Annotated in this window: 109 protein-coding genes and 3 pseudogenes; 66 read left to right on the top strand and 46 right to left on the bottom strand. The window is 66.4% G+C overall.

From position 1 onward, the window contains the following. The first annotated feature begins 147 nt into the window (after window positions 1–147). On the top strand, window positions 148–681 hold the full coding sequence (locus J2X65_RS22815; RefSeq protein WP_310206353.1) for a hypothetical protein: 534 nt from the start codon (window positions 148–150) through the stop codon (window positions 679–681). Between the two features lie 621 nt (window positions 682–1,302). Here the strand turns inward: J2X65_RS22815 and J2X65_RS22810 are convergent. Both J2X65_RS22810 and J2X65_RS22805 read right to left on the bottom strand, forming a co-directional pair. Further along, the gene (locus J2X65_RS22810; RefSeq protein ID WP_310206351.1) at window positions 1,303–1,701 is read right to left on the bottom strand and encodes a hypothetical protein; all 399 of its coding nucleotides are present in this window, start codon (window positions 1,699–1,701) and stop codon (window positions 1,303–1,305) included. 144 nt (window positions 1,702–1,845) lie between these two features. Next, the gene (locus tag J2X65_RS22805; protein ID WP_310206349.1) at window positions 1,846–3,576 is read right to left on the bottom strand and encodes an AAA family ATPase; all 1,731 of its coding nucleotides are present in this window, start codon (window positions 3,574–3,576) and stop codon (window positions 1,846–1,848) included. On the opposite strand from J2X65_RS22805, the gene J2X65_RS22800 reads away from it, so the two are divergent. Then, window positions 3,560–3,808, top strand: a complete 249-nt coding sequence (locus tag J2X65_RS22800; protein ID WP_310206347.1) for a hypothetical protein — start codon at window positions 3,560–3,562, stop codon at window positions 3,806–3,808. The genes J2X65_RS22805 and J2X65_RS22800 overlap by 17 nt on opposite strands. A 51-nt stretch (window positions 3,809–3,859) precedes the next feature. Here the strand turns inward: J2X65_RS22800 and J2X65_RS22795 are convergent, their stop codons facing one another. The 4 genes from J2X65_RS22795 to J2X65_RS22780 form a co-directional block, all read right to left on the bottom strand. Further along, on the bottom strand, window positions 3,860–4,936 hold the full coding sequence (locus tag J2X65_RS22795) for a hypothetical protein (protein WP_310206345.1): 1,077 nt from the start codon (window positions 4,934–4,936) through the stop codon (window positions 3,860–3,862). Beyond that, window positions 4,933–5,142, bottom strand: coding sequence for a helix-turn-helix domain-containing protein (locus tag J2X65_RS22790; protein ID WP_310206342.1), 210 nt, complete (start codon window positions 5,140–5,142; stop codon window positions 4,933–4,935). Before J2X65_RS22790 ends, J2X65_RS22795 begins: the two co-directional genes overlap by 4 nt. Window positions 5,143–5,258: 116 nt before the next feature. Further along, window positions 5,259–6,530 carry a tyrosine-type recombinase/integrase gene (locus tag J2X65_RS22785; protein WP_310206340.1) on the bottom strand — a complete coding sequence of 424 codons (1,272 nt, stop codon included), beginning with the start codon at window positions 6,528–6,530 and terminating at the stop codon, window positions 5,259–5,261. A gap of 329 nt (window positions 6,531–6,859) precedes the next feature. Next, on the bottom strand, window positions 6,860–7,864 hold the full coding sequence (locus J2X65_RS22780) for an AraC family transcriptional regulator (protein ID WP_310206336.1): 1,005 nt from the start codon (window positions 7,862–7,864) through the stop codon (window positions 6,860–6,862). A 191-nt stretch (window positions 7,865–8,055) separates the two neighbouring features. Between J2X65_RS22780 and J2X65_RS22775 the strand changes: the two genes are divergently transcribed. From J2X65_RS22775 to J2X65_RS22760, 4 genes are all read left to right on the top strand, one after another. Next, entirely contained in the window at window positions 8,056–8,352 is a 297-nt protein-coding gene (locus tag J2X65_RS22775) for a hypothetical protein (RefSeq protein ID WP_310206334.1), read from the top strand. Between the two features lie 197 nt (window positions 8,353–8,549). Next, window positions 8,550–8,924: a hypothetical protein gene (locus J2X65_RS22770; RefSeq protein WP_310206330.1), complete on the top strand. Its 375-nt coding sequence runs from the start codon at window positions 8,550–8,552 to the stop codon at window positions 8,922–8,924. Between the two features lie 277 nt (window positions 8,925–9,201). Next, entirely contained in the window at window positions 9,202–10,014 is an 813-nt protein-coding gene (locus J2X65_RS22765; protein ID WP_310206327.1) for a polysaccharide pyruvyl transferase family protein, read from the top strand. A gap of 410 nt (window positions 10,015–10,424) precedes the next feature. After that, window positions 10,425–10,856, top strand: a complete 432-nt coding sequence (locus tag J2X65_RS22760) for a helix-turn-helix transcriptional regulator (protein ID WP_310206324.1) — start codon at window positions 10,425–10,427, stop codon at window positions 10,854–10,856. A gap of 72 nt (window positions 10,857–10,928) precedes the next feature. Here J2X65_RS22760 and J2X65_RS22755 read toward each other — a convergent pair whose 3' ends face one another. Continuing rightward, window positions 10,929–11,366: a YqaA family protein gene (locus J2X65_RS22755; RefSeq protein WP_310206321.1), complete on the bottom strand. Its 438-nt coding sequence runs from the start codon at window positions 11,364–11,366 to the stop codon at window positions 10,929–10,931. 233 nt (window positions 11,367–11,599) lie between these two features. Between J2X65_RS22755 and J2X65_RS27030 the strand changes: the two genes are divergently transcribed. Further along, complete coding sequence (locus J2X65_RS27030) at window positions 11,600–11,815, top strand: DUF1127 domain-containing protein (RefSeq protein WP_404977784.1); 216 nt, start codon at window positions 11,600–11,602, stop codon at window positions 11,813–11,815. Window positions 11,816–11,851: 36 nt separating this feature from the next. Here the strand turns inward: J2X65_RS27030 and J2X65_RS22745 are convergent, their stop codons facing one another. Both J2X65_RS22745 and J2X65_RS22740 read right to left on the bottom strand, forming a co-directional pair. Then, entirely contained in the window at window positions 11,852–12,394 is a 543-nt protein-coding gene (locus J2X65_RS22745) for a cupin domain-containing protein (protein WP_310206319.1), read from the bottom strand. Between the two features lie 107 nt (window positions 12,395–12,501). Beyond that, a complete protein-coding gene (locus J2X65_RS22740; protein ID WP_310206316.1) occupies window positions 12,502–13,206 on the bottom strand; it encodes a GntR family transcriptional regulator in 705 nt (234 codons plus the stop codon). A gap of 168 nt (window positions 13,207–13,374) precedes the next feature. On the opposite strand from J2X65_RS22740, the gene J2X65_RS22735 reads away from it, so the two are divergent. The 3 genes from J2X65_RS22735 to J2X65_RS22725 all read left to right on the top strand — a co-directional run bounded on the left by J2X65_RS22735 (window position 13,375) and on the right by J2X65_RS22725 (window position 17,279). Beyond that, window positions 13,375–14,379: a tripartite tricarboxylate transporter substrate binding protein gene (locus J2X65_RS22735; RefSeq protein ID WP_310206315.1), complete on the top strand. Its 1,005-nt coding sequence runs from the start codon at window positions 13,375–13,377 to the stop codon at window positions 14,377–14,379. A 354-nt stretch (window positions 14,380–14,733) separates the two neighbouring features. Further along, window positions 14,734–16,500, top strand: coding sequence for an L-arabinonate dehydratase (araD, locus tag J2X65_RS22730; protein WP_310206311.1), 1,767 nt, complete (start codon window positions 14,734–14,736; stop codon window positions 16,498–16,500). Window positions 16,501–16,514: 14 nt separating this feature from the next. Continuing rightward, the gene (locus J2X65_RS22725) at window positions 16,515–17,279 is read left to right on the top strand and encodes an HpcH/HpaI aldolase/citrate lyase family protein (protein ID WP_310206308.1); all 765 of its coding nucleotides are present in this window, start codon (window positions 16,515–16,517) and stop codon (window positions 17,277–17,279) included. Window positions 17,280–17,310: 31 nt separating this feature from the next. Here J2X65_RS22725 and J2X65_RS22720 read toward each other — a convergent pair whose 3' ends face one another. Then, window positions 17,311–18,213 (bottom strand): hypothetical protein, encoded by a 903-nt coding sequence (locus J2X65_RS22720; RefSeq protein ID WP_310206305.1) that lies wholly within the window; start codon window positions 18,211–18,213, stop codon window positions 17,311–17,313. A gap of 216 nt (window positions 18,214–18,429) precedes the next feature. On the opposite strand from J2X65_RS22720, the gene J2X65_RS22715 reads away from it, so the two are divergent. The 4 genes from J2X65_RS22715 to J2X65_RS22700 all read left to right on the top strand — a co-directional run bounded on the left by J2X65_RS22715 (window position 18,430) and on the right by J2X65_RS22700 (window position 22,861). Next, a complete protein-coding gene (locus tag J2X65_RS22715; RefSeq protein ID WP_310206301.1) occupies window positions 18,430–19,065 on the top strand; it encodes a nucleoside 2-deoxyribosyltransferase in 636 nt (211 codons plus the stop codon). Between the two features lie 145 nt (window positions 19,066–19,210). Further along, window positions 19,211–20,470: an aminopeptidase gene (locus tag J2X65_RS22710; RefSeq protein ID WP_310206298.1), complete on the top strand. Its 1,260-nt coding sequence runs from the start codon at window positions 19,211–19,213 to the stop codon at window positions 20,468–20,470. A gap of 126 nt (window positions 20,471–20,596) precedes the next feature. Next, window positions 20,597–22,702, top strand: a complete 2,106-nt coding sequence (locus J2X65_RS22705; protein ID WP_310206295.1) for a flagellar motor protein MotB — start codon at window positions 20,597–20,599, stop codon at window positions 22,700–22,702. A gap of 6 nt (window positions 22,703–22,708) precedes the next feature. Then, window positions 22,709–22,861, top strand: a complete 153-nt coding sequence (locus J2X65_RS22700; RefSeq protein ID WP_310206293.1) for a hypothetical protein — start codon at window positions 22,709–22,711, stop codon at window positions 22,859–22,861. A 103-nt stretch (window positions 22,862–22,964) separates the two neighbouring features. Here the strand turns inward: J2X65_RS22700 and J2X65_RS22695 are convergent, their stop codons facing one another. After that, window positions 22,965–25,226 carry a lytic transglycosylase domain-containing protein gene (locus J2X65_RS22695; protein WP_310206290.1) on the bottom strand — a complete coding sequence of 754 codons (2,262 nt, stop codon included), beginning with the start codon at window positions 25,224–25,226 and terminating at the stop codon, window positions 22,965–22,967. Between the two features lie 340 nt (window positions 25,227–25,566). Between J2X65_RS22695 and dapA the strand changes: the two genes are divergently transcribed. Together dapA and smpB are read left to right on the top strand one after the other, a co-directional pair. Beyond that, window positions 25,567–26,457, top strand: coding sequence for a 4-hydroxy-tetrahydrodipicolinate synthase (gene dapA / locus J2X65_RS22690; protein ID WP_310206288.1), 891 nt, complete (start codon window positions 25,567–25,569; stop codon window positions 26,455–26,457). 39 nt (window positions 26,458–26,496) lie between these two features. Then, on the top strand, window positions 26,497–26,970 hold the full coding sequence (gene smpB / locus J2X65_RS22685; protein WP_310206285.1) for an SsrA-binding protein SmpB: 474 nt from the start codon (window positions 26,497–26,499) through the stop codon (window positions 26,968–26,970). Window positions 26,971–27,056: 86 nt separating this feature from the next. Here smpB and efp read toward each other — a convergent pair whose 3' ends face one another. Further along, entirely contained in the window at window positions 27,057–27,626 is a 570-nt protein-coding gene (efp, locus tag J2X65_RS22680) for an elongation factor P (RefSeq protein ID WP_310206282.1), read from the bottom strand. Window positions 27,627–27,771: 145 nt separating this feature from the next. Between efp and epmA the strand changes: the two genes are divergently transcribed. Beyond that, entirely contained in the window at window positions 27,772–28,821 is a 1,050-nt protein-coding gene (epmA, locus tag J2X65_RS22675; protein WP_310206280.1) for an EF-P lysine aminoacylase EpmA, read from the top strand. Here the strand turns inward: epmA and J2X65_RS22670 are convergent, their stop codons facing one another. Continuing rightward, window positions 28,822–29,487, bottom strand: coding sequence for a uracil-DNA glycosylase (locus J2X65_RS22670; protein ID WP_310206277.1), 666 nt, complete (start codon window positions 29,485–29,487; stop codon window positions 28,822–28,824). Further along, the gene (locus J2X65_RS22665; RefSeq protein WP_310206274.1) at window positions 29,484–30,110 is read right to left on the bottom strand and encodes an NYN domain-containing protein; all 627 of its coding nucleotides are present in this window, start codon (window positions 30,108–30,110) and stop codon (window positions 29,484–29,486) included. The genes J2X65_RS22670 and J2X65_RS22665 overlap by 4 nt, the downstream gene beginning before the upstream one ends. Before the next feature lie 237 nt (window positions 30,111–30,347). On the opposite strand from J2X65_RS22665, the gene rpoZ reads away from it, so the two are divergent. The 12 genes from rpoZ to parC all read left to right on the top strand — a co-directional run bounded on the left by rpoZ (window position 30,348) and on the right by parC (window position 41,812). Next, window positions 30,348–30,740 (top strand): DNA-directed RNA polymerase subunit omega, encoded by a 393-nt coding sequence (gene rpoZ / locus J2X65_RS22660; protein ID WP_213363111.1) that lies wholly within the window; start codon window positions 30,348–30,350, stop codon window positions 30,738–30,740. 160 nt (window positions 30,741–30,900) lie between these two features. Beyond that, window positions 30,901–33,117 (top strand): bifunctional (p)ppGpp synthetase/guanosine-3',5'-bis(diphosphate) 3'-pyrophosphohydrolase, encoded by a 2,217-nt coding sequence (locus tag J2X65_RS22655; RefSeq protein ID WP_310206271.1) that lies wholly within the window; start codon window positions 30,901–30,903, stop codon window positions 33,115–33,117. A 90-nt stretch (window positions 33,118–33,207) separates the two neighbouring features. Beyond that, complete coding sequence (locus J2X65_RS22650; RefSeq protein WP_310206268.1) at window positions 33,208–33,384, top strand: hypothetical protein; 177 nt, start codon at window positions 33,208–33,210, stop codon at window positions 33,382–33,384. Between the two features lie 40 nt (window positions 33,385–33,424). Further along, window positions 33,425–34,264: a transglutaminase family protein gene (locus tag J2X65_RS22645; protein WP_310206265.1), complete on the top strand. Its 840-nt coding sequence runs from the start codon at window positions 33,425–33,427 to the stop codon at window positions 34,262–34,264. 91 nt (window positions 34,265–34,355) lie between these two features. Further along, a complete protein-coding gene (pyrE, locus tag J2X65_RS22640; RefSeq protein ID WP_310206262.1) occupies window positions 34,356–34,949 on the top strand; it encodes an orotate phosphoribosyltransferase in 594 nt (197 codons plus the stop codon). Further along, a complete protein-coding gene (locus J2X65_RS22635) occupies window positions 34,946–35,737 on the top strand; it encodes a pyridoxine 5'-phosphate synthase (RefSeq protein WP_310206259.1) in 792 nt (263 codons plus the stop codon). The genes pyrE and J2X65_RS22635 overlap by 4 nt, the downstream gene beginning before the upstream one ends. 21 nt (window positions 35,738–35,758) lie before the next feature. Further along, window positions 35,759–36,178: a holo-ACP synthase gene (gene acpS / locus J2X65_RS22630; RefSeq protein ID WP_213363105.1), complete on the top strand. Its 420-nt coding sequence runs from the start codon at window positions 35,759–35,761 to the stop codon at window positions 36,176–36,178. A 124-nt stretch (window positions 36,179–36,302) separates the two neighbouring features. Then, the gene (gene lepB / locus J2X65_RS22625; protein WP_310206256.1) at window positions 36,303–37,058 is read left to right on the top strand and encodes a signal peptidase I; all 756 of its coding nucleotides are present in this window, start codon (window positions 36,303–36,305) and stop codon (window positions 37,056–37,058) included. Beyond that, window positions 37,055–37,774, top strand: coding sequence for a ribonuclease III (rnc, locus tag J2X65_RS22620; RefSeq protein ID WP_310206253.1), 720 nt, complete (start codon window positions 37,055–37,057; stop codon window positions 37,772–37,774). Before lepB ends, rnc begins: the two co-directional genes overlap by 4 nt. Next, the gene (gene era, locus J2X65_RS22615) at window positions 37,771–38,706 is read left to right on the top strand and encodes a GTPase Era (RefSeq protein ID WP_310206250.1); all 936 of its coding nucleotides are present in this window, start codon (window positions 37,771–37,773) and stop codon (window positions 38,704–38,706) included. Before rnc ends, era begins: the two co-directional genes overlap by 4 nt. Before the next feature lie 29 nt (window positions 38,707–38,735). After that, window positions 38,736–39,482: a DNA repair protein RecO gene (recO, locus tag J2X65_RS22610; protein ID WP_310206247.1), complete on the top strand. Its 747-nt coding sequence runs from the start codon at window positions 38,736–38,738 to the stop codon at window positions 39,480–39,482. Window positions 39,483–39,580: 98 nt separating this feature from the next. Beyond that, window positions 39,581–41,812 (top strand): DNA topoisomerase IV subunit A, encoded by a 2,232-nt coding sequence (gene parC, locus J2X65_RS22605; protein ID WP_310206243.1) that lies wholly within the window; start codon window positions 39,581–39,583, stop codon window positions 41,810–41,812. Window positions 41,813–41,893: 81 nt separating this feature from the next. On the opposite strand, the gene J2X65_RS22600 is transcribed toward parC, so the two are convergent. The 5 genes from J2X65_RS22600 to hemB all read right to left on the bottom strand — a co-directional run bounded on the left by J2X65_RS22600 (window position 41,894) and on the right by hemB (window position 46,987). Further along, window positions 41,894–42,649: an arginyltransferase gene (locus tag J2X65_RS22600; protein WP_310206240.1), complete on the bottom strand. Its 756-nt coding sequence runs from the start codon at window positions 42,647–42,649 to the stop codon at window positions 41,894–41,896. A gap of 83 nt (window positions 42,650–42,732) precedes the next feature. Continuing rightward, on the bottom strand, window positions 42,733–43,254 hold the full coding sequence (locus J2X65_RS22595) for an RDD family protein (RefSeq protein WP_310206237.1): 522 nt from the start codon (window positions 43,252–43,254) through the stop codon (window positions 42,733–42,735). A 75-nt stretch (window positions 43,255–43,329) separates the two neighbouring features. Then, entirely contained in the window at window positions 43,330–44,556 is a 1,227-nt protein-coding gene (locus J2X65_RS22590) for a threonine ammonia-lyase (RefSeq protein WP_310206235.1), read from the bottom strand. A gap of 8 nt (window positions 44,557–44,564) precedes the next feature. Then, window positions 44,565–45,884: a branched-chain amino acid ABC transporter permease gene (locus J2X65_RS22585; RefSeq protein WP_310206232.1), complete on the bottom strand. Its 1,320-nt coding sequence runs from the start codon at window positions 45,882–45,884 to the stop codon at window positions 44,565–44,567. 41 nt (window positions 45,885–45,925) lie between these two features. Continuing rightward, window positions 45,926–46,987, bottom strand: coding sequence for a porphobilinogen synthase (gene hemB, locus J2X65_RS22580; protein ID WP_310206229.1), 1,062 nt, complete (start codon window positions 46,985–46,987; stop codon window positions 45,926–45,928). Window positions 46,988–47,140: 153 nt separating this feature from the next. Between hemB and J2X65_RS22575 the strand changes: the two genes are divergently transcribed. From J2X65_RS22575 to ldtR, 3 genes are all read left to right on the top strand, one after another. Continuing rightward, a complete protein-coding gene (locus J2X65_RS22575; protein ID WP_310206226.1) occupies window positions 47,141–48,205 on the top strand; it encodes an enoyl-CoA hydratase/isomerase family protein in 1,065 nt (354 codons plus the stop codon). A 25-nt stretch (window positions 48,206–48,230) separates the two neighbouring features. Continuing rightward, window positions 48,231–48,662 carry a DUF6163 family protein gene (locus J2X65_RS22570; protein WP_310206223.1) on the top strand — a complete coding sequence of 144 codons (432 nt, stop codon included), beginning with the start codon at window positions 48,231–48,233 and terminating at the stop codon, window positions 48,660–48,662. A gap of 179 nt (window positions 48,663–48,841) precedes the next feature. Then, window positions 48,842–49,354, top strand: a complete 513-nt coding sequence (ldtR, locus tag J2X65_RS22565; protein ID WP_310206220.1) for a transcriptional regulator LdtR — start codon at window positions 48,842–48,844, stop codon at window positions 49,352–49,354. A 33-nt stretch (window positions 49,355–49,387) separates the two neighbouring features. On the opposite strand, the gene J2X65_RS22560 is transcribed toward ldtR, so the two are convergent. From J2X65_RS22560 to J2X65_RS22500, 13 genes are all read right to left on the bottom strand, one after another. Further along, entirely contained in the window at window positions 49,388–49,615 is a 228-nt protein-coding gene (locus tag J2X65_RS22560; protein ID WP_310206217.1) for a hypothetical protein, read from the bottom strand. Window positions 49,616–49,795: 180 nt separating this feature from the next. Beyond that, a complete protein-coding gene (locus J2X65_RS22555) occupies window positions 49,796–50,872 on the bottom strand; it encodes a glycosyltransferase (protein ID WP_310206215.1) in 1,077 nt (358 codons plus the stop codon). 281 nt (window positions 50,873–51,153) lie between these two features. Beyond that, a complete protein-coding gene (locus J2X65_RS22550) occupies window positions 51,154–52,395 on the bottom strand; it encodes a Hint domain-containing protein (RefSeq protein ID WP_310206212.1) in 1,242 nt (413 codons plus the stop codon). Window positions 52,396–53,311: 916 nt separating this feature from the next. Further along, window positions 53,312–54,853 carry an ATP-binding protein gene (locus tag J2X65_RS22545; RefSeq protein ID WP_310206210.1) on the bottom strand — a complete coding sequence of 514 codons (1,542 nt, stop codon included), beginning with the start codon at window positions 54,851–54,853 and terminating at the stop codon, window positions 53,312–53,314. Further along, a complete protein-coding gene (locus J2X65_RS22540) occupies window positions 54,850–55,569 on the bottom strand; it encodes a response regulator (protein ID WP_310206207.1) in 720 nt (239 codons plus the stop codon). The genes J2X65_RS22545 and J2X65_RS22540 overlap by 4 nt, the downstream gene beginning before the upstream one ends. A gap of 178 nt (window positions 55,570–55,747) precedes the next feature. After that, complete coding sequence (locus J2X65_RS22535; protein ID WP_310206204.1) at window positions 55,748–56,017, bottom strand: hypothetical protein; 270 nt, start codon at window positions 56,015–56,017, stop codon at window positions 55,748–55,750. Window positions 56,018–56,325: 308 nt separating this feature from the next. Then, complete coding sequence (locus tag J2X65_RS22530) at window positions 56,326–56,670, bottom strand: hypothetical protein (protein WP_310206200.1); 345 nt, start codon at window positions 56,668–56,670, stop codon at window positions 56,326–56,328. Between the two features lie 52 nt (window positions 56,671–56,722). After that, window positions 56,723–59,878 carry a multidrug efflux RND transporter permease subunit gene (locus J2X65_RS22525; protein ID WP_310206197.1) on the bottom strand — a complete coding sequence of 1,052 codons (3,156 nt, stop codon included), beginning with the start codon at window positions 59,876–59,878 and terminating at the stop codon, window positions 56,723–56,725. A gap of 10 nt (window positions 59,879–59,888) precedes the next feature. Beyond that, window positions 59,889–61,106 (bottom strand): efflux RND transporter periplasmic adaptor subunit, encoded by a 1,218-nt coding sequence (locus tag J2X65_RS22520; protein ID WP_310206194.1) that lies wholly within the window; start codon window positions 61,104–61,106, stop codon window positions 59,889–59,891. A 170-nt stretch (window positions 61,107–61,276) separates the two neighbouring features. Then, on the bottom strand, window positions 61,277–62,563 hold the full coding sequence (locus J2X65_RS22515) for a TRAP transporter large permease (RefSeq protein WP_310206190.1): 1,287 nt from the start codon (window positions 62,561–62,563) through the stop codon (window positions 61,277–61,279). Beyond that, window positions 62,560–63,132: a TRAP transporter small permease gene (locus J2X65_RS22510; protein ID WP_310206188.1), complete on the bottom strand. Its 573-nt coding sequence runs from the start codon at window positions 63,130–63,132 to the stop codon at window positions 62,560–62,562. Before J2X65_RS22510 ends, J2X65_RS22515 begins: the two co-directional genes overlap by 4 nt. Then, window positions 63,129–63,947: an Asp/Glu racemase gene (locus J2X65_RS22505; protein WP_310206185.1), complete on the bottom strand. Its 819-nt coding sequence runs from the start codon at window positions 63,945–63,947 to the stop codon at window positions 63,129–63,131. Before J2X65_RS22505 ends, J2X65_RS22510 begins: the two co-directional genes overlap by 4 nt. Before the next feature lie 11 nt (window positions 63,948–63,958). Next, window positions 63,959–64,957: a TRAP transporter substrate-binding protein gene (locus tag J2X65_RS22500; RefSeq protein WP_310206181.1), complete on the bottom strand. Its 999-nt coding sequence runs from the start codon at window positions 64,955–64,957 to the stop codon at window positions 63,959–63,961. Window positions 64,958–65,396: 439 nt separating this feature from the next. On the opposite strand from J2X65_RS22500, the gene J2X65_RS22495 reads away from it, so the two are divergent. The 8 genes from J2X65_RS22495 to J2X65_RS22460 all read left to right on the top strand — a co-directional run bounded on the left by J2X65_RS22495 (window position 65,397) and on the right by J2X65_RS22460 (window position 74,306). After that, window positions 65,397–66,239 (top strand): SDR family NAD(P)-dependent oxidoreductase, encoded by an 843-nt coding sequence (locus tag J2X65_RS22495; RefSeq protein WP_310206177.1) that lies wholly within the window; start codon window positions 65,397–65,399, stop codon window positions 66,237–66,239. 167 nt (window positions 66,240–66,406) lie between these two features. Continuing rightward, window positions 66,407–67,708, top strand: coding sequence for a cytochrome c (locus J2X65_RS22490; protein WP_310206174.1), 1,302 nt, complete (start codon window positions 66,407–66,409; stop codon window positions 67,706–67,708). Window positions 67,709–67,721: 13 nt separating this feature from the next. Further along, window positions 67,722–68,195 carry a 2Fe-2S iron-sulfur cluster-binding protein gene (locus J2X65_RS22485; protein WP_310206171.1) on the top strand — a complete coding sequence of 158 codons (474 nt, stop codon included), beginning with the start codon at window positions 67,722–67,724 and terminating at the stop codon, window positions 68,193–68,195. Next, complete coding sequence (locus J2X65_RS22480) at window positions 68,188–70,551, top strand: molybdopterin cofactor-binding domain-containing protein (RefSeq protein ID WP_310206168.1); 2,364 nt, start codon at window positions 68,188–68,190, stop codon at window positions 70,549–70,551. The genes J2X65_RS22485 and J2X65_RS22480 overlap by 8 nt, the downstream gene beginning before the upstream one ends. A gap of 138 nt (window positions 70,552–70,689) precedes the next feature. Continuing rightward, the gene (locus J2X65_RS22475; RefSeq protein WP_310206165.1) at window positions 70,690–71,148 is read left to right on the top strand and encodes a MarR family transcriptional regulator; all 459 of its coding nucleotides are present in this window, start codon (window positions 70,690–70,692) and stop codon (window positions 71,146–71,148) included. A gap of 8 nt (window positions 71,149–71,156) precedes the next feature. After that, window positions 71,157–73,229, top strand: coding sequence for an FUSC family protein (locus J2X65_RS22470; protein WP_310206379.1), 2,073 nt, complete (start codon window positions 71,157–71,159; stop codon window positions 73,227–73,229). A gap of 4 nt (window positions 73,230–73,233) precedes the next feature. Continuing rightward, window positions 73,234–73,443, top strand: coding sequence for a DUF1656 domain-containing protein (locus J2X65_RS22465; RefSeq protein ID WP_310206162.1), 210 nt, complete (start codon window positions 73,234–73,236; stop codon window positions 73,441–73,443). Continuing rightward, window positions 73,440–74,306, top strand: a complete 867-nt coding sequence (locus J2X65_RS22460) for an HlyD family secretion protein (RefSeq protein WP_310206159.1) — start codon at window positions 73,440–73,442, stop codon at window positions 74,304–74,306. Before J2X65_RS22465 ends, J2X65_RS22460 begins: the two co-directional genes overlap by 4 nt. A gap of 49 nt (window positions 74,307–74,355) precedes the next feature. Here J2X65_RS22460 and J2X65_RS22455 read toward each other — a convergent pair whose 3' ends face one another. The 4 genes from J2X65_RS22455 to J2X65_RS22440 all read right to left on the bottom strand — a co-directional run bounded on the left by J2X65_RS22455 (window position 74,356) and on the right by J2X65_RS22440 (window position 79,921). After that, window positions 74,356–75,639 (bottom strand): DUF763 domain-containing protein, encoded by a 1,284-nt coding sequence (locus tag J2X65_RS22455; RefSeq protein ID WP_310206156.1) that lies wholly within the window; start codon window positions 75,637–75,639, stop codon window positions 74,356–74,358. A gap of 57 nt (window positions 75,640–75,696) precedes the next feature. Beyond that, complete coding sequence (gene htpG / locus J2X65_RS22450) at window positions 75,697–77,577, bottom strand: molecular chaperone HtpG (RefSeq protein WP_310206152.1); 1,881 nt, start codon at window positions 77,575–77,577, stop codon at window positions 75,697–75,699. 249 nt (window positions 77,578–77,826) lie between these two features. Continuing rightward, window positions 77,827–78,789, bottom strand: a complete 963-nt coding sequence (locus J2X65_RS22445; protein WP_310206149.1) for a LysR family transcriptional regulator — start codon at window positions 78,787–78,789, stop codon at window positions 77,827–77,829. A 265-nt stretch (window positions 78,790–79,054) separates the two neighbouring features. Then, the gene (locus tag J2X65_RS22440) at window positions 79,055–79,921 is read right to left on the bottom strand and encodes a LysR family transcriptional regulator (RefSeq protein WP_310206145.1); all 867 of its coding nucleotides are present in this window, start codon (window positions 79,919–79,921) and stop codon (window positions 79,055–79,057) included. Window positions 79,922–80,018: 97 nt separating this feature from the next. Between J2X65_RS22440 and J2X65_RS22435 the strand changes: the two genes are divergently transcribed. The 17 genes from J2X65_RS22435 (at window position 80,019) to J2X65_RS22360 (ending at window position 94,401) form a co-directional block, all read left to right on the top strand. Further along, window positions 80,019–80,735: an HAD-IA family hydrolase gene (locus J2X65_RS22435; RefSeq protein WP_310206142.1), complete on the top strand. Its 717-nt coding sequence runs from the start codon at window positions 80,019–80,021 to the stop codon at window positions 80,733–80,735. A gap of 101 nt (window positions 80,736–80,836) precedes the next feature. Beyond that, on the top strand, window positions 80,837–81,928 hold the full coding sequence (locus J2X65_RS22430) for an ABC transporter ATP-binding protein (RefSeq protein ID WP_310206139.1): 1,092 nt from the start codon (window positions 80,837–80,839) through the stop codon (window positions 81,926–81,928). Window positions 81,929–81,965: 37 nt separating this feature from the next. Next, window positions 81,966–82,688, top strand: a complete 723-nt coding sequence (locus J2X65_RS22425) for an HAD-IA family hydrolase (protein ID WP_310206136.1) — start codon at window positions 81,966–81,968, stop codon at window positions 82,686–82,688. Between the two features lie 17 nt (window positions 82,689–82,705). Next, complete coding sequence (locus tag J2X65_RS22420) at window positions 82,706–84,010, top strand: FAD-binding oxidoreductase (RefSeq protein ID WP_310206133.1); 1,305 nt, start codon at window positions 82,706–82,708, stop codon at window positions 84,008–84,010. A gap of 63 nt (window positions 84,011–84,073) precedes the next feature. Further along, window positions 84,074–85,111: an ABC transporter substrate-binding protein gene (locus J2X65_RS22415; protein ID WP_310206130.1), complete on the top strand. Its 1,038-nt coding sequence runs from the start codon at window positions 84,074–84,076 to the stop codon at window positions 85,109–85,111. A 26-nt stretch (window positions 85,112–85,137) separates the two neighbouring features. Then, window positions 85,138–86,010 carry an ABC transporter permease gene (locus J2X65_RS22410; RefSeq protein WP_310206127.1) on the top strand — a complete coding sequence of 291 codons (873 nt, stop codon included), beginning with the start codon at window positions 85,138–85,140 and terminating at the stop codon, window positions 86,008–86,010. Then, window positions 86,010–86,804, top strand: coding sequence for an ABC transporter permease (locus J2X65_RS22405; protein WP_310206123.1), 795 nt, complete (start codon window positions 86,010–86,012; stop codon window positions 86,802–86,804). Before J2X65_RS22410 ends, J2X65_RS22405 begins: the two co-directional genes overlap by 1 nt. Continuing rightward, on the top strand, window positions 86,801–88,498 hold the full coding sequence (locus J2X65_RS22400; protein WP_310206120.1) for a GMC family oxidoreductase N-terminal domain-containing protein: 1,698 nt from the start codon (window positions 86,801–86,803) through the stop codon (window positions 88,496–88,498). Before J2X65_RS22405 ends, J2X65_RS22400 begins: the two co-directional genes overlap by 4 nt. 39 nt (window positions 88,499–88,537) lie before the next feature. Beyond that, window positions 88,538–88,891, top strand: coding sequence for a cupin domain-containing protein (locus tag J2X65_RS22395; RefSeq protein WP_310206116.1), 354 nt, complete (start codon window positions 88,538–88,540; stop codon window positions 88,889–88,891). 23 nt (window positions 88,892–88,914) lie between these two features. Beyond that, window positions 88,915–89,841, top strand: coding sequence for a glyoxylate/hydroxypyruvate reductase A (locus tag J2X65_RS22390; protein WP_310206113.1), 927 nt, complete (start codon window positions 88,915–88,917; stop codon window positions 89,839–89,841). A 13-nt stretch (window positions 89,842–89,854) separates the two neighbouring features. Further along, entirely contained in the window at window positions 89,855–91,348 is a 1,494-nt protein-coding gene (locus tag J2X65_RS22385) for an NAD-dependent succinate-semialdehyde dehydrogenase (RefSeq protein ID WP_310206111.1), read from the top strand. 41 nt (window positions 91,349–91,389) lie between these two features. After that, window positions 91,390–92,463, top strand: a complete 1,074-nt coding sequence (locus tag J2X65_RS22380) for a tartrate dehydrogenase (protein ID WP_310206109.1) — start codon at window positions 91,390–91,392, stop codon at window positions 92,461–92,463. 84 nt (window positions 92,464–92,547) lie between these two features. Beyond that, window positions 92,548–92,679: a peptidoglycan-binding protein gene (locus tag J2X65_RS27025; RefSeq protein WP_404977783.1), complete on the top strand. Its 132-nt coding sequence runs from the start codon at window positions 92,548–92,550 to the stop codon at window positions 92,677–92,679. After that, the gene (locus tag J2X65_RS22375) at window positions 92,622–92,753 is read left to right on the top strand and encodes a hypothetical protein (RefSeq protein WP_310206106.1); all 132 of its coding nucleotides are present in this window, start codon (window positions 92,622–92,624) and stop codon (window positions 92,751–92,753) included. The genes J2X65_RS27025 and J2X65_RS22375 overlap by 58 nt, the downstream gene beginning before the upstream one ends. Before the next feature lie 140 nt (window positions 92,754–92,893). After that, window positions 92,894–93,127, top strand: a complete 234-nt coding sequence (locus J2X65_RS22370; protein WP_310206103.1) for a glycoside hydrolase family protein — start codon at window positions 92,894–92,896, stop codon at window positions 93,125–93,127. 168 nt (window positions 93,128–93,295) lie between these two features. Further along, entirely contained in the window at window positions 93,296–94,177 is an 882-nt protein-coding gene (locus J2X65_RS22365) for a Hint domain-containing protein (RefSeq protein WP_310206100.1), read from the top strand. Window positions 94,178–94,248: 71 nt separating this feature from the next. Then, window positions 94,249–94,401: a hypothetical protein gene (locus J2X65_RS22360; protein WP_310206097.1), complete on the top strand. Its 153-nt coding sequence runs from the start codon at window positions 94,249–94,251 to the stop codon at window positions 94,399–94,401. A 92-nt stretch (window positions 94,402–94,493) separates the two neighbouring features. Here the strand turns inward: J2X65_RS22360 and alr are convergent, their stop codons facing one another. The 5 genes from alr to J2X65_RS22335 are packed head-to-tail and all read right to left on the bottom strand — an operon-like array spanning window position 94,494 to window position 98,599. Continuing rightward, window positions 94,494–95,651, bottom strand: a complete 1,158-nt coding sequence (gene alr / locus J2X65_RS22355; RefSeq protein WP_310206094.1) for an alanine racemase — start codon at window positions 95,649–95,651, stop codon at window positions 94,494–94,496. Then, entirely contained in the window at window positions 95,648–96,454 is an 807-nt protein-coding gene (locus J2X65_RS22350) for an amino acid ABC transporter ATP-binding protein (protein ID WP_310206091.1), read from the bottom strand. Before J2X65_RS22350 ends, alr begins: the two co-directional genes overlap by 4 nt. Then, complete coding sequence (locus J2X65_RS22345) at window positions 96,447–97,094, bottom strand: amino acid ABC transporter permease (RefSeq protein WP_310206088.1); 648 nt, start codon at window positions 97,092–97,094, stop codon at window positions 96,447–96,449. The genes J2X65_RS22350 and J2X65_RS22345 overlap by 8 nt, the downstream gene beginning before the upstream one ends. After that, on the bottom strand, window positions 97,094–97,747 hold the full coding sequence (locus tag J2X65_RS22340; protein ID WP_310206085.1) for an amino acid ABC transporter permease: 654 nt from the start codon (window positions 97,745–97,747) through the stop codon (window positions 97,094–97,096). The genes J2X65_RS22345 and J2X65_RS22340 overlap by 1 nt, the downstream gene beginning before the upstream one ends. Window positions 97,748–97,765: 18 nt before the next feature. Then, window positions 97,766–98,599 carry a transporter substrate-binding domain-containing protein gene (locus J2X65_RS22335; RefSeq protein WP_310206081.1) on the bottom strand — a complete coding sequence of 278 codons (834 nt, stop codon included), beginning with the start codon at window positions 98,597–98,599 and terminating at the stop codon, window positions 97,766–97,768. 126 nt (window positions 98,600–98,725) lie between these two features. Here J2X65_RS22335 and J2X65_RS22330 point away from each other — a divergent pair, with 126 nt between their 5' ends. Next, window positions 98,726–99,604: a LysR family transcriptional regulator gene (locus J2X65_RS22330; protein WP_404977782.1), complete on the top strand. Its 879-nt coding sequence runs from the start codon at window positions 98,726–98,728 to the stop codon at window positions 99,602–99,604. A gap of 36 nt (window positions 99,605–99,640) precedes the next feature. Here J2X65_RS22330 and J2X65_RS22325 read toward each other — a convergent pair. Beyond that, window positions 99,641–100,525 (bottom strand): annotated as a pseudogene (locus tag J2X65_RS22325) (LysR family transcriptional regulator); the annotation flags it as partial. 291 nt (window positions 100,526–100,816) lie between these two features. On the opposite strand from J2X65_RS22325, the gene J2X65_RS22320 reads away from it, so the two are divergent. The 5 genes from J2X65_RS22320 (at window position 100,817) to J2X65_RS22300 (ending at window position 105,322) form a co-directional block, all read left to right on the top strand. Then, entirely contained in the window at window positions 100,817–101,638 is an 822-nt protein-coding gene (locus tag J2X65_RS22320; protein ID WP_310206075.1) for an amino acid ABC transporter ATP-binding protein, read from the top strand. Between the two features lie 13 nt (window positions 101,639–101,651). Then, window positions 101,652–102,311, top strand: a complete 660-nt coding sequence (locus tag J2X65_RS22315; protein ID WP_310206072.1) for an ABC transporter permease subunit — start codon at window positions 101,652–101,654, stop codon at window positions 102,309–102,311. A 10-nt stretch (window positions 102,312–102,321) separates the two neighbouring features. Continuing rightward, the gene (locus tag J2X65_RS22310) at window positions 102,322–103,047 is read left to right on the top strand and encodes an ABC transporter permease (protein ID WP_310206069.1); all 726 of its coding nucleotides are present in this window, start codon (window positions 102,322–102,324) and stop codon (window positions 103,045–103,047) included. Between the two features lie 102 nt (window positions 103,048–103,149). Beyond that, window positions 103,150–103,989, top strand: a complete 840-nt coding sequence (locus tag J2X65_RS22305; protein WP_310206066.1) for a transporter substrate-binding domain-containing protein — start codon at window positions 103,150–103,152, stop codon at window positions 103,987–103,989. An 85-nt stretch (window positions 103,990–104,074) separates the two neighbouring features. Beyond that, window positions 104,075–105,322, top strand: coding sequence for a CapA family protein (locus J2X65_RS22300; RefSeq protein WP_310206064.1), 1,248 nt, complete (start codon window positions 104,075–104,077; stop codon window positions 105,320–105,322). A 161-nt stretch (window positions 105,323–105,483) separates the two neighbouring features. Here J2X65_RS22300 and J2X65_RS22295 read toward each other — a convergent pair whose 3' ends face one another. Continuing rightward, window positions 105,484–106,434, bottom strand: coding sequence for an aldo/keto reductase (locus tag J2X65_RS22295; protein ID WP_310206060.1), 951 nt, complete (start codon window positions 106,432–106,434; stop codon window positions 105,484–105,486). Between the two features lie 123 nt (window positions 106,435–106,557). Between J2X65_RS22295 and J2X65_RS22290 the strand changes: the two genes are divergently transcribed. Continuing rightward, a complete protein-coding gene (locus J2X65_RS22290; protein WP_310206056.1) occupies window positions 106,558–107,409 on the top strand; it encodes a LysR family transcriptional regulator in 852 nt (283 codons plus the stop codon). Window positions 107,410–107,580: 171 nt separating this feature from the next. Here the strand turns inward: J2X65_RS22290 and J2X65_RS22285 are convergent. The 3 genes and pseudogenes from J2X65_RS22285 to J2X65_RS22275 all read right to left on the bottom strand — a co-directional run bounded on the left by J2X65_RS22285 (window position 107,581) and on the right by J2X65_RS22275 (window position 109,561). Further along, window positions 107,581–107,990, bottom strand: a pseudogene (locus J2X65_RS22285) (antibiotic biosynthesis monooxygenase family protein). Between the two features lie 57 nt (window positions 107,991–108,047). After that, window positions 108,048–108,940 (bottom strand): annotated as a pseudogene (locus J2X65_RS22280) (NAD(P)/FAD-dependent oxidoreductase). Window positions 108,941–108,955: 15 nt separating this feature from the next. Further along, window positions 108,956–109,561 (bottom strand): TetR family transcriptional regulator, encoded by a 606-nt coding sequence (locus J2X65_RS22275; RefSeq protein ID WP_310206053.1) that lies wholly within the window; start codon window positions 109,559–109,561, stop codon window positions 108,956–108,958. Between the two features lie 82 nt (window positions 109,562–109,643). Here J2X65_RS22275 and J2X65_RS22270 point away from each other — a divergent pair, with 82 nt between their 5' ends. Together J2X65_RS22270 and J2X65_RS22265 are read left to right on the top strand one after the other, a co-directional pair. Beyond that, window positions 109,644–110,762, top strand: a complete 1,119-nt coding sequence (locus J2X65_RS22270) for an efflux RND transporter periplasmic adaptor subunit (protein ID WP_310206050.1) — start codon at window positions 109,644–109,646, stop codon at window positions 110,760–110,762. Beyond that, window positions 110,759–111,777, top strand: a 1,019-nt coding sequence (locus tag J2X65_RS22265) for an efflux RND transporter permease subunit (protein WP_310206046.1), incomplete at its 3' end; no start/stop codon positions are given. The genes J2X65_RS22270 and J2X65_RS22265, both read left to right, overlap by 4 nt.

Below are 111,777 nucleotides of genomic sequence, written 5' to 3'. Positions count from 1 at the left end.
TCCGCGACGCCGAAGTGGCAAGTCCTGGCGTCCTGACGCTTCTGCAGGATGGGGAGTAGGGGCGGTTGAGCTATCGCGAGATTGCGCGGCGGTGTTGCGTCGACGTCCTCTCATGATACCTTCTACCCCAAGGTGAGGATCGCACAGATGCAGCCTTCGGAATGGATCGCAATCATATCCGCAGCCGTCGCTGGCACAGCTGGATTTTGGGCTTGGCGTTCAGCCCATCATGCCAAGAAGCAGGTTGATGCCGCGGTTGGGAATCTGAAGCCAGAATTTACGATCTATGTGACGGATCCCGACGATGGCGACCCCCCAGTTCGCGTTAGACTTGATGTTCGGAATTTTAATCGACGGCGTCTCTTTGTAGATGACATCACGCTGACGCCGGGCCCAGATCATCATTTCAGCAATGAGGATAACTTAAAGCTCCTAATCCGTTCTGCAAGACAGCCTGGCGTTTCCGTACATATTGAAGATGCGAAGGGGCTGACCATCCCTGGCTACAACTTGTCTACTCCCTCTGAAGAACAGTTCGACTATTACGTTTCCCGCGCTGGAGGTGGCGCTGTCGACACGACCGTTCGCGTGACGGTGGACTATCACCTGGGAAACGATGGGAAACCCCAAACGTGGACTGCGGAACTGAAAGTTAAGATTGCTGAGCAGGCTTATTTCTAAGCGTCTGCAGCCGCTCCACCTGCGCCACTTCCCATCATTGCTGCCCGCTCCACTTGCGCCACCCCTATAAGGGGTGGTGGCGCAAGTGGCGCAGTGGCGCAAAGCCAATGATTTGAACGGTGCGCCACCTTGGGATTTCAAGGTGGCGCAAAGTGGCGCAAAGGTGGAGCAGGTGGCGCAGATCACGCCTGATTTGCCCACTCGCCGACGAGTACGATGCGGCCCAGGCGAGGGGGGAAATCCCCAAGCACGGCGGCAAGCGCGACCAAGTTTCCGGTTCCGAAACTTGGTCCGCGAAGGACATGGTCAGCCCGCGGGACATCCACGAAGCCCGCCAAATACGTGATGCCGAGGTGGCACAAATAGCTGAAGCGGTGGATGACAAGGACGGCATCAGTTTTCGTGTTTTGTTCTTCTTGCACATATGGTAGTAGTCATTGAGGTTAATCTTCACCGATTCATGGAGGTGCAGAATTGGCGAATGCCCGCGCGCGACATGCGGCACTGTGGAGTGGCTACACCACCAGTCGGGAAACAATCTCGGGACCCAGTGTTAGCGCTCTGAGTTTGCCTGGGTTTCAGAGACTGGAAGACTTTCTGACGGGCCGCCGTCCGTCCGATCTAGACCAAGACATGGCAGACAGAATTTCTTTTGATACCTTCGGTCTCACGCTTGCCGATACTCTGTACGCCGAGGGACGAGAGCCGTCCGACGATATTACACACCACCAGTATCAGAAATTTCTTCAGGCTCGCCGAGATCATGAGGCGAAGCTTGAGGTGTCTCGGACATACCTCGATGAGGAACGGGTTGAAGTCCTTTTGATGCTCGGCCTTGATTTTCGGGACGGGTTTGGAAACCCCCTCCGCTCCACAAGGCTTGTATGCCGCCAAGCCGAGTTCGCCATCAGATATCGAGGCTGGAAGCCGAGGCACGTTCTTGCCCGTCCCGACGTCTGGGAAAGTCAGCTTGAACAGGCGGCAGAGGAGTGGCAGCGCAAGAAGAAGGTCTGACGGCATCCATACCACTCCTCTTGGCGTACCGACCTTGCATACCGGTGTCGAACCGGTGTGCGTGTGTCGGACGCACACGGGGGTTATAGGGGGTATGTCCCCCCACCTAGTCCGACACACTCCGACACGAGTTCGACACCAGTTCGACACCTAGTCCGACACGCCCCCGCCAAACATCTCTGCCGTCACATACAAGCGTTTGTGTTCGCGCCCTTTGCGTCCCTCCACGACGGTTTTGATGGCGCCCGCGTCAAGGAGGCGAGACATCGCGGCAGCGAACTGTTGCTTGCTGATGCCCCTGCCGTCGGCATGCTCCGAAAAGAGCTTTGGACCATAAGACGAACTCGGATTCGGGCTGACAGTGCGTCCTTGCCGATTGAACTTCGACAGCAACTCGACGAATTTATCGTCGTGCTTCCGGTGCACCGCGCCTATCATGGCCGGCTCGAGCGGCGAGTCCTCGACGAACGCCCCAGCCTCCCAACGCACGCGCACCTTCTCGCCAATGGCGCTGTAGTTGGTTTTCATCACCGAGAGCTCACGTGCGTTCGGATCTTCGCCGTCGCCCGTCGGCCTGGTCAGATAGAGCCTGCTCCGCACGCTGTTCGACCAAGCCGTACTGCCCGACGTCCCGGTGCCCGACTGCATGCCGCTGACCGACGGATGCGCCAGCAGCAGCACAGCCGGGCCAGACAGCGCCAGCTTGCGCAGCGCCGCGATGAAATTCCTCACTTGGTTGCGCTTTATCTCATCCCCGGCAAACAGGTCCGCCGCGGTGTCGAGGATCAGCAATCCGGGCTGGAACTCCGTCACCTTCCGTTCAAGGGCTGCGAACAGCCGGGTGAACATCAGCACCCCGTCCCGGCCGGCGGTGGCCAGGGTGGCGTCCTGATCGGCGAGGGGCGCGATCAGCATCCGGCCTGAGAGGTCGGCGAGGTCGCCGCCCAGCATCCGGGCGATGTCGACCGTACGTCGCTGCAGCTCAGGTTCATCGTCTTCCGCGGCCAGATACAGCACCTTGCCTTCGGTGGGCTTGAGCCTCGCGGTAGAGACGCCAAGCGCCGAGGCAATTCCCAGCTGCAAAGCCAGAAGCGACTTGCCCGTGCCGCCGTCGCCGGAGAGCAAGGTGACCTGTTTGGCCGGGATGAGGCCCGGCAGGAACCATTCCCGCTCTGGCACAGGCTGTCCGGCCCAGGCGGCTGGGTCGATCGTCGGCAGGCGATGCAGGATGTCGTCAGCGGCTTCGCGGGGCATCTGCAGAGCACCGCCGTGCGGCTCGGTCATGCGCTCCCCGATCTCGCGGATGCGTATTTCACGATGCGCCATCCGCTCGATCACCTTCTCCGATAAGTTGGGGAACTGCTGTTCCAGTCGCGCGCAAATCTCATCGAAGGTCTCGGGAGCCCGCCGCGCAAAGGCCGGTGCCGCCGAGGTGAGAGCATCGGCCAGCGAGCCCGAGCCACTCGCTCGATCACGGAGCGGCTGGCCAGTGGCGATCGCCTTGCGCACCAGATCAAGAGCCGGCTGGTACGGAGCGAGGACATCTACCTGCTCCACCTGAACGTCACCGCCTCGATCAAGAATAGCAACTTTAACGCCGACAGGAGCATCGGGGATGAACCGCTTGAACGAATCGACGAACACGCCCAAACGGCGCTCTTCCCCGGCTGGCAGGCGGTCTAGGTCGCCTGTGTACCAGTCGAAGCCATCGACCGCGAACGCCTCGTGATCAAAGTCACCGGCCGCAGTGATAGGGAATAGCGCTACGTCGCCATACAGCTGGGTCCGCATCTGGCGCACCCGGCCGAAGATGGCGGCTCGCGGCGGGAGGTGAATGACCTCGGCTTCTGCGGAATTAGCCTGCATGCGCGGCACCGCCATTCAGCGCCGCCAAGGCAGCGCGACCGATCTTTTCTGCGACGACCGCGGTGAACGCAGCGACGTGCTCGCCGCGGTGGCGGGGCGCCCAAGCTCGCAGCCGGCCGTCCGAGCCGCGGCAGATCTCTATGTTGAATACGCGAAGGCCGCCGGCATCGACATCGACGACGGCGAGCGCGCGCGATCCCGCCGCAGCGCGGCGGGCCGAAATTATTTGCATGGTGGAGTCCCCTAGGGGGTGAGTGGTGCCCGCACAGGCGGGCGGCTGCTGGGTGGTAGGTAGGGCTTAAGTGGCCTGGGCGCCTATGGGCTTGCTGAAGTCGTAGGGCACGTCATCGTCGTCGGCGGGCATGATGGAGGGGGCCGGCGCTACGTCCGCAGCGTCCGGCTGAGAGAAGCCCGCACGGCGATAACGTTCCATCAGGCAATCATATGGATCGTCTGGCCACACCAGCGTGTGACGTGCGGCCGAGTGAAGATCTCGCTCACTTTCAATACGCCACAGCGCTACGACCTCCTTCATCCCCACCAGTTGGAGAAGTTCATCCGGCTCCTTGATCCAGTCGCAGCGGTTCTTTCCGAGGAAGGAGGGCAGACCGCGATCCGGCTTGTCCTTGTCGAAATCGTCCAAGGGCCAGAACGGCTGCATCATCATCGCGTCTCGTTCGCATTGATGGGCATACGAAAGCGGGATGACTTCGGTACATATTGGCTCCCCCTCCTCATCGAGGATGGTATCTTGTTTGCCGCCTTTCCTGATCCACTCCCGCCAGCGCGCGAGTTCGTCGCGGGCTTCGGAGAGCTCGGTGGCGAGGCGGTCCTTGTCAGATTTGGCATAGACAAGCTCGGTCTGCGCGGCATCTCGCTGCTGCTCAGCCTGCTGCGCCCTACCGAGGCGCAGGGATGCCATTTCCTCTTGCTCGGCTGCAGTTGCCTTAGCCTTTTCCAGTTCTTTCTTGAGCCTCTCCACCTCTTTTCGGAGCCGATCGACCTCGTCGTCACCACCTGGAGACGGCTGCTCAGCCTCGCCATTGCGTCCGTTACTAACGGACACTGCTTCCCGACTCTTTTCGGCATGCCGGGCCACACGCTCGGCTGTCTTCGCCCGGATGCCCGAGAAAGTCTTCGTGCCCCCGGCGACGGCCATCACCTCATAGGCCCGCGATTTCCCTATCTGGTGCGTGGCCAGGAATTCGCGGAACGACCCGCCCTCGGCCTCGACACGCTGGCGCGCCTCGATGAGACGGAGGCCGGCAGCGAGATAGTGGTCTTCGGCTTTCCCGATCGCCTTATCGCCGGCCTCAAGCCGGGCGCGGATCTCGGCGCCGAGCGTATCGATGGGAACAAGGGCGTTCATGGTCACGCCGCCGCCTTCTGCTGGTTGTCGTTACCGGCCGACCACGTCGACGTCCGCCGCCGCTCGGCCAGCCAGGCGTCGAGGTCGGCAGGATCGTAGAAGACCGCGGAACCCAACTTCAGGTAAGTCGGCCCGGTGCCATACACCCTCCATTTGTTCAACGTCGAAATTGACAATCCCAGCCGCGCCGCGGCGTCGCGAACCTTCAACATCTCGGCACCTCCTTGCCAGCGGCACCACGCCGCCGGCTTCATGCATAGGAAGGTAGCGATTCCGATTCGACCGAACCCGATTTCAGTTTGGGCACCCCCGAGGAGGCCACAAGAAATTAGCGCACGGTGCCGCCGGGTTCCGTTCGTTTCCCGTTCATGGCCTCGGAGATACGGCCTGCAATGACGTCAGCCGCGGCGCGGACAGGGTCCGTCTGCAGGTGCGCGTAGCGCAGCGTCGTGCCGGCGTCGGCATGACCGAGCAGCCCGCCGATCACCGGCAGGCTCATGCCCGCCGCTGCGCCCACGCTGGCGAACGTGTGCCGCAGGTCGTGAAGGCGCACGTCCTCAAGGCCGGCGTGTTTCGATAAGGCTGCCCAGGGCTTCTTTAGGTCGTGGCGCGGCCGGTCGGGGTCGTTCGACGCAATGACATAGGTGCCGACGCGGGGGAGGGCGGAGAGTACCTCCTGCGCCGCTGCGGACAGCACCACCGTCTTTTTCCCGGTCTTGCTGTCGGGGAGGAACAGCACGCCGCGCTGGGCATCATATTCCGACCAGCGGAGATGCAACACTTCGCGCAGGCGGCACCCGGAGAGCATCAAGAGTCGGATGGCGCCGGTCACATGCGGGGAGAAGATTGTGCGGTTCTTTCCCTTTGGGGCGTGCTTCGACTCTGATGGAGCGTGCGGCAGGCCGACAGTTTCAGCCTCCTGCAGTGCTGCGCCGAGCCGGGCGAGCTCTTCTTGCGTCAAAAACCTTTCCTTCGCCTGCTCGGCGAACTTCTCAATCTTTGAGCATGGATTTGTCCCGTCGGGGATCAACCCTGCAGTGCCGGCCCAGTTGAACATGGCTGACAGCAGCGTCAGCGCCCGATTGGCGGTTGTCTTCCCGCCTTTGCCGTCGGGGCGGGTGGCAAGCTTGGAGTGCCATCGCTCGACATCAGCCCGAGTGACGAGTACAGCCCGCTTCGAGCCCAGTGCGGGGGAGATGTGGGTGTTAAGCAGAATGCGATAGTACCCTGCCGTTGACGCCTTCCGCTTCGTCTCGATGTGGCGCGCCATATAAGCTGCGGCGATCTCGTCGATGGTCTCGGCGGCGCGTTCGGTGCGGCGTTCGGCGGCCGGATCTGCACCCTTGCGGATGCCCGCGAGAATGTCGGCCGCGGCGTCGCGAGCGGCTTCGGGCGTCATTTCCTCGCCGCCGATCTTCACCCGCTTTTTCGCCACGCCACGCCCGCCCGCGCCAGGGCGATATTCCAAGATCCACGATCGCGCGCCCGAGGGCATTATCCGCAGCCCGAAGCCCCTCAGGTCGGTGTCGAAAAAGGTCACAGGTTTCGCTGCCGGAAGCAGTCCGGACACGTTGCGGCGTGTGAGTTTCGTGGTGGGCATAGCGGAACCTCCGACCTACTAGTCTTATATCGGAGTCGCCACCGAGTCGCCACCGTGCAGGGAAAAGACGGGAAGGGGCAGGATGTTTGATACAACATATCATGCTCGATTCTGCCGCTAGAGCATTGATATGTTGACGCTATCGGAAATTCAAGCTATCGCCGGGAAACGAATTGGCTACGTCTGGGGGACTAGGGGTCGGAGGTTCAAATCCTCTCGCTCCGACCATTTTTCCAAGAAAAATCGATGTCTTAGGTGTGGCGCCCAAAGGCGGCCCTCTATTTTTCCGCTCGACGGGGTCGCGGGAAATGCGGAGCCTGTTGATAGGGTCAAACGCTCCGGTGCTGTAGGCGAATTTCATCCTTGCCTTCAGTTTCCCGCGAGGTGGCCCTGACATCCGACGGCGTCACGCCATAGCGCTCCTTGAACCGCCGATAAAATGTCGATGGCTCGACCAGGCCCAGCCCGAAGGCAATGTCGGCGATGGTCTGGGTCGCGAAGCGGGGGTCGCCGAGCCGGTCATGGATGAGCGTCAGGCGCCGCTCGGCGACGTAGTCCGACAGGCTGCTGCCCGCCGCGGCGAATAATCGGCGGATATAGCGGGGACTGACGCCCATATGGCGGCCGACCAGTTCCGCCGAGAGGCGGGCATTGCTCACATTTTCGTCGACATATTGCTTGATCTGCCGAAAGCGCGCGGCGCGCACGCCGCGTCCGGCGACGATCTCCTCCACCTCCCGCGTGGTGCCCAGTGCCGCCGCCAGCAGATCGGCGACATGCTGCGAGATCAGCGGCGCCAAGCGCGGCGTGATCGGCGTGCGGTTCACCGCCTGGAGGTAGTCGAACAGCAATCGCGTCTCCGGTGCCTCGGGGCGAAGCGCGTCGGGCGCGAGGTCGCCGAGATGCCGGACCAGCGGCTCCAGAAGACGCCGGGAGAGTTGGACGCAGATCGTCCAGTCGCCGTCACGCGCCTCGGCTCGCCACCGGGTATCGAGGGGCATGATGCAGGGCGCGCCGCGGGCGGTCTCGGTGGTGCATCGGCCCCGACTGTCGAAGCGCCAGCCCCCGGCGATCCAGGAAACCGCCAGATCGTCGTTACCGTCAGCCATCAGCGCCTGCGTTCGTTCCCATGCCATGGGCGCCACCGCTCCGCCGGTCACGCTCATGCCCGGCAATAGCGTGGTGACGGAACGGAAACGCAGCTCGTTGCCATCACGCGGCAGAAGATCCAGCCGCATGCATATGCGGCCATAGTAATCGCGGATCATTTCCTGTCGGTCGTGCCGGTCCAGAGCCTCCGTCGAGACTTCGATCCGCTCGCCACTGGCTGCCATGCAGGAACCCCGGAAGCCTTTCTATAAAGGCATTTTATGTCATGAAATCAGCCTGCAGATAAGGCGAGGAGTTCCGCCTCCGCGATATATTTGTTCCGTTGGCATGACACGGGATTTTTGCCTCTGAGTCAGGATTGACAGCGCGAGCATTCGCCAAATCAGTTTAATTACTACAAAATTCGGAGGAAAATATGCGTAAAATTAACATCTTGACGTTCTGCGCTGCCAGCCTGTGCCTTTCGATACTTCTCCCGTCGCAATCGTTCGCGGCCTACACCTGCATGAACCCCGCCATCTGCCGCGCGGTTTGCGGCGCACCGACCTGCGGTCAGATCACCGCACGCGATGCCGACATGCGCGCCCTCGACGGCCCCGCGGCGAAGCTCGCGGCATCGCCGGGCAAGCCCGCCGCCGGCAAGACCTATACCTGCATGAATCCGGCAATCTGCAGGGCCGTTTGCGGCAGTCCCACCTGCGGCACCCCCTGAAGCCGCAGCACGGCCCGCTACGATGCGAAATGCACCGGAGCGGGCTTTTCCTGCCGGGTCCGGGAGCCGCATGCAAGACCGGCGGCGGCGACCGGGACAATCACGGCGCCGGCGGCTTGGAGAACCCTCCACCGTGGCCATCGCTCGCCGGGGCTGCTATTTCGGATCCGTCCACCCATGGTCGGAGCCCGGCCCCTATGACCCCCGCCGAAATGCAGGCCGCCCTGGCCACGCTGGACCTATCGCCCGCCGCCCTCGCCAAGCTGCTCGGCGTCGATGTCAGGACCGCCCGCCGGTGGGCGACGGGCGGGAAGCCGATCCCCGACACCGTAGCGGCGCAGGTCTCGGCAATGGTGGCGGCCGGTGGCGTGCCCGTTGAACTGGTGGAGCAGCGCCGGAAGGTCGAACCCGAGGTGGTCGCCCGCTTTCTCTGGGTGCGGCGCAAGGGCGAGCCGGAATGGACGGTGGCGGAGCATGACCTGGTGGCGGACGTGTTCTACCTCCCTGGGCGGGTCGAACGGTACAGGGCCGTGGATCTTGTGCTGGGACCCGCCATCGAGATGCCGACGTGATGGCGTTCAGGCTGGTGTAAGTGCGGACACGCGCTGCCATCGCCCGGCGGTGCCGCGGATCCGTCCGTGTCGAGGACCCTCATTGGCGTCGCGGGGCGAAGCCGGCCGGACACGGTGCGACGCTTCAAGCTCGGCATTGGCAGAATCCCGGCCCGCTTGGTGTCGGCGGGAACACTTCGTCGCTGACGTCGTATTTGGATGATCGGCGCGGGAATCGTCATTATGAAGGGAGGGAGCCGGCGCGCCGACTGCATTCCTCATTTCGTTTCGAGATTTTATGAGCTTTTCCGTCTTTCACTGGCGTTCGAAGGACGCAATCGGCAATTTTGGCGACGCACTGACGCTGCTGTATCTGGCGCGCATGTTCGAAGGGCCGTGCCTGTTTCGGACGGGCACGGTCCATCTGGTCGGTAGCGTTGTTTCCGAGCGCCAGATTGCGGCGACCAGCAGCAGGGGAGGCCAGGCGAGCGGTGGCCTGGGCCGGGCGATCTTCTGGGGCTGCGGCAAGCGCGATGCGAGGCCTCTTTCCCCGCTCGCCGAACGGCGGGCGATCTTTCTGGGGATCCGGGGCGAGCATTCGCGCCTCGCCCTCGGCCTGCCGAGGAATACGCCGCGCGGCGATACCGCGCTGCTGCTGCCGAAGTTCTACACGCCGGGAACGCATGCGCGGACGCTCGGCAAGGTGCTGTGGGTGCCGCATGTCCACCATCCCAAGGTGAAGCTGGACACCCTCGACACCGGCATGGATTCGGTGGTGATGCGGCCGGGGATTCCCAATACCGTCGCGGCCTGCGAAGAGTTTATCGACGCCATCGCCTCCGCCCGCTTCGTCATGGCGAATGCCATGCATGCTGCCGTCGTGGCCTTGGCCTATGGCGTGCCCTTTGCGTTCTGGGACGGAAAATATGTGGATGTCCCGTTCAAATGGCAGGACTTCGCCAGCGGGCTCGGCTTCACCTTGCCCTTCGCCCCGTCGCTGGCCGAGGGCATGCGGCTTTTCGAACAGGTGCGGCCCGACCGCTTCATGTCGGCCTGGGATCCCGTGCCGTTGATGGAAGTCGCGCCCTATAATTTCCGCACGCCGACCTGATGTTTCCGGCGACCGGCTGCGGCCGTTACGGCTGACGCTCGATGTCGCGAGATGCGGCGCGTCCGGGTGTCCGGCGCCAGGGATGGGGGCCGTGGTGCCGGCGCGGGCCCGGTTCCTGCGCCCCTGCACCGCTCCATCACTATGCGGGGCGATGCGGCGATTGGCACTCACGCGCCCGGGATGGCCGTCACCTGCAGCTGCCTACCCCTCTACCTCAGTAACGCTTAGCGGAATACCGCAGACTGCAGTCGTGGCGCCATCGTCGCCGTGTCCTGCCACAGGCGTGGTCAGGATTACCCTTGGTAATATTTACCGGCGTTCGTTCTCTATGCTATCATGCTGCGACAATCTGAGGTGGTGCGTGTTTGTTGGGCGCCGCAATACGTTAAAAGTGTCGAGGAGCACGGTGCTTGACTGGTAATGAGTTGGCTGAACTCCGTGACCGTTGGGAAATGACGGTTCCCCAGCTGGCCGAATTACTCTCCATGACGCGAAGTCAACTCCAGAAAGTCGAACAGGACGCCGGCGAGATCGAGCCGCGCCTGAGGCTGGCGATTGAGCGCATCGCCCTGGATGTCGTCGTGGAGCGGCAAGACCTTTCGCTGGCGCCGCTCTCGATGCGGGTGGCGCTGGTGGAAATGATGAACGCCTTCAATCCGGTCCATGTCATGTCCGCCGCGGGACAATCGATTGGCCGCGTCAGCCGCCAGACGGTCGCCTTTCTGCGGCCGGACGTCGTCGTCGACGACGAATTGGGCGATGTGGTGGGGCAGATGACGGCGCAGGATTATGTCGAGGCGGTCAGCGACCGCGTCATGCCGCAATGGCGCAACGCCTCGTGACCGGCACGGGCGCTCGCTGATCGCCGTTGCGGCGGCGGGGAGGCAATCGGGCGGCGTGAGGGCGGCCGCCGGTCACATGACATTCAGCACGATTGCCGCCAGGACGAGATACCGCCCGAGCTTGGCGAGGGTCACCAGCAGCAGGAAGACCGGGAACGGCTCGCGCATCACGCCGGCGACGAGGGTGAGCGGATCGCCGATCACCGGCGCCCAGCTCAGCAGCAGCGACCATTTTCCGTAGCGCCGGTACCAATCCTGGGCGCGGGCGAGCCTGACCGGGCTGGCGGGAAACCACGACCGGTCGGCATAGCGCTCGACAAAGCGGCCGAGCCACCAATTCACCACCGAGCCCAACACGTTGCCGGCGCTGGCGATGGCGATCAGCAGCACGGCCGGCTGCGCACCGGCGACGAGCAGGCCGGCGAGCACGGCTTCCGACTGCATCGGCAGGATGGTGGCGGCGACGAGGGCGGAGAAGAACAGCCCGGCATAGGCGGCAAGATCGATCATCGTCGCCTTATAACCGAGCCGCTGCGGCTCGCCAGGATCTCGGCCATGCGGGTTTGCCGCCATCGGGCGGACACGCCGGCAGATTGAGGTATCATGATCCGTACATAGGACATGCTGTCCTGCATGAAACGCAGTGCTGAGACGCGGAATTTACGCTTCTGCCATGGTGCGGCGCACACTATCTTGTCCTTAACCGTGCTGCCCTGCAGCATGGATCAAGAGGAGAAATCATCATGCAGATCGATCAGATCAGCATCGCCTTGCGGACGGCCTTTGCGCGTCGCCGCCAGTATCGCCAGACGCAGCGCGAGCTCGAGGCCTATAGCGACCGCGAACTCGGCGAGCTCGGCTTCAGCCGAGCCGACATTCACGACATCGCCCGCCAGGCCGCCGATAGCGTGCCGCAGGCCGCGTTGGAGCGCCGCCTGCGCCTCGTGACCGCCATCTGAACGGGTTTTAGCCCTGCGCATTGCGCATGGCCTGCTTCAGCGCTGCGGTGAGGTTGCCTCCGGCGGCGAAAAACTGGTTTGGCGTTCGCCGGCGGATAGGCCGGCGGGGCGCGCGAACGGCCCTGGCGCCCGCTCTCCCGGCTGGCGCCGGCGGCCGACGTCCTGGAACGCGGCGTCGAGCCCATCCGGCACCGTCACCCAGGTGAAGACGAGGTTCTCGTCGCCTTCATTGACGAAGATGTGGCGGCGGTGGCGGCCGAGATAGAAGGCCGTGCCCGGCCGCATCGGGTGCTCCACCCCTTCGATCACCGCGCGTCCGCGTCCCCGCAGCACGTAGATCACCGTCGCGCCATGAGCGTGGGCCTGCTCGCGGACATGGCCGCCGGGCGGCAATGTCTGGGTGCCGAATCCCAGCGGCTGCTCCATCGCCACCAGATCCGGCGTGAAGATCACCTCGACATGTCCATTGGCCGGCATGGGCTGCCAGTAGCTGGCGGCCGCCCCGGGCTGGCACACCAGCACCTCGCCCGGTGCCGGCCCGGCATTCCCCTCGTATCGATCGTGCCTCGGATCCTGCATGGTCCTGCTCCCGCTCTCGCGGCAAAGATGAACCTCGCGGATAATGTGGGCATGACAGGCGCCGACCGAAAGCGCTCCGGTGCCGGCGCCGCTGGGCGCCCCGGGCGTCAGTCGCGGAAATAGGCCGGCCAGCGCGCGCGCAGGTCCGGGGTAAAGGCGAGCGACTTCGACAGATGGTTGCGCAGCGCCGCCTCGGCCTCCGCCACATCGCCCGACGCGATGCCGGCGACAATGGCGCGGTGATCGGCGATCACCTGTTCCGCCTTGCCGGGAATCGGCAGGTGCAGCCGGCGGATACGGTCGATATGGCCGGCATGGCGCCGCGCCAGCACCCACAGATCCGGCACGCCCACCGCCTCGAAGAACAAGCGATGGAAGTCCCGGTCGGCCACATGGAAGGCCTCAAGGTCGCCCCGGCCCAGCAACGCCCCCTGAATGTCGATGGCGGTCTCCAGCCGCGCCACCACCGGACGGCGCTCGGCCTCCGGCAGCAGGGCGAGCGTGCGCACCGCTTCCTGCTCGATGGAGCGGCGGAGAAACTGCGCCTGCCGGGCCAGCTTCAGGTCGATGGGGCTCACCACGGTGGCGTGCTGCGGGAAAATCTCGACGAGGGATTCCTCCTGCAGGCGCAGCAGCGCGTCGCGCACCGGCGTCGAGGAGAAGCCGAACAGCTGCTGCAATTCGGCGCGGGCGATCACGGTGCCCGGCGGCAGCTGAAGATTGACGATGCGCTCGCGCAGATAGTCGAAAACCTGCGGCGCGGCATGGCGATGGGGATCGCGGGAGGGACGAGGAATCGCGGTCACGTTCATGCCCGCCATCCTACACCACTCCCGGCTTGACTTCACTAATGCATTAGCGCTTTAGTTTGGTCGCGCTCTAACCGAGCCCAGCCCGCGCAGACGGGAGTTCGAGGGGAGGCACGAGGCCGCGCCAACGGTCCGCCTCCACCCGGTCCAATCGGACGAACAGGAGGAAACATGTCCCGCGCGATTCTTTCCCGCTTGGTGAACCGTCGCCGCACGCTTGCCTCGCTCTCGGTGCTGGCGGCGTTGGCCGCCGGCCCGCTGGTGCAGCCGGCGCAGGCCTATCCCGACCGGCCGGTCACCATCGTGGTGCCGTTCCCGCCCGGCGGCGCTTCGGATTCCACCGCCCGCCTCGTCGCCTCCAAGATGCCGGAGGTCCTCGGCCAGTCGGTGGTCATCGACAACCGCCCGGGCGCCAATGGCGCCACCGGCGCGCAGCACGTGAAGAATGCGCCGGCCGACGGCTACACGCTGCTGGTCGGCTCCATCGGCGTCTTCGCCATCAATCCGGCGCTCAACCCGGCGCTCGGCTATGATCCCAAGACTGATCTCGACCTGATCACCGTGGCGGTGCGCACCCCCAATGTTTTGGTGGCGACGCCGAACTTCCCGGCCAATTCGGTGAAGGAGCTGGTCGACTACCTGAAGAAGAACCCGGACAAGGTGACATTCGCCTCCTCCGGCGTCGGCTCTTCCGACCATCTCACCGCGGCGCTGTTCTGGCAGAAGACCGGCACCTCCGGCATCCATGTGCCCTATAAGGGCGGCGGGCCGGCCATTGGCGATCTCATTGCCGGCCATGCCGACGTGTCGTTCCAGAATCTCGGCGCCGTCGCCAACCACATCAAGGCCGGCAAGCTGAAGGTGCTGGGCGTTACCGCCGCGGCGCGCAACCCGGTGCTGCCGGACGTGCCGACCATGAAGGAAGCCGGCGTCGACGGGCTCGACGTCTATTCCTGGCAGGCCGCCGCCGCACCCAAGGGTCTCCCCGCCGATGTGAAGGCGCAGGTGATAAAGGCCTTCGCCGCCGGCCTCGCCGCGCCGGACGTCCGGACGAAGTTCAACGAGATGGGCTTCGAGGTGGTCGCCAACTCGCCGGAGGAATTCGCCGCCTTCCAGAAGGCGGAAGAGGCCCGCTGGCGCGAGGTGGTCAAGGCCGGCAACATCGTCACGCAGTGAGGCGAGAGGCTCGCGGTGACGTCGTCTCCTTCACGGATACTTGGAGGTCGTCATGACCGCTCCCGCAAGAGCTGCGCGGCTCCCTCTCCCCGAGGGGGAGAGGGGTGGGGTGAGGGAGCTCCACGGCTTCTCGATATCGTTCCCCCTCACCGACCCGCTTCGCGGGCCACCTCTCCCCATCGGGGAGAGGGACGTTTGAAGGTGCCCATCCCACGCCGTTCCCCCCGGCATGCGGCGGCTCCCTCTCCCCGAGAGGGAGAGGGGTGGAGTGAGGGGGCGACGCTCCAGGGCTCCGCAATCGCTTCCTCGCCACCCCCACCGACCGATCGCTAAGCTCCGCCCCACAGGTGCCTCATGAACGTCCGTCCCACGCCGCCCCGCAACACCTGGCCCCGCAAGACGCCCGACCAGCTGCGCAGCGCCCGCTATTTCGCCCATGACGATCTGCGCAGCTTCGGCCATCGCTCGCGGCTGCGGCAGATGGGCTATGCGCCGGAGGACTGGGTGGGGAAGCCGGTGATCGGCATTCTCAACACCTGGTCGGACTTCAACCCCTGCCACGGCCATTTCAAGGATCGGGTGGAGGACGTGAAGCGCGGCGTGCTGCAGGCCGGCGGCTTCCCGCTGGAACTGCCGGTGCATTCGGCCTCGGAGACCTTCCTCAAGCCGACCTCGATGCTCTACCGCAACATGGCGGCGATGGAGGTGGAGGAGGGCATCCGCGCTCATCCCATCGACGGCGTGGTGCTGATGGGCGGTTGCGACAAGTCCACCCCGGCGCTGCTCATGGGCGCCACCAGCGCCGGCGTGCCGGCGATCTATCTGCCGGCTGGGCCGATGCTGCGCGGCAACTGGAAGGGCAAGACGCTCGGCTCCGGCTCGGATGCCTGGAAGTTCTGGGACGAGCGCCGCGCCGGCAATATCGACGAGACGGCGTGGAACGAGATCGAAGGCGGCATTGCCCGCTCCTTCGGCCATTGTATGACCATGGGCACGGCCTCGACGATGACCGCCATCGCCGAATCGGTGGGCATGACGCTGTCGGGCGCCTCGTCGGTGCCGGCGGCCGATGTCGGGCACAACCGCATGTCGGCGGCCTGCGGCCGGCGCATCGTCGAGATGGTGTGGGAGGACCTCACCCCCGCCCGCATCCTCACCCGCCCGGCCTTCGAGAACGCCATCACCGTGGCGATGGCGATGGGCTGCTCGACCAACGCGATCATCCATCTGATCGCGCAGGCACGGCGGGCCGGGGTTGATATCAGCCTCGACGATTTCGACAGGGTGAGCCGGGTGGTGCCGGTGATCGCCAATGTCCGCCCCTCGGGCGATGCGTATCTGATGGAGGATTTCTACTTCGCCGGCGGCCTGCGGGCGCTGATGGGGCGGCTGACCGATTTCCTCCATGTCGACGCGCTTACCGTCACCGGCCGGACGCTGGGCGAGAACATCGCCGGCGCGCAGGTCTATAATGATGACGTCATCCGCACCGTCGACAACCCGATCTATGCCGAGGGCGCGCTGGCGGTGCTGCGCGGCAATCTCGCGCCGGACGGCTGCGTCATCAAGCCGAGCGCCTGCGCGCCGCATCTGCGGGTGCATACCGGCCCGGCGCTGGTCTTCGACGATTATCCTTCGATGAAGGCGGCGGTGGAGGACGAGAGCCTTGATGTCACGCCGGAGCATGTGCTGGTGCTGCGCAATGCCGGGCCGCTCGGCGGGCCGGGCATGCCGGAATGGGGGATGCTGCCGATCCCGAAGAAACTGATCAAGCAGGGCGTGCGCGACATGCTGCGCCTCTCGGATTCGCGCATGAGCGGCACTAGCTACGGCGCCTGCATCCTGCATGTGGCGCCGGAGAGCTATGTCGGTGGCCCGCTCGCCTTGCTGCGCACCGGCGATCTCGTCAGCGTCGACGTGCCGAACCGGCGCATCGACATGCTGGTGAGTGAGGAGGAACTCGCCGCCCGCCGCGCGGCCTGGGTGCCGCCGCCGCCGCATTACGAGCGCGGCTATGGCTGGATGTTCTCCCACCATATCCGGCAGGCCCATGAAGGCTGCGACTTCGATTTCCTTGAAACCTCGTTCGGCGCCGCTGTCGGCGAGCCCTCGATCTATTGAGAAGGACTTCCTCCGTGGACCTGCCCGTCAATCACTTCAAGCGCGGCCTTTATGCCGGCGAACAGCAGATCGGCCTGTGGTGCAGCCTCGCCAGCCACATCAGCGTCGAGATCCTCGCCGGCTCCGGCTATGACTGGCTGCTCATCGACACCGAGCACTCGGCGAACGAGGTGCCGATGGTGCTGTGCCAGCTGCAGGCCTGCATGGAGAACCGGGTGCAGCCGATCGTGCGCCCGCCGGTGAACGACCCGGTCTGGATCAAGCGCTTCCTCGATGCCGGCGTGCAGAGCTTCCTGCTGCCGATGGTCGACACGCCCGAGCAGGCCGCAGCCGCTGTGGCCGCCACCCGCTATCCGCCGGACGGCATTCGCGGCTTCGCCTCCGCCGCCCGCTCCTCCCGCTTCGGCCGGGTGAAGGACTATTACGCCCGCGCGCATGAGGAGATCTGCGTGCTGGTGCAGATCGAATCGAAGCTCGGCATGGAGAATCTGGAGGCGATCGCCGCGGTGCCGGGGGTGGACGGGGTGTTCATCGGACCGGGCGATCTGTCCTCGGCCATCGGCTATCTCGGCGACCAGGGAAATCCGTACGTCGTCGATCTCATCATACAGCTCATCGGCCGCATCGGCGCCGCGGGCAACCGGGCCGGAATCCTCACCGGCGACGAGGGATTGGCGAAGCGTTACATCGAGGCCGGGTGCCTCTTCACGGCGGTGGGCTCGGATGCCGGGCTGCTGGCGCGCGGCTCGGAGGCATTGAAGAAGCGCTTCAAGCCGTGAGCGGGCTCCGCTCCTGATCCGTTGCGGCCGATCAGTTTACGGCATCGTCCATGATGTTGAGAATCAATACGTTCTTGGCGATGTCGTTGATCGAGGGCGAGGCCTTGGAATCAAGGTTGATGCCGGGATATCTCGCCTGCAGCGCCCTGGCGAGACGTCCGGCGGCGTCCGCTACCGACGGGTGGTAGGAGAGGGCGTTGCGCAGCGGCTGGAACACCTCGGTCGACGAGACGTCGACATTGAACCCCGCCGCCTTGGCGACATTGGCGAAGCGCTCCAGCTTCGCCTTGTCGGCCGAGGCGGTGGCGAAGATCCGCACCGTATAGGTGACGGCCGGCGGCGGGGCCGGCGCGGCGTCGGTCGTGGGGGTCTCCGCCGGTGCGGGCTCGGGGGCGGCCGGGGCCGGCGCCTCTGCCGCTGGCGAGCCGGAATTCGCAGCATTATCCGTGCTTTGCGACGCGGGGGGCTGAGCGGGTGTCGCCGCGGCATCGGGTTCCGGCGCCTGGGCGACCTGCGGCGCCGGTGCAGGGACCGTCTCGGCGATGGCGGCCGGGGCCGCCAGCTGCGCCGTCCGCAGCCGCGTGACCTCCTCGCGGAGGGGCACGAGGGTCGCCACCACATAGATCAGCAGGCCGGCAATGGCGGCGATCAATGCCAGCGTCACATAGGCGAGCAGGTTCGAGGGCGGCTCGGCCGACGTCTGCAGGTGCTGCGATTCCAGTTCGAGACGCTTCAGCTCGACCTTCAGCTTCTCGATCTCGATCCAGCGGTGAAACGCCGCCGGTTCCTCGGGCGGGGTGCGGCCGGCCTTTGGAGGCGTCGGGCGCGGCGGGGAAGGCGTCGCCGCCGGGGGGGACGCAGGGCGTGCCGTCTCGGCCGGCGGCGTGCCATTGCCATTGCCGTTTTCGAAGGAGGGCTCGCGTTTGTCTGTCATTCTCCAGTCTCCCGTGAGCGGAGTGGCCCGGCTGGGACCCGACCGACCTTGCGTCGGCATCTCCTGCATGTACCCGAATTGGCTGTGTGGAGTAAGCATTACTGCCACAGGGGAGGGCGGTGGTCGCAACCGGATGGGCCGCAGCAAGATTGCCTGGCGGGCGGACGGCGTATAGGACGGTCCGGTTTCGTGGAAGTGTCAATGCGAGGAGCTTTCATGCCCGATCCGTGGCGGCCGAGCCTCTACCTCGCCGGCCCCGACGTCTTCCGCCCCGACGCATTGGCCGAGGGCGAGCGGCTCGAGGCGATCTGTGCTGATCGCGGCGCCATCGGGCTCTACCCGCTTCAGCCGGGGCAGGCGCCGGCGAATGCCGATGAGATTCGCGCCCATTGCATCGCGCTGATCCGCCGCGCCGATGCGGTGGTCGCCAATATCAGCCCGTTTCGCGGCGACCATATGGATCCCGGAACCGCTTTCGAGATCGGCTATGCCGAGGCGCTGGGTCTGCCGATATTCCTGTGGTCCAACGACACCCGCGACCTCGCGCGGCGGATCACCGCCGATCCGCGCCACGGCGCGGGCCGCGACGCCCAAGGCTATCTCATCGAGAATTTTGCCAAACCGGAGAATCTGATGATCGTCCGCGATGGTCAGAAGGTACACGCCGCGCCGCAGGACGCGATCGCCGACGCCGTGGCGGGAGTGTCCGCCGCAGCGGGCTGGCAGCGGGAGGAGGCGCGCCACCGGGCGATTCACCGCAAAACGCGTATCATGGTCCTGGCGGCGGTGGGCGTGAGCCTCGCGGCTGCCTTGGCGGCCGGCCCCGTGGTGGACTGGTTGTCCGGCCGGTGAGAATGAGGCCGGCGCCGGGCGCGCAGCACGTTGAACCAAGTGGGTATTCGTGCGAGGCGGAAGGTGGCCTTGACGCAGGACGCCGCAGGTTCCTTGATGCCGGACTATCAGGCGACGGCACGTTCGTGCCAATCCGGAGACGATGATGACCAGGCATGCAGGCATTCCCCCCGAGGCTCTTTCGCATGAAGAGCGGCTCGACCGGCTGGGGCGGGTGGCGGTCGAGGTCGGCCTTGGTCTGAAGGCCGGCCAGGAACTGGTGATCACCGCTTCGCTCGACGCGCTGCCGCTGGTGCGCCGGATCACCGAGCACGCCTATCAAGCCGGCGCGACGCTGGTGACGACGCTGTTTACCGACGAGGAGGCGACGCTGATGCGCTTCCGCAACGCGCCGGACGCCAGCTTCGACACGGCCTCCGGCTGGCTCTACGAGGGTATGGCGGATGCGTTCAAAAAGGGCGCCGCCCGTCTTGCCATTGCCGGCGAAAATCCCTCGCTGCTGGCCAATGAAGACCCGGAGAAGGTGGCGCGCGCCAACCGCGCCCGCTCCAAGGCCTATATGCCGGCCCTGTCGCTGATCGCCGGTTTCGACATCAACTGGACCATCGTGTCCTATGCCTCTCCCGCCTGGGCAAAGGCGATGTTCCCGGACGACCCGGAGGACATCGCGGTCGCCAAGCTGTGGCACGCCATCTTCGCCGCCTCGCGGGTCGATACGCCGGACCCGGTGGCGGCGTGGGAGGCGCACAATGCCGAGCTCAACAAGCGCACCGAGCTGCTGAACGCCCGCCGCTATGCGGCACTGCGCTTCCGCGGGCCGGGCACCGACCTCACCGTCGGGCTTGCCGACGAACATGAGTGGGCCGGCGGCGCTTCGGTCGCCAAGAACGGCGTCGTCTGCAACGCCAACATCCCGACCGAGGAAGTCTTCACCACGCCGCACAAGCTGCGCGTCGACGGCCATGTGGCGAGCACCAAGCCGCTCGCCTATCAGGGCACGTTGATCAGGGACATCCAGGTGCGCTTCGAGGAAGGCCGGATCGTCGAAGCCCATGCCGCCAGCGGCCTCGACGTGCTCTCCAAGGTGCTCGATACCGACGAGGGCTCGCGCCGGCTCGGAGAGGTGGCGCTGGTGCCGCATTCCTCGCCGATCTCCAAGAGCGGCCTGCTGTTCTTCAACACCCTGTATGACGAGAATGCCGCCAGCCACATCGCCCTCGGCCAATCCTATTCCAAGTGCTTCATCAATGGCGCCGATCTGACGCCGGCGGAACTGGCGGTGCGCGGCGCGAACTCCAGCCTCATCCATATCGACTGGATGATCGGTTCGGGCGAGATCGACGTCGACGGCATCAAAGCCGACGGTTCGGCTGAGCCGGTGATGCGGCGGGGCGAATGGGCATGATCGCCATCCGCCTGCGAGCCGAAATGCGATGCAGCCGGGGTATCGCTTCCTGATGTCGGTGAACTATGGTGAACTCGTGCCGCGCGGGATTTTCCGGGGGCGTCCGCGCGGATCGGGAGATGGAATGTGAAGTGTCGCTGGCTCGCCTGGTGGAAGGGCTTGCCCGCCTTGGCGCTGCTTTTCGTGGCGGCGGTGTATTTCGCACGCGTGCCCACCGAGCAGGATTTGACCGATCGGGCCGAGGCGCTGCTGGTCAATATCGGTGAATCCTGGGCGCATGCGAGCTTCGAGGGACGCGATGCGAAGCTGGAAGGCGAGGCGCTGTCCGAGGAGGCGCGGGTCAAGGTCCGCGCCGAGCTCGCCGCGCTGTCCGGCGTGCGCAGCATCGAGGATCGCACCACTCTGCTGCCGGAGCGCCGGCCCTTCACCTTCTCGGTCGTGCGTGACGGATCCAAGCTGCATCTCTCCGGCTATGTGCCGTCGCGCTGGTCGCGCAAACGCATCGTCGAGGCGGCGGCGCAGATGGCGCCCGGCGTGGTGGTGACCGGCGACAAGGAATTGACGCGCGCGCGCGGCGTGCCGGCCGGAGACTTTGCCGGCGTGGTGATCTTCGGCATCCAGCAGCTGGCGAAAATGCCGTCCGGCCGGGTGACCATTGCCGACAATTCCTTTTCCATCGAAGGACGGGCGCCGGACTTTGCCACCTATGATGCGCTGGAAGTGACGGTGCGCAGCGAATTGCCGGCGGATTTCGACCTCGCCCGCTTCGCCGTGCTGCCGCCGGCGGTGGCGCCGTTTGTCTGGTCGGCCGAGCGCGAGCAGGATGGGGTGAAGCTCTCCGGCTACATCCCGCTCGGCGATGCACGCCGCGCCTTGCTCGATCTGGTGCGCAGCGCGGTGCCCGGGGCGGCGATCTCCGACCAGCTTCGCCTCGCCGATGGCTCGCCGCCAACCCAGGGCTGGCTGAAGGCGGTGGCTTTTGCGCTCGACCAGCTCGGCCGATTGCCGGACGGCAAGGTTTCGCTGTCGGGGACGACGATTGCCATTGAAGGCACCGCGCCGGATTTCGCCGCCTATGATGCGCTTGCCGGCGCGCGGCGCAACCTGCCGGAAGGCTATACGCTGACCCGCTTCGCGGTGGAGCCGCCGACGGTTTCGCCTTTCATCTGGGGGGTATTGAACGGCGCCAGCGGGCTGCGGCTCACCGGCTTCGCTCCTTCCGAAAACGCCAAGAAACTCGCGCTTGATGCGGTGCGTGCGGGTTTCCCCGGCCTGCCGGTGAGCGACGAGATGCGCATCGCTGCCGGCGGCCCGCCGGCCGAGGCCTGGGCGAGCGCGACCGCCTTTGGCATCGCCCAGTTGGCGCGGCTGCGCGCCGGCTCGGTGCGCGGCCTCGCCACCACGCTCACCATTTCCGGCGAGGCGGTGGATTCGGCGGCCTATGCGGCGGTTACCGCCGCGCTGTCGGAATCGGTGCCGAAGGGTTTTGCTCTGCAGAGCGACGTGCGCCCCCCGGTGGTGGCGCCCTATGTGTTCGGCATGCGCAAGGAGGGGGAAGGGGTCACCCTCTCCGGCTTCTACCCGACCGCGCAGGCGCATGAGCAGATCACCGAGGCCGTCAAACGCTACCTTCCCGGATACACGGTCAACGATGTCTCGGCGTTGGCGCAGGGGGCGCCGGACGGCTTCGAGGCCGCCGCGCGCCTGGCGCTGCGCGAACTCTCCCGTCTCGACAGCGGCGAGGTGCGCTTCGATGACCGCAAGCTGAGGCTTACCGGCACCGCCTTCCATGCCGCGGCGGTTACCGCCATCGGGGATGGCCTGAAGCAGGAGCTGCCGGCGGGATTCTCGGTCGAGCTCGGCCTCGAGGTGCTGCCGCGCCGCGAAACCCTTGAGCGCGAGGCGTGCCGCATGGCGGTCGCGGCGATCCTGGAGCGGGGCCGCATCGTCTTCACCGAAGGCGGCGCGCGGCTCGATCCGGTGAGCTACGGGCTTCTCGACCGGGTGGCGTCGGTGGCGGCCGGCTGCCCCGACGTGGCCATCGAGATCAGCGTTGCCCATGCCGATATCGACCCCGATCAGGCGGCGGCGCGGGCACGCACGGTGATCGACTATCTCGCCGCCGCCGGCATCGCGCCGGAACGCCTCTGGGTGGGTCCCTTCGGCACGCTGGCTGCCCAGTCGACGAACCGTTCCGGTTCGGATGGCGGCATCCTGCTCATCGTGAGGTGACGGCCGATGGCCTTTCTGCTGTTTGAACTCTGGCCCTATGTGCTCGGCGCGGCCGCCATCGGCCTGCTGACCGGCTGGTTCTGCGGCTGTGCGCCGCGTCGCAGCCGCGCGCCGGCACAGGTCGAGACGCCGGACGGCGGGCTGGAGGCCAAGCCGTGACCGCGTTCGCTATCGACACCGGCCTATTGCTGCTCGCAACCTATGTTGTCGGCTGCGCCGCCGGCTGCTGGCTGCGCCGCACGCTGCGGCGGCGCTAGCTCCATCAGTCCACCCGCGCGCCGCGCAGATCCGCCTCGATCTGCAGGCTGCCGCGCGAGCCGAAGCGTGCCTTGTAGACCTGGGCGTTCTCCATAACCCGCTGCACGTAATTGCGGGTTTCGGAGAAGGGAATGCGCTCGACCCAGTCGATCGGGTCGACGCTAGGATCGCGCGGGTCGCCATATTGGGCGATCCATTTGGCGACGTTGCCGCGGCCGGCATTGTACCCGGCAAAGGTGAGCACGTAATTGTTCTGGTAGTTGTCGAGCAGTGCCCGCAGTTCGGCGGCACCGAACTGCACGTTCACCGTCGGGTTGGTGCGCAGCTGTACCGGATCGAGCCTGGCGCCTGTGCGGTTGGCGATGGTGCGGCCGGTGGCCGGCATCACCTGCATCAGCCCGGACGCGCCGGCGCTCGACACCGCCGAGGCGTTGAACATGCTTTCCTGGCGGGTGATGGCGAAGACCAGCGCCCGATCGACATCCTGCGTGATCGGCTGGTAGCGCGGCACACCGATGGTGGGGAACGCTTCGGCCTCCAGCGGCATGCCACGGCTCAGCGCGACCTTGCCGATCACCGTCATGGTGCGCGCGTCGCCGTCGGCGCGGGCGACCTCGGCGAGCAGGCCAACCGAGGCGGGATCGGGCAGCCGTTCGGCGAGATCATGGGCGAGCGCCACGGTGAGGGCGGTCTTGTCGAGCTTTTGCAGTAGCTTGAAGATCTGCACGCCCTCATCGCGGGCGAAGGCGGCGCGCTGGGCGGCGCCTGCCGCCGGTGCGGCACGGACCGAGAAATCGGGCCGACCCAGGCGGGCGCGCGCCAGCTGGCCGTAATAGGCCGAACTGTAGGCAGAGGCGACCTCATACTGGGCACGGGCATTGCCGGTGCTGCCGAGCGCCTCCAAGGCGCGGCCCTGCCAGTAATAGCCGCGCGCCAGCGTGGCGGGGTGGGTCTGGCCCTGCGGGATGCGGGCAAAATGCTGCTGGGCGGTGCGAGCGTCGCCGAGGAAGCGCAGGGCGATCCAACCGGCGGTAAACTGGGCGTCGGCGATGTAATGCTCGTTCTCGGGCGTCACGGTCTCGGCGGCGATCTTATAGGCGGTGCGGGCGTCGCCGGCATCGAGCAGGTTGCGGGAGACAAGACGCCGCTCGACCCACCATTCGTCGGTATCGACGAGCCGATCCGGGTCCTTCGGCGCCGCCGAAAGGGTGCGGGCGGCGGCCTGTCCGTCGCCGCCGCGCCGCTGGATCTTGGCAAGCGTGAAAAGATAGGCGGGATCCGACCGCAGCGAGGCCGGAACGCTCGCCAGCAGCTTGGCGGGATCGCCGGCCGACTTGTTGAACAGGGCGACGCGTGCCTTGGCGAGTGCGGTGACATCGGCTCCGGCGCGGGCGGCCGCGCGCAGGCCGCGCTCGGCGTCCTCGTTGTAGAGCATCTTGTCGGCGCGGTACTTGTGGTCGGCGCGGCTCAGCACGCCACCGAACTCGACGATGACGGTGGATTCGGTGTCGGACGACAGCGGGTCGTTGCGCCAGGCATCCCGCAGCCACGCCGAGCCGTTCGCCTGATCGCCGGCGGCAAACAGGGCGCGGGCGAGGGCGATCTTGCCTTCGCCGGAATAAGGCCGCTGCCCGGCGAAGAAGGCGGTGATGGTCGCCGGGTCCTTGTTCTCGGCATAAAGGAGATATTCGAGCCGCCGGCGCAGCACGATCGGCGTCGGCAAGGTCGGGTGGGCGCGCAGGATCGCCACCGCCTGATCGAAGCCGACACCGCGAGCGGTGACCCGCAGGGCGAGCCAGCGCACCAGCGCCTGCGCGCCGGGATCGCGCATCCGGTCGGCCATGGCCAGGGCGTCGGCGGCATTTCCGCTCTCCACCAGCGCGATCGCCTGCTTGAGATCGGCCGAGAAACCCGGCGTGCCGGCGAAGCTCGGCGACAGGAACGAGGAAGCACCGGCGGTAGCGGACGCCGAGGTGAAGGCGCTTGCGCTGGAGGGAATGGCGATCTGGGGCTTCTTGGCCGCGGTCGTTGCAGCCGGCTTGGAGGCGGGCTTGGGAGCCGGCTTTGCCGCAGCGGTCGCACCGCTCTTGGCGGCCGGCTTCGCTGGCGGCTTGGGGGCGGTCGCGGTCTTGGAGCTGGCCTTCGGCTTCTGCGGCGGCGTCGGCGCCGTGGCGTAGGCCGGCACGAAGGGAGAGGTCGCCGCGAGCAGGAGGCTGGCCGCAACGGACAGGATGAAGCCGCAACGGCGACGCGGTTCGAGGCTCATCGGTTCGTGCACTCCCCAGAAACAGATGCCGCCCACGCGACACACGCGAGCCCGGATCCGGTTCGCGTCTGCTTTCAGTTGTCTCGCGATCATGTTGACGAAGTGCTAACCACTAGCCGTTCACGCGCTTTGTGATCTGCGCCAACACCGGATCTTGTTGCCCGCTCACCCGGCGAAACCAAGGCAGCGTGCCGTAAAGCCGGGTTCTTGCCAAGCCGATCAGCGCGGATTGCCGCAACACCCCCTTTCGCCGCGACCGCCGACGCGATATCTGAAAGCCCCTTTGCCGGTGCAAATGCTGCGCCGGGCGCCAATGATCAGAAAATTCCAGGAGCGCGCCATGCCTCACCCGTCGCCCTTTCGTGGTTCCTTTACGGCTCTCGTGACGCCGTTCCGCGATGGCGCGCTCGATGAGAAAGCGCTGCGCGGCCTGGTGGACTGGCAGATCGACGAGGGCACGCACGGCCTCGTCCCGGTCGGGACGACCGGCGAAAGCCCCACCGTTACCCATGACGAGCACAAGCGCGTGGTGGAATGGACGGTCGAGCAGGCGGCGGGCCGGGTGCCGGTGATCGCCGGCGCCGGCTCCAACAACACCGTCGAGGCGATCGATCTCGCCCGCCATGCCGAGAAGGCGGGGGCGGACGCGGCGCTCGTCGTCACGCCCTACTACAACAAGCCCAGCCAGGAGGGCTTGTACCAGCATTACAAGGCGATCAACGACGCCATCGGCATCCCGATCATCATCTACAACATTCCCGGCCGGTCCGTGGTCGACATGTCGGTGGAGACCATGGCCCGGTTGTTCGAACTGCCGAATATCGCCGGCGTGAAGGATGCCACCGCCAATCTCGCCCGGGTCAGCCAGCAGCGGCAGGCCATGGGCCCGTCCTTCAACCAGCTCTCCGGCGAGGACGCCACCGCTCTGGCCTTTATGGCGCATGGCGGCGATGGCTGCATTTCGGTCGCCTCCAACGTGGCGCCGAAGCTATGCTCGCAATTGCAGAACGCCTGCCTTGCCGGCGATTTCCGTACTGCGCTGGAGTTGCAGGACCGGCTGTTCCCGCTGTTCCAGGCGCTGTTCGTTGAAACCAACCCCAGCCCCACCAAATATGCGCTGAGCGTGCTCGGCAAGATCGCCGACGAGGCGCGTCTCCCCATGGTGCCGGTGAGCGAGAAGACGAAGGAGATCGTCCGTGATGCCATGGTGCATGCGGGACTGATCAACTGAGGACGGTCGGAGCTGGGCTCCGGCACGGAGCTGAGTGAAATGGCCGAGAAGAAGACCCTTCCCCGCAAAGTCGTGGCCGAAAATCGCCGCGCCCGCTTCGACTTCGACATTGGCGAGGTGTTTGAGGCCGGCATTGCCTTGTCCGGCACCGAGGTGAAGAGCCTGCGCGAGGGCAAGGCGACCGTGGGCGAGAGCTACGTCTCGGCGAAGTCCGGCGAGGCCATCCTCTACAACAGCTTCATCCCGGAATATCTCCAGGCCAACCGCTTCAATCACGAGCCGCGCCGGCCGCGCAAGCTGCTGCTGCACATGCGCGAGATCGCCAAATTGTGGCAGGCGGTGGAGCGGGAGGGCATGACGGTGGTGCCGCTGCGGATCTATTTCAACGAGCAGGGTCGCGCCAAGGTCGAGCTCGCCATCGCGCGCGGCCGCAAGGCGCATGACAAGCGCGAGGCGTTGAAAGAGAAGGATTGGGCGCGCGACAAACAGCGCCTGATGCGTGACCGTGGCTGACCGTGTTCGACGCGTACATGCCGCCTAAAAGCAAAAGGCCCGGAATGTCCCGGGCCTTTTTCATTCATGCCGGAGCGTGGAGGCACTCAGTCCTTGGCGCGCTCGACATAAGAGCCATCGGCGGTCATGACCACGATGCGGGTGCCAATGCCGATATGCGGCGGCACCGCCGAGCGCACGCCGTTCGACAGCATCGCCGGCTTGTAGGAAGAGGAGGCCGTCTGGCCCTTCACCACCGGCTCGGTCTCGACCACTTCCAGCGTCACGCGCTGCGGCAGTTCAATGGCGATGCCGTTGCCTTCGTGCATCTTCAGCATGACCTGCATGCCTTCCTGCAGATAGGGGGCCTGGTCGCCGACCACGTCCGGAGGTACGGCCACCTGGTCGTAGTTCTCCGGGTTCATGAAGTGGAAGCCTTCGCCGTCCGAATACAGGAAGGTGTGCGGGCGATCCTCGACATGGGCGCGCTCGACCTGCTCGGTGGTGCGGTAGCGCTCGGAGATCTTCACGCCGTCGGAGATGCGGCGCATGTCGAGCTGGGTCACCGGGGTGCCCTTGCCGGGGTGGATGTTGTCGGCGGTGAGCACGACATAGAGCTTGCCGTCGATGTCGACCACGGCGCCCTTGCGCAGCGTGCTGGCGATGACCTTGACCATGCGGTCCTCTGGCTGTTGGGTGCGCCCCACGGGATGAGCGGGCGCGATCCGGGATTCCGTTGGGCGGTTCCTATACTAGCGCGGCCGCTCGCCGCCAACCCCATGGCGGCGATGTAATTCCTTGGCGTGACCTGGAGCCGAACCGATGCCGAACCGCGAACCCTCGCCCTGGTGGTCGCCGGATGTCCACGCCGACCGCCGGCCGTTCCTGATCGGGCGCCAGCGCATTCTCAGCGCCGTGCGGGCGTTCTTCACCGGGCGCGACTTCATCGAGGTCGAGACGCCGATCCTGCAGGTCTCGCCCGGCAACGAAACGCATCTGCACGCTTTCGCGACCCAGCTCGTGGCGGCGGATGGCACGGCCTCCACCCGCTATCTCCACACCTCGCCGGAATTCACCGCGAAAAAGCTGCTGGCGGCTGGCGAAGAGCGGCTGTTCACCTTCGCCCGGGTGTTCCGCAATGGCGAGCGCACGGCGCTGCATCACCCGGAGTTCACCATGCTCGAATGGTATCGTGCGCGGGAGAACTACGAGACGCTGATGGCCGACTGTGCGGCCCTGCTCGAGGCGACGGCGGCGGCGATCGGGGCCGATGTCTTCCGCTATGGATCCCATCTCGCCGATGTCCGCCTTGAGCCCGAACGGCTGACGGTGGCGGAGGCGTTCGCCCGTTTCGCCGGCATCGAGCTTCTCGCCACGCTCGACGGGGGAGGGACGACGGACCGCGACGCGCTGTGGCACGCCGCCCGGCAGGCCGGTATCCGCGTCGCGCCGGACGATGTCTGGGCCGATGTCTTCACCCGCGTGATGGTGGAGAAGATCGAGCCGTTCCTCGGCATCGGCCGTCCGACCATTCTGTGCGAATACCCGATCAGCGAGGCGGCGCTTGCCCGGCCGAAGCCTGGCGATCCCCGGGTGGCGGAGCGTTTCGAGCTGTATGTCTGCGGCGTCGAGCTCGCCAATGCGTTCGGCGAGCTCACCGACGCGGCCGAGCAGCGCCGGCGCTTCGTCCAGTGGATGGACGAGAAGCAGCGGCTCTATGGCGAGCGTTACCCGATCGACGAGGATTTTCTCGTGGCGCTGGCCCGGATGCCGGAAGCCTCCGGCATCGCGCTCGGCCTCGACCGGCTGGTGCTGCTGGCGACCGGGGCGCGGCGCATCGAGGATGTGCTGTGGGCGCCGGTGGCGCCTTGATCAGGCCAGCGTATCGACATGGGTCCGCACGGCGGCGAAGACGGTGCGGAACATTTCCGGGGTCAGCACGCCCGTATTCGTGTTGTAGCGGGAGCAGTGATAGCTGTCGAACAGCACGACATTGCCGAGCCGATGCACCGCGCCATGGGCAAATTTGTAGCGCGACAGCTTTTCGCCATGGGCGGCAAGCACCTGGTCATGGGCGATCTTGCCCAGCGCGACGATGGCGCCGAGGTTCGGCAGCTGGGCAATGGTGGCGGCGAGGAAAGGCCGGCAATTACGCATTTCCTCGGTGGTCGGCTTGTTTTCCGGCGGCACGCAGCGCACGGCATTGGTGAGGCGCGCGTCTTTCAGCCGCAGCGTGTCGTCTGGCCGCGCCTCGAATTTTCCGGTGGCGAAACCGTAGCGGATCAGCGTGTCGTACAGCAGCTCGCCGGCATAGTCGCCGGTGAACGGCCGACCGGTGCGATTGGCGCCGCGCAGGCCTGGTGCGAGCCCGACGATCAAGACACGGCCATCCACCGGCCCGAAAGACGGTACCGGGGCGTTGTGCCAACCAGGTTCGGCAGTCCGCCACTGTTCCCGGAACGCCACGAGGCGCGGGCATAGCGGGCAGTCCCGCGCGGGCTCCGCCACCCGCGCGGGGGATGCGTGCAGCGGGGTCAACGGTCGGCGAGCTCCTCGTCGCCGCCGGCGGGCGGCGAGGGCGGGCTGCGCCGCTCCATGAAGCGCGGCGGCTCGCTCATACGACCCGTGCGCTCATTGGGATCGCGACCGATGCGCGCCTGCAGGTCCACAAGGTCGATGAAGGCATCGGCCTGACGGCGCAGTTCGTCGGCGATCATTGGTGGCTGCGTGTTGACGCTGGAGACGACACTCACCCGCACACCCTTGCGCTGCACCGCCTCGACCAGCGAGCGGAAGTCGCCATCGCCGGAGAACAACACGATGTGATCGACATGAGCCGCGAGTTCCATCGCGTTGACCGCGAGCTCGATGTCCATGTTGCCACGCACCCGCCGCCGCCCCTGACTGTCGGTAAACTCACGGGCTGGCTTTGTTACAACAGAATAACCATTGTAATCCAACCAATCCAGCAGCGGGCGGATTGAGGAATATTCATTGTCTTCGACGAGGGTGGTGTAATAAAAAGCTCTCAATACATAGCCGCGGCTTTGAAACTCCTTGAGCAGTCTCTTGTAATCGATATCAAAACCAAGAGACTTCGTTGCTGAATAAAGGTTAGCACCATCAATAAATAGGGCAATTTTTTCCATGGGCTGGACCATTACGGCGTTTACCTAATCAATACGTTCAAATGAAGCTCCGTCTCCCGCTTGACGAAACTGACTTTCCGCCCCGTAAGCGATTCATAGCGCAATTTGGCGGGTGTGCGCGGTGAAATCCATGTTGGTGAGCGGTGAAAGTTGCGATTGTGATCCATCGGCTCGGGGGGATCGCTTGCTCTCCCGGAGGGCATGCGTTAAGGCAGCGCTTTCCGAATTAACTCACAGGAGTGCCGGAGCATGGCTCGCGTCACCGTCGAGGATTGCGTCGACAAGGTCGACAATCGCTTCGAACTCGTTCTTCTGGCCGGCCATCGCGCACGCATGATCGCGTCGGGTTCGCCGATTACGGTCGATCGCGACAACGACAAGAACCCGGTCGTCGCCCTTCGCGAGATCGCCGACGAGACCATCTCGCCGGAAGATCTCAAGGAAGATCTGATCCATTCGCTGCAGAAGTTCACCGAGGTCGACGAGCCGGAGGCCGAGACGGTTCCGATGATCGCGTCCGGCGGCAGTGAGGGCGGTGCCGATGATCCTGACGTCATGCTCGACCGCATGACCGAGGAGGAACTGCTCGCCGGCCTGCAGGGACTGGTGCCGCCTGAGCCGAGCGACGACGAGGAAGGCTGAGGCCGTTCTCGCATTCGGCGTCTGATCCTTTGCAGCCCGGCCTTGTGCCGGGCTGTTGCTTTTGCGGCGTAATTTCCGATCCGGCGCTTGCGTTGGCCTTGCCGCCGGACATATCTAGCCTTCTGGAACGGACGGGTCGTTCCCCTCGCGAGATCCTGTCATGATGCGGCAGTACGAGCTCGTCGAGCGCGTGCGCCGGTATAATCCCAATACCGACGAGGCGCTGCTCGATCGCGCCTATGTCTATGCCATGCGTGCGCACGGCACGCAGAAGCGCGCCTCCGGCGACCCCTATTTCTCGCATCCGCTCGAAGTTGCGGCGATCCTCACCGACCTCAAGCTTGACGATGCCACCATCGTCGCGGCGCTGCTGCACGACACGATCGAGGACACCGACGCCACCCGCGACGAAATCGACAAGTGGTTCGGCCCTCAGATCGGTGCTCTGGTCGAGGGACTGACCAAGATCAAGAAGCTCGATCTCGTCTCCAAGCAGGCCAAGCAGGCCGAGAACCTGCGCAAGCTGTTGCTGGCCATTGCCGACGACGTGCGCGTGCTGCTGGTCAAGCTGGCCGATCGTCTGCACAACATGCGCACGCTGAAATGGGTGCCGGAGGAGAAGCGCAATCGCGTCGCGCAGGAAACGCTCGATATCTATGCGCCGCTCGCCGGGCGCATGGGCATGCAGGACATGCGCGAGGAACTGGAGGACCTCTCCTTCCGACAGCTCTCGCCCGAGGCCTATGACTCCATCCTCGGCCGCCTGAAGGCGCTGAAGGACCATAATGGCGAACTGGTTGCAGCGATCGAGCGGGAATTGACCGACGCGCTGAGCCAGAAGGGCCTCGATGCGACGGTGAAGGGGCGCGAGAAGCGGCCTTACTCGATCTGGCGCAAGATGGAGCAGAAGTCGGTCGCCTTCGAGCAGCTCTCGGATATTTATGGCTTCCGCCTCATCGTCGGCACGGTGCAGGAGTGCTATGCCGCGCTCGGTGTGGTGCACACCAAGTGGCGCGTGGTGCCGGGCCGCTTCAAGGACTATATTTCCACCCCCAAGCAGAACGATTATCGCTCGATCCACACAACCGTCGTCGGCCCCGGCCGGCAGCGCGTCGAGTTGCAGATCCGTACCCGCCAAATGCATGAGATCGCCGAATACGGCATCGCGGCGCATGCGATCTACAAGGACGGCGAACCGGTGGCCGCAGCGGGCGAGGATCTGCTCACCCGCGATTCCAATGCCTATGCCTGGCTGCGGCGCACCATCGAACTTCTCGCCGAGGGCTCGAGCCCGGAGGAGTTCCTCGAACATACCAAGCTCGAACTGTTCCACGACCAGGTGTTCTGCTTCACGCCGAAGGGGCGGCTGATCGCGCTGCCGCGCGGGGCGACGCCCATCGACTTCGCCTATGCGGTCCATACCGGCGTCGGCAACATGGCAATCGGTGCCAAGATCAACGGCAAGGTCTCGCCCCTGGTCTCGCGTCTCCACAATGGCGATGAGGTGGAAATCATCACCTCTCCCAGCGCGACGCCGCCGGCGGCCTGGGAATCCATCGTCGTCACCGGCAAGGCGCGCGCGGCGATCCGCCGGGCGACCCGTGTCGCCGTGCGTGCGCAATATGCCGGGCTGGGACGCCGCATGGTCGAGCGGGCGATGGCGCGGGCCGGCAAGGCGTTCTCCGACGACAAGCTGGCCGGCTCGGTCGGTCGTCTTGCCCGCACGACGCCGGAAGAGGTCTATGCCGCGGTCGGACTGGGGGAGCTGAAGGCCGACGATGTGGTCAAGGCGCTCTATCCGGAGTGGACCGGACCGCGGCCGGAGGAAAAGCAGGCGCCCAAGGGCGAGGGCTGGTTCGAGCTCGAGCGCGGCCAGAGCCTCAAGTTCAAGATACCCGGCGTCGAGATTGCGCCGGATCCGAAGACCTCCATCCCGATCCGTGGCATCAACCGCGAACTGCCGGTACGTTTCGCGCCGAATGGCGGCGCCGTGCCGGGCGACCGCATCGTCGGCATCATGACGCCGGGCGAGGGGATCACCATCTACCCGATCCAGTCGCCGGCACTGCAGGATTTCGAGGAGGAGCCGGAGCGCTGGCTCGACGTGCGTTGGGATGTCGACGAGGACGATCCGCAACGCTTCCCCGTACAGATCGTGGTGGTGGCGACCAACGAGCCGGGCTCGCTCGGCCAGATCGCCCAGGTCATCGGCGAGCGCGACGGCAATATCGAGAACCTCAACATGTCCTCGCGCTCTCCCGACTTCACGCGCATGGTGATCGATATCGGCGTGTACGACCTACGTCATCTCAACGGCATCATCTCGGATCTGCGCTCGCGGCCGGTGGTCTCCAGCGTCGAGCGCGTGAACGGCTGACGCGTCCGGCGTCCGATCCGGCGGAACCCGGCGGCCATCATCGCGTTGTCGCTCCGAAAGGCCGCCACGGCCGGGATGAAGGAGGCGATGATGGTCGATATCGTTCACAGCGCGATGCGTATCCTCGCCGGCTTCGTCAAGCAGTTGAGCGGTCGCACATTGGGCAATGGCGCATTGGAGGCCTTTGGTCGCGTCGACGAACTTGTCGGCCGGGCCGAGCTGGTCGCGGTGCGGGTCCGTTCCCGCAGCAGTCGCGTTCATCATTGAGGCCGCAGCGCCTCCCTCTCCGAGACAGGATTGAAGAAGCATGCGTATCCGATATGGATTTCGGATGGCGCTGGAGTGTGCCAATCCGACCCCGGCGACCTTCGCCGTCGACGTGCACAGCTCGCGGCATCAGGATGTCATCGTTCAGTCGCCGATGTTCCTGCAGAGCTGCGGGCAACGCTCGCTCGCCAACGTCATGTCGCTCGACATGTTCGGCAATGTCCGGCGCCGGGTGGTGCTGCCGGCCGGGCGCACGGAGATCGAGCATCACGGCGTCATCCGTGATCCCGGCACGCCGGACGTGATAAACGTCGCGGCGCGACAGTCTCCGCTCGACCAGGTGCCCGAGGACGTGATGGTGTTCCTGCTCGGCAGCCGCTATTGCGAAACCGACCTGCTGACCAGCGAGGCGTGGTCGCGCTTCGGCGGCGTGCCGGAAGGCTGGGCGCGGGTGCAGGCGATCTGCGACTTCGTGCACGACCACATCCAGTTCGGCTACGCGCATGCCGACTGCACCCGTTCGGCGGTGGGGGTGCTGAAGGAGAGGCGCGGCGTTTGCCGAGACTTCGCGCATCTCGCCATTGCCTTGTGCCGGGCGATGAACATCCCGGCGCGCTACTGCACCGGCTATCTCGGCGACATCGGCGTGCCGCGCGATCCGGCGCCGATGGATTTCAGCGCCTGGTTCGAAGCCTATCTCGATGGTCGCTGGTACAGCTTCGATGCCCGGCATAACCAGCCGCGCATCGGCCGTGTGGTGATGGCGCGGGGGCGCGACGCCACCGATGTGCCGATCGTCTGCACTTTCGGGCCTCATCAACTCGTCAGTTTCGAAGTGTGGACCGACGAGATGGCGGCAAGCGAGTCGGTGGCGGCCTGACAAGGCTGTCTGGATGGCGTGCGAGGTGACGCGGACCGGCGGATGAGTTATCACCCGCCGGTCCTTTCCTTTGCCCGATCGGTTTGCCGTCATGACTCAAGACGAGGTCCTCGCCGAGTTCCGCGCCGCCGGCGCCCTGTTGGAGGGGCATTTCATCCTCTCCTCCGGCCTGCGCAGCCCCGTGTTCCTGCAGAAGATGTTCATCTTCATGGATCCGGCCCGCACCGAGCGCCTTTGCCGGGCGCTTGCCGAGAAGGCGCGAGCCGCCTTCGGGCCGATCGACTATGTCGTTTCGCCCGCCATGGGTGGCATCATCCCCGGCTACGAGACCGCCCGCCATCTCGGTGCCAAGGCGGTGTTCGTCGAGCGCGAAGACGGCCAGTTCGTGCTGCGCCGCGGCTTCTCCATTCCGGAGGGCGCGCGGGTGCTGATGGTGGAGGACATCGTCACCACCGGCCTGTCGTCGCGCGAATGCCTCGCCTCCATCGCCCACCATCCCGGCAAGATCGTTGGTGCCGCCTGCCTGATCGACCGCTCGGGCGGCAAGGCGGATCTCGGCGTGCCGCTGGTGACGCTGGCGAGCCTCGATATTCCCAGCTACCCGCCCGACCGGTTGCCGCCGGAACTCGCCGCGCTGCCGGCGGTGAAGCCGGGCAGCCGCGGCATCCAGGGAGCGCAGGCATGAGCGCCCCGGCCGCCCTCGTCGTGGTGCCGCCGATCCGCCTCGGTGTGAACATCGATCACGTCGCCACGGTGCGCAACGCGCGTGGCGGAGCGCTGCCCGATCCGATCCGGGCGGCGATGCTGGCCGCGGCCGCGGGGGCCGACGGCATCACCGCCCATCTGCGCGAGGATCGTCGCCACGTGCGCGACGAGGATATGCGCCGCCTGCGCGAGACTCTGACCATCCCGCTCAACTTCGAGATGGCGGCGACGCATGAGATGGTCGCGATCGCCACTGATCTGAAGCCGCATGCCTGCTGCCTGGTGCCGGAACGCCGCGAGGAGCGCACCACCGAGGGCGGGCTTGACGTCATCGGCGGTGGCATCGATCTCGCGCATCGGGTCGAGCAACTGGCGGCATCGGGCATCCGGGTATCGCTTTTCGTCGCCCCCGATGCCGACCAGATCGTACGGGCCGCCGATATCGGCGCGGCCGTTATCGAGCTGCATACCGGCAGTTGGTGCGACCTGCGCGCGGCGGGACGGCAGGAAGAGGCCGTCGCCGAACTGGGGCGGCTCGCCGACGCGGCCGAACAGGCGACGAGGCTCGGGCTTGAGGTCCATGCCGGCCACGGGCTCGATTACGCGACGGCGGAAATCATGGCCGCCAACGCCCATATCCGCGAGTTGAACATCGGTCACTTCCTGGTCGGCGAAGCGATCTTCGAAGGGCTGGAGACGGCGATCCGGCGCATGCGCGCGGCGATGGCACGCGGCCGGGCGCAGTTGCGCGCCGGCAAGGCGGCCTGAGGCCGCAGGATTGGGGTACGCATGATACTCGGCATCGGCTCCGACATCACTGACGCCCGGCGCGTCGCCGAAGTGCTGGAGCGCCATGGCGAGCGCTTCATCGAGCGCGTGTTTACGCCGGTCGAGCGGGCGAAATCGGAGCGGCGCGCGCGTCGTGCCGAGAGCTATGCCAAGCGCTTCGCCGCTAAGGAGGCCTGCGCCAAGGCGCTCGGCACCGGGCTGGCCCAGGGAGTGTTCTGGCGTGACATGGGGGTGGTCAACCTGCCGTCCGGCCGTCCGACCATGCAGCTTACCGGCGGCGCCAGGGCGCGGCTCGACGCGATGACGCCGCCGGGCTACGAGGCCCGCATCGATCTCACCATCACCGATGACGGGCCGCTGGCCCAGGCCTTCGTGATCATCAGCGCGGTGCCGAGCGGATCGCCTGGTCCCGGAGCGTAAGCTCCGGTGATCGTGAAGAGCGCGCGTTGCCGCAGGCGTGGCGAGCGGCTATAGGAGCCCGATGACCTCGACGCAGGGGGTGCCGTGCCGGCGGCAGCCGGAGCGCGGCTGAGCGGAAAGCACGATGAGCGCAACAACCGAACCGAAGAAAAAGGAAGGCGGCCTGGGCGAGACTGCCAAGGTCATTCTGCAGGCCTTCCTGATCGCCCTCATTATCCGCACCTTCCTGTTCCAGCCATTCAACATCCCGTCCGGCTCGATGAAGGAAACGCTGCTGGTCGGCGACTATCTCTTCGTGTCGAAGTTCAGCTACGGCTACAGCCGCTTCTCGCTGCCGTTCTCGCCACCGCTGTTCGACGGGCGCATCTTCGGCTCGACGCCGAACCGCGGCGATGTGGTGGTGTTCAAGCTGCCGCGTGACGAGAGCACGGACTATATCAAGCGGGTCATCGGCCTGCCGGGCGACCAGATCCAGATGATCGGCGGCGTCCTGCACATCAATGGCCAGCCGGTGAAGCGCGAGGATGCCGGCTACTGGATGGACGACGAAGGCGGTGGCCGCGTCCAGCGCGTGAAGCGCTGGACCGAGACGCTGCCCAATGGCGTGAGCTATTACACGCTCGATCTGGTCGACAACGGCTTCTACGACAACACGCCCGTCTATCAGGTGCCGCCCGGGCATTATTTCATGATGGGCGACAATCGCGACAATTCCACCGATTCACGGGTGCTCAGCCAGGTCGGCTATGTACCTTATGAAAATCTGATCGGCCGTGCCCAGATGATCTTCTTCTCGGTCAAGGAAGGTGACGCGGCCTGGCAAGTGTGGAAGTGGCCCTGGACGGTGCGCTGGGACCGCATGTTCTCTTTCGTGCGATGAGCCGGTCTTCCAAAGACCACGAACGGCCCGGCGACCTTGCTGCGCTTGAACAGGCGCTCGGCCATGTGTTCGCCGATCCGTCGCATCTGGTGCTGGCGCTGACCCATATCAGCGCCGTCACCGGCGTCCAGGGAAGCCGGGCGCGGGTGAGGTCTTATCAGCGGCTCGAATTCCTCGGAGACCACGTGCTCGGGCTCGTGGTCTCCGACATGCTCTACCGCGCCTATCCGGACGCCGAGGAGGGCGAGCTGTCGCGCCGGCTCTCCGACCTCGTCTGTGAGAAGGCCTGCGCCGAGGTGGCGCAGGAGATGCGGATCGGCCCCTTCCTCCGTCTCGGCGCCGGCGAGGAACGCACGGGCGGACGCAACCGGCAGGCTATCCTCGCCGATATTGCCGAGGCGGTGCTGGCGGCCGTCTATCTCGATGCCGGCTTTTCGGCCGCCGAAAAGCTGGTGGAGCGCTTCTGGCGTCCCCGGTTGGAGCGTCGTGGCAGCGCCGGCCGCGATCCCAAGACGGCGCTGCAGGAATGGGCGCAGGCGCGGGGGCTGCCGCCGCCGCATTATCGCCTGGTGGAGCGCGAGGGACCGGACCATAATCCACAGTTCCGCATCGCGGTGGAAGTACCCGGATGGGAGGCGGCCGAAGGTATCGGCTCTTCCAAGCAAAGCGCCCAGAAGACCGCCGCGGCTGCCTTTCTCGAACGAGTTTCGTCATGAATGACCCAGACGCCGACATCGGCGCCACTTCCGCCACCACACGCTGCGGTTTCGTCGCGCTCATCGGCGCGCCGAATGCGGGCAAGTCAACGCTGACCAACGCGCTGGTCGGCACCAAGGTATCGATCGTCTCGCACAAGGTACAGACCACGCGCTCGCTGGTGCGCGGCATCGCCATCGAGGGCCAGACGCAGATCGTGCTGGTCGACACGCCCGGCATCTTCGCGCCCAAGCGGCGATTGGAGAAGGCGATGGTGCGCTCCGCCTGGGGCGGGGCGGGCGATGCGGATGCGGTGGCGCTGCTCATCGATGCCCGCGTGGGCATCACCGAGGAGGTGGAGGCCATCATGCGCGGCCTCGCGCAGGTGAAGCGCCCCCGCGCGGTCATCCTGAACAAGATCGACCTGGTGAAGCGCGAGAGCCTGCTCGAACTCGCCGCCAAGGTGGCCGAGCACATAACCCTCGACCGGCTGTTCATGATCTCGGCTCTGGAAGGCGATGGGCTCGTGCAATTGCGCCAGTGGCTGACCGAGGTGCTGCCGCAAGGGCCGTGGCTCTATCCCGAGGACCAGATCTCCGATGCGCCGATGCGCATGCTGGCGGCCGAGATCACCCGCGAGAAGCTGTTCCATCGGCTGCACGAGGAACTGCCCTATCGCTCAACGGTGGAGACCGATAGCTGGCAGGAGCGCAAGGACGGCTCTGTGCGCATCGAGCAGACCATCTTCGTCGAACGCGAAAGCCAGCGGAAAATCGTCCTCGGCAAGGGCGGCGACACCATCAAGGCGATCTCGATGGCGGCGCGCAAGGAACTCACCGAGATCGTCGAGCAGCCCGTGCACCTGTTCCTGTTCGTCAAGGTGCGTGAGAATTGGTCGGATGATCCCGAGCGCTATCGCGAGATGGGGCTGGAATTTCCCGACGCCGACTAGGCCGCTCGGGATCGGGGCAGGACGCCGCGATGGAATGGACCGACGACGGCATCATCCTGGGGCTTCGTCGCCATGGCGAAGCGAACGCCATCGTCGAAGTGCTGACGGCCGCGCATGGGCGCCATCTCGGACTGGTGCGCGGCGGCGGCTCGCGGCGGCAGGCCCCCTCCCTGCAGCCAGGCAACAGCGTGCATGTCGCCTGGCGGGCACGGCTCGACGAGCAGCTTGGCGCCTTCACGCTGGAGGTGACGCAGGCGCGGGCCGAACGGCTGATGCGGCGGGCGCACTCGGCCTTCGCCGTCAGCCATCTCGGCAGCCTCATCCGGCTGTTGCCGGAGCGCGATCCGCACCCCGAGCTCTATGCGACGCTGGCGGCGGTGATCGAGCATCTCGACGAACCGGCGCTGGCGGGCATGTTGCTGGCGCGTTTCGAGCTCGTCATGCTGGCCGAGCTCGGCTTCGGCCTGGATCTCGACAGTTGCGCGGCAACCGGCGGGCGCAACGATCTGCTCTATGTCTCGCCGAAATCCGGCCGGGCGGTAAGCCGCGATGCCGGCGAGCCGTGGCGGGCGCAGCTCTTCGCGCTGCCCTATTTCCTCGTTGGCGAGGTGGCGGAGCCTCCGGCGATGGAGGATCTGCAGGCTGCCTTCGAGCTCACCGGGCATTTCCTCGCCCGCCGGGTGTTCGAGCCGCGCGGGGCGGAGGTGCCGGACAGCCGCGCCGCCTTTCTGCAGGCGCTGCTGCGCGGCGTCCCGCCGAGGCGGCCGGACCTTTAGGCCCTCGCCGTTTCTTTTGTACCACAAGCCTTTGGATAGATTTGCGTGCGACGTGTTCGCGTCTTGTTCTTGTCGCGCATTCGCGGTAGCGAGAGGATATGGGAGAGGGACCGATTCCGACTGACGACGGCACCATCGAGCCGGTCGGCCTGAAGGCCGCGCTCGAAGAGCGTTATCTTGCCTATGCGCTGTCGACCATCATGCACCGGGCGCTGCCGGATGCGCGCGACGGGCTGAAGCCGGTGCATCGCCGTATCCTGTACGGCATGCGGCTGCTCAGGCTCGACCCCGGCGGCGGCTTCCGCAAGAGCGCCAAGATCGTTGGCGACGTGATGGGCTCCTTCCACCCGCACGGCAATATGGCGATCTACGACGCCATGGTGCGCCTGGCGCAGGATTTCGCCCAGCGCTATCCGCTGGTCGATGGGCAAGGCAATTTCGGCAATATCGACGGCGACAATGCTGCGGCCGAACGCTACACCGAAGCCCGCCTGACCGAGGTGGCGCGGCTGATCCTCGACGGCATCGACGAGGACGCCGTCGCCTTTCGCCCGAATTATGACGGCACCGCCGAAGAGCCGGTGGTGCTGCCGGGCGGTTTCCCGAACCTGCTCGCCAACGGCTCCACCGGCATCGCCGTGGGGATGGCGACCTCGATCCCGCCGCACAACGCCGCCGAATTGTTCGATGCCTGCCTGCATCTGATCGCCCATCCGCAGGCGACCACCGACGACCTGCTGCAATTCGTCAAGGGGCCGGATTTTCCGACCGGCGGCGTCGTCATCGAGTCCCAGGCCTCCATGGCGGACGCCTATGCCACCGGGCGCGGCGGTTTCCGCCTGCGCGCACGCTGGCATAAGGAGGAAACCGGCCGCGGCACCTATCTCGTGGTGGTCACGGAAATCCCCTACGGCGTCGCCAAGTCGCGGCTGGTCGAGAAGATCGCCGATCTCCTCAACGAGAAGAAATTGCCGCTGCTGGCCGATGTCCGCGACGAATCCGCCGAGGATGTTCGCCTCGTGCTGGAGCCGCGGGCGCGCAACGTCGATGCCGAACTGCTGATGGAGAGCCTGTTCAAGCTCACCGAGCTCGAAACGCGCTTTCCACTGAACATGAACGTGCTGGTCGGCGGGCTGGTGCCCAAGGTGGTCAGCCTCGCCGAGGTGCTGCGCGAGTGGCTGGACCATCGGCGCGACGTGCTGCTGCGGCGCTCGCGGCATCGCCTGGCGCAGATCGAGCATCGGCTAGAGGTGCTTGGCGGCTATCTGATCGCCTATCTCAACCTCGACGAGGTGATCCGCATCATCCGCGAAGAGGATGAGCCCAAGCCGGCGCTGATGGCGCGCTTCGATCTCACCGACGTGCAGGCGGAAGCCATTCTCAACATGCGGCTGCGCAGCTTGCGGCGGCTGGAAGAGTTCGAGATCCGCAAGGAGCACGACACGCTGTCCAAGGAGAAGGACAAGCTGGTGAAGCTTCTCGATTCCGAGGCCCGGCAGTGGAAGGCCATCGGCGCCGAGATCGCCAAGACCCGCGAAATGTTCGGCCCCGAGACGGAGCTGGGCAAGCGCCGCACCGATTTCGGCGAGGCGGCCGCCCACACCGCCGACGCGGTGATCGAAGCGCTGGTGGAGCGCGAGCCGATCACCGTGGTGGTGTCGCAGAAGGGCTGGATCCGTGCGCTGAAGGGCCATGTCGCCGATCTCGCCTCGCTCGCCTTCAAGGGCGACGATTCGCTGAGGCTCAGCTTCTTCGCCGAGACCACCTCGAAGCTGTTGGTCTTCGCCACCAATGGCCGCTTTTACACGCTGGATGCTTCCAAGCTCCCCGGCGGACGCGGCCATGGCGAGCCGCTGCGCCTGTCGATCGATCTCGAGCAGGAAGCCGATATCGTCGACGTCATCGTCTATCAGGGTGGGCGCAAGCTGTTGGTGGCGGCCAAGGAGGGCCGGGGCTTCCTGGTGGCGGAGGACGATTGCGTCGCCAACACCCGCAAGGGCAAGCAGGTGCTCACCATCGACGCGCAGGATGCCTGCCGGCTTGTGGTTGCCACCGGCGACAGCGTCGCGGTGATCGGCGAGAACCGCAAGCTGCTGGTGTTTCCACTTTCGCAGGTGCCGGAAATGGCGCGTGGGCGCGGCGTGCGGCTACAGCGCTACAAGGACGGTCAGATGTCGGATCTCAAGGTGTTCACACTTGCCGACGGCCTCACCTGGCTCGACACGTCGGGCCGCACCTGGACGGTGACGGACCTGACCGAATGGCGCGGCGAGCGTGCGAGCGCCGGGCGTTTGCCGCCTAAGGGCTTCCCGCGCAACAATCGGTTCTGACGAGCGCAAGCTGTTGGCCCGTCTGGCATTGTGCTTCCTGAAGCGAGGGGGGCCGGCTATCGGAGAGACGGTCCTCCGGGACTATTCGGTGCTCTCCACCCGCTCCCAGCCATGCGCGGTGAGCCGTTCCTGCGGCAGGAACTGGCTTTTGTAGCCCATCTTGGCCGAGCCATCGACCCAGTAGCCGAGATAGACATAGGGCAGGCCCATCGCCTTGGCCTTGGCGACATGGTCGAGGATCACGAAGGTGCCGATGGAGCGCGCGGCCTCGTCCGGCTCATAGAACGAGTAGACCATTGAAAGACCGTCGGCGAGTACGTCGGTGAGGGCCACCGCGTAGAGTGCGCCCTGTCCGCGGCCATGGATGGCGGTATCCGGTCCGCGCCGTCGATATTCCACGATCCGGGTGCGCACATGGCTGTCCTCGACCATCATCGCATAGTCGAGCACCGTCATGTCGGCCATGCCGCCATCGCCGTGGCGGCTGTCGAGATAGGCGCGAAACAATGAATATTGCTCGGCGGTCGGCACCGCCGCGCGCATATCGCCGATCAGATCGGCATTGCTCCTGCTCACCCGGCGGAAGCGGCGCGACGGCGCGAAATCCGCCACCACGATGCGCACGGAAACGCAAGCGCGGCAGTGTTCGCAGGCGGGGCGATAGGCGATGGACTGGCTGCGCCGGAAACCCCCATGCGTCAGCACGTCGTTGAGCTGGGTCGCCCGCTCGCCAACCAGATGGGTAAACACCTTGCGTTCCTCGCGCCCGGGTAAATACGGGCACGGCGAAGGTGCCGTGAGATAGAATTGCGGCGTATCGCGAGAGTGTTCCGTCACGGCAGCTTCAATGTTCGACCGAAGAGAGGATCGCGCGAGCCGACCGTCGCGTCAAAGGCAGAAATGCGTATCGCGCGAATGTGTCACCTGCGGCGCAACGCGGCAGCGCGGGCCTCGCTGTTGGTGACGACGGTGCCGAGCAGCAGATCGTGCAGCAAACGCTTGCGGCCGTTGAACAGGCCGACGATCACCACCAGCGGCGTCAGCACGCTGAACGACACCCAGAACAGCACGACACTGAGCACGGCGAGCAGCGTATACATCGGCGCGCCGTACCACAGCCGCATCTCGATCTCCATCACGCGCATGCCGATGGTTGACGATTCGCGCCCTCCCAGCGTCAGGCCGCTATAGACCAGCGCCCAGACAACGAAGGCGGGGCTCAGAAGGCCGAAGAGCAGCCAGCCGAGCCCGAAGGTGACGAACCCCGACACGAAGATGACGATGGCTGCGACGCCGATCGGCACGCAGATGATGAGCGCATCGATCAGGAAGGCGATGAAGCGGCGCCAGAGCACGCCCCGGAAGTATTCCGGCTCGGTGACGGGATCGTAGGCGTAGGGCTTGGCCTCTGCCGGGCCACCGAACGCGAAGGGATCGGACATGGATGTCTCCAGTGACGGTCCCTTCACAGATGGCCTTGGGCCATTCGTCCGGCAAGGGTCGCAGGGACGGGGCTACTAGTTGCCGGACTGCCAGTCGATGCGCACGACGTCCATGCCCTCGGCGAGCAGCGAACGGTGCACATTGTCGGCATGGGCACGGTCGCGGGTCTCGACCGTCACGTCGAGCCGGGCGCCCTTGGCATGTACGTCGAGGAAATGGCGCTTATGCTCGACTTCGAGGATGTTGGCGCCGAGCTTGCCGAGCAGCGTCGAAATGATGCCGAGCTCGCCCGGACGATCGAGCATGGAGAAGCGGAAGGAGACGATGCGTTCCTCGCGCTCCAGTTCGCGCAGCATGATCGAGGCGACGGTGCGCGGATCGATGTTGCCGCCGGAAACCACGAGGCCGACATTGCGACCCCGATAGCGCTCCGGTTCCGCCAACAGTGCCGCGAGGCCGCCGGCGCCAGCGCCCTCTGCCAGCGTCTTCTGCTGGGTGAGGAACAGGTTCACTGCCCGCTCGAAGGTCGGCTCGTCCACCAGCACGACGTCGGACACCAGGGCAGAGACGATCTCGCGGGTGAGCGCCCCCACGTTCTTCACCGCAATGCCTTCGGCGAGGGTTGTGCCTTCGCAAGGCAGGCTCTGCTGATGCAGGGCATTCCACATCGATGGATAGAGCGTCGTCTCGACACCGATCAGCTCGATATCGGGCCGGATGTGGCGAGACGCCACCGCCATGCCGGAGATGAGGCCGCCGCCGCCGACCGGCACCAGCAAAACGTCCAGATCCGGCGCGTCCTCGAGCATCTCGGCGGCGATGGAGCCCTGGCCGGCGATGACGTGGCGGTCGTCATAGGGATGCACCCAAACGAGGTTCTCGGCGTGGGCGAGGCGGTCGGCCTCCTCGCTGGCATCGGCAACCGTCTCGCCATGCAGCACCACCCGGGCGCCGTGCGCCTCGGTTGCCGCGACCTTCACGATCGGCGTGAATTTCGGCATGACGATGGTGGCGCGGATGCCCAGCCGGGCGGCGTGGTAGGCAACTGCCTGCGCATGATTGCCAGCCGACATAGCGACCACGCCATGCGCGCGCTCCTCGGCGCTGAGGCTGGCGAGCTTCACCAGTGCACCGCGCTCCTTGAAGCTCGCCGTGACCTGCAAATTCTCATATTTGACAAAGACATGCGCGCCCGTAATCGCCGAGAGGCGCGGCGCCGGCAGCGTGGGCGTGCGCAGCACCGCGCCGGTCAGCACATGGCGGGCTGCGGCGATATCGGCGGGAGTTACGGGAAGCGACATGAAACCACTCAGAATTCGCGTACCCTGGGGGCCGCATTGTTGAGAAGTCCGCCCGGCCTCAGAACGAGGAAGGCGGCCAGAAGCGCATAGGTGACGAGATCGCGATACACGATATCGAAGCTCGCCGACCACACGATTTCGACGCCGGCGACAATGACGGCGCCGAGAAACGCGCCCGGCACAGAGCCAATGCCCCCGATAATGGCCGAAATCAAGGCTTTGAGCGTGATCGCCAGTCCTTCTCCCGGCTGGACCGTGCCGTACGCCACCACACTCACCGCGCCCGCCAGCCCAGCGGCAGCGCCGGCGATGAGGAAGGTGCCGCTGCGCAGGGCGGGGACGCGTACCCCCAGCAGCGCCGCCATCAGCGGGTCATCGGCATAGGCACGCCAGGCGCGGCCGAAGCGGGTGCAGCCCATCAGGCCGAGCAGGATGGATGCGCCGGTGAGGCTCATGCCCGCGGCGAGCATTTGCGCCGCCGTCACCGTGGCGACGAAGCCGCCATCGCCGGCCAGCGGGATCGGAATGTTAAGCAGCGGCGGCAGCCAGTTCACCCGCAGCGGAGCGGTGATCCGGGCCGCCTCCGCCAGCACGATGGCGACGGCAATGGTGGCGATCAGCATCCCCTGCGGCGGGGAAGACGGCGAGGCGAGCGGCAGGACCACGAAGCGGCCGACGAGCCAACTTATTGATATTGAGCCGATAATTCCGGCAGCCGCGGCCATGATGAGGTCGGCCGGGCCCAGCCGCCCCGCCATGCCGGCGATGCCGACCGCAACGAGCATATAGACGCCGCCGGTGACGGCGATCTCCCCGAAGGCGAGGTTGACGCGACCGAACAGGCCATGGACCAAGGCGAAGCCGGTGGCGACCAAGCCGTAAATGCCGGCCAGCGTGGTGCCGTTTATCGCCTGTTGCAGCCAGTAGGCCTGCCGCGGCGACAGTGGGAACAGGGCGGGCGGCGACGCGCGGTCTGGCGCAGCGCTCAACCACCAGCGCATGATTATGTAGAGTTTTACTTCACTTAGCGGGCCGGTATCGGTATTTACGCCGGTAAGGGTGGCGCGGGCGGCGCCCGTATGGCCGGCGAAGGTGCAGACGATCCAGTGCGGCACCGCACGGGAACCGAGGCGGGCCCGATAGGCGAGACGGAGCCCGTCGGTGCCCGGCACCGGTGTCAGCGACACCTCGTCGATGCTGACCTTCTCATCATGCAGGGCAGGGGCGACGTCGCGACAGATGCGGGCCTGGTCGGCATCGATCACCGATCCGCAGCCCGCCAGCAGCAGGGCGAGCCAGAGTAGGGTGAGGTGTACGATGAGGCGCATGGACCGGCATTGTGCAGGCAGGGGCGCCGGCCCGGCGCGGATCAGGCCTCGCGGGCGAGCTTCTCGGCGACGCGGGGGGCGAAATAGGTGAGCACGCCATCGGCGCCGGCACGTTTGAAGGCCATCATGCTCTCCATCATCGCCTTCTCGCCGTCGAGCCAGCCATTGCGCGCCGCCGCCTCGATCATCGCGTACTCGCCGGACACCTGGTAGGCGAAGGTCGGCAGGCCGAAGGTATCCTTCAGCCGCCAGACGATGTCGAGATAGGGCATGCCCGGCTTGACCATCAGCATGTCCGCGCCCTCATCAATGTCGAGGGCGGCCTCGCGCAGGGCCTCGGTGCCGTTGGCGGGGTCCATCTGGTAGGTGCGCTTGTCGCCCTTCAGGCAGCCGGTGGAACCCACCGCGTCGCGGAAGGGGCCATAGAAGGCCGAGGCATATTTGGCGCTGTAGGCGAGGATCTGCGCATCGAGATGACCTTCGGCATCGAGGGCGCGGCGGATGGCGCCGACCCGGCCGTCCATCATGTCCGACGGCGCGATGACATCGGCGCCGGCATCGGCCTGCACCAGCGACTGCTCGATCAGCACCGCGATGGTTTCGTCGTTGAGAATGCGCCCATCCGCCGACAGCAGGCCATCATGGCCGTGGCTGGTATAGGGGTCGAGGGCGACGTCGGTGATCAGGCCGATCTCCGGCACGGCATCCTTGATCGCCCGCAGCGCGCGGCAGACCAGATTGTCGCGGTTGAGCGCCTCGCGCCCATCGACGGTGCGCAGCTCGGGGTCGGTATAGGGAAACAGCGCCAGCGCCGGAATGCCAAGCTCCGCCGCCCGCTCGGCCTCGCGCACCGCCTGATCGACCGACAGCCGCTCGACGCCGGGCATGGAGCCGACCGGGCTGCGCGCCTCGCTGCCATCCATCACGAACACCGGCCAGATCAGATCGGCGACGGTGAGCGTGTTCTCGCGCGTCAGCCGGCGGGTCCAATCGGATTTGCGGTTGCGGCGCGGACGGTGAGTCAGATCGAGGCGGGTGGCTGCGTCGGAGCGGCCCATCGGATCGAGATTTACCGGACGCGGGCGGGCGAAGGGAATGGGCATGGCGCACTCTTCGAAGCCAGTTTCGAACACTTATAACGTCATAAAGGCCTCGAGGCGACCTAATCACCCGGACGATTGCGTAATCGCGCGAAATATGTCGCAGGTCATGATGACGCGGCCCGGATATCCGCCGGGCCGGCCTGGAGAGCCTGCATGACAGCTGCGACCATCGGCATTCGCTTCGAGATCTCGGGAAAGGCCGGGATCATCACGCTGGACCGACCCAAGGCGCTGAACGCCCTCGATCACGAAATGGTGTCCGCACTCCGCGCGAGGCTCGACGCCTGGGCCGATGATTCGGCGGTGGAGGTGGTGGTGCTGCGCTCAGCGCATGAGCGGGCCTTCTGCGTCGGCGGCGACGTGCGGGCGATGCACGATCTCGGCCGCGCCGGCCGGATCGAGGCGGCGCGCAGCTTCTGGCGCGACGAATATCCGCTCAACCATCTGATCTCGGTCTATCCCAAGCCCTTCGTCGCCCTGGTGGGCGGACTGTGCTTCGGCGGCGGCTTCGGCATCTCCGGCCATGCGCGCTACCGCGTCGCCGGGGAGGGATTGGGCTTCGCCATGCCGGAAGTGGCGATCGGCCTGTTTCCCGATGTCGGCGGCACCTATGTGCTGCCGCGCCTGCCGGGCTGGAGCGGTGCCTGGCTCGCCATTACCGGCGCGCGAATCGGCATGGCCGATGCCATGGCGCTCGGCCTCTATACCCATCATGTCCCGGCCGAGCGCTGGCCGGACCTGATCGACGCCTTTGCCGCCGGCGACCCGGTCGAACCGACGCTGGCGCGGTTCGCCGCGGTGCCGCCGCCGCCACCGCTCGGCCCGCTGCTGCCGCTGATCGACCGGGTGTTCGCCGGCGGCAGCGTCGCGGCGGTGATGGCGGCGCTCGACCATGCCGCTACGCTGGAGGGCATCGAAGGCGAATTCGCCGCCAAGCAGGCGGAGACCATCCGCCGGGCATCGCCGACCAGCGTCCACATCGCCTTCGCGCAGATGCAGCGCGGCCTCGCCCATGATCTCGCCGGCTGTCTCACGCTGGAGTTCCGGCTGGTGACGCGGCTGCTGGCCCAGCACGACTTCTATGAGGGGGTGCGGGCGGTGCTGGTGGACAAGGACCAGGCGCCGCGCTGGCGGCCGGCGCGGCTGGACGAGGTGGACCCCGCCGCCATCGCCGCGATGTTCGACGAGAAGCTGCCGGACGATTTGGTGCTGACGTGATGCGATTTTCCGCTATTGAGGCGTAATGAGCACACCCTACGATCCCATCGACGCCACCCTCGGCCCCGCCGGCGCCGCAATGCCGCCCTGGCAGCGGCGGGTGCTGATCTATCTGCGCGGCCTTGCCGGGCTGCTGCTGCTGAAGACCATCTACAGCTGGACGTTGATCTGCGGCGTGTGGGACGGCGAGAGCAGCCGCTTCGAGATGCTGTCGCTCGCCGCGCAGGCGGCGGTGATCTGGGCGGCGATCATGAACCCGGTGGCGGCGGTCGGCCTGTGGCTGGGCGCGGCCTGGGGCGTGGTGCTGTGGCTGGTCACCGCCATGGTGCAGATCCTGATCAACGCCTCCTCGCCGGAGGGAGTCGGCCGGCTGCTGATCGTCGCGGCCTTCGAGACGGTGCTGGTCGCGATCTATGCCTGGCTGACCTACAAGGCCGGCCGCGAGGCGGAGCGCTGAAGCCCGGCCGCTCGCCTTAACCTTTTGTAAGGCATAGGCGTTTGGATTCGATTCATCCTTCCGCTTAAACGGACTTTCAGACGCGCCCCGGAATATGGAACGACACGAAGGGAAGCTCTCGCAGGGAGAAATCCGCGCGGGACGAAAATCCCCAATGACGTCGAGCCGGGGTGTCGAACATGAGAAGCGCAGCACGGGCCCTGACGCCCGTACCCGATGAAGCGCCGCAGAGCGCGATCACGCCGCTGTATCACGAGGCGCTGACGCTGGTGGAGCGGCTGCATCGCCGCCTGCTCGACGTGGTGAAGGACGAGTTCGACCGCCGCGGCCGCTCGGACGTCAATCCGGTGCAGGCGCTGCTGCTGTTCAACATCGGCGATTCCGAGCTGACCGCCGGCGAGCTGCGTACCCGCGGCTACTATCTCGGCGCCAATGTCTCCTACAATCTCAAGAAACTGGTCGAGACCGGCTATCTGCATCACCAGCGCTCGCGGGTCGACCGGCGGGCGGTGCGCATCAGCCTCACCCCCAAGGGCGAGGAGGTGCGGGACATCGTCGGCTCGCTCTATGCCAAGCACATCGCCACCATCGAGCAGATCGGCGGCATCGGCTCGCAGGATTTCCAGGTGATCAACAAGGCGCTGCAGCGGCTGGAGCGCTTCTGGACCGACCAGATCCTCTATCGCCTCTGACGGCCCGCGCGGCCGTGCCGTCCGGGCGAGGGCTCAGGCGGCGCGGTGGCCCGGCGAGGCAGGGGCCTCCTCGATGTCGACCACCACCGGGCGGCGCAGCTCGGCTGTCTCGGTGCGCCAGCGCATGGCGGTGCCGAGGCCCGACCTGACATGCTGGCGGGCGAGGCTTTCCGCCTCGCCGAGATCGGTGGCGCTGACCACGAATGTACCGGTTTCGCGCCGGGTCACGGTACGTTCGAGCTTGACGATGAAGTCCGGCATCCGGGTTCTCCCTTGCATGCCGCGACCCTGCCCGGGGCGCCGTCAACCGTCTTCGAGGCTCGAACGGCATTTGCCGCCCTGCACGCCAAAGCCCCGCGAAGTGGAGGGGGCGCGAGGCCGGCTTGGGGGAACTGACGGCACGATCGGCGGGATGCCGTCGCGCCGGCTGGAAGGACCGGGCTACAGGGCGCCGAGCTCTTGCGGCTGATGGCGGTCATCGGACGGCGTCTGCCCGACCAGGGATTCGAGCACCCGGAACAGTGCCAGGCTGATGCGGTCGCTGTTGATATAGGCGGCGCGGCGCATATAGGCCTCGACCACCTGCCTGTGCTCCTCGGTGTTGAGCTTGAAGGCATTCCTGACCGCCTTCTTCAGGCTCATGAAGCTGTTGGGCTGATAGAAGAACCGATGCCCCGACGGCGGCAGGATCTCACGGTAATAGGCGGTGTCCGGCGCGACGATGATGGCGCCGCCCTGCAAGGCCAGATGCGCGACGCCGGAATTTATCGTGTCGTGATCGGTCAGCAGGATGCATTTCGCCTTGTCGAAATGCGCCGCGAGATCGTCGTCCTCGATACGGCCGGCGGCGAAGCTTATCCTCTTGTTCTGCGAAATGGACTTCGCGATGTACTCGACATATCCCTGGTCGTCGGCCTGGCCGGCGATGGTGAGCGGCGTCTTCGGGATGTGGAGCTCGTGAAACCGGATGAACCACTCAAGGTTCTTGTACGGCAGTATCCGGCCGAAGATGAGCACCGATGTGCGATCTGCCTCGAATGACGGGCGGAGATCGTAGGCGGTGAGATAGGACGGGTGCGGGATGTAGTAGTTCTTGTCCGGATCGGCCTCGCTGTCCAGCGTGTCGGCATAGCGCAGCGACTCGACGTTCTGGTGCAGGATCGCGCTGGCGGAGCGCATGATCTTCTTCCGCATCATCGTCAGGTGATGGGTGAAGAGATCGCTGTGCGGGTGGGCGTTGTGCACCATCCAGACGATGTGCCCGCCGGATTCCGCGTATTTCCGCAGGTCGCGGATGTAGCGCGTTGCCAGTGAGCGGGCCTGGAACGCCGAATCCGCGCCGGTGAAGATCTGCTCCTCCCAATTGACCAGGACGACGTCGGGTATGGGCGCGTCGTTGATCTGGGAGATCTTCTTGTTGCTGATGCGGGAGACGGCAACGGAAGGCGGGCAGCGGGAAAGCAGCAGATCCATATAGGGATTGGATCGGCTGGATCCGGTGACCGCGATGTGCCGCATGGCTGTGGTCTCCGTGGTGAGCCTTCAATCCCTGATACGGCGCGCAGAGATCGATCGAGGGGTACGAGGGGCCGGTATCCTACGCTCCTACGTATCACTCTGGCACGGCTCGATTATGCGCAAGCCCCGGTCCGGCGCAAGTCGCCAGGCCGGACAGAAGCCGGCCCCAGAGAGACGAAGCCTCAGAGAGACGAAGCCCCAGAGAGACGAAGCCCCAGAGAGACGAGGCCCGCTCCGGTTGTCCGGAACGGGCCTCGCGCAGTCCTTGTCCGGCGGAAGCGTCAGGCGGCGGAGACGCTCCTGGCGGGAGCGTCCACCTTGGCGATCTGCCTGGCACGGGCGGCGACCTTGTCGCGGATCGCGCGGATGCGCTTCTCGTCACGCAGCGCCTCGAAGCCGGGGCGGTCCGCCTTGCGGCGCTTGCTGTCCTCGGGACGCAGCGTGGTCACGTCGACATTTTGGAAGAAGTCGCGGTTGCCGCCATCGGCCCAGGCTTCCGAGAACATGCCGTGCGCCCGCACCACGTCGAACTGGTCGAGTTCCACATGCCAGTAGGAGACGGAGCGGGTGTCCAGCTCCTGCACGATGGTGATCCCGTTGACGAGGTCGTTGGCGCGAACCAGCTTGCCGCCGACGAACAGGTGGTGCCAGGGGGAAACCACGAGGTCGCTGGACGGCACGTTGTCGGCAAAGGCACCGGCATGGATGCGCACCGGGGCGACGCGCTGCTTCTGATCGGCGGTGCGCAGCCAGGAGACGCCGTAGTCGCGCCAGCCGATCCACTTCACTTCGCGCACCCCGGACCGGCCAATCACCTTGTCGCCGGCCTTCAGCTTCTCGATCGCCACCGGGCCCTCCGGCGTGTCGATCAGCGTGCCGCGCACGAAGCAGACCGGATTGACGAAGGCGCCTTCGGCATTGATGAACTCGGACGGGGGGCCGGCGATGATCGCCGCGGCGTCGTCGGGGCTCATGCCCTGCACGTTGTAGGTCACCCCATCCTGCAGGGTGCCGCCACCGAAGACGAAGGTGCCGACGCCGGTGCCGGAATTGTACGAGAAATTGGAAAAGTCGAGCCCCGTGGCCCCCAGCGAGTCACCAGTGGTGAAGCCGGTGATGTTGAAGCTCACGGCGGTGGGCAGAAGCGTGTTGTCGACGTAATTGAAGCTGCCGGCGCCACTGCCGGAGAACGCCACCGTCTGGGTGGTGCCGACGCCGAGCGCGACCGTGCCGGATTCGACGGTGATGCCCGAGGTGTCGCCTACCGAATAGGTAAGGTTGCTGATGAGGCCGGCGCTGAGGAGGCCGTTGTCGATGACGACATCCGCGTCGTTGATGGCGGCGATCGTCACATTCGAAACGGCGGTCAGGCCCGCGCCGTAGCTGACGGTCGTATCGACGCCGTCGATGGTCAGCGTGTGATCGCCGAGCGCGGTGATCGAAACCGTATCTCCCGCCTCAAAGCCGTTGGCTTCGCTTACGGTCTGATCGGAATTGAGAAGATTAACGCCAATAACAGCCATATTTCGTGCCCCATGTGGTGGAAAACAAACGGTTATTTAATGATAAATGGCAATAAAAATTCACTACGCACATCGAATATGCGTATTAAATACATTGCCATTTAACTCATTGCTTACGATGCTAACGAGATACCGACATTCATCAGTATTGCGTTACGGCATTTCCGCATTCATTCGATCATAGTGATTCCTTCTCGCCCGACGGGAGAGTCGTAGATTCCAGATTGTGTAATATTCGAAATTTATACGAAGATAGACTCTAGGTCCGAAACTCTTGCGGATTCCTAGGGGGGAGTCAATCGCCCTGTCGACCGCCGGGCGGAAATGGTTCGCGGTCGGGGATATAAGATTCTGTGAATGCGGCGTAAAGTATGCCAGAGCTTGGTGTCGAATCTTCGCATTAATTTCATTCGAAACCTATTCTGCCGGATTTTATTTCGAAAAGTGCGCAGCGCACCCTCTATCCGGCCGGCGACATAGGGGAGTTTACGGATGCTAAGTCTCGGATTTCCCTGGAATCTCCGCGGATAAGTCAGCCAGTGTGACCTAGGCTTTCGGTTTCTTTTCTTCTGATTTTTTACCGAAAGCTGTCTCAGAGCGTCTGGCTCTATGTCGCCGACATCGCGTGCGCGAGCCTCCCAGGCTCGTGGCGCCCGGGAATGCGGCACTGTCGATCGGGCGTGCCGCGAAGGCGGGCAGCGGGCAATGCGTGAGGTGCCGCGATGCGCGGCCGGCCGTGTCGGCGGCGTGGCGCTACGTTCGGAATCCGGAAGAGCCGGCGCCCAAGCGGCGACGCCTCGGGAGCTCCGGGGCGGGGGGAGGCTCAGGGCGAAGCGCGCAGAGGCTCAGAAAAGCCTTGAACCCAAGAAAGTCCGGGGAAGCGAGGTTGCCTACAGGCCCGCCGCGGGAAGGTCGCTCAGACCGCCGCGGGCTTCGGGCGGTTGGGGCCATGGCCGCGCCAGGCCGCAAGGCGGGCGCGGGCATTGTCGCCAGGCTTGCCCTCGCCGCTGTCGACGTCACGCCCCTCCGCGAGCGTGGCGTGGGGCAGGCTGATGACAGCCCGCAATCCGTTGCCGGTGTTGGTGAGCGTGACATCGCCGCCATGGTGGCGCACGACATTGCGGGCGATGGACAGCCCGAGCCCGATGCCGCCGGTCTCGCGATTGCGGGAGTTCTCCAGCCGGAAGAAGGGGGCGAACACCCGCTCCATGGTATCGGCCGGAATGCCCGGCCCGTCATCCTCCACCACGATCTCGATGGCGCTTGGCCGGGAATGCACGGCGACGCGCGCCCGCTCGCCGTAGCGCACGGCGTTCTCCACCAGATTGCGGACGGCGCGCCGGAGCGCATCGGCGCGGCAGCGATAGCCGATCCGGGGAGCTTCGGCGAAGCTCACCTCCTGGCCAAGCTCGACGAGGTCGTCGCACATGCTTTCCACCAGTGCGGTGAGATCGACATTGCGCGTCGGCTCCTCGGCCGCCTGCTCGCGGGAGAAGGCCAGCGTCGCCTCGGTCATGGCGCGCAACTCGTCGATAGTCGACAGCATCTTGTCGCGGGTCTCGTCGTCGGCGACGAATTCGGCGCGCAGCCGCAGCGAGGTGATCGGCGTGCGCAGATCATGCCCGATCGCCGCCAGCATGCGCGTGCGGTCCTCGACGAAGCGTTGCAGGCGCGCCTGCATCAGGTTGAACGCCACCGCCGCCTGACGGATGTCGTCCGGCCCCTTTTCCGGCAGGGGCTCGACGCTCTCGCCGCGTCCCAGGGCCTCGGCGGCCACGGCGAGGCGGTGCATGGGGCGGGTCATCCAGCGGGCGATGAAGGCGGCGCTGATCGACAGAACCAGCGCGGTGACGCCCAGGGACAGCAGGGACTGCGAGGACCAGATGCTGTTGACGATCTTCTTGCCGTAGGCGCTGGACAGCCAGGAACCATCCTGCAGCCGCACCGCCAGGCCCATGCCGTTGGCGTCGTCGAGCCGCAGGAATTTTGCCGGCCGCGACAATGGCCAGGCATAGGCGGGCATCTCCACCCAGGACGGCATGTCGGTTGCGTGGGCCTTGCCTGTCGTGGGGCCGGGCATGGAGGCGTCGTCATGCGCCATGGCCGCGTTGCCGGGCGTGGCGAGGCTGGCGACGGTCGGCAATGGTTCGGCGAGCCGCGTTTTGGCGTCCCGACGCCAGGCGTCGGCATCGGAGGGGAAGCCCGGCGTCACCCAGAAGCGCGTGTAGCTGGTGCCGCTGGCGCGCAATATGTCCGCCCGCAGCTCGGGCGGCGTGGATTCGAGAAGCTGGGCGACCGAGGCCGAGCGGCTGAGGAACTCGGTCTTGGCGGCCTTGTTGAGCGCCTGACCGCGCTCGTCCATCGACAGCAGGAAGCTCACCCCCTGCGAAAAGGCGAGCGCAAGCAACATGATGGCGACAAAGCGCGCGGTAAGGCTGCGGCTCCACAACCGGATCATCGCGACACCACCTCCGCGGAGAAACTGTAGCCGCCGCCCCAATGGGTCTTGATCAGCGCCGGCGATTTCGGATCGGTCTCGATCTTCTTGCGCAGCCGGCTGACGCGGTTGTCGATCGCCCGGTCGAACGGCTCGGCATTGCGGCCGACAGTGAGGTCGAGCAGCTGGTCGCGGCTGAGGACGAGCCCGGCATGGTCGATGAACACGCTGAGCAGCCGGAACTCGGCGGTGCTGAGCGGTACGCTCATCCCGTCCTGGTCGACGAGCTCGCGGCGACCGACATTGAGCACCCAGCGATCGAAGCGCACTTCCTTGGCCTGGATCTGCGCCCGCTGCGGTGGCAGGCTCTGCACCCGGCGCAGCACCGCCTTGATGCGGGCCAGCAGCTCGCGCGGGTTGAACGGCTTGGTGAGGTAGTCGTCGGCGCCGAGCTCCAGCCCGACGATGCGGTCGGTCTCCTCCGCCATGGCGGTGAGCATGATCACCGGCAGCTGGGTGGATTCGCGCAGGAAGCGGCAGAGCGAGAGGCCGTCCTCGCCGGGCATCATGATGTCGAGCACGACGAGGTCGATGGCGTTGCGCTCGACAAGGCGCCGCAGCGCCGCCGCGTTCTCGGCGAGGCTGACGCGGTAATCATGCTTCTGCAGATATTTGCCGACCAGATCGCGGATATCGCGATTGTCGTCGACGACGGCAATGTGCGGTGTCGCTTCCATGAGCTGGCCCTTTGCCGTTCCCAATATAGGGAGAATCTGCGGCGCGGCCGAAAAAATTGTCGCAGAATGTCGCCGACACCAGGTGCGCGATGGATTGCGACAATTCCATCCGGCGGGCGCCAATCCCGGCCGCCGGTGCCGCGAACGCCCCTCGGAAGGCGCGTCCGCGGCGCTCCGGTCAGCGGTCGCCGCGGGCGTTCCGCTCGATGGTGCGGGCGATGTAGGGCTCGACGCCGATGGTGGAGGGGGTGTTGGTGTAGCGGAAGGGCTGGCCGGCGCCCGGCTTGGCGGAAGCGGGAAGGTCGCCGCGCCGGGCCTGATGGGCGCTGCGCAGCGCCTCGGCATAGCCTTCGGCGTCGCTGGGGTCGCGCGGCTCGGCATGGGCCGGCGCCAGTGCGGTGGCGCCGAGCAGAAGAGCCGTCAGGGCGAGGGTGATATGAAGTCGCATGTACCATTCCTTTTGGTTGTCTGGATGAAGCCATCGGCTTCAGGGAAACAACTTTCGGCGACGACCCTTCTCTGATCGTCTGATGGTCAAGATGAACGTGCCCTGTCGCAGGGCTTTGGCGAGATGTGCCTGCGATGTGTCGGCAGTCGATGAAATTGTAGGCTTCTGGGCGCCGGATACATTTTCCGTCGCGGGGGCATGTGGGCGGGGAAGTGGGTGTCGTCTTTCCAACGACGAAACGCGCCGGCGGTGGGTGCCGCCGGCGCGTTTCATGTGTCGTCCGTTGCCGGGGCGGCCGGGATGGCGGGCTAGGAGTGCGTGTATTCCTTCAGCCGCACGTCGAACACGTTGGCGGGGAGTTCGCCGCGGCAGTACAGCCGGGCGCGCGAGGAGGCGGCCGGCGTCATCACCTGATAGGTCGGCGGCTGGGCGGGCCGCCCGTCTTCGTAGAGACCCCAGGCGTCGTCTTCCTGCTCGTCGTCGACGAACTGCCGGCTGACGACCGGCGGGTCGGCGGCGTGCAGGGCGAGCGGGTCGATGTCGGTGCCGGCATCGCCGAACACCACCATGCCGAGGAGGATGGCGGCGGAGAGCAGGAAGCCGGCGCCGATGTCTCGCCAGCCGGCGGAAGGCCGTTCGGGATCGTAGGGCATGTGAACCTCCGTTCCGGAAGGAAGTGAATGATCAAGGCCGCGCGCGGCGGCCTCAGGCGTGTTCGCGCACCGGTTTCGGCGCGCGGGACCGCCGCGGCAGCGCGCGGCAGATCACGTAGAAGGCCGGGGTGAAGACGAGGCCGAACAGCGTCACCCCCAGCATGCCGGAGAACACCGTGACCCCCAGGGCCTGGCGCAGCTCGGCCCCCGCGCCCTGCGCGAGCACCAGCGGCACCACGCCGAGGATGAAGGCCAGCGAGGTCATCAGGATCGGGCGCAGCCGCACCCGCGCCGCATCCACCGCGGCCTCGGCCGGGCTCAGGCCTTCCTCCTCGCGCTGGCGGGCGAATTCGACGACCAGGATGGCGTTCTTGGCGGCGAGGCCGATCAGCACCACGAAGCCGATCTGCGCCAATATGTTCACGTCCATCGCCGCGACCAGCAGACCGCTCACCGCCGCGAGCAGGCACATTGGCACGATGAGCATGACGGAAAGCGGCAGCATCCAGCTCTCGTACTGCGCCGCCAGCAGCAGGAAGACGAAGACGATGGAGGCGGCGAACACGATCAGGCCGGAATTGCCGGCGAGCCGCTCCTGCAAAGCGAGCTCGGTCCATTCGAAGCCGTAGCCGTCCGGGAGCACCTGTCGGGCGATCTCCTCCATGCGGTCAAGCGCGCCGCCGGTGGACGTGCCCGGCGCGCTCGCCCCCTGCACCTCGCCGGCCATGGCGAGATTGTAGCGCGGCACGCGGTAGGGGCCGGTGCGCTCCTCGAAATTCGCCACCGCGCTCAAGGGCACCATGGCGCCCGAATCGTTGCGGGTGCGGAAGCCGGCGACGACGGCGGGATCCTGCCGGAAGGCGCCGTCCGCCTGCGCGCGCACCTGGAAGGTGCGGCCGAGGAAGTTGAAGTCGTTCACGTAGGACGAGCCGAGATAGACCTCCAGCGTCTCGAAGACCCGGCTCGCCGGGACGCCGAGCATCTCCGCCTTCACCCGGTCGATGTCGGCATAGAGCTTGGGCGTGGCGGTGTTGAAGGGGGTGAAGACCCGTACCAGCTCGGGATGGCGGGCAGCCTCCGCCACCACCGCGCGCAAGGCCGCCTCCAGCTCGGCCGGGGTACCGCCGCCCCGATCCTGCACCATCATCTTGAAGCCGCCGGCATTGCCCATGCCGCGCACCGAGGGCGGCTTGATCGGGATGAGCCGGGCTTCGGTGAGGTCGGCGGTGCGGCGCGGCATCGCCGCCATCACCGCGTCGACGCCGAGATTGCGCGCCGCCCGCTCGGCGAAGGGATCGAGGATGACGAAGGCGACGCCGTTCGAGGAGGCATTGGTGAAGGTGGCGCCGTCGAGACCGGCGATGGCGACGACGTGAGCGACGCCGTCCATCTCCATCAGCCGGTTCGACAGTTCCGTCATCACAGTCTCGGTGCGGGACAAGGCCGAGCCGGGCGGCAGCTGCACCGAGGTGATGAAGTAGCCTTGGTCCATCTCGGGGATGAAGCCGCGCGGAGCGCGCTCCAGCTGCCAGCCGGTGAGCGCCAGCAGTCCGGCATAGGGGATCAGCGTGAAGGCGCCGAGCCGCAGCACCCGCCGGGTCAGGCCGGCATAGCCGCCCGCCAGCCGGTCGAAGCCGGTGTTGAAGGCGGCAAAGCCGCGCGCCGGCCAGCCGAGCGGCCCGCGCCGGGGCGCGTGCGGCTGATGCGGCCGCAAGAGCAGGGCGCCGAGGGCCGGGCTGAGGGTGAGCGAGACGAAAGCCGAGATGATGGTCGAGGCGGCGATGGTGACGGCGAACTGGCGGAAGAACTGGCCGGAAATGCCGGGTATCAAGGCGGCGGGAATGAACACCGCCGACAGCACCAGCGCGATGGCGACCAGCGCGCCGGAGATCTCGTCCATCGAGCGATGCGCCGCATCGCGCGGCGACAGGCCGGCGCGCAGATGCCGCTCGATGTTCTCCACCACCACGATGGCGTCGTCCACCACGATGCCGATGGCCAGCACCAGCCCGAGCAGCGACAGGTTGTTGAGCGAATAGCCCAGCGTCGCCATCACCGCGAAAGTACCGATCAGCGAGATCGGGATGGCGAGGACGGGGATGATGGCGGCGCGCCAGCTCTGCAGGAACAGGATGACGACGGCCACCACCAGGAGGATCGCCTCGGCGAGGGTCTTGTAGACCTCGTCCACCGATTCCGCGATGAACAGCGTCGGGTTGAACGGGATGTCGTAGGCGAGGCCGGCCGGCAGGCGCTCGCCGAGCCGGGCCATCTCCTGCGCGACCCGCTCGGCCGTCTCCAGCGCGTTGGAGCCCGGCTGCTGGAACACCTGGATCGGCTGCGACGGCCGGCCGTCGAAATTGGCGCCGGCGCGGTAGCTCTGCGCCGTCAGCTCGACGCGGGCGATGTCGCGCACGCGGGTGACGCGGCCATCCGCATCGGTGCGCACGATGATGTCCTCGAACTGCGCCGGATCGGACAGGCGGCCCAGCGTCTCGACATTGAGCTGGAAGGCCCCCGCGGCGGGCACCGGCGGCTGGTTGATCACACCGGCGGCGACCTGCACGTTCTGCGCCCGGAGCGCCGCCACCACCTCGCCGGCAGTGAGGTTGCGGGCGGCGACGCGGTCGGGATCGAGCCAGACCACCATGGCATAGTCGCGCGAGGCCGGCATGCGCACATCGCCGACGCCGGGCACGCGCAGCAGCGCGTCACGCAGCTGCAGGGTGGCGTAATTGGCGAGATAGAGTTGGTCGCGCGTATTATCCGGCGAGAACAGCTGCACCACCAAGAGGATGTGCGGCGACGACTTGCGCACGGTGACGCCGAGGCGGCGCACATCCTCCGGCAGGCGCGGCTCGGCCACGGCGACGCGGTTCTGCACCAGCACCTGCGCCTCGTCGACATCGGTGCCGAGCGCGAAGGTGACGGTGATCGAGAGCTGGCCGTCGCCGGTCGCCTGCGAGGACATGTAGAGCATGTTCTCGACGCCGTTGATCTCCTGCTCGATCGGTGTCGCCACCGTGTTGCTGACCACTTCCGCCGAGGCGCCGGGATATTGCGCGTTCACCACCACGGTGGGCGGGGCGATCTCCGGATATTGCGCCAGCGGCAGGGTGACATAGCCGGCAAGGCCGACCAGCACCACGAGGATGGACAGCACGGAGGCGAAGATCGGCCGGTCGATGCAGAAATGGGCGAGGCGCATCGGACAGCCCTCAATTGACGGGAGTTGGGGCCAGCGCGGCGGCGCGCGGCTCGCTATCGGCGGCCTGTGCCGTCACCTTCTGTCCGGGCCGCACGCGCATGAGGCCGCTGACGACGACGCGATCGTCCGGGTCGAGACCGCCGCGCACGATGCGCAGCCCATCCGCCTGGCGCGGGCCGAGCTCCACCTTGGCGGAGCTGACGGTGCCGTCCGCCGCCACGGTGAACACCGCCCGCTCGGCCTGGTCGGTCATCAGCGCCGTCTCCGGCACCAGCATCGCGGGATAGGCGCCGGAGAAGGGCAGGCGCACCCGCCCGAACTGGCCGGGAATCAGGCGATCCCCGGTATTGGCGATCACCGCGCGCGCCCTCAGCGTGCCGGCGCCGGCTTCCAGCCGGTTGTCGACGAAATCGATGGTGCCCTTGTGCGGCCAGTCGCGATCGGACTGCCCGCGCGCCTCGACCGCGATGCGCCGGCCATAGAGCAGCGGCAGCGTGCCGCTCGCCGCGGCCTGCCGGTAGGCGAGCAGGTCCTGCTCGCTGATGTCGAACACGAAATACAGGGGATCGAGCGCCACCAGCGTGGTCAGGATGGCGCCGTCCGACACCAGCGCGCCGACGTCCAGCCGGCGATTGGAGATGCGGCCGGCGAAGGGGGCGCGGACCTCGGTAAAGCCGAGGTCGATCTCGGCGCGCGAGGCGGCGGCCTCCGCCAGCGCCTTGGCGGCATCGGCGGCCTTCTTCTGCTGGCGGCGCTGGTCAAGCGTTGCCTGAGACACAGCACTGGTGCTGACCAGCTGCTCGGCGCGGCCGAGTTCGAGATCGGCGAGCTCGACCTGGGCGACGGCGCTGGCCAGCTGGGCGCGCGCCTCGTCGAGCGCGGCGCGATAGGGGCGGGGATCGATGGTGAACAGCAACTGCCCGGCTTCGACCAGCGCGCCGTCCTCGATGGCGATGGAAGCGAGATGGCCGGCGACGCGGCCGCGGATCTCCACCGCGGCGCTGGGCTCGAAGCGGCCGGCGAATTCGCGCCATTCGACGATCTCGCGCCGGACCGGACGGGCGACCGTGACCGTGGGGGGCGGGGGCTGGGACGGCTGTGCGGTCTGCGCCTGCGCCTCGGACGGCAGGCCGGCCGGAATCTCGAAGACGAGATGGAACGCGGCCAGGGCGGCGGCTACCGACAGGCAGGTGGCGAGTGTCACGGCAAGAGTGACGGGGGTGCGCATAGCTGTCCCTTGTTTGAACCGGGACGAACGCTAGCGGGCAATTGTCGCGGAGTTTCCGCGATGCAGCATCGATTTTGTCGCCGGCTGTCGCCAGGCATCGATGCGCGACGGATTGTTACATTTGTCGCTTCAAGTTGCCGGCGGCGGCCATGGGACCGCCGCCGCCGTCGTCATTCGGCCATCAGCGAAGGCAGGCCGGTGGAGAGCCACGGCACCGCCGTGAGCAGGATGAGGAAGGCGATCATGCCCCAGAAGAACGGCATGTTGGCCCGGAACACGTCCACCACGTCCTCCCTGGCGATCTTGGCCGAGACCAATATCGCGATGGCGACCGGCGGGGTGATCTGGCCGATCACCACCGTCACCACGATCAGCACGCCGAAATGCACCAGATCCACCTGCATGGCGATCAGCGAGGGCAGCAGCACCGGCATGATCATCGGGATCAGCGGATCGAGCACCATGCCGGCGATCAGCGCCAGCAGCAGCAGCACGAGCAGCTTCAGCGTCTGCCCCTCGAAGGGGAACAGCAGCTGCAGGCCCTCCGCCAGCACCATCGGCACCTTGGCCTGCGACAGCGCCCAGCCGAGCGCGGTGGAGAAGCCGACCACGATCAGCACCTCGCCGGTCATTATCACGCCGTCCACAGTCACCTTGCGCAGCTCCGCCCAGGTGATGGAGCGATAGACGAACTTCGACAGCACGAAGGCGTAGGCGAGGGCGAAGGCACCGGCCTCGCTCGGCGTGCAGACGCCGGAGATCAGGCTGATCAGGATGAAGGCGGGCAGGCCGAGCGGCAGCACCGCCCGCTTGCCGGTGCGCCAGACCTCGGCGGGCATGAAGGGGCCGGCGGCGCCCCAGCCCTTGCGGCCGGCGAGGTAGTAGATGACCCCCATCATCATGCCGCCCATCAGCAAGCCGGGCACCACGCCGGCGAGGAACAGCGCGCCGAGCGAGGTGCCGGTCACCGCCGAATAGAGGATCATCGGCGAGGAGGGCGGGATCAGCACGCCTATCCCCGAGGAGGTGGCGGTGACCGCCGCGGCGAACGGGCCGGGATAGCCGTGCTTCTTCAGATGCGGGATGGTGACCGAGCCGGTGCCGGCAAGATCGGCCACCGAGGTGCCGATCATGCCGCCGAACAGCACCGAGGTGACCACGTCGACATGGGCGAGGCCGCCGCGCATCCAGCCGACCAGCGCCACGGCAAAGTCGAACAGCCGCTTGGCGATGCCGCCATTGTTCATGATGCCGCCGGCGAGAATGAACAGCGGCAGGGTGACGAGGATGTAGTCGGCGACGCCGGTGAGCGTCTGTTGCGGCAAGGCGAGCGACCAGCCGCCGCTCATCGACAGGAAGAGGAACACCGAGGCGACCAGCGCCACGATGATCGGGAAGCCGATCACCACCAGGGCGCAGAGGGCGACCAGCGAGCCGCCGGCGAGAGCGAGCATCATAGTTTCACCTCATGAGCCGGGTGGTCGGCGATCTCCTCCGCGATGTCCTCGATGAGGACCAGCTTGTGCGGCACGACGGTGCGGTAGAGAAACGCGGCGGCCATGCCGAGGGAGGCGGCGAGCAGGCCCCCCGAGATCCAGGATTTCGGGATGTCGAGCATCGGGGTCACGTCACGGCCGAACACCTGCATGTAGCGCCAGGAAAACCAGGCGACGGCCAGCATCAGCAGCGCGCTGGCGAAGCTGATCGCGCGGGTGAGGGTGCGGGCATTGCGCGCGTTCAGCCGGCTGGTGACGATCTCGCAGCCGACGAGAGCACCTCGCCCGGCCGCGAGCACCACGCCGACCGCGGCGATCCATACCAGCAGGATCGAGACGGCTTCCTCTGTCCAGGGCAGCGGGTTGTTGAAGAAATAGCGGCCGGTGGCGTTGGCGAGCACCAGGACGCTCAGCGCCACCATGAGCAGCATGCCGACCGTCTCCAGCAGCCAGGAGGCCGCGCCGATGAGGGAGAAGCGGCCCAGAATGTCCGATGGCGTACGCCGGGCGCCGAGAATGTTCAGGCTCACGGGGCTGCCTCCCGAGGTTTGGAGCTGTCCTGGGCGGGCTCGGCGAGCCGGCGGGCGAAGAGCTGCCCGTAGCCGGGACGCGCGCCGTCGATGCCGGCCACCTCCAGGCAATGCCAGAACGAGGCCTGCACGGCGGAGATCACCGGCTTGCCGAGCGCGGTCTCCAGCGCCTCGATGACACCGGCCGAGCGGAAATTGGTGCAGGAGATGAAGATCGCCGTGGCGTCCGGGTGGTCGCAGGCGACGACATGGTCGAACACCTTTTCCAGCGGCACCTCGGCCAGCGCCCAATCCTCGTCGATGCCGAGATGGCCGCTGTTCAGCACCTGGTGGCCGTTGGATTCAAGGAAGTTGATCGCCCGCTGGTGGATGGCCTCGACATAGGGCGTCGCCAGCGCCACCGGGCCGGCCTTCACCTCCTTGAGCGCGGCGAGCGAGGCGGTGGAGGCGGTGGTCGCCTTCACTCCCGGCGCCCAGCCCTCCATGCGGCTGATCAGCGCCTTGTCATAGGCGGTGCCGTAGACGAAGGAGGCGCTGGTGCCGCCGAAGCACAGCACGTCGATCGGCGCCGAGCCGACGAGGCGGGCGGATTGCTCCAGCTCCGGCGCGTTCATCATCTGGTCGATGCCTTCCAGCGTCACCTTGGGCAGGCGCACGCGGGTGGTGTGGATCGACAGGCCCGGCGCCGCCATGGCCACCCATTCGGCGTCCATGACGATGCTGGAGGCGATGTAGATGAGGCCGAGGCGGCCCAGCGTGGCGTAGCCGTCGTAACGGAAGCCCGGGCGGGCTTCCTCACCAGTAAGTGCGGTCATGTCGATAGGGCTCACTTCAGGCTGGCTTCGAGCTTGGCCATAAGATCGGGTCCGACCACCTTGGCGATCTCGCCCTTCACCGGCTCGGCGGCGGTGCGGAAGGCGGCGAGGTCGGGGGTCGTCACCGTCACGCCCTTGGACTTGAACTCGTCGACGAGGCGGGCGTCGCTGTCGTCGGACACCTTGCGGGTGGCGGCGGAACCCGCCTTGGCGGCCTCCTTCAGCTTCGCCTTCATCTCCGCCGAGAGGGCGTCAAAGGCGGCACCATTCATGGCGAGGGTGATGGGGGTGTAGACGTGGTTGGTCAGGGCGATGAACTTCTGCACCTCGAAGAAGGAGAAGTCCTTGATCACCGAGAGCGGGTTCTCCTGGCCGTCCAGCGCGCCCTGCTTCAGCGCCATGTAGACTTCGCCGAGCGGCATCGGGGTGGGCGCCGCGCCCAGCGTCTTGAAGGCGAGGATGCGGGTCGGGCTGCCCGGCGTGCGGATCTTCAGGCCCTTGAGGTCGGCCGGGACGTTGATCTGCTTGCTGGTGGTGGAGATGGTGCGGAAGCCGAGTTCGCCGAAAGCGAGGACCTCGAGCCCGGCCTTCTCGCGCAGCGAGCCGGCGAGCAATGCGCCGAACTTGCCGTCGAAGGCGGCGCGGGCGCTCGCCTTGTCGGCGAACAGGAAGGGCGTGTCGAGCACAGAGAAGCCCTTGTCGAGGGTGACCACATCCGAGCCGAGCGGCACCACCTGCACTTCGCCGGCGCGGATCAGCTCCATCAGCGCCGTTTCGTCGCCGAGCGCGCCACCCTCGAAGAACTCGATGGCGGCGTCCGGGCCGGCCGACTTGGCGAGGGCGTCGCGGAAATTCGCCAGCATGATGTTGAGCGGGTCGCCGGCATTGGTTTCCACCGCAAGGCGCAGCTTGGTCTGGGAGAGGGCCGGGGAGGCCAGCCCGGCGGCACCGAGCACCGATGCGACGACGCCGACGGCCGCAAGCCGCTTCAGGGAGGAGAGAGTGAGCATGATCCACGTTCCTTGCCGTAGAGAAATACGGAGGATCCGATTGCATCGAGCGTGCCAGGAGGAGAAACGTTGGGGAATCTCAACCCGTAAATCTACCTATGCCCATGCGTGAAGCAGCGGTGGAGGGTAAAGATGATTATTTAATCAGATAAAATTATGTAGTTCTATTAATAGAATAGGTAATTTCTATGTAGGCGTGGTCGTTTTTCGGAAATGTCGCCGTGAGCCGAGGATGATGACTTTAATGCATCGGAATAAAATTTGGCAATTATGATGATCGTATTTTTCGATGCCCGCGCCCGTCGCAGCGTCACCCGCCGGTAAAATGACACGGTTGAGCGGCATTCAATGCGGCGATGAGCGTAAGCGGGTTCGGGAGACGCCCTGACTGGCAGTATAGAATGTGGCCACGGCAACATATGGAACCGAGGGAAGCGCCATGACACATCCGGCCATTGCACCCGACCACGTCGCAGTGGTCACCGGCGGCGCCAGCGGCATCGGGCTTGCCGCCGCCCGCCGCTTCGGCGCGGCGGGGATGGCGGTGCTGATCATGGATCTGCCCGGCCCCTCGCTCACCCAGGCGGTGGAGGCGCTCAAAGCCGTGGGCATCGACGCGGTGGCGGCGCCGACCGACGTTACGGACATCGCGCAGATCGCCGCGGCGAAGGCGCAGGCGGACCGGATGGGGCCGGTCTCGGTGCTGATGTGCAATGCCGGGCGCGAAGGCGGCGGCGGATTCGCCGCCGGCGAGGCGGTGTGGCGGCGGACGCTGGAGACCAATTTCTGGGGTGTGTTCCATGGCCTGCAGGCCTTTCTGCCGGACATGATCGCCGCACCATATCCCGGCGCCGTGGTGATGACCGGCTCCAAGCAGGGCATCACGCTGCCGCCGGGCGATACCGCCTACAACGTCTCCAAGGCCGCGCTGCGGGCGCTGGCGGAATCCGTCTCGCACGACCTCGTCAAGCAGACCGGCGGGAGGGTCAGTGCGCATCTGCTGATCCCCGGTTTCGTCTATACCGGCTTCACCCGCGCCAAGGGCGTGACCGAGAAGCCCGCCGGCGCCTGGACGCCCGAGCAGACGGCGGATTTCTTGATGGAGGGCCTCGACAAGCGGGACTTCTACATCCTCTGCCCCGACAATGAGGTGACGCGCGAGATGGATCTCAAGCGCATGCGCTGGGGCATGGGCGACATCCTGGAGAACCGGCCGGCCCTGTCGCGCTGGCATCCCGATTATGCCGAGGCGTTCGCCGCCTATATGAAGGCGGAAGACTGAAGCTCGGACCGGAGCGAAGCCTAATAACGGCGGGCGGGGAGGGCGCCCGCCCTCGGTGATTTCTCCTAAAGTGCGACGGGCGGTGGCTTGCGGCCCGGCAGAATTCCTTTGACGGCCTATCTGAGAAGAATTCTAATTCTGGCGCTCGACATCAAAGGATGCGTCGCTTGAGTTTCCGGGTCTGGCTGTCGATCGTTGTCGCGGCCGCGGTCGTCGCTCTGGCCGGCTTCGGGGTGTACGCCCATCACCCGAGCCTGCCGGCCATGAGCGCCGCCGAGCGTCCCAGCTTCGGCCCGGAAGTGATCGAGAAGGGCCGCATCCTGGCGGCGGCGGGCTACTGCGCCACCTGCCATACCGCCGCCGGCGGCAAGCCCTATGCCGGCAATTATCCGATGGAGACCGGGTTCGGCACGATCTACGCCTCCAACATCACGCCGGACCCCGAAACCGGGCTCGGCAACTGGTCGCCGGCCGCCTTCCGCCGCGCCATGCATGACGGCGTCGACCGCGAGGGCGCGCATCTGCTGCCGGCCTTCCCCTTCGACCACTTCACCAAGATGAGCGACGAGGACGTCGACGCGATCTATGCTTTCCTGATGGCCAAGGTCGCGCCGGTGCGGGAGAAAACCCGCGACAACGCCTTGCCGTTCCCGCTGAACCAGCGGTTCCTCCAGGCCGGCTGGAAGCTGCTCTTCGTCGATTTCGGCCGCTACCGGCCCGATCCCGGCAAATCCGAGCAATGGAACCGCGGCGCCTATCTCGTCGAGGGGGTGACGCATTGCGGCGCCTGCCACACGCCGCGCAATCTTTTGGGCGCCGAGAAGAAGAGCGAGGCCTTCGCCGGCGCCGCGATCGACCGGTGGATCGCCCCGGCGCTGACCGCCGCCAATCCCTCGGCGGTGCCGTGGAGCGCCGCCGCCTTCACCCGCTATCTCGGCACCGGGGCGGGCATCTATCACGGCATCGCCGCCGGGCCGATGGGGCCGGTGGTGCATGCCGGGCTGCGCGAACTGCCCCAGAGCGATCTGGAAGCCATCGGCGCCTATCTCGGCGCGGGGGTCGGCGCGCCCGCTGCCGATCCCGCCGCCAACCCCGCGGTGCTGGCGAGCCTGAAGGCCGGTCGCCCCGACCCAACCTATCGCAAGGACCTCGGCGAGCGGCTCTATGCCACCGCCTGCGCCGCCTGCCACTACAATGGCTCGCACATTGTCGAGGGGCGGCCGGAGCTGGCGATCAACTCCTCCACCCGGCTCGCCGACCCCACCAACCTGATCCACGTCATCCTCGACGGCGTCGATGCGAAGAACGGCATGGGCGGGGTGGTGATGCCGGCTTTCCGCCACGCGCTGTCGGACGCGGATATTGCTGCGGTGGCGGCCTATCTGCGCGAGAAGCGCGCCAATCTCGCGCCCTGGCCGGATCTCGCCGCGCAGGTGGCGCGCATCCGGGCCGAGGGCGCCGGCCATTGATGAGGGCATCGGCATGATCGACTTCACGGTCAACGGGCGGAATGTCAGCGTCGACGTCGAGGCCGACACGCCGCTGCTCTGGGTCATTCGCGACGCCATCGACCTGACCGGCACCAAATATGGCTGCGGCATCGGCATGTGCGGCGCCTGCACCGTGCATGTCGGCGGCCGGGCGACACGCTCCTGCATCACGCCGGTGGGCGATGTCGCCGGCACCGAAATCACCACCATCGAGGGTCTGGATCCCGCGGGAAACCATCCGGTGCAGCAGGCGTGGCGGCATTTGCGGGTGCCGCAGTGCGGCTACTGCCAATCCGGCCAGATCATGCAGGCCGCCGCTTTCCTGAAGGACATTCCCAGCCCGACCGACGACGACATCGATGCGGTGATGACCGGCAATCTCTGCCGCTGCATGACCTATCTGCGCATCCGCGCCGCAGTGCGCGAGGCGGCCGCAGCGCTGCGGGGGGAGGCCACCAATGGCTGACGCGCCCGGCTTCCGCACCCGCCCGCGCGGCGGTGCCGACCGCACGGCGGATCGCTCGGGCGGACGTCCGCCGGACGATGGATTGAGCCGCCGCGGCTTCCTCGTCTCGATGTGCGCCGCCGGCGCGGTGTTCGGCTTTCCGCGCGCCGGCCTGGCGGCGATGGATCCGGCGGAACCTGGCGGCGCGCCGATCCAGGCGGTCGGCGCCCGCTTCGAGCCGGCCATCTGGTACTGGATCGATACCGAGGGGCGGATCAACGTCAACATCATCCGCGCTGAAATGGGCCAGCATGTCGGCACCGCCATTGCGCGCATCCTCGCCGACGAGCTCGGCGCCAGCTGGGACGACGTGCATATCGAGCATGTCGACACCGCCGCCAAATGGGGGCTGATGGTCACCGGCGGCAGCTGGTCGGTGTGGCAAAGCTGGCCGGTCTATCGCCGAGCCGGCGCGGCCGGGCGGGTGGCGCTGGCGCAGAAGGCCGCCGAGCTCTGGGGCCTCGATCCGGCGGCGGTGAGCGTGGCGAACGGCGTGGTGTCGGGCGGAGGGCGCAGCGCCCGCTTCGGCGAACTGGTGGCGCAGGGCATCACCCGCCGCTTCGACGAGGAGGAGCTGAAGGCGCTGCCGCTGAAGCCGCTTGCCGAGCTGACGCTGGTTGGCAAGGACGTCGCCGCGCTCGACATCACCGACAAGACCACCGGGCGGGCCGTCTTCGGCATCGATGCCAAGGTGGAGGGCATGGTGCATGCCGTCCCGCTGGTGCCGCCTACCCGGTATGGATCGGAGATCGTCGGCATCGACGACAGCGCCGCGAAGGCGATCAAGGGATATCAGCAGACGCTCAAGCTCGACGATCCGTCCGGCACGGCGCCCGGCTGGGCGATGGTGATCGCCGACAGCCACTGGGCGGCCCAGAAGGCGGCTGGCCTCGTCAAGGTCGAGTGGAAGCCGAGCGACGCCGCGCGGGTGAGCGAGGCGGACATCCAGCAGCGTGCGCGCGCGCTGATCGCCGACGATGCCAAGGGAGCGGTGCTCGATACCGGCGACACCGATGTGGTGCCGGTCTTCGCCCGCGCCGCCGTGACCATGGAGGCGGAGTACACCACCGCGACGGTGCTGCACTTCCAGCTGGAACCGGTGAACGCGCTCGCCTTCCGCAATGCCAAGGGCGTCTGGGAAATCCACACCGGCAATCAATGGCAGTCGCTGGTGCTGCCCTGGCTGCAGAAGGCGCTTGGCGTCGACGAGAACGGCGTGGTCATGCGCAGCTACCTGCTGGGCGGCGGCTTCGGACGGCGCCTCAATGGCGATTATGCGGTGCCGGTGGCGCTGGCCTCGAAAGCGCTCGGCGGCAAGCCGGTGAAGATGGTGGCGACGCGGCCGGACGACCTGAGGTTCGACAGCCCGCGTTCGCCCTCGGTCCAGCGGGTGCGCATGGCGTTCGACCGGGACCGGAACGTCATCGCCATGGATACGGCGGTGGCGGCGGGCTGGCCCACCAAGGTGATGCTGCCGGCCTTCATGCCGAAGGGCGTCAATGGCGAACCCTATGATCCGTTCGCCAGCGACGGCGTCGACCACTGGTATTCGGTCGGCGCGCAGCGGGCGCGGGCGATCTCGAACGATCTGGCGGAGAGCACCTTCCGCCCCGGCTGGCTGCGCTCGGTGTCGCCGGGATGGATCAACTGGGCGATCGAAAGCTTCATACATGAAGCGGCGGTGAAGGTCGGCAAGGATCCGGTGCAATTCCGCCTCGACCATCTGAAGGCCGAGGGACGCAACGCCGGCACCGCCCCGGATTCGATCGGCGGCGCGGCGCGGCAGGCGCAGGTGCTCGCCCGCGTCGCCGTGCTGTCCGGCTACGGCAAGGCGAAACTGCCGGCGGACACCGCGATCGGCGTGGCCACCTCCTATGGCCAGGCGCGGTCGATGCCGACCTGGGTCGCAGGCGCCGTGCAGCTGCATGTCGACCGGCAGACCGGTTTTGTCGACGTGCAGAAGATCTGGCTGGCGGTCGATTGCGGCATCGTGGTCGACCCCGACAGCGCCCGCGCCCAATGCGAGGGGGCCGCGCTGTGGGGCCTGTCGATGGCGCTCTGCGAGGGCACGGAGTTCGAGAACGGCCAGGTGCGCGACCGCAACCTCGACAGCTACACGCCGCTGCGGATGATCGATGCGCCGGAGGTGGTGGTGGAGTTCGTCGCCAGTACCGAGGTGCCGGTCGGGCTGGGCGAGCCCGGCACGACGGTGGTGGCGCCGGCGATCGGCAATGCAATCTTCGAGGCGGTCGGGGTGCGCCTGCGCCGCCTGCCGATCCGGCCGGATGCGGTGCTAGCGGCGCTGAAGGTGAAGTAGCCGAGGCTCGGTGCCAGGCGGCGAACCGGCACGATCTTCCAGTCAACGATCCCGCGACCGGCGGGCGGGCGATCACGAGCCCGTGCGGCGCTCGCAATTTGTTTGCGAAAATATAATTCGTATCCTATTAATTAGGTCATGAACAAGATTGACACTCTTCGGCGGGCGCTCACCGCCCAGCTTCTCCAGGCCGGCCGCCAATGGCGGCGCCTTGCCGAGCGGGAGCTCGAGGCGCTCGGCATTTCCGAGGCCTGCGCCGCGCCGCTGCTGTGGACCAGCCGGCTGGGCGGCGGGGTGCGCCAGGTGACGCTTGCCGCCTATGTCGGCATCGAAGGCCCGTCGCTGGTGCGGCTGCTCGACCAGCTGGCCGCGTCCGACCTCATCGAGCGGCGGGACGATCCCACCGACCGGCGCGCCAAGACCATCTGGCTGACCGGGGCCGGCGAGCAACTCGCCGCGCGCATAGAAGAGATTCTGGTGGAACTGCGCGGCCAGGTGCTCGCCGCTATCGAGCCGTCCGACCTGGAAGCCGCGTTGCGCGTTCTGAAGGTCTTTGACGAGGTGTCCGCGCGTTCGGCGGAGGAGGTGTCGTCGTGACCCTGCCGGTGGCCCTGCCATCCTGGCGGGACTGGCTGTTCTCCGGGAAGGCCTTCCTCGCCTCCATGCTGGCGCTCTACATCGCGCTGGCCTTCGATCTGCCGCGTCCCTACTGGGCGATGGCGGCGGTCTATGTGGTGGCCAACCCGCTCGCCGGCGCCACCAGCTCAAAGGGACTCTACCGCGCGCTCGGCACGCTGATCGGCGCCAGCGCGGCGGTGTTCTTCGTGCCGCTGTTCGTCAACGCGCCGGAACTGCTCAGCCTCGTCGTGGCGCTGTGGACCGGCACCCTGCTCTATATCTCCATGCTTGACCGCACGCCGCGCAGCTATGTGTTCATGCTCGCGGGCTACAGCCTGCCGCTGATCGCGCTGCCGACCATCGGCACGCCGGAGCAGATCTTCGACGTCGCGCTGGCGCGCAGCGAGGAGATCGTCATCGGCATCACCTGCGCCACGGTGGTCGGCGCGGTGGTGTTCCCGACCAGTGTCGGCACGGCGCTGTCCGCGCGCATCTCCGGCTGGCTCGACGATGCCGCCTCCTGGACGGGGGAAATCCTGCGCGGCGAGGGCGCGCTGCCGGCGACCCCGCTGCGCCGCCAGAAGCTGGCCGCCGACATCCTCGGTCTCGATCTCATCATCAGCCAGCTGTCCTATGACGCGGCGACGCGCGACGTGGTGCCCCATGCGCGCGAGCTGCGCGGCCGGCTGCTCATGCTGCTGCCGCTGCTCTCCTCGCTTGCCGACCGCCTGCACGCGCTGAAGGCGCAGGAAGGCGCACTCTCCCCGGAACTGGCGGCGCTGCTGCCGCGGGTGGCCGACTGGTTCGCGCAGGGTCGCCGCGCCGACCCCGCCGAAGCCGAGCTTCTGTCCGCCACCATCAGGGCCCTGCATTCGCAGGAGGCCGCCAACTGGAACGGGCTGGTGCAGGCGAGCGCGCTCGACCGGCTGGACGAGATCGTCGCGCTGTGGAGCGACTGTGTTTCCCTGCGCGCCGACATCGAGCGCGGCCAGCATGCCGGCAAGAATGCCGGCCTTTGGCGTCCGCGCTTCCGCCACCGCCGGGTGCTCGGGCGGGCACGGCACTATGATTTTGGCCTGATGCTGTTCTCCGCCGGCTCCTGCGTCCTCGCGACCCTGCTCGCCAGCGCGTTCTGGATCGCCAGCGGCTGGTCGAGCGGCAGCGGTGCGGTGATGATGACCGCGATCGCCTGCTCGTTCTTCGCCGCGATGGACCGCCCGGCGCCGTTCATCCGCTCGATGGCGATCTGGTCCGGCGTCAGCATCGTCGTCTCCGGCGTGTACCTGTTCGGCATCCTGCCGCTGGTCCATGATTTCGAGATGCTGGTGCTGGTGTTCGCGCCGCCCTTCCTGCTGCTCGGCCTGCTGATCCCGCGGCCGCAATTCACCATGCTGGGCATGCTGATGGCGGTGAACACCGCCTCCTTCGTGGCGATGCAGAACCGCTACGGCGTCGATTTCGCCACCTTCGCCAATGAAGGGCTCGCGGCGATGGCGGGCCTGACCTTCGCGCTGGTGTGGACCATCGCGACGCGCCCCTTCGGCGCGGAGATCGCGGCGCGGCGCCTGGTGCAGGCCGGCTGGAACGACCTTGCCGAGACCGCCTCCGGCCGCCATCCCGGCGATCATGAGCGGCTTGCCGGCCGGATGCTCGACCGGCTGGGCCAGCTGGTGCCGCGGATCGCCACCATCGACGACCGCGAACTCGCCAGGGTCGACGGTTTCGCCGAAGTGCGCGTCGGCTTCAACATCGTCGAGCTGCACAAGACGCGGCGCGGCATGGCGGCCGACGATCGCGCGGCCATCGATGCGGTGCTGGCCGGCGTCGCGGCGCTGTATCGCGCGCGCGTCGCGCGCCGGACGTTGGTCGCGCCCTCCGAGGCGCTCCGCGCAGCGCTCGACGGCGCGTTGCGCCTTGCCGCCCGACACCCCGCCGCGGAGGCGCGGCGCACGCTCGACGCGCTGGTCGGCCTGAGGCGGGTGTTCTTCCCGGACGCGCCGGGGCCGGCCGGCGACTTCGCGCCGGAGCGCCCGGGCCAGATGCTGCTGGCGGCGGAGTGATCCCATGTCCGGTGAAATCGATATTTACGGTGTCTACGTCCCCAATTTGCTGGCGCTGATGGTGGCAACGCTGCTGGTGAGCCTCGCCGCGCGGCGGGTGCTGGCCTTCCTCGGCGCCTATGCCCTGGTCTGGCATCGCGGGCTGTTCGACATCGCCCTCTACATCGTGCTTTTGCAGGGCATGTCCCTGCTGTCCCAATGGTGGCTGTCATGAAGGTTTCGTTTCGCGGCGCCATCCGCGTTGCCGTCACGCTCGTCCTCGTCCTTGCCGCGCTCGGCGCCGGGCACGAATTGTGGGCGCATTACATGGACGATCCGTGGACGCGCGACGCCAAGGTGCGCGCGGACGTGGTCGGCGTCGCGCCGGATGTCTCCGGTTTCGTCAGCGATGTGCTGGTACAGGACAATCAGGCGGTGAAGAAGGGCGACGTGCTGTTCCGCATCGACCGCGCCCGCTTCGCCATTGCCCTGGAGCAGGCCGAGGCCGTCGTCGACGGCCGCAAGGCGACGCTCGACCAGGCGGTGCGCGACCGCGAGCGCTATGAGCAGCTCAAGGACGTCGTGTCGGAGCAGAAGACCGAGCAGATGCGCATGTCGGAGGCCGAGGCCGCCGCCTCCTATCGGCAGGCGCTGGCCGACCGCGAGCTCGCCAAGCTCAATCTCGAACGCACCGAGGTGAAGGCGCCGGTGAATGGCACCATCGCCAATCTCAGCCTGCGGCCCGGCGACTATGTGACCGCCGGCACCGCCAAGGTGGCGCTGGTGGATACCGATTCCCTGCGGATCGAGGGATATTTCGAGGAGACCAAGCTGGCCCGCATCCGCGTCGGCGCGCCGGTGTCGATCCGGCTGATGGGGCAGGCGGCGCCGCTGCGCGGCCATGTCGAGAGCATTGCCACCGGCATCGAGGACCGCGAGCGCACGGTCGGCAACGGATTGCTCGCCAATATCAACCCGACCTTCAGCTGGGTGCGGCTCGCCCAGCGCGTGCCGGTGCGTATCGTGCTCGACGAAACGCCGAACGGCGTGCAGCTTGTCGCCGGCCTTACCGCGACGGTATCGGTGCTGGAAAAATGATCGCGCGCGGCGTTCTCCGCCCGCGAAGAACAGCCTTGACCCGCGACCATCATCTCCCCGCCGGCAAGGTCTGAACGGCGACAGGGGCGGCATTTTCCCCGTCCTCGACCCCGAACACGCTGCGGCCGCCATAGCGCGGCGACAACCGCATCTCGTCCTCGACGATCTCGTCCCAGCTGCGGCCACCGGCGAGGCGCTCGAGCCGGCGCGACTGGTCGTCGAGCCGGCGGAGCGCGGCGAGCTCCTCCGACTGGCCGAGCCTTGCCTTGCACACCGCCGACTTCATGACGTCGATGGTCTGATCGTAGACCTTCACCGGTACCGGGAAGGGGTGACGGTCCTTGCCGCCATGCGCATAGGAAAAGCGCGCGGGATCGGAGAAGCGAAAAGGCGCTCCATGCACCACTTCCGCCACCATGGCGAGCGCCTCGACCGTGCGGGCACCAACGCCCGGCACCAGCAGCAATTCGGCGAAATCCGCCGGACCACGATCGGCTGCCGCAGCAAGAGCCGCCTGCAGGCGCGGCAGCACCACGTCCTTGGCGCGGACGTCATGATGCGCCGGCATGACGAGGTGCGGCAGTTCGAGCTGGTCGGTGACGGCCTTCGCCGCCGGCGCCCTGGCGCCGCCCAGATCGGCGAATTCGCGAGCGATAGCGTCCGGTCCCAGGCTCTCCAGCAGTTGCAGCTGCCCGGTACGGGAATGCCCGGCGCGGGCATCGGCCAGGTTGACGATGTCACCCTGGTGAGGGCCCTCAACCGCGGCATGCGGGTCGTCGAGAAAGCTCTTGAGCCCCTCCGAGAGCCAATGGTAGCGCCGCGCCTGCCGGCGGGTGTCGTTCATTCCCTGCTGCACCACCACCCAATGCCCGTCATCGGTGACGATGAAGCCGTGCAGATAGAGGTCGAACCCGTCCTGCACGGCGGCGCTGTCGATCTTGGCAACGAGGCGGCTCGCCCTGCCCAGAGCCTCGCCGTCGCAGCCGGTGCGCTCGCCGACCGCCATCAGTTCCTGCGGCGTCTTGCGCGAGTGCTTTCCGCGCCCGCCGCAGACATGGATGCCGAGCTCGCCTTCGAGCGGCTGAAGCCCGCGCTTCAGCGCGCCGATGACGCTGGTGGTGATGCCGGAGGAGTGCCAGTCCATGCCCATGACGGCGCCGAAGGACTGGAACCAGAAGGGATGCGCCAGCCGGCGCAGCAGCTCGTCGCGCCCATAGTGATGGACGATGGCTTCGCTGATCACCGCGCCGAGCCTGGTCATGCGCTCCGCCAGCCAGGGCGGAACGTGGCCCGTATGAAGCGGGAGGTCGGCACTTCCAGTGCGGCGGGACATGGCTCTCTCGACGACGTGCCGCTGTCAAATCGAAGCGACGCAGCGGACGGTGCAAGGCTAGGCGGTGCCGAGCCCGCGTGTCATCAGCCTGAACAGCCGTTCCGAGAACGCGATCGCGTCACCTGGGCGGTCGCCATCGAGCACCCGCGCGGTATCGAGCAGCAGATGGGCGACATCCGCATGTGAGGCTTTGTCGGCATTCCCCGCAAGGCCAACGATCATCGTGTGCTTCGGGTTGACCTCGAGGATCGGCTTCGCCGCGCTGCCGAGCCGGCCGGAAGCCGCAAGGAAGCGCTCATATTGCCGATCCGGTCCGGTCTCGGAGGCAACGAGGCACACGGCGCTGTCGGTCAGCCGGTCGGAGGGGCGGACATCGGCGACTTCTCCGCCGAGCTCCGCCTTAAGCGCGGCGATCAGCGCCGTCACCTCCTCGCTGGCTTCGGCGGAGGGGTGGGCCGCGCTGTCGAGCAGCGGGATCAATCCGAGATCGGCCGCGCCCTGCGTGATCGACTTGAAGGGCTTGCCTTCATAGTCGAGGCCGTTCGCGACCCAGAAGGCGTCGACCGGATCGGCAAGCAGCAGCACCTCGATGCCGCGGGCGCGGAACCCCTCCAGATGTGGCGAGGTGGCGATGCGCGCCGCGTCGTCGCCGGCGATGTAGTAGATCGCGGTCTGGTTCTCCTTCAGCCCCGCGACGTAGTCCTTGAGGCTGCGCGTGCCCTCGCCGGAGGCGGTGGTCTTGAAGCGGACGAGGTTCAGCAGTTGCTCGCGGCGCTCGAAGTCCTCGTAGAGGCCTTCCTTGATAACGGCGCCGAAATTCTCCCAGATCTTGCCGAACGCCTCGGCGTCGCTCTCCGCGAGCTTCGACAGTTCCGAGATCACGCGGTTGGTGACGCCCTTCTTGATCGCGCCGAGCAGAGGGCTGTCCTGGATCATCTCGCGCGAGACATTGAGCGGCAGGTCGGCGCTGTCGACCACGCCGCGCACGAAGCGCAGATAGCGGGGCAGAAGCTCGGCATCGTCGGTGATGAAGACGCGCTTCACATAGAGCTTGATGCGGCCCTTGCGGTCGGCGTCGAACAGGTCGAACGGCCGCGCTCCCGGCACGAAGGCGAGCGCGGTGTATTCATGCCGGCCCTCGGCGCGGAAATGCACGGTGAGCGCCGGCTCGTCATACTGCCCGGCGACGCTGCGATAGAAGTCCGTGTAGTCCTGCGCGGTGATGTCGCTCTTCGATTTCGTCCAGAGAGCGGCGCCGTCCGAGAGCGGCCTGGCTTCCTCGCCCGGCTTCTCGACGAGGGCGATCGGCACCGGCACATGGCCGGACTGCTCCTTGACGATGCGCTCCAGCGTCCAGCGCTCGGCATAGGATTTTGCGTCCTCGGCGAGATGCAGCACCACGCTTGTGCCGCGTGCCGGCGCCTCCTCCAGCGCGAGGGGGGCGACCGTGAACGCACCCTTGCCGTCCGAGGACCACAGCCATGCCTCCTCGCTGCCGGCGCGACGGCTGACGACGTCGACCTTCGAGGCAACCATGAAGGCGGAATAGAAGCCGACGCCGAACTGGCCGATGAGCTGAGCGCCTTCCTTCCCTTCCGCATTGGCAATGCGGTCCATGAAGCCACGGGTGCCGGAGCGGGCGATGGTGCCGAGCGCCTCGATCATCTCGTCCCGGCCCATGCCAATGCCGTTGTCGGCGATGGCGAGCGTGCCGGCATCGGGATCGGCGGAGAGGGTGATCGCGAGCCTGGGGTCGTCGCCGAGCAGCTCGGGGCTGGTGATCGCCTCGTAGCGCAGCTTCTCGCAGGCATCGGCGGCGTTGGAGATCAGTTCGCGCAGGAACACGTCGCGGTCGGAATAGACCGAGTGCACCATCATGTGCAGCAGGCGGGAAACGTCGGCCTCGAAGGGGCGGCTCTCAAAGATCTCGGTGGTCATGGCGATACGTCATGTGGATGAAACCAAGCGCTTCAGATGGCAAGACCGGCCCGAGAGATCAAGACGCAAGATTGCTCTCCGCGCCGCTTCAGGGCGGTCCGGCAGATGAAGCCCGCGGCTGGCGGTCCGGCGTGAGCCTGGCGATTGACCGATGCCGAAGAAATCGCATACCGCCTCGACCTGGCCCTCCGGCATAGGGATGCCGGGCTGCGTGGCGCAGAGTCCGCCCGGCTCGCCGCTCTTGCGTGCCTAATCCTGGCCGCGTTCAAGCAGCGCGTCGAGCCGCAGGTCCGGATAGAGCGCGGCCACGTGTCGGACATCCTCGCCGAGTCGGGCAATCATCCAGTCGCGGACGTCGGCCACGATCGGCCGCAGCGGCTTGTCGCGCGAGCGCACGAACTGGCAGTGTCGGCCGGTGGTCCTCACTCGCGAGGCCGCCGGCACCAGCGCCTTCGTCCGCAGCCAGTGACAGGTGACGTTCAGCCAGCCGAGCGCCACCCCCTGGCCCAGCATCGCCGCCTGCACGACGATCGCATAGTCTGAAAAGATCATCGAGTTGGTCGCGGCGCCCGGATCGCCGGGAAAAAACACCTGCGACCAATCCGGCTGCACATCGCTGAGATCGATCAGGGACTCCGCGGGAGCCGCGCCGCCGGTGATCAAACTCCTCTGTCCGTCGCGATAGCCCGGACTGCAGATTGGCACCAGTATCTCCGGCATGATGTAGCTGGTCTCGTGGCGCTCGTCCGGCCCGTTGACGAAGCGCATGCCCAAATCAACATCGGTGACCGGCCCGGAAATCGCCGACATGATGAGTTGGAAGCGCAGTTCGAGCGAAGGGAAGGCCCGCTTGATCTCCGCCATGTGCGGCATGATCCAGTGCGTCGTGAAGCCGGTCGAAACAGAGAGCGTGACCGTCTCGACCCCGGCCTTGCGGTCCTCGATCTCGCGCAACGCATACTCGATGCCCGAGAATCCGCGAGAGATCGCCTCATAAAGGATGCGCCCGGCCTCGGTCAGCGTCACGCCGCCGGGCATGCGGTCAAACAAGGTAATGCCGAGATGCTCCTCCAGCCGGCCCATCATCCGGCTCACGGCAGCCGGAGTCACGTTGAGTTCTTCGGCGGCGCGGGCGAAATTGCCGCAACGCGCCGCGGCCTCGAAGGTGAAGAAGCCGTTCATGGAAGGCAGGGCGAGACGAAGCTTGCGCATTACATAATGTAATGCCGGCCGAATTTTTTTTCAATTGAAACGACAGCGGATCGTTGGTCTTCTGCAGTCCGTCGACGGCTCGGTGCGAGCCCACAAAATGTAAGCGCAAGTTGGTGGAGGACATGGCGGCCGCGGCAGCGGGCCGGCCGGCAAGCTCATCCTGAGAATGGAGGAGGCCCGCCTGCCGCAAGACCGGCCGCGAGGGGAGGGACGTCAAGAACGGGCGGCAGGTCAGCCCACAGGCATGAGATGGAAGTCAACATGATTACATGCCGTGAACCATCTCCTGGCAGACGGCTTCCATCAGGGTCTTCTCCAGATCTGCGGTCAAGCGTTTCCCCGAGCGGGCGATGTGGCAAATCTGCGGAAAGGCCGGAAGGCTGTGCTCGATCTCCATCAGGCCGGGCTCCAGATGCCGGCGGGCGATGACACCCACGCCCAGTCCGTGACGAATCCCCGCCGTGACGCCGTCGCGGCTCGGGCACTCCAAGACGATATTCAGGCTTCGGCCCGTTACGGCAAGCGCTTCCTGCGCCGCGCGACGGTAGAAGCAGTTTTCATCGAAGGACACGAACGGAATGCTGCTCTCAAGGGTGAAGGGATGATCGGTAGACTGCACCCAGATCAGGTCTTCCCGCCACAGCTCAAGGTCGTGCGGCTCCTTGTCGTGAACGAATATCTGCATCATGGCGAGATCGAGTTCTCCCGACCTCAGCCATTGCTCCAGGACGAGACTCTGCGCCACGCGAATTCTCAGAGAAACCCGTGGGTGCAGCCTGCGGAACCGGCCCAGCACGGCCGCCAGCCACTCGCTGGCCGCATCCTCCGTGGCGCCCAGCCGAACTTCGCCGGCGAGTTCGGACGATCGGAAATGAGCCGCCGCCTCGTCATGCAGGGCAATGAGGCGTTCGGCATAGGACAGCAGGCTTCGCCCCTCGGAGGTCGGAACGAAACCGCTGCTGCCCTTGAGGAGAATAGGGCGCCCGATGCGCTCCTCGAGCCGCGCCAGCTTATGGCTGATGGCCGACTGCGTCAGGTTCAGCTTGTGAGCGGCACGCGTGACACCGCCGAGTTCCAGGACGGTCTTGAACGCTCGGAGGGAGTCGATGTCGAGGCGCATGTCGATGACCATGACAAAATTCGATGCAGCCAATGAGAACATGTCATTTCTGTCATTTTGACAAGCCCGCTAGCGTTGGCTGGCGTTCTCAAAACCGGACAGGCATCCGATGAACCTCAGCGACTTCAAAATTCTCACCTTCGACGTTGTCGGCACACTGATCGATTTCGAGGCCGGCATACTCGACTATGTCCGTCCGATCGCCCGACAGGCGGGAGTGCGGCTCGACGTCGAGCAGATCCTGCTGAGCTATGGCAGGGCGGAAGGGATCGAGCACGACCGGACGCCCGGCTTGCCCTTCCCGCAGATGATGGCGCCGGCCTACCTGACGATGGCCGCAGAGCTGGGGCTTCCCACCGACAAGGCGACGGTGGAGGGCTTCCGGCTGTCCATTCCCGCCTGGCCAGCCTTTCCAGATACGGTCGATGCGCTGAAGCGCCTGCGGAAGCGCTATCGCCTCGTGGCGATGACCAATTCGGACAATTGGGCCCTCGGTCATTTCGCGCGGACGATGGAGCAGCCTTTCGACGACATGGTGACCGCCGAGGATGTCGGGACCTGCAAGCCCGATCCCCAGTTCTTCGCCTATGCCCGGGGACGTCAGAGCCCGCATGGTTACAAGCTGGAAGACTACCTCCATGTCGCGCAGAGCCAGTACCACGATATCGGCGTTGCCAAGCGCCTCGGGTATCGCACCTGCTGGATCGAGCGGCGGATGGGCAAGGAGGGTTTCGGCGGCTCGCCCGCGCCCGCCATCGTGACCGAGCCCGACTACCACTATGCGAGCCTGGTGGAACTCGCCGATGCGGTGGACCGGGAAGGGTGAACTCGATGCGCGCCCACCAACGAACCACGTGGGGGGCCGCCATCATCGGCGGCTCCGCCACGGCCCAACTATTCCCCTGAATTTTTTTGAAACGGGACAGCATGTCGAGGACGATTTCTCGCGACACGGTCGGGGTATCCATTCGGGCCGCTTCCAAATTCTACGGAAGCTTCCGCGCGCTCGACGAGATCAATCTCGAGGTCGCGCCGGGCGAATTCGTCTCGATCCTCGGGCCATCCGGCTCGGGCAAGACCACGCTGCTCGGCATTCTCGGCGGCTTCGTCCAGCCGACTTCCGGCTCGATCTTCCTCGGTGAGCGCGACATCACCCTCGAGCCGCCGCACAAGCGCGACATCGGCATCGTGTTCCAGAACTATGCGTTGTTCCCACACATGAACGTTGCGGAAAACGTGACGTTTCCGCTGCGCGCGCGGCGCATGCCGAAGTCCGAGTGGCCCGCAAAGCTCAAGGCGGCGCTCGACATGGTGGAACTCGGCGGCTTCGGCGAGCGCAAGATCCACGAGCTGTCCGGCGGCCAGCGCCAACGTGTCGCCCTTGCCCGCGCCATGATCTTCGAGCCGCGCCTCATCCTGATGGACGAGCCACTCTCCGCCCTCGACAAGCAGTTGCGCGAGACCATGCAGATCGAGCTCAAGCATCTGCATCGCAAGCTCGCCGCCACCATGATCTATGTGACGCACGACCAGCGCGAAGCTCTGACCATGAGCGATCGCATCGCCATCATGAACAGGGGCCAACTGGTCCAGGTCGATACGCCGGAGCGCCTGCACGACAACCCGGCGGATGCTTTCGTTGCGGGTTTCATAGGCGAGTCGACGCTGCTGCCGGTCCGGCGCATCGACGATCGCGCGGTCGATCTCGACGGCACGCGCCTCGTCTCCGCGCGGCCGGTGCCAAACGATCCTGAGCTGTTCCTCGTCGTCCATTCCGAGAAGCTCACCGTCGCCCCCGACGCCGTGCCCGGGACGCCGAACCTGCTGAGCGGCGTCGTGACCGAGACGCTCTACCAGGGGGAGAGCATCCGCATCTTCCTGCAACTCGACCGTGGTGCGCGGCTCAGCCTCAGGGTGCCGAGCAATCATCAGGGCCGATCGCTGCTGAAGGCGCCCGGCGAGCGCATCGCCGTCGCCATCCATCCGGACGACACCATCGTCGTTCCGCAAGCCCGCTGACCCGAATTCCCGATATCTGCCAAAAGGAACGAAGAAAATGAAGTTCACCGATTTCAAGGTCATGACGTTCGATGTCGTCGGCACGCTGATCGATTTCGAGGCGGGTGTCCTGGGCGCGGTGCGTGCGCTCGGCGGCCCGAAGGCCGCGGCGGCCAGCGATGACGAGATTTTCGAGCCCTACAAGCGCGGCCGCGACAAGTTCTATGGCCGCTCGTCCTTCGCGATGAAGGATGTCTATCTGTCGCTCGCCAATGAGTGCGGCTTCAACAATGACGAAGCCACCGCCGAGGCGTTCCAGCTCGCGGTGCTGCGCTGGCCGGCCTTCACCGATTCCGTCGAGGCGCTGCGCCGGCTCAGGAAGAACTTCCGGCTCATCGCCATGACCAATGCCGACCGCACCGCCTTCTCGGCCTATTCGGCGACGCTCGGCAACCCCTTCCACGACAGCGTCACCTGCGACGAAACCGGATGTGCCAAGCCCGATCCGCGCTTCTTCGCCTTCAACAAGGGACGCCAGTCGGCGCTCGGCTTCCAGCAGTCCGAAATCCTGCATGTGGCGCAGAGCCAGCACCATGACATCGGCGTGGCCAAGGCCGAGGGCTATGTCACCTGCTGGATCGAGCGCCGCCAGGGCCTGAAGGGTTTCGGCGGCACGCCGGATCCGAAGGTGCTGACCAAGCCGGACTTCCACTTCTCCTCGCTGAGGCAGCTCGCCGACGCGGTCGACGCGGAACTCGCCGCTGCGCGCGCCGCCGCCTGACATCGAGCGCAACCCTCATGGTCACCCGTCCCCACCCGGTCGAAATCGACTCCCTCTGGCGGGCGACCTCGGTCGCCCGGCCGGAGATCAGCAGGCTGTCGGGCGACCACGCCTTCGACGTCGCCATCATCGGCGGCGGCTATACCGGGCTTTCCACCGCGCGCTATCTCGCCAAGGCCGGGCTGTCGCCGGTGGTGCTCGAAGCGAACCGCATCGGCTGGGGCGCGAGCGGGCGCAACGGCGGCGTCGTGTCCGGCAAGTTCCGCGTCGGCTTCAAGGATATCGCCGCGCGATACGGCCTCGATACCGCCCGCAGCATGCATGATCTCGGCCTTGAGGCCGTCGAGCATGTCGGGAAACTCGTCGAGGAACTCGGCATTGAGGGGGCGGATTACCGGGCCTCCGGCTCGCTGCGCTGCGCCCACAATGCCCACACGTTCGACGTGCTGAAGAGCGAGGCGAGTTGGCTGCGTGAGGCGCTGGGCGATCGCGGAATATCGATCCTGAGCGCCGGGGAGGTGGCGTCGGAGACCGGCTCGCGCGGGTTCACAGGCGGCATGCTCAGCACCCATGGCGGGGTCATCCATCCGCTGAATTTCGTCCTCGGGCTGGCCGCCGGGCTGAAGGCCGAGGGGATTGCCATCCATGAAGATACGCCGGTCATCCGCTTCGGGCGCGACCGCGCGGGCGTGATCGTGGAGACGCCGGGCGGGCGCATCACCGCGCGCCAGCTCGTCATCGCCACCAACTCCTATTCCGACCTGACGCCGGCGACAGCCGCTGTGCGCAAGGCGATCATCCCGTTCCGCTCGGCGATGATCGCCACCGAGCCGCTGGCCGGCACGCCGGGCGCGGGACTGCTCGCCACCGGCCGCAGCTATACCGAGACGCGGCGCATGATGCGCTGGTTCCGGAAATCCGGCGATCGCCTCCTCTATGGTGGGCGCGGCGCCTTCGGTAAGACCGACACGGAATCAGCCTTCGCCGCGCTGGAGAAGGCCATGCGACGCCAGTTTCCCGAGCTCGCCGCCGTGAAGGTGGCGCACCGCTGGTCGGGCCTGGTGGCGATGACGCTCGACAGCCTGCCGCATCTCGGGCGGCTCGACGACCGGGTCGTCTATTCGGTTGGCTACAACGGCACCGGCGTGGCGCTCGCCTCCGGCATCGGCCGTCACGTCGCCGCACTGGTCACCGGCGGCAAGCCGGATCTCGGCCTGCTGACGCGGCAGCCGCTGCATCCCATTCCCTTCTACGGACTGCGCGAACCCGCCGTGCGCCTGGTCGCAGGCTGGTACCAGTTCCTCGATGCCATAGGGCGATGACGCGCCGCGATCATCGCCTCACTAACGCAAGCGGCCGACAAAATAACCTAGAGGAGAATCGGAATGCGCGTGACACTCTCGATCCCGATGATAACGGCAGCGCTGCTGCTGTCGGCCGCGGCCGCCTCGGCCGAACAGATCACCTTCGTCTCTCAGGGCGGGGCCTATCAGGAGGCCCAGACCAAGGCCATCCTCGATCCGGTCGCTAAACTGCTGGGCATCACCGTCAACCAGGACTCCTCGCCCGACGCCTGGCCGGTGCTGAAGACCCAGACCGCGACCGGCAAGCCGGTCTGGGACGTGATCGACACGCCGACCAAGGACTGCATCCGCGGCGGCGAGCAGGGCATGATCGAGAAGCTCGACTTCTCGAAGGTGCCCAACGCCGCCGACATCCCTGCCGAATACAAGACGGCCTATTCGGTGCCGTATGAGTTCTATTCGTCGGTTCTTGCCTTCAACAAGAAGAAGTACGGCGAGAACGGGCCGAAGAGTTGGGCCGATTTCTGGGACGTTAAGAAGTTCCCGGGCACGCGGGCGCTGCGCAGCCATCCGATGGCCACGCTCGAGGCCGCGCTGCTGGCCGACGGCGTGCCGGCCGACAAGCTCTACCCGCTCGATGTCGACCGCGCCTTCAAGAAGCTGGAGGAACTGAAGCCCCACGTCACCGTGTGGTGGACGTCCGGAGCCCAGTCGGCGCAGCTGCTGGCCGATGGCGAGATCGACATGGAAATGGCCTGGAACGGCCGCGTTACCGCGGTGATCAAGGAAGGCGCGCCGGTCGGCTACACCTTCAATCAGGGCTTCCTGCAGGAAACCTCGCTCTGCATCCTCAAGGGCGCTCCGAATCTTGAGACCGCCTACAAGTTCCTGAACGCCGCCATCTCGGCCGACATCCAGGCGAACTTCCCCGCCTATATCGATTACGGCCCGGGCAACCCAGCCGCCTACAAGACCGGGAAGATCTCGCCCGAGCGCGCCGCGCAGATGCCGAGCTCGCCAGAGAATGCCGCCAAACAGGTGCTGATCTCGGTGGCGTGGTGGAGTTCGCCGGCCGGCGAGGAGGCGCAGAAGCGCTGGGCGTCGTTCATCCAGAAATAGCCGGCGCTCCCAGCGAGGAGGTTTCCATGTCGATGTCACCCATCAATCCATCGGTCGCGCATGACCGGCGCGAGCGCCGCCTGGTCCTGCTGCTGCTGGCGCCGGCGCTGGTCGTTGTCGGCTGCCTGCTGGTCGTGCCGCTCGGTTGGCTGGCCTGGCAGTCGGTGCGGCAGGAAGGCGGGTTCACACTGGCCCACTACGCCCGTTTCCTCACCGACGACGTCTACTGGATGACCTTCCTCCAGACGTTCCGCATGGCCTTCATCGTGACGGCCGCGGCCCTCATCCTCGGCTACCCCGTCGCCTATGTGGCGGCGGGGGCTTCCCGGCGCTGGAGCATCTTCATCCTGGCGATGGTGGTGCTGCCGTTCTGGACCAGCGTGCTCGTGCGAGCCTATGCCTGGCTGATCCTGCTGCAGCGGCGCGGCCTGGTGAATTCGGCGCTGACCGACCTCGGACTGATCGACGCCCCGCTCACCCTGGTCAACAACGAGTTCGGCACCATCGTCGCCACCGTGCACATCCTGCTGCCCTTCATGGTGCTGCCGCTCTACGCGACCATGCAGAAGATCCCGCCCGAGCTGACCATGGCGGGGTCGAGCCTCGGCGGCACGCCGCTGCACGTGTTCCTGCGCGTCTTCCTGCCGCTGTCGCTGCCCGGCGTCGTGGCCGGCATGGTGCTGGTCTTCGTGCTGACCCTCGGCTTTTACATCACGCCGGAACTGCTCGGCGGTGGCCGGACCTACATGGTCTCGATGCTGGTCTCGCGGAACATCGAGGTTTACAACGAATGGGGCGCGGCCTCCTCGATCAGCGTGGTGCTTCTCGCCTGCGTGTTCTTCATCTTCCGCATCGCCAGCCTCGTGATCCCGTTCGAGCGCATCATGGGAGCACGCTGATGACACTCCCGAAGATCCTGCTGCGCGTCTTCGTGGGCCTCGTCCTGCTGTGGCTGATGATCCCCATCGTCATCATCGTGCCGATGTCCTTCTCCGGCGCGCGTTTCCTCGCCTTTCCGCCCCCCTCCTGGTCGCTGCGCTGGTACGAGGCCTATCTCGCCAGCCCCGCCTGGATGCAGGCGACGCGCGTCAGCCTCACCGTCGCGGTGTCGAGCGCCGTCATCGCCACGGTGATGGGGACCGCCGCGGCCTATGCGCTCAACCTTGCCAATTCGCGGCTGGTGCGCAGCCTGCAGGTGGTGCTGATGCTGCCACTGGTGGTGCCGATCGTGATCACTGCGGTGGGCGTGTTTCTCGTCTATGCCAATGTGGGCCTGCTCGCGACCATGACCGGGCTGATCCTCGCCAACGTCATGCTCGGCCTGCCCTATGTCATCACTTCCGTGCTGGTGGGCCTGAGGAAGTTCGACCCGGCGCAGGAGATGGTCTCGCGCAGCCTCGGCATGAATCGGCTGCGCACCTTCTTCATCGTGACGCTGCCGCAGATCCGCCCGAGCGTGATCACCGGGCTGCTGTTCGCCTTCATCTCGGCGCTTGATGAGACCGTGGTGGCGCTGTTCATCTCCGGTGGCCAGTACCAGACGCTGACCAAGCGCATGTTCACCGCCCTGCGCGACGAGATCGATCCGACCATCGCGTCGATCAGCACGCTGCTCACGGCGGTGTCGTTCCTCGTGGTCATGCTGGTCGCGCTCAGCGCGCGCCGCGAACACAGGCAGAACGCGGCCTCATGAATACCGATACATTGATCCTCGGCGGCGGGTCGGCCGGCTGCGTGCTGGCTGCCCGTCTTTCCGAAGACCCGCATCGCGACGTCATCCTGATCGAGGCCGGCCGCGACGTCTCGGCGGGCGACATTCCGCCCGACGTGCGCGCGCGCTATCCCGGCCGCGCCTATCTCGACACGTCCAACATCTGGAGCGGCCTCAACGCCTTTATGGGCGGCGCGGCGCGCAATGCCGGCCGGCGGCCGCGCCGCTACGAGCAGGCCCGGATTCTCGGTGGCGGTTCCGCCATCAATGCGCTGATGGCCAATCGCGGCGCGCCCGGCGATTATGACGAATGGCAGGAACTCGGCGCGGAAGGCTGGGGGTGGGAGGCCTGCCTGCCGGTGTTCCGTGCCATGGAGGCCGATCGCGACTTCGACGGCCCGCTGCATGGATCAGACGGCCCGCTGGTCCTGCGCCGCATCGGCGACGCGCAGATCTCACCCTTCGTTGAGCGGGTGATGAAGACGCTGGATTCGCGCGGCCATCCGATCCGGCTCGACCAGAACGGGCCATGGGAGGACGGCACCTTCCGCGGCGTGGTGGCGGTGGATGATCGCGGCGAGCGCCAGCCCACCTCGCTCGCCTATCTGACGCCGGAAGTGCGGCGACGTCCCAATCTGAAGATCCTCGCCGGCCATGTCGCAACCCGGCTCTTGTTCGAGGGCGCGCGTGCCATCGGCGCCGAGGTTGACGCCCCCGGCGGCGAAGCGCTCGCCATCGCGGCCCGGCGCGTCGTGCTCGCAGCCGGCGCGATCCACTCGCCCGCGCTGCTGCTGCGCTCCGGCATCGGACCGGCGGAGGAATTGCGCGCGCTCGGCATCCCGGTGGTGCGCGACCGGCGGGGCGTCGGCCGCAACCTGATGGAGCACCCTTCGATCGCGGTCGCGACCTGGCTGCCGCCCGGATCACGCGAGCGCAATCCGGGCGAGCACCACGAGCAGGCGATCTGGCGCTATTCCTCCGGCTTGTCCGGAACGCCGGCCGGCGACATGCACGCCGCGCTGCTGTCGCGCGCCGGCTGGCACTCGGTGGGGCTGCGGACCGGCAGCCTGTTCTTCTGGGTGAACAAATCCTATTCGCGCGGCTTCCTGCGTCTCGCCTCGAGCGACCCTGCCGTCGAGCCCGAGGTCGATTTCCGGATGCTGAGCGACGAGCGCGATCTCGTCCGCCTGAAGTCGGCGCTCCGCATGGGGGCGGAAGCGCTGCTCGATCCAGCTATGGACGGTTTCCGCGATGTGGTGTTCCCCGCGAGCTATACGCCGCGCGTCGCGAAGATCGCGGTGCCCGGCGCCTGGAACGCGGTGCAGCGCGGCGCGTTGTCGGCGCTGCTCGACATCGCCGGCCCGCTACGGGCGGCACTCATCCGCGCGGTCGTGACGCAGGGCATCACCCTCCGCGGGCTATTGTCCGACGATGATGCGCTCACCGACTTCGTGCGGACGAATGTCGGCGGCACCTGGCACCCTTCCGGCACCTGCCGCATGGGCCGGGCCGACGATCCGCAGGCCGTGACCTCGCCCAGGGGGAGGGTGCTCGGCGTGGAGGGCTTGAGCGTCGCCGACGCCTCGGTGATGCCGTCCATCCCCCGCGCCAATACCAATATGCCGACCATCATGATCGCCGAGCGCATCGCCGCCTTCATGCGCGGCGGACGTTGAGCGCATCGATCTTTCCTCTTGAGTAGCGGACCGGTCTCCATGAGCAATCTCGTCGTCTTCGATATCGCCAATCCCGGCATGCCGGAGCTGAGCAAGGCCGCCCCGGATCGGCTGATCGCCGGCGATCCGAGCTACCGCACCTGGGAGATGGCGGCGGCAGGCCAGGGCGGGATCCGCACCGGCATCTGGGAAGCGACGCCCGGCATCACCCGCTCGATCAAAGGGGAGACCTGGGAGTTCTGCACCATCCTGTCCGGGACGATCATCCTGACGGAAGAAGGTGGCGCCGCCCGCCGCCTCACCGCCGGCGATACGTTCGTGATGCGTCCCGGTTTCGTCGGCACCTGGGAGACGCTGGAGACGGTGCGCAAGCTCTGGGTCACGGTGTCCTGACCAGCACGATACGGGACCCCGCCATGGCGCTGCTCTATATGGCCGACCCCATTCGCGGTGACGTCTGGCGACGGATGCTCGCCGAGCGCGCCCCGGAGCTGGACGTGCGGTTATGGCCCGAAGTCGGCGACCCCGGCGAGATCCGCTGGCTGGTCGCCTGGGAGCCACCTGAGGAGCCGCTTGCCGCGTTTCCCGCGCTCGAGATCATCTTCTCCATTGGCGCCGGCGTCGACCAGTTCGATCTGAAGAGCATCCCGCCGCGCGTGCCGGTGGTGCGCATGATCGAGCCCGGCATCGCCGAGGGCATGATCGAATACGCCGTCATGGCGGTGCTGGCGCTTCACCGCGACCTGCCGGCCTATGTCAACCAGCAGCATCGCCGCCTCTGGCAACCGATTCCCGCGCGTCCCGCCACCGAACGCCGCGTCGGCGTGATGGGTATGGGACGGCTCGGCCGGGCGGTGCTGGAGCGGCTCGCGCCGTTCGGCTTCCCGCTGGCCGGCTGGAACCGGTCGCCGCGCGAACTGCCAGGCGTGGAGAGCTTCGCCGGCGCCGCCAGCCTGCCGGCCTTCCTGGCACGCACCGACATACTCGTCTGCCTGCTGCCGCTCACAGAAGACACCCGAGGCCTGCTCGACCGGCGCTTGTTCGCCGGCCTGCCCAAGAGCGCTGCGCTGGTGAATGTCGGCCGCGGCGGGCATCTCGTGGCCGACGATCTGCTCGCCGCCCTCGACGACGGCACGCTGTCGGCAGCGGTGCTTGATGTCGCCGAACCGGAGCCGCTGCCGCCGGACCATCCGTTCTGGAACCATCCCCGCATTGTGCTGACGCCCCACATCGCAAGCCAGACCCGCCCCGAGAGCGCGGCCCTTGCCGTTCTCGACAATCTCCGCCGCCATGCCGCGGGCGAAGCGCTGAACGGCATCGTCGACCGTGCTCGCGGCTATTGAAGGAAGCCTGCCAATGACCGCGACCGCTGCCTCGGGCCTTGCGCTCGACGATCCGGACCTCCTCCTCGAGGCCGCTCTTATCGGGGGGCGCTGGTGCGCGGCTGATGACGGCGCGACGCTCGCTGTCGAGGATCCCGCGACCGGACGGGAGGTTGGGAGCGTGCCGGCGTGTAGTGGCGCCGAGACGCGGCGCGCCGTTGCGGCGGCCGAACTCGCCTTCACGAGCTGGCGCCGCGTGCCTGCGGCCGAGCGGGCGCGCCTGCTGGAGCGCTGGCACGATCTCATCCTGGCCAATGCCGCCGATCTCGCTCGCATCATGACCGCCGAGCAGGGCAAGCCGCTCGGCGAAGCCGAGGGCGAAGTACGCTACGGCGCCTCCTTTGTGAAATGGTTCGCCGAGGAGGCGCGGCGTATCTATGGCCGTACCATTCCCGCGCCCGCCGCCGACCGCCGCATCCTGATGCTGGAGGAGCCCATTGGCGTCACTGCGGCGATCACGCCATGGAACTTCCCGATCGCCATGATCACCCGGAAATGTGCGCCGGCGCTGGCTGCCGGGTGCACGATGGTCGTCAAACCCTCCGAGCTCACGCCGTTCTCCGCGCTCGCCTTGGCGCGGCTTGCCGAGCGGGCGGGCATTCCAGCCGGGGTCATCTCGGTCGTCACCGGCCTGCCGGTCGCCATCGGCGACGAACTCACTTCCAATCCGATCGTCCGCAAGATCTCCTTCACCGGCTCGACCCGGGTGGGCGCCCATCTCATGCGTGCCTCGGCGACGACGCTGAAGAAGCTCAGCCTGGAGCTCGGCGGGAATGCGCCCTTCATCGTCTTCGACGACGCGGATCTCGAACTCGCGGTCGACGGCGCCATGGCCTCGAAGTTCCGCAATGCCGGGCAGACCTGCGTGTGCGCCAACCGCATCCTCGTGCAGGCCGGCATTCACGACGCCTTCGTCGCACGGCTCGGCGAGCGCATCGCCGGCCAGGCGGTCGGTCCTGGCACGGAAGCTGGTATCGCCATCGGGCCGCTGATCAATGCCGCAGCAACCGCGAAAGTCCGCGCCCATGTCGCCGATGCGCTGGCAAAGGGCGCGCGCGCGGCGGCGCGGGCCGAGAGCGGCCTCGACGAAGAGCGCTTCATCGCGCCGCTGCTTCTCACCGGTGCCACCACGGACATGCTGATCGCCAATGAGGAGACCTTCGGTCCCGTTGCGCCGATCTTCCGTTTTGAGAGCGAAGCGGAGGCGGTCGCCATCGCCAATGGCACGCCCTTCGGCCTCGCCGCCTATTTCTACACCGAGGACATGCACCGTGCCTGGCGCGTCGGCGAGGCTCTGGAGTTCGGCATGGTCGGGCTCAACACCGGCTCTGTCTCGATGGAGGTGGCTCCGTTCGGCGGAGTGAAGCAGTCGGGCCTCGGCCGCGAGGGCGGCTATCTCGGCATTGCCGAGTACCTCGAACCCAAGTCCTTCCACATAAGCGGGCTGAAACTCGCGCCGCCGGCATGATGGCGGCCGTTCCATCCCACCTACCCGCAGGAGACCACGACATGGCCGAACGACGCTACCGCATCGCCGTCATTCCCGGCGATGGCATCGGCAAGGAAGTGATGCCGGAAGGCGTGCGCGTGCTGGAGAAGGCCGCTTCGCTCTATGGCTTCACCATCGAGCAGACCTGGCACGAGTTCGCCTGCTGCGACTGGTACGCCCGCCATGGCGAGATGATGCCGACGGACTGGAAGGAACGGATCGGCTCCTCCGACGCCATCCTGTTCGGTGCGGTCGGCTGGCCCGATACCGTGCCTGACCATGTCTCGCTCTGGGGCTCTCTGCTTCAGTTCCGCCGCGAGTTCGACCAGTACGTCAATCTGCGGCCGGTGCGGCTGATGCCCGGCGTGCCGTCGCCGCTGGTCGGCCGCAGGCCGGGCGACATAGACTTCTGGGTGGTGCGTGAGAACACCGAGGGCGAGTACACCTCGATCGGCGGCCGGATGTATCCGGGCACCCCGCGAGAGATCGTGGTGCAGGAAACCGTGATGTCACGCCACGGTGTGGACCGGGTGCTGAAATATGCCTTCGAGCTGGCGATGCGGCGCCCCGACAAGCATCTCACCTCCGCCACAAAGTCGAACGGCATCGCGATCACCATGCCCTATTGGGACGAGCGCGTCGACGCCATGAAGGCGGCCTATCCGGAGGTGCGTACCGACAAGTACCACATCGATATATTGACGGCGCAGTTCGTCTTGAACCCCGATCGTTTCGACGTGGTGGTAGCCTCCAACCTGTTCGGTGACATCCTCTCCGATCTCGGGCCCGCCTGCACCGGCACCATCGGCATTGCACCCTCGGGCAACATCAATCCGGACCGCAGCTTCCCTTCGCTGTTCGAGCCGGTGCACGGCTCGGCGCCGGACATAGCCGGCAAGGGCATCGCCAATCCGCTCGGCCAGATCTGGTCGGCAGCGATGATGCTCGATCATCTTGGCGAGCCGGCCGCCGCCGCCGCGATCGTCCGGGCGATGGAGCGGGTGCTTGCTGAGCCTCACGCCCGCACCGGTGACATTGGCGGCAGCGCGAATACCGCCACATGCGGCGAGGCGGTAGCCGCGGCACTCGAGTGACCTACAAACATTGGGTCATTCGCTAGCGAGTACCGGGAATTGGAGCCGCCAAAGCCGCATCCAATTCCGTCCCGCTTCTAAGCCGTGGTCGGCTTCCAGAAGGTAGCCGGCCTCCACCCCGACGGCGTCGTCGGCCCGAAAACCGAGGCCGCCCTCAGGTGGCGATGGAGGCGCCTGCCGCCGTCGCCACGCCGGCGCCGCCACGGCAGAGCATGAGCATGATCGCCGCCACGCTGATGAGCCGCGAGGCGCCCAAGCTGACGGCTTATTGCGACACCAAGAGCATCTGAACCATCGGCATCGGCCACACCGCCGCCGCCGGCGCCGATCCCCCATGCCCAGCCTCACGATCACGGCCGCCGAGGCGGACGCTGTCTTCGCCGCGACCTGATCCCGTATGAGGCCGGGTGCGCGCCGCGATCAAGGTGGCGTGGCTGATCACCAGTTCGATGCGCTCACCTTGGTTTGCTACAACATCGGCACTGGTGCCTTCGCGGGTGCGACCTTCGTGAAGCGGATCAATGCGGGCGAGAGCCCGGCCCGGATCCGCGCCGCCATCCCGATGTCGCGCAAGCCGCCCGAGATCCTGTCCCGCCGTACCGGCGAGGCGGATCAGTTCGCCACCCTCTATACCGCAGCCTTGCCTAAGGCTCGCGTCGCGTGACGCGCGGCCGGTGGAGCGGGAACCGTCCGCGTGAGTCCCGCGTCTGCATGTCGCCTAGCGCCTTTTGGGGAACTACTTATATACCTATGGCGCAGGACAATTACGTTTTCTGCTGGGGAACTGGACGTGTCGCAGCCGTAGCCGCTGCGTCATTGGGGGAACAAGAGCATGGCGGTCTTCACGACCAGCAATAACGCGTGGGTTGATAATCTCGGTTCCGGCATGTTCATCGTCAACACTCCCGTTGACGAGACCACCGTAAGTCTGACTACCGTGCCCGCTGACGCGGACAGCTTTGTGGTCGGCTCTTACGTAGACGTTCCCGGGTGGCCGGCATCTACCTTCGTCTACCAGGGGTACGGCACCGACGGGGTCTATCTAAGCAACGCCTCGACTGGGGAGTATATCTACTTCGCAAATACGTTTCTTGCCGGTGGAGATATGCTCTTCGACTTCGTCAATGACGACTTCACACCCTGCTTCCTCGTCGGCACGCGCATCGCGACTCCCGAAGGTCCGCGCGCTGTGGAGGACCTCGCCATTGGCGATGCCATCCTCACCATCACCGGTGAGACCCGCCCGGTAAAGTGGATCGGGCGCAAGACCGTCGTATCCATCTTCGCCGATCCGCTGCTTTCCTATCCGATCTGTATTGCGGCTGGCGCGCTTGGCGAGAACGTGCCGACGCGCGATCTCTTTGTTTCGCCCGATCACGCACTGCTGATCGACGGCGCGCTGGTCCAGGCCGGCGCGCTGATCAACGGAACCACCATCGCTCGGGTCGAGCACCCGGAGGAGCGCTTCACCTACTTCCACATCGAGCTTGACGACCATTCGCTGATCCTCGCAGAAGGTGTACCGGCCGAAACGTTCGTCGACAATGTCACGCGCCGCCGCTTCGACAACTATGCGGAGTTCGAGGCGCTGTACGGCACCGACAACAAGGTGATCCCGGAGATTGACCTGCCGCGGGTGAAGTCGGCCCGGCAACTACCGTCCACCCTGCGTGCCCGGCTCGAAGCGCAAGCGACCGCCACCTTAGCCGCCTGACGGCATTCATCTTCCCTCAGACCGACCAAGGCCCCGCCGCAAGCGGGGCCTTTCCATTTTGGAGAGCCACCATGTCCAAGCCAGCCGATAAGCTCGTCAATGCCGTCGCGGACGCCGTGGCGAGCGTCATCGAATCTCTGGCGACTGATACGCCCGCCGCCGATGCCCCCGACCGGGCGGCGCAGGTGGTACTCTCGCCCGCCGTCCGGCACGTGGCGCCATGATGGAGCACGCCACCAACACCGAGCCTTGGTACCAGAGCCGCCTCACGCCCGGGCGCCATAGGGGCTGTGGCCGAGAGCTCTAAAAGGTCGAGTCAGTCGATGTAACGATGCGGAAGGGTCTTTCCGATGGCGGGAAACAGGTCGTGCGTCGACATCCGCCACTGGTCCGCAAGTTCCTCAAGCGGGATGGCGACATCGCCCGAACGGCCAAGGAGGACCACCTCGTCGCCGACCTGCGCGTCCGGCACATCCGTCAGGTCCACGCGCAGCAGTTCCGAATGCGAGGGGCCGAGCAGCGACACCCGCTTTCCGCAGATCAGCACTGTTGCGTTCTGCGGCATGGATCTGGGGAAGCCATCGCTCCAGCCGAATGGAATGAGACCGAGGCGCATGTTCGGGCGGAGCGTCAGAAAGGGCGCCCGAATGATGTTATCCGTCGGCGCGAGCGTACGCACCATGACAAGGCGGCTCTTCAATCCCACCAGCGCAGGCTTCCAGCTCGCGTGGCGCTCGGCCACCGACGGAAAGGACATGCCGACCACGAGTCGTCCCGGATCCACCGCGTTCAGATCGGCGTTCGGATGGCCCAGAACGATCGCCGAGCTGGAGGCCATGCGGATCGGCACCTGGATGCCTACCGCCGCGATGGCGGCGAGCGCCCGGTTGATCGCATCAAGCTGGGCGAGAGTGTAGGACTCGTCGTCGAAGCCGTAGCTCGTCATCGGGTGGCCATAGACCCCCGCCAGGCGAAGACGACGGCTCTCCGTGATCGCGCGCGCAATCGCCGCGGCCTCGTGCGGGAAAGCGCCGGCCCGGAAGCCACCGCCGTCGATCTTCAGGAAAACCGGCAGGCAGTGGCGGGCCGCGCGATCCCAGAGCGCGACGTCCTCCAGCGTGGAGAGGGTGGGCATCAGTTCGGCCTGTTCCAGCAACGGCGCGCTGTCGGGCAGGCAGGTGGGATAGAGCAGGATCGGGCGTTTGATGCCGGCGGCGCGGCAGGCGAGGGCGCTGTCGATGTTGCCGAACGCGAAGCCGTCGACGCCTTCCGCCTCGGCCCGCCGCGCGACTTCCACAGCGCCGCAGCCGCTCGCGTCGCCCTTGAGGCACATATAGATCGCGACCGCCGGATCGATCAGGTGGCGCAGCTGGCGCACATTGTGAGCGACGGCGCCGAGATCGATCTCGCACCAGGTCGGGCGCAGGGGGGCGGACATCGAGGTGAAGGCCTGGATGGAGGACGGCGCGCTCACAGCCGGCTCCCGGCGCGGTAGCGCTGCATGAAGCTGCGCAGGCGTTCGTGAGCGGGCGTCTCGAAGATGGCCTCGGGCGTCCCGCTCTCGATCAGCCGGCCATCCGCCATGAAGGCGACCGAGGTCGAAACCTCGCGTGCGAACGCCATTTCATGGGTCACGATCATCATCGTGATGCCGTCGGCCGCCAGCGAGGTGATGACGTCGAGCACCTCTCCCACCAGTTCCGGGTCGAGGGCGGAGGTCACTTCGTCGAGCAGAAGCAGGCGGGGCTGCATGGTGAGCGCCCGGGCGATCGCCACCCGCTGCTGCTGGCCGCCCGAAAGCTCGGAAGGATAGCGGTGGCGCTTGTCGGCAAGGCCCACCCGCTCCAGCAGCGCGAGCGCGCGCTCGCGCACCTGGGCCGGCGCCTCGCCATGGACGCGGCACGGGGCAACGGTCAGATTCTCCAGCACGTCGAGATGCGGGAACAGGTTGTAGTGCTGAAACACCATGCCGACCTGCGCCCGAAGCGCTGCGATCTGCCGGTCCGATTTGCGGCGTCGTCGTCCATCGGGCAGTTGCTCGACGCCGACGCTTTCGCCGGCGATGGTGATCAAGCCCCGCTCATAGGTTTCGAGGTAGTTCACGCAGCGCAGCAGCGTGGTCTTGCCCGAGCCGCTGGGGCCGATGAGGGAGAGCACGTCCCCGGCGGCGACGGTGAGGCTCACTTCCTTGAGGACGTCGACGGCGCCGAACGACTTGCCCACCCGGTCGATGACGACCAGCGGCTCGGAGATGGCGGGGGAGGTGAGGTCAGACATAGCGCATCTTCTTTTCGACATGGCGCCCGATCCGCGAGATCGAGAAGCAGATCACGAAATAGAACGCGGCGACGGCCAGATAGGCGGGGAGTATCTCCATGGTCCGCTCCCCGATCTCCCGGCCGGCGGCGACCAGTTCCCAGCCGCCGATGGCGGACACCAGCGACGTGTTCTTTACCGCAACCAGAGCGACGTTCAGGAAGGGCGGGAGGCTGAGGCGCCGCGCCTGTGGCAGGATCACGATGGTGAATAGCTGGACGCGCCGCATGCCCAAAGCCCGGCCGGCATCCCACTGCGTGCGCGGGACCGCTGCCAGCGCCGCCCGGAACACCTCGGCCGCATAGGCGGCGAAGTAGAGGCCGCCGATCAGCACCACGACCAGCCAGAGCGGCAGGTCGAGGCCCAGATAGGGCAGGCTGAAATAGCTGCCGATCAGCAGCACCAGCAGCGGCACGCCGCGTGCGGCCAGCCCATAGGCTGCCGCCAGAAGACCCAGCGGCCGCCAGCCATACAGACGGAGCAGGGCGAGCAGCATGCCGGCGACGGTGGCGACCGCGATCATTCCGAAGGACAGCCCGACCGTCACCAGCGCGCCCTGCGCGAGGTACAGCGCGGAGGAGATCAGCAGGGCGGACGTCATCACGAGACCCTCACCGGATAGCGCCATTCGACGAGCTTCAGCACGCCGGCGACGCCCGCGCTGATGGCGAGATAGATCAGGGCGACCGTTGCGAAGGTCTCGTAGGGCGCGGCGCTGCGGTCCAGCAGCAGCTTGCTGGCCTGGGTCAGTTCGGCGACCGCTATGGTCGAGGCGACCGAGGTGTCCTTGACGATGATGATGAGCTGGTTGCCGAGCGGCGGCAGGACGCGGCGAAGCGCCTGCGGCAGCAGGATGACCCTGAGCGCCAGGCCGGGCATCATGCCCAGCGCCAGTGCCGCCTCCCGCTGGCGCGGATGGATCGACTCCAGCCCCGCGCGGTAGATCTCGCCGATATAGGCGCTGTTCTGCAGCGACATCGCCAGCACGGCGGAGGTGAATGCCGACATGTGGACGCCAAGCGTCGGCAGGCCGAAATACAGCACGAAGATCTGCACGAGAATGGGCGTGTTCCGCATGATCTCGACGAAGCCGGTGCCGACATGGCGGAGCGGCGCGTAGCGGCTCATGCGGAGGAAGGCCACCACGCCGCCACCGAGCGTGGCGCCGAGCAGGGCGCCGATGGCGAGGGCGACGGTCATCGCCGCTCCCTCCATCAGCAGGGGTGCGTTGTTGAGGATAAAGGCGAGATTCATGGACGGGCGCTCGTGCCGTCAGTTCTGGTTGAACGGCCGCTGCGGCGGCGGCTCCTTGCCGAACCACGTCCTGTAAAGCGCCGCATATTCGCCGTAGCGCGAGCCGTTGACGTATTCGCGCACGATGGTGTCGAGCGCCAGCCAGAGCGGAAAGTCGCCGGGCTTCATGAAGACGGCATTGTTGTTGATGGTGCCGAGCGAGCCGTCGAGCACCACGAACGCATCGCCATTGTGCCCGACGAAAAAGTTCGCCGCCGCCGAATCCGCCTGCCAGGCGGTTGAACGGCCGCTCTTCAGCGCCAGGGCGGCGGCGCTGTCGGTGTCGAAGAAGACGGCCTTGGCTTTCGGGGCGTATGTGCTGGCGCGGTCCACCATGGCGGCGCTGTTGGTCGAGCCAAGCACCACGCCCTCATTGTCGAGGTCCGCCAGCGTCTTGATCGGCGACCCCTTGGGCACCACGACCAGCGTGCTGGAATCGATGTAGGGGCGGGTGAAGGCGAGCCGCACCGCACGGTCGGGATAGATGGTGGCAGTGGAGATGCCGAAATCCGCCATGCCGGACAGCACGGCGGGGAAGCGGCCATCGACGGTGGTGGTCATCAGCTCGATCTTGTCGGGATCGCCGACCAGCGCCTTGGCCATCAGCCGGGCGAACTCGACCTCGAAGCCGGTGTGCCTGCCGTTCTCGTCGATGAAGCCGTTGGGGCGGGCCGTCGAGGAAACGGCGACGATCACCTTATCGCGCTTGACGATGGTATCGAGGCGGGACTCTTGCGCGCCGGCGACGTTCAAGCCCAGGCCCATGGCCAGCGCGACCAGTCCGCCTGCGAGGCGTGACACACGATGAAACATAGATTTTCCCTCTGGTTATGCGGGGGAGAAGACCATGTTGCCGTGCGATCGGAAAACGAATAATCCCGTAGCTGAGCATCGCTCATTCCGATGCTCGGTCTGTCCCCATGGAGGTGGTTGTCGGAGATGCTGCGCGAGATCGAAACCTTCCTGGCGGCCGTTCGCTACGGCACCTTCACCGAGGCGGGCGCGCGCATCGGGCTGACGCAATCGGCGGTCAGCGAGCAGATCCGCCGGCTGGAGGACTTTGTCGGCTATCGCCTGTTCTTCCGAACGGGCCGCTCCGCCACGCTGAACGCCGAGGGACAGGATCTGGTGCCGCTAGCCGACCAGGTCGTGTCGCTGGTCGCGGAGATGCGCCGACGCCATGCCGTTTCCGAAATCCGCACCACCTTGCGCGTGGGCACGGTCGCCTCGCTGCACAGCGGCCTCGTCGCGCGAAGCATGCTGGCGTTCCATCGGGTTTTTCCCAAGGTGACCCTGCGCTCCATGCGCGGCGAGGACGACCTGCTCGGGCAGGTCGAGCGCGAGGAACTCGATCTCGCGGTGATGATCCAGCCTCCCGGCGAGTTGCCCGGCAACGTCGTGTGGCATCATTTGCTGACGAAACCCTTCGTGCTCATCGCGCCAGCGGGCGTGGAGGCTGCCGACTGGCGCGAGGCGATGATCGGGCGGCCGCTGCTGCGCTACGACCGCTCGACCATCAGCGGTCGCCGGATCGACGCCTTCCTGGAGCGGACCGGCACGGCGGTGGCCGACAACATCTGGATCAACTATCTCGACACGATGATCGCGCTCGTCAGCGAGGGCATGGGGGTCGCGCTGATCCCCCATTCCGATCTCGGCGCGGCGTCAGAGCGCGTCCGGGTTTTCTCGCTCGGGGAGGACGCGTTCCACCGGCACATCGGTGCCTTCACCCGGCGCAGCGGCGCCTCGCGGGAGGCCGAGGCGTTCCTCGCTTTGTTGCGGGAGGAGGCGGGGCGTGAGGTCGGTGCGTTGCGTTGATCCGGCTCGCGGCGGCGGAGCGGCGAAGCTGCGCGCCAGTTCGTCCGCAAGGCATTGCTGGCGCTCGTTCAGCTTGTAGCCGCGCCGCCAGAACACGACGTAGTGATAGACCGCGCTTGGCTCGAACGGGCGCGTGATCAGGCCGAAGCGGCGATATTCGCGCGCGATGACTTCATTGGTGACGGACACCCCGATGCCGGCGGCCACGAAGCCCGCATCGTGTCCGGTGGCGTCGAACTCGACGGCGATGTTCGGCTCGACGCCCATGTAGCGCAGCGAGTTGACGTTCATCTGATGGGCCGAGAATTGCGGATCGATGTCGACGAGCGCCTCGGAGACCAGATCCTCGGCGACCACCAGATCCTTCTGCTCGAAGCGATGTCCGGGATAGATAAGGCAGACGTTGCGGGCGGTCGCGACCGGGCGCCACTCGAACACATTTCCGTCGAGCGGGAGGCGAGAGAGGCCGAGATCGGCACGCCCGTTGAGGACATGCTCGGCGGTCTGCTGGTAGCTGCCCGAATGCAGGTGAACCGAGCAGCCGGGATAGTGCGCGCGCAGCGAGGTGAGGACGCGCGGCAGCAGTTCCAGGCAGAAGATGCCGGGCGCCGCCAGCCCCACCGCCGTGGGTTCCTCGCCCTTCAGCGCCGCAATCGACCTGCCAACCTTGTCGAGGCTGGCAAAGGCGACCTCGATGTCGCGGAGCAACTCCCAGGCCTGATGGGTCGGGATCAGCCGGTTCTTCTCGCGCAGGAAAAGCGGGAAGCCCAGCGTCGCTTCCAGCTGCTTGATGTGCTGGCTGACGGCCGGCTGGCTGACCTTCAGCAGCCGCGCGGCATAGCGGGCCGATCCGGTCCGCAGAACCTCCCGCAGGATCTGCAGCTGGCGCAGTTTGACGTCGGCACTGGGCTGGTCCGGCACGCTGGCGGCCTTTGCGAGGAGAGCCAAAGGTATAAACGTGACTTAAGCAGCAAGCGCAAGACGGCGGCGGCTCGCGTGAGGCGATTTGCGCCGGCCCGACATTTCCCGGCCACGCACGCCGTGAACGGGAACGTGGATGATAAGCAGGGATTATCAAAATTATTCTCAGCTTATAAATTGACGCTGAGATAGGCAGAGTTGTTTTCTGACCACGCCGGCCGCTTGCGGGCCTCGTGCCGGCCGCCTCACCTTCGAGGCGCGCGAAGGCGATGCCCGGGGGCCGGATGTAACATGCAGACAGCGATCGACCTCCATTCGGACGCTCCGCACCGCGGGCCGGCGGTCGCGACCGCCTCCTTGCGCGCCGAGAATGTGCACAAGACGCTGGGCACGCATCCGGTCCTGCGCGGGGTCAGCCTCGCGGCCTATCCCCATGAGGTGATCTCGGTGCTGGGGGCCAGCGGTTCGGGCAAGAGCACCTTGCTGCGCTGCCTCAACCTGCTCGAAGTGCCCGACAGCGGCGACATCTGGTTCCGCAACGAGAAGCTCGATATCCGGCCAGCGGCCGGTCGCGACGGCGCGCGTATCGGCGATGCGCGTCAGGCGCGTCGCGTGCGGGCCTCGCTGGGCATGGTGTTCCAGAGCTTCAATCTCTGGCCGCACAAGACTGCGCTGGAGAATGTCATGGAAGGGCCGGTGCATGTGCGCGGCCTGGCGCGCCGGACGGCCGTCGAATGTGCCAAACATTATCTGCGCAAGGTGGGGCTGATCGAGCGGCGCGACCACTACCCGCGTCATCTGTCCGGCGGCCAGCAGCAAAGGGTCGCCATCGCCCGCGCGCTCGCCATGGAGCCGGAGGTGCTGCTGTTCGACGAGCCGACCTCGGCGCTCGATCCGGAACTGACCGGCGAGGTGCTGCGCACGATCCGCAGCCTCGCGGAAGAAGGGCGGACCATGATCCTCGTCACCCACGAGCTGTCCTTCGCCCGCGAGGTGTCCAGCCGCGTCGCCTTCATGCAGGGCGGCCGGATCGAGGAAGAGGGCCCTCCCGAAGAGGTGCTGTCCAGGCCAGCCTCTGCGGGGCTGCGCCGTTTTCTCGACCCGGCCTGTTGAGGAGGCGTCGGCGATGGGAGGTTTTCAGGAACAGTTCCTGCGCGGGCTGGAGACGACGGTGCTGGTGGCCGCCATCAGCGGCGCCTTCGGCATGCTGGTGGGGCTTGCCGGCGCGGCGGCAAAACTGTCGCGCTTCCGGGCGCTGCGGATGATCGCCGATGCCTACACCACGATCGTGCGCGGCGTGCCGGAGTTGCTGGTCATCCTGCTGGTCTATTTCGGCGGCACGACGGCGCTCACCGCGCTGGTCGGCTCCTATGTCGAGGTCAGCGCGCTGTGGGCGGGGGTCTTCAGCCTGACCGTGGTGTTCGGCGCCTACGCCACCGAGATTTTCCGCGGCGCGATTCAGGCCATTCCGCGTGGACAGACCGAGGCCGCGCTGTCCATCGGACTGGCGCCCTGGCAGACATGGCTGCTGGTGATCCTGCCCCAGATGGCGCGGATCGCGCTTCCCGCCCTGTGCAATCTCTGGATCTCACTGCTCAAGGACACGTCGCTCATCTCGATCGTCGGCCTCTCCGACATCATGCGTATCGCCGTGGTCGGTGCCGGGTCGATGCGCGATCCGCTGACCTTCTACCTCGCGGCGTCGGCGCTCTACCTGATGCTCACCAGCGTCTCCCTGCTGACGTTCCGCCTTGTCGAGCGCCGCCTGCTCGCCCCGGTCCATTGAGGGTTACGCCATGAATATCGCCCTCATCACCGAGAGCATCGCGACCCTGCTGGGCGGCGTCGTGCTGACGCTGGAGCTTACCATCCTGTCGCTCCTCATCGGCTTCGTCCTGTCCGTGCCGCTGGCCTTCCTGCGGGCCTCGCGCTCGCCATGGCTGTCGTGGCCGGTGCTCGCCTATACCTATGTCTTTCGCGGCACGCCGCTGCTGGTGCAGCTGTTCCTGATCTACTACGGGCTCGGCCAGCTCGCGGTCGTGCGCGAAAGCGTCCTGTGGCTGCTGTTCCGCGATCCATTCTATTGCGCGCTGCTTGCCTTCTCGCTCAACAGCGCGGCGTACACGATCGAGGTGTTCCGGGGCGGCATCCAGTCCGTGCCGCCGGGCCTCGTCGAGGCGGCACAGGCGATCGGCCTGTCGCCCACCAAGATCCGCCTGCGGATCGTGTTCCCGCTCGCCTTCCGCACCGTGCTGCCCTCCTATGCCAACGAAGTGGTCGGCATGATCAAGGCAAGCTCGCTCGCAAGCACGGTCACGCTGCTGGAGATCACCGGACTGGCGCGCAAGCTGGTCTCGGAGACCTTCGCTCCCTACGAGGTCTTCGTCGCCGCCGGCGCGATTTATCTCGCGCTGACGTTCCTGGCCTCGCGGCTGTTCAACCTGATCGAACTCCATCTTGCGGGCGTCCCCCCGGACAAGGCGCGCCGCCCGTGGCTCCTGAAGCTGCGGCAGGCACGCTGACAGACCCGCCGTCGCCGCCTCCATCCGCCGACACCAACCGCCGACACCAACCGCCGCTTGCCCGGTGGCAGGCCCCCGCATGCCTTTCCAGAGGAGACTCATATGAAAAAGCTCATGCTTGCCCTTGCCCTCGCCGCCACGATGGGGGTGGCGCCCGCCCTCGCGCAGGAATCGCTGAAGGTCACCATCGCGACCGAGGGCTCGTCGCCGCCCTGGAACTCGACCGACTCCACCGGCAAGCTGATCGGTTTCGACGTCGATCTCGGCTATGAGCTGTGCCGCCGCATGGGCGCGACCTGCACGTTCGTCGCGCAGGACTGGGACGGCATCATTCCCGCCCTCACGGTCGGCAAGTACGACGCCATCATGGGCGGCATGTCGATCACCGAGAAACGGAAGAAGACGATCGACTTCTCGACGCCCTATGCGGTGGGCTTCAACCAGATCGTGATGCGCAAGGGGCTCGGCCTGCCGCCGACCGATGCCAAGGCGAAACTGAACCTCACCCAGATGGACGCTTCCAAGCAGGCGACCATCGATACGCTGCGCACCGCGCTGAGCGGGCGGACGCTGGGCGTGCTGCGCTCCTCCAACTCCGAGGTCGTGGTGAACGAGCTGTTCGGTAAGGTCGCGACCATCCGCAGCTACGACACCAACGAGAACATGACCATGGACGTAGCGGCCGGACGGGTCGACGGCACGCTGGCGGATTTCTTCGTCCTCAAGACCTTCCTCGAAAGCAAGGATGGCGACGTGGCCGAATTCTACGGCCCCATGCTCAATGGCGGACCCTGGGGGCCCGGCGCCGGCATCGGCATCCGCAAGACGGATCCGCAGTTGAAGGTCGCCTTCGACAAGGCGATCGCCAGTGCCAATGAGGATGGAGCCATCAAGGCCCTGACCGAGAAGTGGTTCGGCATGGACATGTCGCCTCCGAAATAGCCCCTCCGCAGACCGGCGGCGATGCGCCTGCCCCGCATCGCCGCCTTCCTCCCTGCCGTCCCCCCCTTTGAAAGAAAACCGTGTCATGTCCAAGCCGTTCACCCTCGCCGTGACGGGGCAGTCCCTCATCCATCACGATGTGCGGCAGGTTGCCGAGCCCGGTTTCGCCAGCGTGGTCGAAACGCTGCGGCGCGCCGACGTCGCGTTCACCAATTTCGAGGGCTGCATCTATGGTCGGCACCAAGGCTGGCCGCTCAAGGGGTTCTATTTCGGCTCGTCCGGCCCCGAGGTGCTCGATGCGTTGAAGGCCATCGGCTTCAACGTGTTGTCGTTGTCGAACAATCACGCCTTCGATCTTGGACCTTCCGGCATCCTGTCGACGCTGGAAGAGGTCGGCTCGCGCGGCTTCCTCCACGCGGGGATCGGCATCGACCGGGCCGACGCGCAGAGCGCCGGCGTGGGGCCGCTTGGCGGGCGGCAGGTCGCGCTGGCGGCGATGGACGCCGGTCCGGGGCCGGATGCGATGTATGCCGACGACGCGGGCAAGGATCGTCCCGCGCGCCCCGGTGTGAACCGGCTGCGCGTGAAGCGGATCTTCGAGCTGGACCCCGCCCGGCTCGGGCCCCTGCGGGAGATTCAGCACCTGTTCGAGAGTTCGCCGCTGGAGCGCGCGAATTACGCGCAGCCCAATGACCGTCCCTCGGTCGCCGCCGATGAGATCGACTTCTGGGGCACGATCTTCCGCGAAGCCGCCGCACCCTGCCGCCGCATCATCGTGGACGAGGACAGCGCCAGGATTCAGCTCGACGCCATAAGCCGCGCCGCGGCCGGGGGCGCCTTCGTGATCGCCTATCTGCACCAGCATCACTGGGAGCCGAGCTGGCAGAACGTGCCGGCGTGGGTCGTCGATTTCGCGCATCGCTGCGTGGACGCCGGCGCCGGCGCCTTCGTCGGGCATGGAGCTCCCGTGCTTCAGGCGATCGAGATCTACAAGGGGGCGCCGCTGTTCTACGGCCTCGGCAACTTCCTCTTTCACCTGAAGGAGGGGCAGACGGAATGGAGCCCGCCCGAGGTCTGGAAGAGCGTGGTCGCCACCTGCCATTTCGATAGGGACGGCAGGCTGGCGAGCATCGATCTTCTCCCCGTCGTCCTCGGCGGGGAGCGGCGGCTCGGCGCAGACGACTATCACAACCGTTTGCTGCCGATCCCGGCTCAAGCAGATTTAGCGCAATCGATCTTGAGTGACCTTCAGCAGCGCTCGGCCTCCTACGGAACCGAGGTCGATGCAAAACGTGGTCGGATCGCGGCAGCTTCTGCTCTGTCGGCCATATGACCCATATGGCCGTCACGGGTCCGCTGCCGCGAAACAAGGGATGTCGATCTCGCGCCAAGGCCAGATGCATGCTTCGGGGAAGCGGATGTTGGCCGGTCCAGTCCCAAGCGAATATGTCGGGAGATTCCGAACAGCCGATCCAGTGCGGATCGCATCTCCGCTCACCGGGCCCGCGGCAGTCCCTCGGGTGGACGTTGGAGCAGCCTCTCGATCTCGAGCATGACGGCCTCGGGCAGTGGGCCGAACGCCATCGCTCCCGCGTTCTCGGCTGCCTGGGCCGCAGACTTGGCTCCGGGAATCGGCAGAATGCCGGATCCCTTCGCCAGCAACCAGCATAGAGCTCCCTGCGCCAGTGTCCGGCCTCCGACCGTGAGAAGCTCCCGGACGGCCGCCACCTGCCGGGCCAGATCCGTGCGCGGACGCCCGGCATCGAAATAGCCCTGCCAGTCCGCCGGACCGGCGCGCACGTCCCCTCCCGGTACGGACCGGCCGTCGTCGAACTTGCCCGTCAAGACGCCCATGCCGAGCGGCGAGCGGATCAACTGGGACAAGCCGTGATCCATCGCCACCCGGCACATGGACGGCGCGTCGAAGAACAGGTTCATCGCATGCTGGACGGTAGAGAAGCCCAGCCGGCGCGCCATCGCCGCCGCGCTCGCCGGGAAATCCGTGCTCCAGCCATAGCTGCCGATGACGCCCGCCGCGACAAGTGCCTCCAGTGTCTCGAAGGCCGGCTCGGCGTCTTCGACGGGAAGGTCATTCAGGTGAAGCAGCATGACGTCGATATGGTCGCGCCGCAGACGCCGCAGGCTCTGTTCGACCGACCAGCGCACATAGGCGGGATCGAAGCGCGGCCCCGTCAACTGCCGCGTCGCCGCATCGATGGAATGGCCGAACTTCGAGACGATCACCGCATCGCCCCGGTGCGCTAACGCTTCGCCGAGAAGGCGCTCGGAATGGCCGGCGCCATAGACGGCCGACGTGTCGAACACCGTTATCCCATGATCCCAGGCGGCGTGGATGGTGCGCAGGGATTCGGCGTCATCGGCTCCCGAATAACCGGCGGCGATGTCGCCGCACCAGAACGGGCCGCCGATGGCCCAGCAGCCCATGCCGATGCGCGGTGCCGTCTGCAGTCTTGATGTCATCTTTCCCGAAGCTCCATTCTGGGTCGTTCAGGAAAGTGCGACGTCGACGACGGTCCGTGCAGTCGCTGGAAATGAAAGGCCTCGTTCATGGATGAAACGACGTTCGACTGGTCCGACCTGCGGATCTTTCTGACGGTTGCGCGGGCCGGCGGGCTCGCAGCGGCGGCAAAGGGGATCGGACAGAGCCCGGCGACGCTCGGTCGCCATATCGTTGCTCTCGAACGTGCACTCGGCGAGGAGCTCTTCCGCCGCCTGCCGAGCGGCTATGAACTCACCGAGGCCGGCCAAAGACGCTTCGTTCAGGTCGAGGCGGTGGAGGGGCGCATTGTCGATATGGTGCGAGCGCCGTCCGAGCGGGATGCCGGACTGCCGATCCGCATTTCAGCCGGAACATGGATGACCTGGTTCCTGACGCGGCACATCGCCGAACTCGGCACAGCCGGACGGTTTCTCGTTTTCAGCGCCACCGAGGAGCGGCACAATATCGGCCGGCGTGAAACCCTGATCGGCATTCGCAACCAGCGACCTTCCGAGCCGGGGCTGGCCGTGCGCCGGACGGCAAGAGTGAGCTTCGCACCCTATGCGCTGGACGACGGATCGGCAGGAGACGGCTGGATCGCCTGCACGGTCGACACCCCCTCGGCCCGCTGGGTTCGCGACCACCGGCGGGCGCAGATCTGCATGGAGGTGTCCCATCCGCGCACGCTGCTCGATCTGGCCCTGGCCGGCGCGGGGCAGGTGGTGCTGCCCTGCTTCGTCGGCGCGGCCCATGAGGGGCTGGTCAGGACCGGCCCGGTCATCGAGGAGCTGTCACATGACCAATGGCTGGTCGTTCATGGGGAGGACCGGAACCGCAGCGGCGTGCGCGAGACGATCGACGCTATCGCCAGCCTCATCGTCGCAAAGCGATCGATGTTAGCTCCGATGGAAGAGGCGTGATGGCGACGTCGCGCCAGGAGAGGAAGCACGCTGCGGCGACGACGGCGGAGGGAAGCGCACACCCGCGCTGTCCGGTTCAACGGCCATGCTCCTCCTCCAATCTGCACTGTCAAACCAGCAGCGACTGCTGTGTCTAGACACCCGTCATCGCGCCTTGTTGTGTGTCCCAAGTCAGGCCGTGCAAAGGCCGGGAACCGCGATTTTCTGGAACAGGTGCGGGCTGGCTACGACGGATGCCGGATAGGACGAAACCTTCGCGACAAATTTGGGATTGGCGAAGGCAGCGCGGAGTGTCTCGGTGGATTCCCACACCACATAGTTAAAGAAGATCGGGCTATCGCCGACCGCACGATGCGGTTGGGAAGAAATGTGCCCAGGTTGCTTCGTGAAGATGCTGCCAGATGCCTCAAAATTTTCTAGGAAGGCCGCTTCGTCGGCGGCGTTGACCTTGAATATGTTGATGAGAACGATTGGCGCGGCCGAGATGCCGAGATGCCGAGATGCCGAGATGCCGAGATGCCGAGCTGGCGCTCAAGCGGGAATCTTTCGTCCAGCGGTTTGAATTTCTTAATGACTTCCATGCTGGATGCTCCCGTCTATCGTGAAATCGAAACTGGAGTGATCGATGCTGCTTACACTCAAGCGAGCATCGACTGCTGTGCGAAGATACCCGCCATCGCGCCTTGCCATATCGCGGTAGTGACCGAGGGGATGCCCGGGTTGGCGAGGTCGCCGGCGGCATAGATGCCGGGCATGCTGGTTTCGCGGCGCTCGTCGGTCTTTAGGGCGATGCCGGTTGGCGTAGGGACCGTGGTGAGGCCCAGTGTTTCGTGCAGACTTGCGGAAGGCTTGGTACGCGGATGCGCGAACAGGATGTCGACTGCTACATTGAGGTCGGTATCGAGCTTGATGATGGCGCCGTGGCTCCCGTGACGTGCGATTTCGGTGATCCGTCCATCAACCACAGGTACCTTTCGGCCCGCCAGATCGGCCCGTATGTCGGTGGTGATGTCGTGACCATTGCCGAAGACAGTCAAATTGTCGGTCCAATCGTGAAACAGCCTGACCTGATTCATCGACTGCGGACCCGACCAGACGAGGCCCCAATGCTGGTCGGCCACTTCGAAGCCGTCGCAATAGGGGCATGGGATGATGGATGTGCCCAGTTTTCAGCATAGCCCGGAACATCAGGCATCTGGTCAACAACGCCATAGCTCAGGATCAGGCGCCGCGCGCCAATGCTTTCGCCCTCACCGGTGAGGACGGAGAAATTGTCGCTGGTACCGGTAATTCTGTCGGCGCGGGCATCGACCATTTTGATCGCGGGATAGCGCGCGAGTTGCTGCCGTGCCTCGGCCCAGATGTCCGACGGGGGCTTGTGATCGTGGCCGAGCACACCGTGCGAGCGGCCCGCAAAGCGATTGCGCCGCAGGCCGGTATCGAGAACGGTGACCTTGCGGCGGGCACGGCCGAGCTGCAGCGCGGCGGCGAGACCGGCAAAACTGCCGCCGATGATGATGACATCATCCATGGGGATGCGCTCCTTTTAGTTATCTGGCTTGGGATCGGGACGAGCCGGAGCGGGCTGCGCTGTGACGCTCGCCGCCGCGGCCTGCAGGAACTGCTTTGACATCGCCTTGTCATTGACGGCGCGCGCGAGCAGCACGGCGCCGACCATGGTCGAGAGAACCGCCATGGCCTTGCCGTCCGCCTCGACGTGATCAGCCCCGCCGAGCCACCCGCCCAGCAAGGTGAGGTATTCCTTGATCCCGGCTTCGAAGGAGGCCCGCACATCCGGGCCGTGCCGGGCCGCATCCGCACCGAGCGCAACGACCGGGCAGCCGATCGATCTTTCCGCACAGTGAGCTTCGCTGAGATAAATATCGACCACGGCGGAGAGCGGATTATCGGGTCTGGAGGTGGCGGCAGCGGACCAACGGCCAAAGGCGTCCTCCAAGGCGCGTCGCGCGGCCTGCGCTGCCAGATCCTCCTTGGACTCGAACTGCTTGTAGAAGGCGCCCTGCGTCATGCCGGCGCCGGCCATCAGGTCTTTCAGCCCGATGCCATCAAAGCCGTGCTCCCGGAAGAGACGGCTCGCCGCGTTGATCACCGTTTGCCGGTTTTCCTCTGCCTGGACGCGACTGACCCTCATTGCCGACCTCCAAATTAGATTGCGTTCGAACTCTATATCGAATATAGCGTCCAAATGCAATCTAATTTGGCAGGGTGATGACATGAAGAAGAAGCCCGCTATCGTGTTGGCAGGCGTTCTGATTGCGGCGGCCGGGGCCGCCGCCTTCGTCACGCTTCCCTCTCCACATGCCGGGGCGGTGAACGATCCGCGACAGCAGGCGCCGCTCGTTCGCGTGGCGACCGTCGCACCGGTGAAGGGCGTCGAGCGCGCCTTTACCGGCCTTATCGAAGCCAGGGTGCAGAGCAATCTCGGTTTCCGGGTGCCCGGCAAGATCGTCGAGCGGCTGGTCGATGTCGGGCAGCAGGTCAAGGCCGGCCAGCCCTTGATGCGGATCGACGACACCGATCTGCGTCTCGCCTTGACCGCCAAGCGCAACGCCGTCGCCGCCGCCCGCGCGGTCCTGGTTCAGGCCAGCGCGGATGAGAAGCGCTACGCCGCGCTCGTGAAGGGCGGGCTTGCCGCGACCCCTCAGCGTTACGAGCAGGCCAAGGCCGCGCTGGACACAGCTCAGGCGCAGCTCGACGCGGCAGAGGCGGAGGCTGACGTCGCCGAGAACGAGGCCACCTATTCCACGCTGAATGCCGGCGCAGACGGCACCGTCGTCGCCACCCTCGGCGAACCCGGGCAGGTCGTCGCGGCCGGCCAGACGGTCATTGAACTGGCCCATGCCGGGCCGCGCGAAGCCGTCGTCGCGCTTCCCGAAACCATTCGCCCAGCGTTGGGGTCATCAGCCAAGGCCAGCATATACGGCAGCACCGCCGAGCCCAGCGCGGCGCGGCTGCGGCAGATTTCCGATGCCGCCGACGCCCAGACCCGCACCTATGAGGCGCGTTACGTGCTCGAGGGTCCGGCGGCCTCGGCGTCACTCGGCTCCACGGTGACGATCACGCTCACCAGTGCCGAGACGCGATCGCAGGTGAGCGTGCCGATTGGCGCGCTGCTGGACGATGGGATTCGCACGGGCGTCTGGGTCGTCGACCGGGCCTCGTCGACCGTGCGCTTCACACCGGTCCAGATCAAACGTCTGGGCGGGGAAGACGCCACCGTCACCGGCGTTGATCTGGGCGCGGAAGTCGTGGCGCTCGGCGCGCATCTCCTCAAAGACGACGGCTCCATCAGAACAGCCGCGGCAAGCCAGAGCGAAGGGGCCGCCAAATGAGCTTCAATCTCTCGGCTCTTGCGGTTCGCGAGCGGGCCGTCACCCTGTTCTTCATCGTGCTTCTGGCCGCCGCGGGGGTCTACGCCTTCATCAAGCTCGGCAGGGCGGAAGATCCTTCCTTCACCATCAAGACGATGACCGTCACCGTGGCTTGGCCGGGCGCCACCGCGCGCGAGATGCAGGACCTCGTCGCCGAGCCCTTGGAGAAGCGCATTCAGGAGCTGACCTGGTATGACCGGGTCGAGACCATCTCCCGCCCCGGCTTCGCCTTTCTCACCGTCACGCTCAAGGACAATACGCCCCCTTTAGCCGTCGAGGAGGAGTTCTATCAGGCGCGCAAGAAACTGGGCGACGAGGCGCGCAACCTTCCGCCCGGCGTGCTCGGCCCCTTCGTCAATGACGAGTTCTCCGATGTGAGCTTTGCCCTCTATGCCCTCGAGGCGAAGGGCATGCCGATGCGCCAACTGGCGCGGCAAGCCGAGGTGATCCGGCAGGACCTTCTGCATGTGCCCGGCGTCAAGAAGATCAATATCCTCGGCGAACGACCCGAGCAGATCTTCGTCGAGTTCTCCTACGCCAAGCTTGCGACCCTTGGCATGTCGGCGCAGGACATAGCGAGCGCGCTGCAACGTCAGAACACCGTCACGCCGGCGGGCTCCATCGACACGCGCGGCCCGCAGGTCTTCCTCCGCTTCGATGGCGCCTATGACAGCGTCGAGGCCATTGCCGACACGCCGATCGTGGCCGGTGGCCGGACGCTCAAACTGTCCGATGTCGCCGAGGTGCGTCGCGGCTACCAGGACCCGGAAACCTACATCATCCGCCATGACGGCGAGCCCGCCATCATGCTCGCCGTGGTGATGCAACGGGGCTGGAACGGGCTGGAGCTCGGCAAGGCGCTCGAGGCGCGCTCCAGGGCGATCGCCGACAATCTGCCGCTCGGCATGACGCTCGCCAAGGTCAGCGACCAGGCGGTGAACATCGATGCCGCCGTCAGCGAGTTCATGATGAAATT

The organism is Ancylobacter sp. 3268 (assembly GCF_031456575.1).
In the GTDB taxonomy this organism is placed as follows: domain Bacteria; phylum Pseudomonadota; class Alphaproteobacteria; order Rhizobiales; family Xanthobacteraceae; genus Ancylobacter.
The sequence above is the reverse complement of the archived record's forward strand: the minus strand, read 5'-3'. Positions and strand labels throughout refer to the sequence as shown.

Excerpts from the sequence above, each read along its gene's own strand:
- J2X65_RS22275 (WP_310206053.1), bottom strand. The coding sequence starts at position 109,561 with ATGAGGGTCAGTCGCGTCCAGGCAGAGGAAAACCGGCAAACGGTGATC.
- acpS (WP_213363105.1), top strand. The coding sequence starts at position 35,759 with ATGATACTCGGCATCGGCTCCGACATCACTGACGCCCGGCGCGTCGCC.
- J2X65_RS22785 (WP_310206340.1), bottom strand. The coding sequence starts at position 6,530 with ATGCCCACCACGAAACTCACACGCCGCAACGTGTCCGGACTGCTTCCG.
- J2X65_RS22295 (WP_310206060.1), bottom strand. The coding sequence starts at position 106,434 with ATGGGCTGCTGGGCCATCGGCGGCCCGTTCTGGTGCGGCGACATCGCC.
- J2X65_RS22655 (WP_310206271.1), top strand. The coding sequence starts at position 30,901 with ATGATGCGGCAGTACGAGCTCGTCGAGCGCGTGCGCCGGTATAATCCC.
- J2X65_RS22435 (WP_310206142.1), top strand. The coding sequence starts at position 80,019 with ATGAACCTCAGCGACTTCAAAATTCTCACCTTCGACGTTGTCGGCACA.
- hemB (WP_310206229.1), bottom strand. The coding sequence starts at position 46,987 with ATGCCCATTCCCTTCGCCCGCCCGCGTCCGGTAAATCTCGATCCGATG.
- J2X65_RS22495 (WP_310206177.1), top strand. The coding sequence starts at position 65,397 with ATGACACATCCGGCCATTGCACCCGACCACGTCGCAGTGGTCACCGGC.
- J2X65_RS22805 (WP_310206349.1), bottom strand. The coding sequence starts at position 3,576 with ATGGCGGTGCCGCGCATGCAGGCTAATTCCGCAGAAGCCGAGGTCATT.
- J2X65_RS22395 (WP_310206116.1), top strand. The coding sequence starts at position 88,538 with ATGAGCAATCTCGTCGTCTTCGATATCGCCAATCCCGGCATGCCGGAG.
- J2X65_RS27030 (WP_404977784.1), top strand. The coding sequence starts at position 11,600 with ATGCAGATCGATCAGATCAGCATCGCCTTGCGGACGGCCTTTGCGCGT.
- J2X65_RS22365 (WP_310206100.1), top strand. The coding sequence starts at position 93,296 with ATGGCGGTCTTCACGACCAGCAATAACGCGTGGGTTGATAATCTCGGT.
- lepB (WP_310206256.1), top strand. The coding sequence starts at position 36,303 with ATGAGCGCAACAACCGAACCGAAGAAAAAGGAAGGCGGCCTGGGCGAG.
- J2X65_RS22430 (WP_310206139.1), top strand. The coding sequence starts at position 80,837 with ATGTCGAGGACGATTTCTCGCGACACGGTCGGGGTATCCATTCGGGCC.
- J2X65_RS22445 (WP_310206149.1), bottom strand. The coding sequence starts at position 78,789 with ATGCGCAAGCTTCGTCTCGCCCTGCCTTCCATGAACGGCTTCTTCACC.
- era (WP_310206250.1), top strand. The coding sequence starts at position 37,771 with ATGAATGACCCAGACGCCGACATCGGCGCCACTTCCGCCACCACACGC.
- J2X65_RS22515 (WP_310206190.1), bottom strand. The coding sequence starts at position 62,563 with ATGATGCTCGCTCTCGCCGGCGGCTCGCTGGTCGCCCTCTGCGCCCTG.
- J2X65_RS22550 (WP_310206212.1), bottom strand. The coding sequence starts at position 52,395 with ATGGCTGTTATTGGCGTTAATCTTCTCAATTCCGATCAGACCGTAAGC.
- J2X65_RS22695 (WP_310206290.1), bottom strand. The coding sequence starts at position 25,226 with ATGAGCCTCGAACCGCGTCGCCGTTGCGGCTTCATCCTGTCCGTTGCG.
- J2X65_RS22475 (WP_310206165.1), top strand. The coding sequence starts at position 70,690 with ATGAACAAGATTGACACTCTTCGGCGGGCGCTCACCGCCCAGCTTCTC.
- J2X65_RS22300 (WP_310206064.1), top strand. The coding sequence starts at position 104,075 with ATGTCCAAGCCGTTCACCCTCGCCGTGACGGGGCAGTCCCTCATCCAT.
- pyrE (WP_310206262.1), top strand. The coding sequence starts at position 34,356 with ATGACTCAAGACGAGGTCCTCGCCGAGTTCCGCGCCGCCGGCGCCCTG.
- J2X65_RS22665 (WP_310206274.1), bottom strand. The coding sequence starts at position 30,110 with ATGGTCCAGCCCATGGAAAAAATTGCCCTATTTATTGATGGTGCTAAC.
- J2X65_RS22765 (WP_310206327.1), top strand. The coding sequence starts at position 9,202 with ATGAGCTTTTCCGTCTTTCACTGGCGTTCGAAGGACGCAATCGGCAAT.
- J2X65_RS22460 (WP_310206159.1), top strand. The coding sequence starts at position 73,440 with ATGAAGGTTTCGTTTCGCGGCGCCATCCGCGTTGCCGTCACGCTCGTC.
- J2X65_RS22345 (WP_310206088.1), bottom strand. The coding sequence starts at position 97,094 with ATGACGTCCGCCCTGCTGATCTCCTCCGCGCTGTACCTCGCGCAGGGC.
- J2X65_RS22440 (WP_310206145.1), bottom strand. The coding sequence starts at position 79,921 with ATGGTCATCGACATGCGCCTCGACATCGACTCCCTCCGAGCGTTCAAG.
- dapA (WP_310206288.1), top strand. The coding sequence starts at position 25,567 with ATGCCTCACCCGTCGCCCTTTCGTGGTTCCTTTACGGCTCTCGTGACG.
- J2X65_RS22335 (WP_310206081.1), bottom strand. The coding sequence starts at position 98,599 with ATGTTTCATCGTGTGTCACGCCTCGCAGGCGGACTGGTCGCGCTGGCC.
- ldtR (WP_310206220.1), top strand. The coding sequence starts at position 48,842 with ATGAGAAGCGCAGCACGGGCCCTGACGCCCGTACCCGATGAAGCGCCG.
- J2X65_RS22485 (WP_310206171.1), top strand. The coding sequence starts at position 67,722 with ATGATCGACTTCACGGTCAACGGGCGGAATGTCAGCGTCGACGTCGAG.
- J2X65_RS22715 (WP_310206301.1), top strand. The coding sequence starts at position 18,430 with ATGCCCGATCCGTGGCGGCCGAGCCTCTACCTCGCCGGCCCCGACGTC.
- J2X65_RS22305 (WP_310206066.1), top strand. The coding sequence starts at position 103,150 with ATGAAAAAGCTCATGCTTGCCCTTGCCCTCGCCGCCACGATGGGGGTG.
- J2X65_RS22645 (WP_310206265.1), top strand. The coding sequence starts at position 33,425 with ATGCGTATCCGATATGGATTTCGGATGGCGCTGGAGTGTGCCAATCCG.
- J2X65_RS22635 (WP_310206259.1), top strand. The coding sequence starts at position 34,946 with ATGAGCGCCCCGGCCGCCCTCGTCGTGGTGCCGCCGATCCGCCTCGGT.
- J2X65_RS22755 (WP_310206321.1), bottom strand. The coding sequence starts at position 11,366 with ATGATCGATCTTGCCGCCTATGCCGGGCTGTTCTTCTCCGCCCTCGTC.
- J2X65_RS22290 (WP_310206056.1), top strand. The coding sequence starts at position 106,558 with ATGGATGAAACGACGTTCGACTGGTCCGACCTGCGGATCTTTCTGACG.
- J2X65_RS22455 (WP_310206156.1), bottom strand. The coding sequence starts at position 75,639 with ATGTCCCGCCGCACTGGAAGTGCCGACCTCCCGCTTCATACGGGCCAC.
- rnc (WP_310206253.1), top strand. The coding sequence starts at position 37,055 with ATGAGCCGGTCTTCCAAAGACCACGAACGGCCCGGCGACCTTGCTGCG.
- J2X65_RS22400 (WP_310206120.1), top strand. The coding sequence starts at position 86,801 with ATGAATACCGATACATTGATCCTCGGCGGCGGGTCGGCCGGCTGCGTG.
- J2X65_RS22595 (WP_310206237.1), bottom strand. The coding sequence starts at position 43,254 with ATGTCCGATCCCTTCGCGTTCGGTGGCCCGGCAGAGGCCAAGCCCTAC.
- J2X65_RS22500 (WP_310206181.1), bottom strand. The coding sequence starts at position 64,957 with ATGCTCACTCTCTCCTCCCTGAAGCGGCTTGCGGCCGTCGGCGTCGTC.
- htpG (WP_310206152.1), bottom strand. The coding sequence starts at position 77,577 with ATGACCACCGAGATCTTTGAGAGCCGCCCCTTCGAGGCCGACGTTTCC.
- J2X65_RS22320 (WP_310206075.1), top strand. The coding sequence starts at position 100,817 with ATGCAGACAGCGATCGACCTCCATTCGGACGCTCCGCACCGCGGGCCG.
- J2X65_RS22740 (WP_310206316.1), bottom strand. The coding sequence starts at position 13,206 with ATGAACGTGACCGCGATTCCTCGTCCCTCCCGCGATCCCCATCGCCAT.
- J2X65_RS22810 (WP_310206351.1), bottom strand. The coding sequence starts at position 1,701 with ATGCCGTCAGACCTTCTTCTTGCGCTGCCACTCCTCTGCCGCCTGTTC.
- J2X65_RS22535 (WP_310206204.1), bottom strand. The coding sequence starts at position 56,017 with ATGCGACTTCATATCACCCTCGCCCTGACGGCTCTTCTGCTCGGCGCC.
- J2X65_RS22525 (WP_310206197.1), bottom strand. The coding sequence starts at position 59,878 with ATGCGCCTCGCCCATTTCTGCATCGACCGGCCGATCTTCGCCTCCGTG.
- J2X65_RS22350 (WP_310206091.1), bottom strand. The coding sequence starts at position 96,454 with ATGTCTGACCTCACCTCCCCCGCCATCTCCGAGCCGCTGGTCGTCATC.
- J2X65_RS22770 (WP_310206330.1), top strand. The coding sequence starts at position 8,550 with ATGACCCCCGCCGAAATGCAGGCCGCCCTGGCCACGCTGGACCTATCG.
- J2X65_RS22720 (WP_310206305.1), bottom strand. The coding sequence starts at position 18,213 with ATGACAGACAAACGCGAGCCCTCCTTCGAAAACGGCAATGGCAATGGC.
- rpoZ (WP_213363111.1), top strand. The coding sequence starts at position 30,348 with ATGGCTCGCGTCACCGTCGAGGATTGCGTCGACAAGGTCGACAATCGC.
- J2X65_RS22330 (WP_404977782.1), top strand. The coding sequence starts at position 98,726 with ATGCTGCGCGAGATCGAAACCTTCCTGGCGGCCGTTCGCTACGGCACC.
- J2X65_RS22815 (WP_310206353.1), top strand. The coding sequence starts at position 148 with ATGCAGCCTTCGGAATGGATCGCAATCATATCCGCAGCCGTCGCTGGC.
- J2X65_RS22465 (WP_310206162.1), top strand. The coding sequence starts at position 73,234 with ATGTCCGGTGAAATCGATATTTACGGTGTCTACGTCCCCAATTTGCTG.
- J2X65_RS22575 (WP_310206226.1), top strand. The coding sequence starts at position 47,141 with ATGACAGCTGCGACCATCGGCATTCGCTTCGAGATCTCGGGAAAGGCC.
- J2X65_RS22800 (WP_310206347.1), top strand. The coding sequence starts at position 3,560 with ATGCGCGGCACCGCCATTCAGCGCCGCCAAGGCAGCGCGACCGATCTT.
- J2X65_RS22745 (WP_310206319.1), bottom strand. The coding sequence starts at position 12,394 with ATGCAGGATCCGAGGCACGATCGATACGAGGGGAATGCCGGGCCGGCA.
- J2X65_RS22520 (WP_310206194.1), bottom strand. The coding sequence starts at position 61,106 with ATGCGCACCCCCGTCACTCTTGCCGTGACACTCGCCACCTGCCTGTCG.
- J2X65_RS22405 (WP_310206123.1), top strand. The coding sequence starts at position 86,010 with ATGACACTCCCGAAGATCCTGCTGCGCGTCTTCGTGGGCCTCGTCCTG.
- smpB (WP_310206285.1), top strand. The coding sequence starts at position 26,497 with ATGGCCGAGAAGAAGACCCTTCCCCGCAAAGTCGTGGCCGAAAATCGC.
- J2X65_RS22790 (WP_310206342.1), bottom strand. The coding sequence starts at position 5,142 with ATGTTGAAGGTTCGCGACGCCGCGGCGCGGCTGGGATTGTCAATTTCG.
- J2X65_RS22570 (WP_310206223.1), top strand. The coding sequence starts at position 48,231 with ATGAGCACACCCTACGATCCCATCGACGCCACCCTCGGCCCCGCCGGC.
- J2X65_RS22780 (WP_310206336.1), bottom strand. The coding sequence starts at position 7,864 with ATGGCAGCCAGTGGCGAGCGGATCGAAGTCTCGACGGAGGCTCTGGAC.
- J2X65_RS22340 (WP_310206085.1), bottom strand. The coding sequence starts at position 97,747 with ATGAATCTCGCCTTTATCCTCAACAACGCACCCCTGCTGATGGAGGGA.
- J2X65_RS22505 (WP_310206185.1), bottom strand. The coding sequence starts at position 63,947 with ATGACCGCACTTACTGGTGAGGAAGCCCGCCCGGGCTTCCGTTACGAC.
- J2X65_RS22735 (WP_310206315.1), top strand. The coding sequence starts at position 13,375 with ATGTCCCGCGCGATTCTTTCCCGCTTGGTGAACCGTCGCCGCACGCTT.
- J2X65_RS22410 (WP_310206127.1), top strand. The coding sequence starts at position 85,138 with ATGTCGATGTCACCCATCAATCCATCGGTCGCGCATGACCGGCGCGAG.
- J2X65_RS22415 (WP_310206130.1), top strand. The coding sequence starts at position 84,074 with ATGCGCGTGACACTCTCGATCCCGATGATAACGGCAGCGCTGCTGCTG.
- J2X65_RS22540 (WP_310206207.1), bottom strand. The coding sequence starts at position 55,569 with ATGGAAGCGACACCGCACATTGCCGTCGTCGACGACAATCGCGATATC.
- J2X65_RS22270 (WP_310206050.1), top strand. The coding sequence starts at position 109,644 with ATGAAGAAGAAGCCCGCTATCGTGTTGGCAGGCGTTCTGATTGCGGCG.
- J2X65_RS22700 (WP_310206293.1), top strand. The coding sequence starts at position 22,709 with ATGGCCTTTCTGCTGTTTGAACTCTGGCCCTATGTGCTCGGCGCGGCC.
- J2X65_RS22310 (WP_310206069.1), top strand. The coding sequence starts at position 102,322 with ATGAATATCGCCCTCATCACCGAGAGCATCGCGACCCTGCTGGGCGGC.
- J2X65_RS22420 (WP_310206133.1), top strand. The coding sequence starts at position 82,706 with ATGGTCACCCGTCCCCACCCGGTCGAAATCGACTCCCTCTGGCGGGCG.
- J2X65_RS22480 (WP_310206168.1), top strand. The coding sequence starts at position 68,188 with ATGGCTGACGCGCCCGGCTTCCGCACCCGCCCGCGCGGCGGTGCCGAC.
- J2X65_RS22390 (WP_310206113.1), top strand. The coding sequence starts at position 88,915 with ATGGCGCTGCTCTATATGGCCGACCCCATTCGCGGTGACGTCTGGCGA.
- J2X65_RS22425 (WP_310206136.1), top strand. The coding sequence starts at position 81,966 with ATGAAGTTCACCGATTTCAAGGTCATGACGTTCGATGTCGTCGGCACG.
- J2X65_RS22555 (WP_310206215.1), bottom strand. The coding sequence starts at position 50,872 with ATGCGGCACATCGCGGTCACCGGATCCAGCCGATCCAATCCCTATATG.
- J2X65_RS22530 (WP_310206200.1), bottom strand. The coding sequence starts at position 56,670 with ATGCCCTACGATCCCGAACGGCCTTCCGCCGGCTGGCGAGACATCGGC.
- J2X65_RS22590 (WP_310206235.1), bottom strand. The coding sequence starts at position 44,556 with ATGTCGCTTCCCGTAACTCCCGCCGATATCGCCGCAGCCCGCCATGTG.
- araD (WP_310206311.1), top strand. The coding sequence starts at position 14,734 with ATGAACGTCCGTCCCACGCCGCCCCGCAACACCTGGCCCCGCAAGACG.
- J2X65_RS22650 (WP_310206268.1), top strand. The coding sequence starts at position 33,208 with ATGGTCGATATCGTTCACAGCGCGATGCGTATCCTCGCCGGCTTCGTC.
- epmA (WP_310206280.1), top strand. The coding sequence starts at position 27,772 with ATGCCGAACCGCGAACCCTCGCCCTGGTGGTCGCCGGATGTCCACGCC.
- J2X65_RS22545 (WP_310206210.1), bottom strand. The coding sequence starts at position 54,853 with ATGATCCGGTTGTGGAGCCGCAGCCTTACCGCGCGCTTTGTCGCCATC.
- J2X65_RS22775 (WP_310206334.1), top strand. The coding sequence starts at position 8,056 with ATGCGTAAAATTAACATCTTGACGTTCTGCGCTGCCAGCCTGTGCCTT.
- efp (WP_310206282.1), bottom strand. The coding sequence starts at position 27,626 with ATGGTCAAGGTCATCGCCAGCACGCTGCGCAAGGGCGCCGTGGTCGAC.
- J2X65_RS22710 (WP_310206298.1), top strand. The coding sequence starts at position 19,211 with ATGACCAGGCATGCAGGCATTCCCCCCGAGGCTCTTTCGCATGAAGAG.
- J2X65_RS22560 (WP_310206217.1), bottom strand. The coding sequence starts at position 49,615 with ATGCCGGACTTCATCGTCAAGCTCGAACGTACCGTGACCCGGCGCGAA.
- J2X65_RS22360 (WP_310206097.1), top strand. The coding sequence starts at position 94,249 with ATGTCCAAGCCAGCCGATAAGCTCGTCAATGCCGTCGCGGACGCCGTG.
- J2X65_RS22315 (WP_310206072.1), top strand. The coding sequence starts at position 101,652 with ATGGGAGGTTTTCAGGAACAGTTCCTGCGCGGGCTGGAGACGACGGTG.
- parC (WP_310206243.1), top strand. The coding sequence starts at position 39,581 with ATGGGAGAGGGACCGATTCCGACTGACGACGGCACCATCGAGCCGGTC.
- recO (WP_310206247.1), top strand. The coding sequence starts at position 38,736 with ATGGAATGGACCGACGACGGCATCATCCTGGGGCTTCGTCGCCATGGC.
- J2X65_RS22585 (WP_310206232.1), bottom strand. The coding sequence starts at position 45,884 with ATGCGCCTCATCGTACACCTCACCCTACTCTGGCTCGCCCTGCTGCTG.
- J2X65_RS22380 (WP_310206109.1), top strand. The coding sequence starts at position 91,390 with ATGGCCGAACGACGCTACCGCATCGCCGTCATTCCCGGCGATGGCATC.
- J2X65_RS22385 (WP_310206111.1), top strand. The coding sequence starts at position 89,855 with ATGACCGCGACCGCTGCCTCGGGCCTTGCGCTCGACGATCCGGACCTC.